This window comes from Pseudomonas sp. 58(2021) (assembly GCF_017491585.1).
GTDB lineage: Bacteria > Pseudomonadota > Gammaproteobacteria > Pseudomonadales > Pseudomonadaceae > Aquipseudomonas > Aquipseudomonas fluorescens_BT.
Window position 1 is genome coordinate 1 of the sequence record NZ_JAFGYZ010000017.1, and the last position, 110,667, is coordinate 110,667.

Annotated in this window: 108 protein-coding genes, 2 tRNA genes and 1 pseudogene (1 of these 111 only partly in view); 51 read left to right on the forward strand and 60 right to left on the reverse strand. The window is 60.4% G+C overall.

Going from position 1 to position 110,667, the window contains the following annotated elements; all coding sequences use genetic code 11:
• Positions 1 to 686: 686 nt before the first annotated feature.
• From J5M72_RS19580 to J5M72_RS19595, 4 genes are read left to right on the forward strand one after another with little or no spacing between them, the layout of a single operon-like run.
• Entirely contained in the window at positions 687 to 1,352 is a 666-nt protein-coding gene (locus tag J5M72_RS19580) for an amino acid ABC transporter permease (protein ID WP_007918712.1), read from the forward strand.
• The gene (locus J5M72_RS19585) at positions 1,333 to 1,992 is read left to right on the forward strand and encodes an amino acid ABC transporter permease (protein ID WP_207866824.1); all 660 of its coding nucleotides are present in this window, start codon (positions 1,333 to 1,335) and stop codon (positions 1,990 to 1,992) included. Before J5M72_RS19580 ends, J5M72_RS19585 begins: the two co-directional genes overlap by 20 nt.
• Positions 1,989 to 2,786 carry an amino acid ABC transporter ATP-binding protein gene (locus J5M72_RS19590; RefSeq protein ID WP_207866825.1) on the forward strand — a complete coding sequence of 266 codons (798 nt, stop codon included), beginning with the start codon at positions 1,989 to 1,991 and terminating at the stop codon, positions 2,784 to 2,786. The genes J5M72_RS19585 and J5M72_RS19590 overlap by 4 nt, the downstream gene beginning before the upstream one ends.
• Positions 2,783 to 3,661, forward strand: coding sequence for a transporter substrate-binding domain-containing protein (locus J5M72_RS19595; protein ID WP_207866826.1), 879 nt, complete (start codon positions 2,783 to 2,785; stop codon positions 3,659 to 3,661). The genes J5M72_RS19590 and J5M72_RS19595 overlap by 4 nt, the downstream gene beginning before the upstream one ends.
• A gap of 222 nt (positions 3,662 to 3,883) precedes the next feature.
• On the opposite strand, the gene J5M72_RS19600 is transcribed toward J5M72_RS19595, so the two are convergent.
• Complete coding sequence (locus tag J5M72_RS19600) at positions 3,884 to 5,044, reverse strand: AAA family ATPase (protein WP_207866827.1); 1,161 nt, start codon at positions 5,042 to 5,044, stop codon at positions 3,884 to 3,886.
• A gap of 203 nt (positions 5,045 to 5,247) precedes the next feature.
• Between J5M72_RS19600 and J5M72_RS19605 the strand changes: the two genes are divergently transcribed.
• The 4 genes from J5M72_RS19605 to J5M72_RS19620 all read left to right on the forward strand — a co-directional run bounded on the left by J5M72_RS19605 (position 5,248) and on the right by J5M72_RS19620 (position 12,817).
• Complete coding sequence (locus tag J5M72_RS19605; RefSeq protein WP_207866828.1) at positions 5,248 to 6,351, forward strand: efflux RND transporter periplasmic adaptor subunit; 1,104 nt, start codon at positions 5,248 to 5,250, stop codon at positions 6,349 to 6,351.
• Positions 6,348 to 7,412: an efflux RND transporter periplasmic adaptor subunit gene (locus J5M72_RS19610; RefSeq protein ID WP_207866829.1), complete on the forward strand. Its 1,065-nt coding sequence runs from the start codon at positions 6,348 to 6,350 to the stop codon at positions 7,410 to 7,412. Before J5M72_RS19605 ends, J5M72_RS19610 begins: the two co-directional genes overlap by 4 nt.
• Positions 7,409 to 10,474, forward strand: a complete 3,066-nt coding sequence (locus J5M72_RS19615) for an efflux RND transporter permease subunit (RefSeq protein ID WP_207866830.1) — start codon at positions 7,409 to 7,411, stop codon at positions 10,472 to 10,474. Before J5M72_RS19610 ends, J5M72_RS19615 begins: the two co-directional genes overlap by 4 nt.
• Before the next feature lie 90 nt (positions 10,475 to 10,564).
• Positions 10,565 to 12,817 (forward strand): glycoside hydrolase, encoded by a 2,253-nt coding sequence (locus tag J5M72_RS19620; RefSeq protein ID WP_207866831.1) that lies wholly within the window; start codon positions 10,565 to 10,567, stop codon positions 12,815 to 12,817.
• A 3-nt stretch (positions 12,818 to 12,820) separates the two neighbouring features.
• On the opposite strand, the gene J5M72_RS19625 is transcribed toward J5M72_RS19620, so the two are convergent.
• From J5M72_RS19625 to J5M72_RS19680, 12 genes are all read right to left on the reverse strand, one after another.
• The gene (locus tag J5M72_RS19625) at positions 12,821 to 13,447 is read right to left on the reverse strand and encodes a class I SAM-dependent methyltransferase (RefSeq protein ID WP_207866832.1); all 627 of its coding nucleotides are present in this window, start codon (positions 13,445 to 13,447) and stop codon (positions 12,821 to 12,823) included.
• Between the two features lie 48 nt (positions 13,448 to 13,495).
• Positions 13,496 to 14,140 carry a methionine ABC transporter permease gene (locus tag J5M72_RS19630; RefSeq protein ID WP_207866833.1) on the reverse strand — a complete coding sequence of 215 codons (645 nt, stop codon included), beginning with the start codon at positions 14,138 to 14,140 and terminating at the stop codon, positions 13,496 to 13,498.
• Positions 14,130 to 15,254 (reverse strand): ATP-binding cassette domain-containing protein, encoded by a 1,125-nt coding sequence (locus tag J5M72_RS19635; RefSeq protein WP_207866834.1) that lies wholly within the window; start codon positions 15,252 to 15,254, stop codon positions 14,130 to 14,132. Before J5M72_RS19635 ends, J5M72_RS19630 begins: the two co-directional genes overlap by 11 nt.
• Before the next feature lie 2 nt (positions 15,255 to 15,256).
• Complete coding sequence (locus J5M72_RS19640; RefSeq protein ID WP_207866835.1) at positions 15,257 to 16,066, reverse strand: MetQ/NlpA family ABC transporter substrate-binding protein; 810 nt, start codon at positions 16,064 to 16,066, stop codon at positions 15,257 to 15,259.
• A gap of 13 nt (positions 16,067 to 16,079) precedes the next feature.
• Positions 16,080 to 17,444, reverse strand: a complete 1,365-nt coding sequence (locus J5M72_RS19645) for an LLM class flavin-dependent oxidoreductase (RefSeq protein WP_207866836.1) — start codon at positions 17,442 to 17,444, stop codon at positions 16,080 to 16,082.
• Complete coding sequence (locus J5M72_RS19650) at positions 17,444 to 18,637, reverse strand: SfnB family sulfur acquisition oxidoreductase (protein WP_207866837.1); 1,194 nt, start codon at positions 18,635 to 18,637, stop codon at positions 17,444 to 17,446. The genes J5M72_RS19645 and J5M72_RS19650 overlap by 1 nt, the downstream gene beginning before the upstream one ends.
• 24 nt (positions 18,638 to 18,661) lie before the next feature.
• Positions 18,662 to 19,903 carry an SfnB family sulfur acquisition oxidoreductase gene (locus tag J5M72_RS19655; protein WP_207866838.1) on the reverse strand — a complete coding sequence of 414 codons (1,242 nt, stop codon included), beginning with the start codon at positions 19,901 to 19,903 and terminating at the stop codon, positions 18,662 to 18,664.
• 209 nt (positions 19,904 to 20,112) lie between these two features.
• Positions 20,113 to 20,877 carry a hypothetical protein gene (locus tag J5M72_RS19660; RefSeq protein WP_169428382.1) on the reverse strand — a complete coding sequence of 255 codons (765 nt, stop codon included), beginning with the start codon at positions 20,875 to 20,877 and terminating at the stop codon, positions 20,113 to 20,115.
• Between the two features lie 473 nt (positions 20,878 to 21,350).
• Positions 21,351 to 22,100, reverse strand: a complete 750-nt coding sequence (gene tcyN / locus J5M72_RS19665; RefSeq protein WP_169428383.1) for an L-cystine ABC transporter ATP-binding protein TcyN — start codon at positions 22,098 to 22,100, stop codon at positions 21,351 to 21,353.
• Positions 22,101 to 22,104: 4 nt separating this feature from the next.
• A complete protein-coding gene (gene tcyL, locus J5M72_RS19670; RefSeq protein ID WP_169428384.1) occupies positions 22,105 to 22,770 on the reverse strand; it encodes a cystine ABC transporter permease in 666 nt (221 codons plus the stop codon).
• Positions 22,770 to 23,570: a cystine ABC transporter substrate-binding protein gene (gene tcyJ, locus J5M72_RS19675; protein ID WP_207866839.1), complete on the reverse strand. Its 801-nt coding sequence runs from the start codon at positions 23,568 to 23,570 to the stop codon at positions 22,770 to 22,772. Before tcyJ ends, tcyL begins: the two co-directional genes overlap by 1 nt.
• A 297-nt stretch (positions 23,571 to 23,867) precedes the next feature.
• Positions 23,868 to 24,872 (reverse strand): D-cysteine desulfhydrase, encoded by a 1,005-nt coding sequence (locus J5M72_RS19680; protein ID WP_207866840.1) that lies wholly within the window; start codon positions 24,870 to 24,872, stop codon positions 23,868 to 23,870.
• 190 nt (positions 24,873 to 25,062) lie between these two features.
• Between J5M72_RS19680 and epsC the strand changes: the two genes are divergently transcribed.
• Both epsC and betT read left to right on the forward strand, forming a co-directional pair.
• Positions 25,063 to 25,989, forward strand: a complete 927-nt coding sequence (gene epsC, locus J5M72_RS19685) for a serine O-acetyltransferase EpsC (protein WP_169428387.1) — start codon at positions 25,063 to 25,065, stop codon at positions 25,987 to 25,989.
• Between the two features lie 288 nt (positions 25,990 to 26,277).
• Positions 26,278 to 28,239 carry a choline transporter BetT gene (betT, locus tag J5M72_RS19690; RefSeq protein WP_207866886.1) on the forward strand — a complete coding sequence of 654 codons (1,962 nt, stop codon included), beginning with the start codon at positions 26,278 to 26,280 and terminating at the stop codon, positions 28,237 to 28,239.
• A 24-nt stretch (positions 28,240 to 28,263) separates the two neighbouring features.
• Here the strand turns inward: betT and J5M72_RS19695 are convergent, their stop codons facing one another.
• Both J5M72_RS19695 and J5M72_RS19700 read right to left on the reverse strand, forming a co-directional pair.
• Positions 28,264 to 28,524 (reverse strand): hypothetical protein, encoded by a 261-nt coding sequence (locus tag J5M72_RS19695; RefSeq protein ID WP_169428388.1) that lies wholly within the window; start codon positions 28,522 to 28,524, stop codon positions 28,264 to 28,266.
• Positions 28,525 to 28,588: 64 nt separating this feature from the next.
• Positions 28,589 to 29,626: a LacI family DNA-binding transcriptional regulator gene (locus J5M72_RS19700; RefSeq protein WP_169428389.1), complete on the reverse strand. Its 1,038-nt coding sequence runs from the start codon at positions 29,624 to 29,626 to the stop codon at positions 28,589 to 28,591.
• A 206-nt stretch (positions 29,627 to 29,832) separates the two neighbouring features.
• Between J5M72_RS19700 and J5M72_RS19705 the strand changes: the two genes are divergently transcribed.
• The 3 genes from J5M72_RS19705 to mgrA are packed head-to-tail and all read left to right on the forward strand — an operon-like array spanning position 29,833 to position 34,456.
• Positions 29,833 to 32,058: a TonB-dependent receptor gene (locus J5M72_RS19705; RefSeq protein WP_207866841.1), complete on the forward strand. Its 2,226-nt coding sequence runs from the start codon at positions 29,833 to 29,835 to the stop codon at positions 32,056 to 32,058.
• Position 32,059: 1 nt separating this feature from the next.
• Positions 32,060 to 33,379: an LLM class flavin-dependent oxidoreductase gene (locus J5M72_RS19710; RefSeq protein WP_169428391.1), complete on the forward strand. Its 1,320-nt coding sequence runs from the start codon at positions 32,060 to 32,062 to the stop codon at positions 33,377 to 33,379.
• Between the two features lie 39 nt (positions 33,380 to 33,418).
• Complete coding sequence (gene mgrA, locus J5M72_RS19715; RefSeq protein WP_007917913.1) at positions 33,419 to 34,456, forward strand: L-glyceraldehyde 3-phosphate reductase; 1,038 nt, start codon at positions 33,419 to 33,421, stop codon at positions 34,454 to 34,456.
• Positions 34,457 to 34,616: 160 nt separating this feature from the next.
• On the opposite strand, the gene tauD is transcribed toward mgrA, so the two are convergent.
• From tauD to J5M72_RS19750, 7 genes are all read right to left on the reverse strand, one after another.
• The gene (gene tauD / locus J5M72_RS19720) at positions 34,617 to 35,459 is read right to left on the reverse strand and encodes a taurine dioxygenase (protein ID WP_169428393.1); all 843 of its coding nucleotides are present in this window, start codon (positions 35,457 to 35,459) and stop codon (positions 34,617 to 34,619) included.
• A gap of 57 nt (positions 35,460 to 35,516) precedes the next feature.
• Entirely contained in the window at positions 35,517 to 36,356 is an 840-nt protein-coding gene (gene tauC, locus J5M72_RS19725) for a taurine ABC transporter permease TauC (RefSeq protein WP_207866842.1), read from the reverse strand.
• Positions 36,353 to 37,147 (reverse strand): taurine ABC transporter ATP-binding subunit, encoded by a 795-nt coding sequence (tauB, locus tag J5M72_RS19730; RefSeq protein ID WP_207866843.1) that lies wholly within the window; start codon positions 37,145 to 37,147, stop codon positions 36,353 to 36,355. Before tauB ends, tauC begins: the two co-directional genes overlap by 4 nt.
• A 16-nt stretch (positions 37,148 to 37,163) precedes the next feature.
• A complete protein-coding gene (gene tauA, locus J5M72_RS19735) occupies positions 37,164 to 38,141 on the reverse strand; it encodes a taurine ABC transporter substrate-binding protein (RefSeq protein ID WP_169428396.1) in 978 nt (325 codons plus the stop codon).
• A 191-nt stretch (positions 38,142 to 38,332) separates the two neighbouring features.
• Positions 38,333 to 39,916, reverse strand: a complete 1,584-nt coding sequence (gene gshA, locus J5M72_RS19740) for a glutamate--cysteine ligase (RefSeq protein WP_169428397.1) — start codon at positions 39,914 to 39,916, stop codon at positions 38,333 to 38,335.
• Positions 39,917 to 40,233: 317 nt separating this feature from the next.
• Entirely contained in the window at positions 40,234 to 40,617 is a 384-nt protein-coding gene (locus J5M72_RS19745; protein ID WP_064382742.1) for a PaaI family thioesterase, read from the reverse strand.
• Positions 40,617 to 42,941, reverse strand: coding sequence for a Tex family protein (locus J5M72_RS19750; RefSeq protein WP_207866844.1), 2,325 nt, complete (start codon positions 42,939 to 42,941; stop codon positions 40,617 to 40,619). Before J5M72_RS19750 ends, J5M72_RS19745 begins: the two co-directional genes overlap by 1 nt.
• Positions 42,942 to 43,301: 360 nt before the next feature.
• On the opposite strand from J5M72_RS19750, the gene ompR reads away from it, so the two are divergent.
• Complete coding sequence (gene ompR / locus J5M72_RS19755; protein ID WP_007952694.1) at positions 43,302 to 44,042, forward strand: two-component system response regulator OmpR; 741 nt, start codon at positions 43,302 to 43,304, stop codon at positions 44,040 to 44,042.
• 114 nt (positions 44,043 to 44,156) lie between these two features.
• A complete protein-coding gene (locus J5M72_RS19760; protein ID WP_085712711.1) occupies positions 44,157 to 45,470 on the forward strand; it encodes an ATP-binding protein in 1,314 nt (437 codons plus the stop codon).
• A gap of 124 nt (positions 45,471 to 45,594) precedes the next feature.
• On the opposite strand, the gene rimK is transcribed toward J5M72_RS19760, so the two are convergent.
• From rimK to J5M72_RS19775, 3 genes are read right to left on the reverse strand one after another with little or no spacing between them, the layout of a single operon-like run.
• Positions 45,595 to 46,500, reverse strand: a complete 906-nt coding sequence (rimK, locus tag J5M72_RS19765) for a 30S ribosomal protein S6--L-glutamate ligase (RefSeq protein WP_007949201.1) — start codon at positions 46,498 to 46,500, stop codon at positions 45,595 to 45,597.
• Positions 46,497 to 46,943 carry an ATP-dependent zinc protease gene (locus J5M72_RS19770; RefSeq protein ID WP_169432582.1) on the reverse strand — a complete coding sequence of 149 codons (447 nt, stop codon included), beginning with the start codon at positions 46,941 to 46,943 and terminating at the stop codon, positions 46,497 to 46,499. The genes rimK and J5M72_RS19770 overlap by 4 nt, the downstream gene beginning before the upstream one ends.
• 49 nt (positions 46,944 to 46,992) lie before the next feature.
• On the reverse strand, positions 46,993 to 47,772 hold the full coding sequence (locus tag J5M72_RS19775) for an EAL domain-containing protein (protein ID WP_207866845.1): 780 nt from the start codon (positions 47,770 to 47,772) through the stop codon (positions 46,993 to 46,995).
• Between the two features lie 116 nt (positions 47,773 to 47,888).
• Here J5M72_RS19775 and J5M72_RS19780 point away from each other — a divergent pair, with 116 nt between their 5' ends.
• Entirely contained in the window at positions 47,889 to 48,296 is a 408-nt protein-coding gene (locus J5M72_RS19780) for a S4 domain-containing protein (protein WP_169428400.1), read from the forward strand.
• Between the two features lie 68 nt (positions 48,297 to 48,364).
• On the opposite strand, the gene J5M72_RS19785 is transcribed toward J5M72_RS19780, so the two are convergent.
• Positions 48,365 to 49,165, reverse strand: a complete 801-nt coding sequence (locus J5M72_RS19785) for a phosphatase PAP2 family protein (protein ID WP_169428401.1) — start codon at positions 49,163 to 49,165, stop codon at positions 48,365 to 48,367.
• Positions 49,166 to 49,269: 104 nt separating this feature from the next.
• On the opposite strand from J5M72_RS19785, the gene hslO reads away from it, so the two are divergent.
• Positions 49,270 to 50,172, forward strand: a complete 903-nt coding sequence (gene hslO / locus J5M72_RS19790; RefSeq protein WP_207866846.1) for an Hsp33 family molecular chaperone HslO — start codon at positions 49,270 to 49,272, stop codon at positions 50,170 to 50,172.
• A gap of 181 nt (positions 50,173 to 50,353) precedes the next feature.
• Positions 50,354 to 51,895: a phosphoenolpyruvate carboxykinase gene (locus J5M72_RS19795; protein ID WP_207866847.1), complete on the forward strand. Its 1,542-nt coding sequence runs from the start codon at positions 50,354 to 50,356 to the stop codon at positions 51,893 to 51,895.
• A 172-nt stretch (positions 51,896 to 52,067) separates the two neighbouring features.
• Here J5M72_RS19795 and J5M72_RS19800 read toward each other — a convergent pair whose 3' ends face one another.
• The 5 genes from J5M72_RS19800 to J5M72_RS19820 form a co-directional block, all read right to left on the reverse strand.
• Positions 52,068 to 52,340 (reverse strand): type II toxin-antitoxin system RelE/ParE family toxin, encoded by a 273-nt coding sequence (locus J5M72_RS19800; RefSeq protein WP_169428403.1) that lies wholly within the window; start codon positions 52,338 to 52,340, stop codon positions 52,068 to 52,070.
• On the reverse strand, positions 52,340 to 52,783 hold the full coding sequence (locus J5M72_RS19805; RefSeq protein ID WP_134825142.1) for a hypothetical protein: 444 nt from the start codon (positions 52,781 to 52,783) through the stop codon (positions 52,340 to 52,342). Before J5M72_RS19805 ends, J5M72_RS19800 begins: the two co-directional genes overlap by 1 nt.
• 158 nt (positions 52,784 to 52,941) lie before the next feature.
• Positions 52,942 to 53,241 carry a hypothetical protein gene (locus J5M72_RS19810; protein ID WP_085712718.1) on the reverse strand — a complete coding sequence of 100 codons (300 nt, stop codon included), beginning with the start codon at positions 53,239 to 53,241 and terminating at the stop codon, positions 52,942 to 52,944.
• A 342-nt stretch (positions 53,242 to 53,583) separates the two neighbouring features.
• Positions 53,584 to 54,711, reverse strand: a complete 1,128-nt coding sequence (locus J5M72_RS19815) for a hypothetical protein (RefSeq protein ID WP_207866848.1) — start codon at positions 54,709 to 54,711, stop codon at positions 53,584 to 53,586.
• A 102-nt stretch (positions 54,712 to 54,813) separates the two neighbouring features.
• A complete protein-coding gene (locus tag J5M72_RS19820) occupies positions 54,814 to 55,095 on the reverse strand; it encodes a hypothetical protein (RefSeq protein ID WP_207866849.1) in 282 nt (93 codons plus the stop codon).
• Positions 55,096 to 55,399: 304 nt separating this feature from the next.
• On the opposite strand from J5M72_RS19820, the gene J5M72_RS19825 reads away from it, so the two are divergent.
• The 4 genes from J5M72_RS19825 (at position 55,400) to J5M72_RS19840 (ending at position 60,010) form a co-directional block, all read left to right on the forward strand.
• The gene (locus J5M72_RS19825) at positions 55,400 to 55,903 is read left to right on the forward strand and encodes a polysaccharide deacetylase (protein WP_169428407.1); all 504 of its coding nucleotides are present in this window, start codon (positions 55,400 to 55,402) and stop codon (positions 55,901 to 55,903) included.
• A 382-nt stretch (positions 55,904 to 56,285) separates the two neighbouring features.
• Positions 56,286 to 58,214: an ATP-dependent DNA helicase RecQ gene (locus tag J5M72_RS19830; RefSeq protein ID WP_207866850.1), complete on the forward strand. Its 1,929-nt coding sequence runs from the start codon at positions 56,286 to 56,288 to the stop codon at positions 58,212 to 58,214.
• 109 nt (positions 58,215 to 58,323) lie between these two features.
• Positions 58,324 to 59,547: a 3-hydroxyacyl-CoA dehydrogenase gene (locus J5M72_RS19835; protein WP_207866851.1), complete on the forward strand. Its 1,224-nt coding sequence runs from the start codon at positions 58,324 to 58,326 to the stop codon at positions 59,545 to 59,547.
• A gap of 31 nt (positions 59,548 to 59,578) precedes the next feature.
• Positions 59,579 to 60,010, forward strand: coding sequence for a thioesterase family protein (locus J5M72_RS19840; protein WP_085712723.1), 432 nt, complete (start codon positions 59,579 to 59,581; stop codon positions 60,008 to 60,010).
• 64 nt (positions 60,011 to 60,074) lie between these two features.
• Here the strand turns inward: J5M72_RS19840 and J5M72_RS19845 are convergent, their stop codons facing one another.
• The 4 genes from J5M72_RS19845 to J5M72_RS19860 form a co-directional block, all read right to left on the reverse strand.
• Positions 60,075 to 60,554 (reverse strand): glycine zipper domain-containing protein, encoded by a 480-nt coding sequence (locus J5M72_RS19845; protein ID WP_169428411.1) that lies wholly within the window; start codon positions 60,552 to 60,554, stop codon positions 60,075 to 60,077.
• 271 nt (positions 60,555 to 60,825) lie between these two features.
• Positions 60,826 to 63,174 carry an FdhF/YdeP family oxidoreductase gene (locus J5M72_RS19850; protein WP_169428412.1) on the reverse strand — a complete coding sequence of 783 codons (2,349 nt, stop codon included), beginning with the start codon at positions 63,172 to 63,174 and terminating at the stop codon, positions 60,826 to 60,828.
• Positions 63,171 to 64,010, reverse strand: coding sequence for a formate dehydrogenase accessory sulfurtransferase FdhD (fdhD, locus tag J5M72_RS19855; protein ID WP_169428413.1), 840 nt, complete (start codon positions 64,008 to 64,010; stop codon positions 63,171 to 63,173). The genes J5M72_RS19850 and fdhD overlap by 4 nt, the downstream gene beginning before the upstream one ends.
• A gap of 92 nt (positions 64,011 to 64,102) precedes the next feature.
• Complete coding sequence (locus tag J5M72_RS19860) at positions 64,103 to 64,990, reverse strand: LysR family transcriptional regulator (protein WP_169428414.1); 888 nt, start codon at positions 64,988 to 64,990, stop codon at positions 64,103 to 64,105.
• A gap of 137 nt (positions 64,991 to 65,127) precedes the next feature.
• On the opposite strand from J5M72_RS19860, the gene lysM reads away from it, so the two are divergent.
• Positions 65,128 to 65,568, forward strand: coding sequence for a peptidoglycan-binding protein LysM (lysM, locus tag J5M72_RS19865; protein ID WP_008080501.1), 441 nt, complete (start codon positions 65,128 to 65,130; stop codon positions 65,566 to 65,568).
• Between the two features lie 41 nt (positions 65,569 to 65,609).
• Here the strand turns inward: lysM and yrfG are convergent, their stop codons facing one another.
• Positions 65,610 to 66,272, reverse strand: coding sequence for a GMP/IMP nucleotidase (yrfG, locus tag J5M72_RS19870; protein WP_207866852.1), 663 nt, complete (start codon positions 66,270 to 66,272; stop codon positions 65,610 to 65,612).
• 88 nt (positions 66,273 to 66,360) lie between these two features.
• Between yrfG and nudE the strand changes: the two genes are divergently transcribed.
• Both nudE and cysQ read left to right on the forward strand, forming a co-directional pair.
• Positions 66,361 to 66,927, forward strand: a complete 567-nt coding sequence (gene nudE / locus J5M72_RS19875) for an ADP compounds hydrolase NudE (RefSeq protein WP_169428417.1) — start codon at positions 66,361 to 66,363, stop codon at positions 66,925 to 66,927.
• Positions 66,928 to 66,932: 5 nt separating this feature from the next.
• Complete coding sequence (cysQ, locus tag J5M72_RS19880; protein WP_207866887.1) at positions 66,933 to 67,766, forward strand: 3'(2'),5'-bisphosphate nucleotidase CysQ; 834 nt, start codon at positions 66,933 to 66,935, stop codon at positions 67,764 to 67,766.
• 15 nt (positions 67,767 to 67,781) lie between these two features.
• On the opposite strand, the gene J5M72_RS19885 is transcribed toward cysQ, so the two are convergent.
• From J5M72_RS19885 to rfbC, 4 genes are all read right to left on the reverse strand, one after another.
• Complete coding sequence (locus J5M72_RS19885; RefSeq protein ID WP_207866853.1) at positions 67,782 to 68,237, reverse strand: YiiD C-terminal domain-containing protein; 456 nt, start codon at positions 68,235 to 68,237, stop codon at positions 67,782 to 67,784.
• Positions 68,234 to 69,619 (reverse strand): sigma-54 dependent transcriptional regulator, encoded by a 1,386-nt coding sequence (locus J5M72_RS19890; protein ID WP_169428419.1) that lies wholly within the window; start codon positions 69,617 to 69,619, stop codon positions 68,234 to 68,236. The genes J5M72_RS19885 and J5M72_RS19890 overlap by 4 nt, the downstream gene beginning before the upstream one ends.
• The gene (locus J5M72_RS19895) at positions 69,616 to 71,424 is read right to left on the reverse strand and encodes an ATP-binding protein (RefSeq protein WP_207866854.1); all 1,809 of its coding nucleotides are present in this window, start codon (positions 71,422 to 71,424) and stop codon (positions 69,616 to 69,618) included. Before J5M72_RS19895 ends, J5M72_RS19890 begins: the two co-directional genes overlap by 4 nt.
• A gap of 104 nt (positions 71,425 to 71,528) precedes the next feature.
• Positions 71,529 to 72,074 (reverse strand): dTDP-4-dehydrorhamnose 3,5-epimerase, encoded by a 546-nt coding sequence (gene rfbC / locus J5M72_RS19900; RefSeq protein WP_207866855.1) that lies wholly within the window; start codon positions 72,072 to 72,074, stop codon positions 71,529 to 71,531.
• Positions 72,075 to 72,383: 309 nt separating this feature from the next.
• Here rfbC and J5M72_RS19905 point away from each other — a divergent pair, with 309 nt between their 5' ends.
• From J5M72_RS19905 to J5M72_RS19915, 3 genes are all read left to right on the forward strand, one after another.
• Complete coding sequence (locus J5M72_RS19905; protein ID WP_207866856.1) at positions 72,384 to 75,296, forward strand: aminotransferase; 2,913 nt, start codon at positions 72,384 to 72,386, stop codon at positions 75,294 to 75,296.
• A gap of 179 nt (positions 75,297 to 75,475) precedes the next feature.
• On the forward strand, positions 75,476 to 76,582 hold the full coding sequence (gene aguA, locus J5M72_RS19910) for an agmatine deiminase (protein ID WP_169428423.1): 1,107 nt from the start codon (positions 75,476 to 75,478) through the stop codon (positions 76,580 to 76,582).
• Positions 76,583 to 76,827: 245 nt separating this feature from the next.
• On the forward strand, positions 76,828 to 77,040 hold the full coding sequence (locus J5M72_RS19915) for a hypothetical protein (RefSeq protein ID WP_169428424.1): 213 nt from the start codon (positions 76,828 to 76,830) through the stop codon (positions 77,038 to 77,040).
• 64 nt (positions 77,041 to 77,104) lie between these two features.
• On the opposite strand, the gene J5M72_RS19920 is transcribed toward J5M72_RS19915, so the two are convergent.
• Positions 77,105 to 79,195: a TonB-dependent siderophore receptor gene (locus tag J5M72_RS19920; protein ID WP_207866857.1), complete on the reverse strand. Its 2,091-nt coding sequence runs from the start codon at positions 79,193 to 79,195 to the stop codon at positions 77,105 to 77,107.
• A 255-nt stretch (positions 79,196 to 79,450) separates the two neighbouring features.
• Between J5M72_RS19920 and J5M72_RS19925 the strand changes: the two genes are divergently transcribed.
• The 6 genes from J5M72_RS19925 (at position 79,451) to J5M72_RS19950 (ending at position 84,150) form a co-directional block, all read left to right on the forward strand.
• Positions 79,451 to 80,119 (forward strand): DsbA family protein, encoded by a 669-nt coding sequence (locus J5M72_RS19925; RefSeq protein WP_169428426.1) that lies wholly within the window; start codon positions 79,451 to 79,453, stop codon positions 80,117 to 80,119.
• A gap of 299 nt (positions 80,120 to 80,418) precedes the next feature.
• On the forward strand, positions 80,419 to 81,705 hold the full coding sequence (locus J5M72_RS19930; protein WP_169428427.1) for an OprD family porin: 1,287 nt from the start codon (positions 80,419 to 80,421) through the stop codon (positions 81,703 to 81,705).
• A 232-nt stretch (positions 81,706 to 81,937) separates the two neighbouring features.
• Positions 81,938 to 82,684, forward strand: coding sequence for a 2OG-Fe dioxygenase family protein (locus tag J5M72_RS19935; RefSeq protein ID WP_169428428.1), 747 nt, complete (start codon positions 81,938 to 81,940; stop codon positions 82,682 to 82,684).
• 79 nt (positions 82,685 to 82,763) lie between these two features.
• Positions 82,764 to 83,141, forward strand: a complete 378-nt coding sequence (locus tag J5M72_RS19940) for a GNAT family N-acetyltransferase (RefSeq protein WP_096821986.1) — start codon at positions 82,764 to 82,766, stop codon at positions 83,139 to 83,141.
• Positions 83,138 to 83,854, forward strand: coding sequence for an AzlC family ABC transporter permease (locus J5M72_RS19945; RefSeq protein ID WP_085702720.1), 717 nt, complete (start codon positions 83,138 to 83,140; stop codon positions 83,852 to 83,854). Before J5M72_RS19940 ends, J5M72_RS19945 begins: the two co-directional genes overlap by 4 nt.
• Complete coding sequence (locus tag J5M72_RS19950) at positions 83,833 to 84,150, forward strand: AzlD domain-containing protein (protein WP_169428429.1); 318 nt, start codon at positions 83,833 to 83,835, stop codon at positions 84,148 to 84,150. The genes J5M72_RS19945 and J5M72_RS19950 overlap by 22 nt, the downstream gene beginning before the upstream one ends.
• Here J5M72_RS19950 and J5M72_RS19955 read toward each other — a convergent pair.
• Positions 84,067 to 84,993 carry a LysR family transcriptional regulator gene (locus J5M72_RS19955; protein WP_207866858.1) on the reverse strand — a complete coding sequence of 309 codons (927 nt, stop codon included), beginning with the start codon at positions 84,991 to 84,993 and terminating at the stop codon, positions 84,067 to 84,069. The genes J5M72_RS19950 and J5M72_RS19955 overlap by 84 nt on opposite strands.
• Positions 84,994 to 85,452: 459 nt before the next feature.
• Between J5M72_RS19955 and J5M72_RS19960 the strand changes: the two genes are divergently transcribed.
• From J5M72_RS19960 to J5M72_RS19980, 5 genes are all read left to right on the forward strand, one after another.
• Entirely contained in the window at positions 85,453 to 85,743 is a 291-nt protein-coding gene (locus J5M72_RS19960; protein WP_085712741.1) for a type II toxin-antitoxin system RelB/DinJ family antitoxin, read from the forward strand.
• Entirely contained in the window at positions 85,709 to 86,023 is a 315-nt protein-coding gene (locus J5M72_RS19965) for a type II toxin-antitoxin system YafQ family toxin (protein WP_169428431.1), read from the forward strand. The genes J5M72_RS19960 and J5M72_RS19965 overlap by 35 nt, the downstream gene beginning before the upstream one ends.
• A 326-nt stretch (positions 86,024 to 86,349) precedes the next feature.
• Positions 86,350 to 86,568, forward strand: a complete 219-nt coding sequence (locus J5M72_RS19970; RefSeq protein ID WP_007952610.1) for a 4-oxalocrotonate tautomerase family protein — start codon at positions 86,350 to 86,352, stop codon at positions 86,566 to 86,568.
• Positions 86,565 to 87,209, forward strand: coding sequence for a DsbA family oxidoreductase (locus tag J5M72_RS19975; RefSeq protein ID WP_169428432.1), 645 nt, complete (start codon positions 86,565 to 86,567; stop codon positions 87,207 to 87,209). Before J5M72_RS19970 ends, J5M72_RS19975 begins: the two co-directional genes overlap by 4 nt.
• Positions 87,210 to 87,242: 33 nt before the next feature.
• Positions 87,243 to 87,953 carry an SDR family NAD(P)-dependent oxidoreductase gene (locus J5M72_RS19980; RefSeq protein ID WP_207866859.1) on the forward strand — a complete coding sequence of 237 codons (711 nt, stop codon included), beginning with the start codon at positions 87,243 to 87,245 and terminating at the stop codon, positions 87,951 to 87,953.
• A gap of 58 nt (positions 87,954 to 88,011) precedes the next feature.
• Here J5M72_RS19980 and J5M72_RS19985 read toward each other — a convergent pair whose 3' ends face one another.
• Positions 88,012 to 88,254 (reverse strand): DUF3077 domain-containing protein, encoded by a 243-nt coding sequence (locus J5M72_RS19985; protein WP_207866888.1) that lies wholly within the window; start codon positions 88,252 to 88,254, stop codon positions 88,012 to 88,014.
• Positions 88,255 to 88,261: 7 nt separating this feature from the next.
• On the opposite strand from J5M72_RS19985, the pseudogene J5M72_RS28985 reads away from it, so the two are divergent.
• Positions 88,262 to 88,360, forward strand: a pseudogene (locus J5M72_RS28985) (transcriptional regulator); the annotation flags it as partial.
• Entirely contained in the window at positions 88,350 to 88,634 is a 285-nt protein-coding gene (locus tag J5M72_RS19990) for a helix-turn-helix domain-containing protein (RefSeq protein WP_207866860.1), read from the forward strand. The pseudogene J5M72_RS28985 and the gene J5M72_RS19990, both read left to right, overlap by 11 nt.
• Positions 88,635 to 88,672: 38 nt before the next feature.
• Here the strand turns inward: J5M72_RS19990 and J5M72_RS28990 are convergent, their stop codons facing one another.
• The gene (locus J5M72_RS28990) at positions 88,673 to 88,939 is read right to left on the reverse strand and encodes a DNA cytosine methyltransferase (protein ID WP_243433404.1); all 267 of its coding nucleotides are present in this window, start codon (positions 88,937 to 88,939) and stop codon (positions 88,673 to 88,675) included.
• On the reverse strand, positions 88,940 to 89,086 hold the full coding sequence (locus J5M72_RS29250; RefSeq protein WP_207866861.1) for a Com family DNA-binding transcriptional regulator: 147 nt from the start codon (positions 89,084 to 89,086) through the stop codon (positions 88,940 to 88,942).
• A 147-nt stretch (positions 89,087 to 89,233) separates the two neighbouring features.
• On the opposite strand from J5M72_RS29250, the gene J5M72_RS20005 reads away from it, so the two are divergent.
• Positions 89,234 to 89,461, forward strand: coding sequence for a hypothetical protein (locus J5M72_RS20005; RefSeq protein WP_207866862.1), 228 nt, complete (start codon positions 89,234 to 89,236; stop codon positions 89,459 to 89,461).
• 201 nt (positions 89,462 to 89,662) lie between these two features.
• On the opposite strand, the gene J5M72_RS20010 is transcribed toward J5M72_RS20005, so the two are convergent.
• The 7 genes from J5M72_RS20010 to J5M72_RS20040 form a co-directional block, all read right to left on the reverse strand.
• Positions 89,663 to 89,738: transfer RNA gene (locus J5M72_RS20010), tRNA-Thr, on the reverse strand.
• A gap of 76 nt (positions 89,739 to 89,814) precedes the next feature.
• Entirely contained in the window at positions 89,815 to 90,630 is an 816-nt protein-coding gene (locus J5M72_RS20015; RefSeq protein ID WP_207866863.1) for an FkbM family methyltransferase, read from the reverse strand.
• Positions 90,631 to 90,974: 344 nt separating this feature from the next.
• Positions 90,975 to 92,210: a methyltransferase gene (locus J5M72_RS20020; RefSeq protein WP_207866864.1), complete on the reverse strand. Its 1,236-nt coding sequence runs from the start codon at positions 92,208 to 92,210 to the stop codon at positions 90,975 to 90,977.
• The gene (locus tag J5M72_RS20025) at positions 92,191 to 92,880 is read right to left on the reverse strand and encodes an ABC transporter permease (RefSeq protein WP_169428437.1); all 690 of its coding nucleotides are present in this window, start codon (positions 92,878 to 92,880) and stop codon (positions 92,191 to 92,193) included. Before J5M72_RS20025 ends, J5M72_RS20020 begins: the two co-directional genes overlap by 20 nt.
• Positions 92,877 to 93,572: an ABC transporter permease gene (locus J5M72_RS20030; protein ID WP_169428438.1), complete on the reverse strand. Its 696-nt coding sequence runs from the start codon at positions 93,570 to 93,572 to the stop codon at positions 92,877 to 92,879. Before J5M72_RS20030 ends, J5M72_RS20025 begins: the two co-directional genes overlap by 4 nt.
• A 78-nt stretch (positions 93,573 to 93,650) precedes the next feature.
• Positions 93,651 to 94,400, reverse strand: coding sequence for an ABC transporter substrate-binding protein (locus J5M72_RS20035; RefSeq protein WP_169428439.1), 750 nt, complete (start codon positions 94,398 to 94,400; stop codon positions 93,651 to 93,653).
• Positions 94,401 to 94,413: 13 nt separating this feature from the next.
• On the reverse strand, positions 94,414 to 95,187 hold the full coding sequence (locus tag J5M72_RS20040) for an ABC transporter ATP-binding protein (protein ID WP_027922189.1): 774 nt from the start codon (positions 95,185 to 95,187) through the stop codon (positions 94,414 to 94,416).
• 552 nt (positions 95,188 to 95,739) lie between these two features.
• On the opposite strand from J5M72_RS20040, the gene gabP reads away from it, so the two are divergent.
• Positions 95,740 to 97,131: a GABA permease gene (gabP, locus tag J5M72_RS20045; RefSeq protein ID WP_169428440.1), complete on the forward strand. Its 1,392-nt coding sequence runs from the start codon at positions 95,740 to 95,742 to the stop codon at positions 97,129 to 97,131.
• Positions 97,132 to 97,201: 70 nt separating this feature from the next.
• On the opposite strand, the gene J5M72_RS20050 is transcribed toward gabP, so the two are convergent.
• From J5M72_RS20050 to J5M72_RS20060, 3 genes are read right to left on the reverse strand one after another with little or no spacing between them, the layout of a single operon-like run.
• Positions 97,202 to 97,654, reverse strand: a complete 453-nt coding sequence (locus J5M72_RS20050) for a hypothetical protein (RefSeq protein WP_169428441.1) — start codon at positions 97,652 to 97,654, stop codon at positions 97,202 to 97,204.
• 6 nt (positions 97,655 to 97,660) lie between these two features.
• Positions 97,661 to 98,074 (reverse strand): hypothetical protein, encoded by a 414-nt coding sequence (locus J5M72_RS20055; protein WP_169428442.1) that lies wholly within the window; start codon positions 98,072 to 98,074, stop codon positions 97,661 to 97,663.
• 31 nt (positions 98,075 to 98,105) lie between these two features.
• Positions 98,106 to 99,047: an alpha/beta fold hydrolase gene (locus J5M72_RS20060; protein WP_207866865.1), complete on the reverse strand. Its 942-nt coding sequence runs from the start codon at positions 99,045 to 99,047 to the stop codon at positions 98,106 to 98,108.
• 264 nt (positions 99,048 to 99,311) lie between these two features.
• Between J5M72_RS20060 and J5M72_RS20065 the strand changes: the two genes are divergently transcribed.
• Positions 99,312 to 99,761, forward strand: a complete 450-nt coding sequence (locus J5M72_RS20065; protein ID WP_207866866.1) for a carboxypeptidase regulatory-like domain-containing protein — start codon at positions 99,312 to 99,314, stop codon at positions 99,759 to 99,761.
• A 119-nt stretch (positions 99,762 to 99,880) separates the two neighbouring features.
• Here the strand turns inward: J5M72_RS20065 and J5M72_RS20070 are convergent.
• The 4 genes from J5M72_RS20070 to J5M72_RS20085 all read right to left on the reverse strand — a co-directional run bounded on the left by J5M72_RS20070 (position 99,881) and on the right by J5M72_RS20085 (position 103,624).
• Positions 99,881 to 99,956: transfer RNA gene (locus tag J5M72_RS20070), tRNA-Phe, on the reverse strand.
• Between the two features lie 103 nt (positions 99,957 to 100,059).
• Positions 100,060 to 100,332: an oxidative damage protection protein gene (locus J5M72_RS20075; protein WP_085712761.1), complete on the reverse strand. Its 273-nt coding sequence runs from the start codon at positions 100,330 to 100,332 to the stop codon at positions 100,060 to 100,062.
• Complete coding sequence (gene mutY, locus J5M72_RS20080; protein ID WP_119428651.1) at positions 100,329 to 101,396, reverse strand: A/G-specific adenine glycosylase; 1,068 nt, start codon at positions 101,394 to 101,396, stop codon at positions 100,329 to 100,331. The genes J5M72_RS20075 and mutY overlap by 4 nt, the downstream gene beginning before the upstream one ends.
• The gene (locus J5M72_RS20085) at positions 101,393 to 103,624 is read right to left on the reverse strand and encodes an AsmA family protein (RefSeq protein WP_207866867.1); all 2,232 of its coding nucleotides are present in this window, start codon (positions 103,622 to 103,624) and stop codon (positions 101,393 to 101,395) included. Before J5M72_RS20085 ends, mutY begins: the two co-directional genes overlap by 4 nt.
• Positions 103,625 to 103,978: 354 nt before the next feature.
• On the opposite strand from J5M72_RS20085, the gene J5M72_RS20090 reads away from it, so the two are divergent.
• From J5M72_RS20090 to J5M72_RS20120, 7 genes are all read left to right on the forward strand, one after another.
• Positions 103,979 to 105,643 carry an OFA family MFS transporter gene (locus J5M72_RS20090; protein ID WP_207866868.1) on the forward strand — a complete coding sequence of 555 codons (1,665 nt, stop codon included), beginning with the start codon at positions 103,979 to 103,981 and terminating at the stop codon, positions 105,641 to 105,643.
• A gap of 270 nt (positions 105,644 to 105,913) precedes the next feature.
• Complete coding sequence (hisB, locus tag J5M72_RS20095; RefSeq protein WP_085712764.1) at positions 105,914 to 106,507, forward strand: imidazoleglycerol-phosphate dehydratase HisB; 594 nt, start codon at positions 105,914 to 105,916, stop codon at positions 106,505 to 106,507.
• On the forward strand, positions 106,507 to 107,145 hold the full coding sequence (hisH, locus tag J5M72_RS20100; protein WP_085712765.1) for an imidazole glycerol phosphate synthase subunit HisH: 639 nt from the start codon (positions 106,507 to 106,509) through the stop codon (positions 107,143 to 107,145). The genes hisB and hisH overlap by 1 nt, the downstream gene beginning before the upstream one ends.
• The gene (locus J5M72_RS20105) at positions 107,146 to 107,406 is read left to right on the forward strand and encodes a DUF2164 domain-containing protein (protein ID WP_016772123.1); all 261 of its coding nucleotides are present in this window, start codon (positions 107,146 to 107,148) and stop codon (positions 107,404 to 107,406) included.
• A gap of 42 nt (positions 107,407 to 107,448) precedes the next feature.
• On the forward strand, positions 107,449 to 108,186 hold the full coding sequence (hisA, locus tag J5M72_RS20110; protein ID WP_207866869.1) for a 1-(5-phosphoribosyl)-5-[(5-phosphoribosylamino)methylideneamino]imidazole-4-carboxamide isomerase: 738 nt from the start codon (positions 107,449 to 107,451) through the stop codon (positions 108,184 to 108,186).
• Positions 108,187 to 108,195: 9 nt separating this feature from the next.
• Positions 108,196 to 108,966 carry an imidazole glycerol phosphate synthase subunit HisF gene (gene hisF, locus J5M72_RS20115; protein ID WP_007897430.1) on the forward strand — a complete coding sequence of 257 codons (771 nt, stop codon included), beginning with the start codon at positions 108,196 to 108,198 and terminating at the stop codon, positions 108,964 to 108,966.
• Between the two features lie 76 nt (positions 108,967 to 109,042).
• Complete coding sequence (locus J5M72_RS20120; protein WP_169428449.1) at positions 109,043 to 109,798, forward strand: ABC transporter substrate-binding protein; 756 nt, start codon at positions 109,043 to 109,045, stop codon at positions 109,796 to 109,798.
• Here J5M72_RS20120 and J5M72_RS20125 read toward each other — a convergent pair.
• Positions 109,779 to 110,667, reverse strand: partial view of a Vps62-related protein gene (locus J5M72_RS20125; RefSeq protein WP_207866870.1) — the 3' portion only. Its footprint extends 500 nt past the window's final position; 889 of the gene's 1,389 nt are visible here — the last part of the coding sequence; its start codon lies beyond the right edge, outside the window; it ends in the stop codon at positions 109,779 to 109,781. The genes J5M72_RS20120 and J5M72_RS20125 overlap by 20 nt on opposite strands.

Here is a 110,667-nt window from a genome sequence, read left to right on the forward strand (position 1 = left end):
ACGTAGCTGCACGGTAGACACCTCTTCCCAAGACACAGGCCATCTCCTTCGCGATGAGCAATGTGTCTATTTAAAAGTGTCCACCATGTCTCCGAACACCTGTCCACCATGTCTCCGGTACATACACCCGGGGGGAGAGGGGACTGATTGGGGGATGCTGTAGAGGTACGCCGACCTGATTATTCTTCACCGAATCCATAATCGGCTCGGTTTTTCAGGTCGATGTCTGTCGAAAGACAACTCTGTCGGCTCCCTCTCCCAGGGGGAGAGGGGTGGGCGGGCGGCGTTCCGATGAGGGGGCTTTTCGCGTTTGATCTACGCGGTGTGTTTCAACGCTCTGCGCAAAGCCACCAGCCATTTCACGAAATCCTGCGGGTCCGGTCGCTGCGGCACTTTTACGTCCATGTTTTCTTCCTTGTTATGAGTTCAGCCGGGGGAGTCTGGCCAAAAGCTGTTCGTCCTTGGAGGGCTATTACGAAAAAAAGATCCTTCCTACAGCGAAAGGAAAAATAGCCTTCTTATTCTGTCGCGGCAAACCCGCAGGATAGTTTTTTGTGTGATATCAATATGCTTTATCGGTATTTAAATTCTGATTTTTATACCTTTAAAGTCGGTGCTTGCAGGACGGCTATCCGCTGTCCATGGACTGCACCACCGTCGCTTACCGAGCGACGTCAGGATGTTTCATGACCTTCGATTACGCATTTATCCTCAGCACCCTGCCGGCGTTTCTCAAAGCCGTGGGTGTGACGCTGCAGGTCGGTTTGATCGCCATCGGCACCTCGCTGCTGGTGGCTTTGCTCAATGCGACGATTCTGGTGTTTCGCACGCCTTACCTGCAAAAACTGGTCGGGCTCTATGTGGAACTGGCGCGCAACACGCCGCTGCTGATCCAGCTGTTTTTCGTCTACTTCGCGCTGCCGGCGCTGGGGATCAAGGTTTCCGGTTTCACTGCGGCGATCATCACCATGACGTTTCTCGGCGGCGCCTACCTCACCGAAGTGCTGCGCGCCGGCGTCGATGCGGTGCCCCAGGCGCAGCTCGAATCGGGCCGCTCCATCGGCCTGTCCCACGGCCAGTTGCTGCGCTACGTGATCCTGCCGCAAGCGGGGATCCTCAGCCTGCCGTCGCTGTTCGCCAATTTCATTTTCCTGCTCAAGGAGACCACCGTGGTCTCGGCCGTGGCGGTGCCGGAGATTCTCTACACCACCAAAAGCTACATCGCGCTCTACTACAAAACCTACGAAATGCTCGCCGTGCTGACGCTGATCTGCGTGCTGCTGTTCCTGCCGCTGTCGCTGCTGTTGAGCCGTCTGGAAAGGAGGCTCCAGCATGGCCAGTTCGGGTCTTGAACTACTCTGGGTGTCCTTGCCGCAACTGGCCAAAGGCGCCGGGCAAACCCTTTCGATCTCCTTCCTCAGTATCGCCATCAGCACCGTCGGCGGCGTGCTCTACGGCGTGCTGCGCACGCTCAATGTGACGTGGCTGAACGCGGTGCTGCGGGTTTATCTGGAACTGTTCCGGGCGATTCCGGTGCTGGTCTGGTTGTACCTGCTGTTTTTCGGTCTGCCGATTTTCTTCGGCCTGAGCCTGCCGAGCTTCTGGTGCGCGGTGCTGGTGCTGTCGCTGTGGGGCGCCAGCGAGGTCGGTGAAGTGGCGCGGGGTGCGCTGCATTCGTTGCCGCGCGGGCAGCGTGAGGCGGGGTTGTCGATCGGTCTGAACGCGGCGCAGCTCTACGGCTACGTGCTGCTGCCCCAGGCGCTGAAGCGCATGACGCCGCCGACCATCAACGTCTACACGCGGATCATCAAGACCAGTTCGCTGGCGGTGCTGATCGGTGTGGTGGATGTGATCAAGGTCGGCCAGCAGATCATCGAGCGTACGTACGAATCGGTGCTGATCTACGGCGCGCTGTTTCTGTTTTTCTTTTTCATCTGCTACCCGCTGTCGGCCGCCTCGCGTGTGCTGGAGCGGCGCTGGACGCAAGCATGAGCGCATTGATCGAGTTTCAGGGCTTCAACAAATTCTTCGGCGAACAGCAGGTGCTCAAGGGCATCGACCTGCAAGTGAAGTCCGGCGAAGTGATCGTCATTCTCGGCCCCAGCGGCTGCGGCAAAAGCACTCTGCTGCGTTGCCTCAATGGCCTGGAAACCGCCCACAGCGGCCACCTGAAATTCGCCGGTCGCGAGTTGCTGGACAAGTCCACCGACTGGCGCGAAGTGCGTCAGCAGATCGGCATGGTGTTCCAGAGTTATCACTTGTTCCCGCACATGAGCGTGCTCGACAATTTGCTGCTCGGTCCGCTGAAAGTGCAGAAACGCGAACGCCGCGAAGCACAACAACAAGCCGAAGCATTGCTCGAACGCGTGGGCCTGTCGGACAAGCGCGACGCCTTCCCGCGACAGCTCTCCGGTGGCCAGCAGCAACGCATCGCCATCGTCCGCTCGTTGTGCATGAACCCGCGGGTCATGCTCTTCGACGAAGTCACCGCCGCCCTTGATCCGGAGATGGTCAAGGAAGTGCTGCAAGTGATTCAGGGCCTGGCCCGCGAAGGCATGACTCTGCTGATCGTCACCCACGAAATGGCCTTCGCCCGCGCGGTGGCCGATCGCATCGTGTTCATGGACGCCGGGCGCATCCTTGAACAGAACCCGCCCGAGCTTTTCTTTACGAACCCGCAAACCGCACGCGCGCAGCAGTTCCTGGAGAAGTTCTCCTACGTCGAAGCCCTGCCTTCAACGACCTCGCCCAAAACGACCCAAACCAAGGAACTGGAACTGCCATGAAAACTGCCAAAGCCCTATTCGCATTACCGCTGATCAGCCTCGCGCTGCTGGCCGGCTGCAACAAGACCGAAGAACCGGCCAAGCCGAAAGTCGCCAGCGAAAGCACCGCGCCAGCGGGTTACCTGGACAAGATCAAGGCCCGCGACAAACTGATCGTCGGCGTATTCACCGACAAACCGCCGTTCGGCTTCGTCAATGAAGCTGGTCGCTATGTCGGCTTCGATACCGACATCGGTCGTCAATTCGCCAAGGATCTGCTGGGCGATGAAAACAAGGTCGAGTTCGTGGCCGTGGAACCGGCTAGCCGCATTCCATTCCTGCAAAGCGACAAGGTGGACCTGATCCTCGCCAACATGACCGTGACCCCGGAGCGCAAGGAAGCGGTGGAATTCACCAACCCGAACCTCAAGGTTGCGGTGCAGGCGCTGGTGCCGCAGAGCAGTGATGTGAAAAAGCTCGATGATCTGGCAACCCGCACCACCATCGTCACCACTGGCACCACGGCCGATATCTGGCTGACCAAGAACCACCCGGACTGGAAACTGCTGAAGTTCGAGAAAAACTCCGAGTCGCTGCAAGCCCTGGCCAACGGCCGTGGCGATGCCTACGCGCAGGACAATCTGGTGCTGTTCAGCTGGGCCAAGCAAAACCCGGGCTACCGTGTGCTGGACGAAAAACTTGGCGCCGAAGCGCCGATTGCACCGGCGGTGAAGAAGGGCAACATCGAACTGCGCGATTGGGTGAATACGGAGCTGGCCAAGCTTGGGGAAGAGAAATATCTGCTGAAACTGTATGACCAATATGTGCGTAAAGAGCTGAGTGATGACACCAAGCCTGAGAGTGTGATTGTCGAAGGTGGGAAGTGGCAGGGTTAATTGTCTGATAGTCCGCAGTGAACCCTCCCCCTCACCCCAGCCCTCTCCCCGGAGGGAGAGGGAGCCGACCGAGGTGTGTTGCGTCCTGCATCGACCTGAACGACCGAGTTGACTATGGATTCAGTACAGCAAGATCAGGTCGGCGTAACTCTTGAGCATCCCCCAATCGGTTCCCTCTCCCCTGGGAGAGGGCTAGGGTGAGGGGCTCTTCAACTGGCACACCTAATCCGGCCAATTCCACGCCGGCTCATCCAGAACCCTCTGCCCGACTATTCCCGTCTGACCGAGGGTTTTTTCCAGCACGATGCAATTGCATTCCGGGTCTTGCTGCAATGCCGAAATCAATCGTCGGGCATGTGACACCACCCACACCTGACACTGCTCCGAGACCCGGATAATCAGACGTGCCAGCGCCGGCAGCAGATCCGGATGCAGGCTGGTTTCCGGTTCGTTCAGCACCATCAGCGAAGGCGGGCGTGGTGTCAGCAGCGCGGCGACCAGCAGCAGATAACGCAACGTGCCATCCGACAGTTCCGCCGCCGACAACGGCCGCAACAAGCCTTCCTGAAAGAACTCGATGGCAAAGCGTCCGCCCGCCAGCGGCGCGATGTTCAGCCGTGCGCCGGGAAAGGCATCGCTGATCGCCGCCTGCAACGCCTCGGGATCGCCGATCTCGCGGATGGTCTGCAACGCTGCTGCCAGATCCCGCCCGTCGTGATGCAGCACCGGCGTGCGCGTGCCCAGTTGCGGCTGGCGCACCGGGGCGTCGGCGTCGCTGCGAAAGTGATCGTAGAAGCGCCAGCGGCGGATGAACTCGCGCATCTGGAACACTTCCGGCGAGGTGCGCAGGCTGCCGACCTGATCGAACAGGCTGTCGAAGTTCGGCGTGTATTGCGCCAGAACATCCCAGCCACGACCTTCACGGGCACGGATCATCGGCCCGTCGCGATCCACCAGCAGACTGGCCGGACGATAGAGCGGCCCGGCCCAGATGCATTCCTTTTTGATTTCCGGGTCGAGGGAAAAGAACGAAAGGCTTGGCTCCGGCAAACCCAGGGCAATTGAATAGCTGAAGTCCTCCCCGGCAAACCCCAGACGCAGGCGTTTCACACCCTGGCGCACGGTGGACTGGATCGGTACTTCACCGTTGCGCATGCGCCGGCTGATGGTTTCCGGCCCGGCCCAGAACGTTGAGTCGAGCCCGCCCTCACGGGCCAGCGCATTGACCACGCCGCCCTGAGCGGTTTCCGCCAACAGCCGCAGCGCCCGATACAGGTTGGACTTGCCGCTGCCGTTGGGGCCGGTGATCAGGTTCAGCCGACCCAACGGAATCACCAATTTATTGATCGAGCGGTAATTGGCCACCGCGAGGGTCTTGAGCATTGAATCCTCGTTGATCGTTCCCACGCTGTGCGTGGGAATGCATCTGCGTCAAAGGCAGACGCGGAGCGTCCATGGCGGCGTTACCACGCACAGCGTGGGAACGATCACAGGGAGTATAAGATTCGCGCATGCAGACTCGGAACCCTGTTCTAAGCTCACAGTCGTATCGTCACTTGCACGTTCGTACACAGGAAGGAGTCTGCATGGCGAGTCCCGGAATGAAAACAGTGGTCCTGCTGAGCGTGCTCGCTTTGCTCGCCGCTTGCGGCGAAAAAAAGGCTCCCCAGGAGTATCTTCCGCGAGTCTTTGTGCAAGAGGTCAAGCCGGCGGACTACGCGGCGTCGGTGACCCTCACCGGTGACGTTCAGGCCAGGGTGCAGACCGAACTGTCGTTCCGGGTCGGCGGCAAGATCATCCAGCGCATGGTCGATGTCGGTGACCGCGTCTCGGCCAGACAGGTACTGGCCAAGCTCGATCCCAAGGATTTGCAGACCAACGTCGATTCCGCCCAGGCCCAGGTGCTGGCCGAGCAGGCGCGAGTCAAACAGAGCGCTGCCGCGTTCGTCCGCCAGCAGAAACTGTTGCCCAAGGGCTACACCAGCCAGAGCGAATACGATTCCGCGCAGGCGGCGTTGCGCAGCAGCCAGAGTGCCTTGAGCGCGGCTCAGGCGCAGCTGGCCAACGCCAGGGATCAACTGAGCTACACCTCGCTGATCGCCGACGCGCCGGGTGTCATCACCGAGCGTCAGGCCGAAGTGGGTCAGGTGGTTCAGGCCACAGCGCCGATCTTCAGCCTGGCCCGGGACGGCGATCGCGACGCGGTATTCAACGTGTACGAGTCCCTTTTGGCCGAGCGGCCGGCAGAGCGTTCGATTGTCGTCAGCCTGCTCGACAACCCGGCCATCAAGACCACCGGCACCGTGCGCGAAATCACCCCGGCGGTGTCGGCGCAATCCGGCACGGTGCAAGTCAAGGTCACTCTCGACAGTCTGCCTCAGGGTATGCAGCTTGGCTCGGTGGTCAGTGCCACCGCAAAAGGCTCCGGCAAATCGGCGGTGGAGCTGCCCTGGTCGGCGCTGACCAAAAACATCAGCGAGCCGGCGGTGTGGATGGTCGACGACAAGGGTGAGGCGCAACTGCACAACGTCACTGTCGGTCGTTACCTGACCGGGCACGTGATCATCAGCGAAGGCCTCAAGGGCGGCGAAAAAGTGATCGTTGCCGGTGGGCAATTGCTGCATCCGGGGATGAAAGTCGAGATCGCCGAGAACACCTACAAGGAACTGCAACCGGGAGCACAGCCATGAAGCCTTTATGGGTGTTGTCCATCGGGCTGCTGCTGGTTGCCTGTTCCAAGAGCGAGCCGCCGCCCGAACCGGTGCGGCCGGTGTTGTCGATCAAGGTCCAAGCGCTGAACGAGGAAACCCTCGGTCGTTTCGCCGGCAGCATTCAGGCGCGCTACGAGAGCAACACCGGTTTCCGCGTCGGCGGTCGGATTGCCAGCCGTAACGTCGACGTGGGTGCCGAGGTGGAGAAGGGCACCTTGCTCGCCACCCTCGATCCGTCCGACCAGCAGAACCAGTTGCGCTCGGCCCAGGGCGATCTGGCGAAAGTCGAGGCGCAACTGATCAACGCCCAGGCCAACGCCCGGCGTCAGCAGGCGCTGTTTGATCGTGGTGTCGGCGCCCAGGCGCAACTGGACATCGCCACCACGGATTTGAAAACCACCCAGGCGTCCCTCGACCAGGCGCGGGCGGCAGTCAACCAGAGCAAGGATCAACTCGGCTATACCGAGCTGCGTTCCGACCACAAAGCCGTGGTCACGGCGTGGAACGCCGAGGCCGGGCAAGTGGTGACGGCCGGCCAGCAGGTGGTGACGCTGGCACAACCGGATATCAAGGAAGCGGTGATCGATCTGCCGGACACGCTGGTTGATCAGATCCCCAGCGACGTGGTGTTTCTGGTGGCCGCACAACTTGATCCGAGCATCAATACCACGGCGGTCATTCGTGAAATCGAACCCCAGGCGCAAAGCGCCACGCGCACCCGTCGTGCCCGGTTAACCCTGGCCAGCACGCCACCCGGATTCCGCCTCGGCACGGCAATCAGCGTGACCCTCAGTTCGGCGATCAAACCGAGAATCGAATTGCCTGCGACGGCCTTGCAGGAGGTCGACGGCAAAACCCGGATTTGGGTGATCGACCCGCAAAGTAAGACCGTCGCCCCGCGTGACATCAGCGTAACCAGCCGCACCGACAGCACCGTGGTGCTGGCCGGCGGAGTCAAGTCCGGCGAGCGTGTGGTCAGCGCCGGCGTCAACAGCCTCAAATCCGGACAAGCCGTGAAACTCGACGAGGACAGTCAATGAAAGGGTCTTTCAATCTCTCCGAATGGGCCCTCAAGCATCAGTCTTTCGTCTGGTATCTGATGTTCGTCGCATTGCTCATGGGGGTGTTTTCCTACTTCAATCTGGGGCGCGAGGAAGACCCGTCGTTCACCATCAAGACCATGGTGATCCAGACCAAATGGCCGGGCGCGACCCAGGAGGAAACGCTCAAGCAGGTCACCGACCGCATCGAGAAAAAACTCGAAGAACTCGATTCCCTCGACTACGTGAAAAGCTACACCCGCCCCGGTGAGTCCACGGTCTACGTGTACCTGCGCGACACCACCAGTGCCAAGGACATTCCGGAAATCTGGTACCAGGTGCGCAAGAAGATCGACGACATTCGCGGCCAGTTTCCCCAGGGGATTCAGGGGCCGGGATTCAACGATGAGTTTGGTGACGTGTTCGGCTCGGTCTATGCCTTCACGGCCGATGGTCTGACGATGCGGCAACTGCGCGACTACGTGGAACAGGCGCGCGCCGAGATCCGCAACGTGCCGGGGCTGGGCAAGATCGAGATGGTCGGCCAGCAGGACGAAGTGATCTACCTGAACTTCTCCACCCGCAAGCTGGCGGCGCTGGGCATCGATCAACGCCAGGTGGTGCAGAGCCTGCAATCGCAGAACGCCGTGACCCCGGCGGGTGTGATCGAAGCCGGGCCCGAGCGGATTTCGGTGAGAACCTCCGGGCAGTTCGCCTCGGAAAAGGACTTGGCGGAGGTCAATCTCAAACTCAATGACCGCTTCTATCGTCTGGCCGACATCGCTGAAATCAGCCGTGGCTACGTCGATCCGGCAACCCCGGAATTTCGCTTCGACGGCAAGCCGGCCATCGGTCTGGCGATCGCCATGCAGAAGGGCGGCAACGTCCAGGCCTTCGGCAAGGCGCTGCACGAGCGCATCGATCAGCTCACCGCCGACTTGCCGGTGGGTGTTGGCGTGCACACCGTTTCCGATCAGGCGGTGGTGGTGGAAGAAGCCGTCGGCGGCTTCACCAGCGCGTTGTTCGAAGCGGTGATCATCGTGCTGGTGGTCAGTTTCATCAGCCTTGGCGTTCGAGCCGGACTGGTGGTGGCGTGCTCGATTCCGTTGGTGCTGGCCATGGTGTTCGTCTACATGGAATACAGCGGCATCACCATGCAGCGGATTTCCCTTGGAGCGCTGATCATCGCCCTCGGGCTGCTGGTGGACGACGCGATGATCACCGTGGAGATGATGGTCACGCGCCTGGAAATGGGCGAGACCAAGGAGCAGGCCGCGACGTTTGCCTACACCTCCACAGCGTTTCCGATGCTCACCGGTACGCTGGTGACCGTGGCCGGTTTCGTGCCGATCGGTCTCAACGCCAGCTCCGCCGGTGAGTACACCTACACGCTGTTTGCGGTGATCGCGGTGGCAATGATTGTGTCGTGGGTGGTGGCGGTGTTCTTCGCGCCGGTGATCGGCGTGCACATCCTCAGCACCAACGTAAAACCCCACGAAGCGGAGCCGGGGCGTATCGGGCGAGCGTTCAATCACGGTTTGTTGTGGTCGATGCGCAACCGCTGGTGGTGCATCGGCATCACCGTGCTGTGCTTCGTGCTCGCGGTGTTTTGCATGCGCTTTGTGCAGAACCAGTTCTTCCCGTCTTCCGACCGTCCGGAAATTCTGGTCGACCTCAACCTGCCGCAAAACGCCTCCATCGATGAAACCCGCAAGGCCGTCGACAAACTCGAAGCCACGCTCAAGGGCGACCCGGACATCGTGCGCTGGAGCACTTACATCGGCCAGGGTGCGATCCGTTTCTACCTGCCCCTCGACCAGCAATTGCAGAACCCGTACTACGCGCAACTGGTGATCGTCAGCAAAGACTTCAAGGCCCGCGAAGCCTTGAGCCAGCGCCTGCGAGATCGTCTGCGCAAGGACTTCGTCGGCATCGGCAGCTACGTGCAGGCCCTGGAAATGGGCCCGCCGGTGGGGCGCCCGATTCAGTACCGGGTCAGCGGCAAGGACATCGATCAGGTGCGCAAGCACGCCATCGACCTCGCCACTGAACTGGACAAGAGTCCGCACATCGGCGAGATCATTTACGACTGGAACGAGCCCGGCAAGGTCCTGCGCATCGACATCGCCCAGGACAAGGCGCGTCAGCTCGGACTGTCCTCGGAGGATGTGGCCAACCTGATGAACAGCATTGTCAGTGGCTCGCCGCTGACTCAGGTCGACGACGATATCTACCTGATCAATGTGGTCGGGCGGGCGGTGGATTCCGAACGCGGCACACCGGAAACCCTGCAGAACCTGCAGATCGTCACGCCCAACGGTACGTCGATTCCGCTGCTGGCCTTCGCCACCGTGCGCTATGAACTGGAGCAGCCGCTGGTGTGGCGTCGCGACCGTCTGCCGACCATCACCATCAAGGCCTCGGTGCGCGATGAAATCCAGCCGACCGACCTGGTGAAAGTCCTCAAACCGACCATTGACGCCTTCGCCGCCAAGCTGCCGGTGGGGTACAAGGTCGCCACGGGCGGTACGGTCGAAGAGAGCGGCAAGGCCCAGGGGCCGATTGCCAAGGTGCTGCCGCTGATGCTGTTCCTGATGGCGACTTTCCTGATGATCCAGTTGCACAGCGTGCAGAAGCTGTTCCTGGTGGCCAGTGTCGCGCCGCTCGGGCTGATCGGCGTGGTGCTGGCGCTGGTGCCGACCGGTACGCCGATGGGCTTCGTGGCGATCCTGGGGATTCTGGCGCTGATCGGCATCATCATCCGCAACTCGGTGATCCTCGTGACGCAGATCGAAGAGTTCGAGCACAAGGGCTACTCGCCCTGGGATGCGGTGGTGGAAGCGACCGAGCACCGGCGCCGGCCGATTCTGCTGACCGCCGCAGCGGCGAGCATGGGCATGATCCCGATCGCCCGGGAAGTGTTCTGGGGCCCGATGGCCTACGCGATGATCGGCGGGATTGTGGTGGCGACACTGCTGACGCTGCTGTTCCTGCCGGCGCTGTATGTGGCCTGGTACAAGATTCGCGAGCCGAAGAAAGACGCTTCGACATCGGCACATTAAGTCCGCTTGTTACATATTTGCGAAGGGCCTGACTTACAGCGTCGGCGTATTCGGTTAACGTCCCTCCTCCTTTAGGAGAAGGGACGTCTGATGCTTACCGTTACCTGCTGGCTGCGCGCGCTATTGCTGATTGCCGGTTTATGCCTGTCGTCCCTGTCCTGGGCCGACACGCTATTGGAAAACTCGCTGTGGCGCGTGCAACTCGATCCGGCAACGCTGGCTGTCCATATCACCCCTGCGGGCCGTGAGACGGTGCTGGCGTCGACGGGGATTGCCCCGCACAAGGTCAGTCAGTTGAGCAAGCGCAACAACCGCCTCGACTGGCAATGGGATGACGGAGCCTGGTCCCTCAGCGCCACGCTCGATGAGCGTGATCTGTCCTTCTCGATCACGGCGCGTGAGCCCGCAGAACTGGAATTTCTGCGTCAGCCTGCCCGCGCGATGGGCAAGGGGCTGGTCTGGCCACTGGCCGAGGGGCACTACGTGCCGCGCGGCGATCCGGTGTGGCAGGCATTTCTGTTGAATCAGGGTGAATTCAATACCACTCAGGACCTGAGTTTGCCGCTCTGGGGTGTTGAACATGACGGATTCAGCCTGCACTGGCTGATGACCAATCCCTACAACAATCGGCTGCTGTTCAGTGCCCAAGGCAAGGCGTTGGCACTGTCGGCCCGGCATCGCTTCACGTCACTCGAACCATCGGCGCCATTGACGTTCACCCTGTTCCTCGGGGTGGCCGACCCGTTGGCCGGCGCCAAGCGCTACCGGCAGTGGCTGATCGATAACGGTCGTTATGAAACCTTGAGCAGCAAATTCACGAAAACACCTGAGGCGAGGCGACTGCCCGGCGCCAGTCATCTATACCTGTGGGGCAACGACCTGCTGGGGGCCAAAGATGTGCGCAGTTGGCCCATGCTGCTCGACATCTTGCGCGGTGGTGGCTCGCTGGCCAGTGGCCTGAAAGCGGGAATGGATCGTGAGGCGTTGCAGATCCTGGCCACTGGCGGGGAGTTGAACCGCTATCAGAAAAAAGTGCTTTTGCGCGGTCTCAATCACTCCCTGAATACCCTGGCGCGCAAGACCTGGCAGGCCCGGGCAGTGCCGGACATGCAGGCTCTGGTCAACGGTTACGCTGATGTACGCGCACAAGTGGCAGCCCACCTCGGTGAGGCGCTGACCCCCGACCCCGAGCGCTGGGGCAGCACGTTTTCGCTGGATACGATCAAGCAATTACAGAACGCCGGGCTGTCCCGTTTGTGGTTGGGACTGGGTGAGGGCTGGGAGGGCGGACTCTGGCACCCCGAGACGATCAAGGCAGGCGTGGCGGCGGGCTATCTGATCGCACCGTACGATTCCTATGAAACGGCGCTGAGCCGTGGTGAGAATCCTGATTGGACCACCGCACATCTGGGGGACAGGGCAAATCTTGAGTGTGCAATCGTGAAGAGCGACGGAACGCTGAAAAGCGGCTTCCAGCAATCGGGGCATTACACCGACCCTCGCTGCGTGCGGCCGCTGCTTGAGCAACGGGTCGCGGCCATTCGCGACGCCGCCGGTTTCAACAGCTGGTTTCTCGATGCCTATGCCACCGGCATGCTGTTCGACAGCTACCGTCCCGGGGCAACGATGACCCAGGCACAGAATGCCGAAGGCAACATCGGGGCATCACGCTGGATCAATGAAGTGCTGAAGCTGCCCGCCGGCTCGGAGGATGGCAACGCAACGACCGCGCAAGGCGTGTTGTTCGCCCATGGCATGCAGACGCCGGTGATCGGTTGGGGCGACGTCGAAATGAGCAAAAAACCCGAATCCAGGTACTTTGCAGGCAAGTGGTATCCGCCGGAGCAGCCCGAGGTTTTCTTCAAACCTGTGCCGATCAAAGAGTCGTTGCGGCGTATTCACTTTGATCCGGCCAGCCGTTTGCCGTTGTATCAGGCGGTGTTCCATGGCTCGGTGATCACGTCCCACCATTGGCTGTTCGATAGCCTGAAACTGACCAATGTACGGGCGGACAACGAACTTGCGCAGTTGCTCTACAACGTTGCGCCGCTGTATCACCTCAGTGTCGACACGCTTGCGCAGCGATTGCCGCAGATTGCCCGTCAGGATGCGTTCTTCCGGCCTTTGCATGAACGTCTGGCGACCCAGGCCCTCACCGGTTTCGAATGGTTGAGCGCGGACCGGCTGGTTCAGCAGACATCCTTTGAAGACGGCACGCGCTTGTTGGCCAACTTTGATGTGCAGGCGCACGAGGTACAGGGGCAGATCCTTCCCGGGCGGAGCATCACGGTGCGCTCGCCGGAGAGTGCACCTGCCTTGTATCAGGTTGAGACAGGGCCCTGAGTCTCAGATCTTGCGCCAGACACTCGCCAGCCAAGGCTGTTGCTCACGCGGCAGCCCCGTCGGCCGGTAGTAATGCTCCAGCTCGACGAACCCGGCAGCGGTCAACAATCCGCGCCAGGCTTCAAGATCGTGATACGAGCCGTAACGCGGCCCGTTCCAGCCTTCACGGTTATCCCCGCGCGGGTTGGAACTGAACAGCACGCCGCCCGGTTTCAATGTCCCGTGCAACTGCTTCAAGACTCGTGGCAATTCCTGCAACGGCACATGAAACAGCACCGCGTTGGCGAAGATGCCGTCGAAGCGTTCTGCCGGCAGATCCAGCTTCAGGAAATCCTGGCACCACACCTCACAGCCACTGTCCTCCCGAGCCATCTGCGCGAATTTTTCCGCACCGTCGAGGCCGACGGCTATGTGACCCATCCGTGTGAATGTCTGCAAATCCCGCCCCGGCCCACAGCCGAAATCGAGGATGGAAAACGGCGCGTCACCCTGGATGTGGCGCAGCAGGGCGTCGATGTTCTGGCTGACATCGTGATCGCGGGTGCCTTCACGAAAGTCCTCGGCCACTGAGTTGTAGTGGCCGAGGGTGGTGGAGGTGATCTGTTCCAGATCGGTGGGGGTCTGTTTCATGGTCGGGCTGCGCTGGCAATGGATGTTGCCGACTATACGCCATGCAGTTCAGCGCTTGTTCAACCCCCGCGCCAGACGATCGCCGCCCAGCTGAATCAGCGCCACCAGCGCCACCAGCAGCACGATCACGGTCAGCATGATCTGACTGTCGAAACGCTGATAACCATAGCGATAGGCGATGTCACCCAGCCCGCCGGCGCCAATCGCTCCGGCCATCGCCGAGGAGTTGATCATCGTCACCAGCGTAATGGTGAACCCGCCAACGATGCCCGGCAGCGCTTCGGGCAACAGCACGTGCCAGACGATATGCCAGCGTCGGCAGCCCATGGCTTGCGCGGCTTCGATCAAACCGTGGTCCACCTCGCGCAGGCTCACTTCGGCGATCCGCGCAAAAAACGGCGTGGCCGCGATGGTCAGCGGCACAACGGCGGCCCATACGCCGTAGGTGGTGCCGACGATCAGCCGGGTGAACGGGATCAGCGCGACCATCAGGATCAGGAACGGAATCGAGCGAAACAGGTTCACGAATGCACCCAGAGCGCGGTTCAGAACTGGCGCTTCATAGATCCCGCCCTTGTCGCTGGTGACCAGAATCACCGCCATCGGAATCCCGGCGAGCAACGCGATCAGCGACGACACGCCGACCATCAGAAACGTATCGATGAAACCCTGCAGCAAGCGATCAAACCACATAGCCCAGCACCTCCGTGCGTTGCGCCCATTGGCCGGCACGCTGACGCAATTCCTCGGCGTTCAGCTTTGATCCCGCCACTGCCAGCAACAGTTGCCCTAGCGCGTGGCCCTGAATCCGTTCCACACCGCCCTGGAGCAATTTCACCCGGCCACCGAGCGCGGCGAACAGCGCGGCCAGATCCGGTTCATCCTGCTGGCGGCCGGTGAACTGCAAACGCAGCACCACAGATGCATCGGACGACGACGGTTGCGCCTGCAAACGGCTTTGCAACTCTTCGGGCAAGGCGTGTTGCAACGGCGCGAGCAAGGTCTGGCTGACCTCGTGTTGCGGGTTGCCGAACACTTCCCAGACCGGGCCTTGTTCGACGATGCGGCCATGTTCCAGCACGACGACGCGGTCGCAGATTTCGCGGATCACGGCCATCTCGTGAGTGATCAGCACGATGGTCAGGCCCAGGCGTTTGTTGATCTCGCGCAGCAGGCCGAGGATCGACTGGGTGGTTTCCGGATCCAGTGCCGAAGTGGCTTCGTCACACAGCAGAATGTCCGGGTCATGCACCAGTGCGCGGGCGATGCCGACACGCTGTTTCTGCCCGCCGGAGAGCTGCGCCGGATACGCCTTGTGCTTCGCTTGCAGGCCCACCAGCTCCAGCAGTTCGCGAACCTTTTTCTCCCGTTGCTCCTTCGGGACACCGGCGACTTTCAGCGGCAGCTCGACGTTCTGCCACACCGTTTTTGCCGACATCAGATTGAAGTGCTGAAAGATCATGCCGATCCGCCGCCGCAGGGCGACGAGGCGATCCTCGTCATACTCGCCGATGTCCACCTGATCGATCAGCACTCGGCCCGAGGTCGGTTGTTCGAGGCGGTTGATGGTGCGGATCAGCGACGACTTGCCGGCGCCGCTGCGGCCGATGATGCCGAACACTTCACCGCGCTGGATCGCCAGGTCGATGCCTTGCAGGGCTGCGACCGGGCCTTGCTTGCCGTCGTAGGTTTTGCCGAGCCCGATGAAGCGCACATGGGCGCGGTTCAGCTCGGGATGCAGTTCGGTGCGCTCCGCGAGCGCGGGTGGCTCTGGAAGATCCAGTCGCCGTTGGATGGCTGCGGTCATCCTCAGCTTTCCCAACCGGCCTGGTACAGCTTGCCATGGGCCTTGTCCAGCGCGGCGCGAACGGCCGGCGAATGCTGGTAGATGTCGACGAACTTGATCAGGCGCGGATCGGTTTTGCTTTTGGGCTGGATCACGAACTGGATCACGTATTCCTTGTGGTCGAGGCCGTCGAACAGCAGCGCGGAACCTGCGTCGAAGGTCTTCGCCAATCGGATGTAGGCCGGGTAGCCCTGGACCAGATCAGCGTCATCGTAGGCGCGCACCAGTTGCACGGCTTCGACCTGGAGGATCTTGATCTTCTTCGGGTTGGCGACGATATCGTCTTCGGTGGCCTTGTAGCCGACGCCCGGTTTCAACGTGATCAGACCGGCCTTGGCCAGCAGTTGCAGGCCGCGTCCGCTGTTGATCGGGTCGTTGGCGATGGCGACGCTGGCGCCCTCAGGCAACTCATCGAAGCTTTTGTATTTCTTCGAGTACAGGCCGACGTTGTTGATGATCCCCGGGGCAAACGGCACCAGGTCAAAACCGGAAGCAGCCTTGGCGTTTTCCAGGAACGGGATGTGCTGGAAGTAGTTCACGTCGATGTCACCGGCGGCGAGGCTGACGTTGGGCGCGATCCAGTCGGTGAACTCCACCAGCTCGACTTTCAGGCCTTGCTTGCCGGCCTCTTCGACGGCGGCTTCCAACGGAATCGCGAACGCGGCGGTGGTGCCGATTTTCAACGGCGCGTCGGCGGCGAAAATGGCCGAGCTGAACAGGCCGAAGGTCAGGGCCAGTGCTTTGACTGGGTGGGACAGGAGCTTCTTGGTCATGGTGGTTTTCCAGTCAGTGCGAGGAGGTGTGTCGGTAGTGGGCGCCCGTGTGTTGCTCCGGCAAGTGCGCTTCGCCGTGAAACAGTTTTTCCCGCAGGCTGCCGGTGTCGTACGCGGTCTTGTACGAGCCGCGCCGTTGCAGTTCCGGGATCACCAGATCGATGAAATCCACATAGCTTTCCGGGGTGACGATGCGGGTCAGGTTGAAGCCGTCGAGACCGGTTTCGGCGATCCACGATTCCAGCTCATCCGCCACTTGCTGCGGGGAGCCGACCACGGTGATGTAGCGCCCGCCCAGAGCGTGCTGGTCGAGTAACTTGCGGCGGGTCCAGTCGTTGTTCTGCAAGTTCTTGGTGGCGGACTGGATCGCGTTGCTCTTCACGTACTGGATCGGCTCGTCGATTTCGTACTGGGAAAAATCGATCCCGGTGGAGGCCGAAAAATGCGCCACGCCCGCTTCGGCGCTGGCGTAGCTCAGGTACTCGGCGTGCTTGGCCCACGCCACTTCCTCGGTCTCGCCGACGATCACGTTGAGGCCCATGAACACCTTGATGTCCTCGGGATTGCGTCCGGCTTCGACGGCGCTGGCACGGACCTTGTCCACCTGCACTTTGGTCGACGGTTTGTTCTGGCCACTGATGAACACGCACTCGGCATGGCGTCCGGCGAACAGCAGTCCCCGATCCGAACTGCCGGCCTGGAACAGCACTGGCGTGCGCTGCGGAGACGGCTCGCACAGGTGATAACCCTCGACCTGATAGAACTCGCCCTTGTGCACGACCTTGTGCACCTTGTCCGGCTGCGCGTAGATCCGTTGCTGCGGATCGTTGAGCACCGCACCGTTTTCCCAGCTGCCTTCCCAGAGTTTGTAGAGCACTTCGAGGTACTCGTCGGCCTGGTCGTAACGCCGGTCATGCTCGACCTGCTCACTCAGGCCCATGGCCTTGGCGGCGCTGTCCAGATAGCCGGTGACGATGTTCCAGCCCACCCGCCCACGGCTCAGGTGGTCGAGGGTCGACATGCGTCGGGCGAACAGATACGGCGGCTCGTAGGTGAGGTTGGCGGTCAGGCCGAAGCCGAGGTTTTTGGTCACCGCGGACATCGCCGATACCAGCAGCAGTGGATCGTTGACCGGCAGCTGGATCGACTCTTTCAACGTGACGTCAACCGAGTTCTGGTAGACGTCGTACACGCCGACGATGTCGGCGATGAACAGTCCGTCGAACAGCCCGCGCTCCAGCAATTGCGCCAGTTCGGTCCAGTACTCGATGGTCTTGTATCGGGTCGAGGTGTCGCGGGGATGCGTCCACAACCCGTGGTTGATGTGGCCGATGCAGTTCATGTTGAACGCATTGAGCAGGATCTTTTTCTTGCTCATCAGATAGTCCCTCGCAGCGGAGGGTTTTCATCGTTGAGGTAGTAATTGCCCACCGCGTGATACTTCCAGCGTACTGGATCGTGCAGGGTGTGCACCCGGGCGTTGCGCCAGTGACGGTCGAGGCCGTGCTCGATCAGGGTGGCCTGGCTGCCGGCCAGTTCGAACAACGTGCTGCCGGCGGCCAGGGAGATTTCGGTGCTGATCGCCCGCGCTTCGGCGACGGCAATCGAGGCTGCTGCAACCGTCTCGGCGTTGGTCTCGGCCTGGGCCGCATCGAGGAATTCGCCGGCGCGTTCGAGAAGGGCTTCGGTGGCGTGCAGGCGGATACTCAGGTGGCCGAAGCTTTTGAGGGTCAGCGGGTCTTCGGTGGCCTTGTCATTCCCCGAATCGATCCATGGACGGGTCTTGCTGCGTACGAAGTGCAGCGCATCTTCGAAGGCGGCGCGGGCGATGCCGGTGTCGATGGCGGCGTGGAGGATCTGCGCCAGCGGGCCGACCGAGGTCGGGCGTTCGAAAGCACTCTGGAACGGGATGACATCTTCGGCGGCGACATACACGTCTTCGAACACCACCGAGCCGCTGCCGGTGGTGCGCTGACCGAAGCCGCTCCAGTCGTCGATCACGGTCAGGCCTTTGCTGTCACGCGGGACGAAGGCCAGTTGCTGCACGCCGTTTTCATCGACCACGGACGTTGGAATCCGTTGGGCGTAAATGGCACCGGTTGCATAGAACTTGCGGCCGTTGATGCGATAGCCGCTGCCGTCGCGTTTGAGGCTGGTGACACGGTCGTGGGCGGTCCTGGTGCCCAGTTCCGCCAGAGCATTGCCGAAGCGCTGACCAGCGAGGACTTCAGCGTAGAGACGTTGTTTCTGCTCGTGGCTGCCGTTTACCCGGAGCACTTCGAGGGCATAGAAATGGTTTTGCGGAATCTGCCCGAGCGAGCCATCGGCCCGGGCGATCAGGGCGATGACTTTGGCCAGCGTCACGTTGGACACGCCGGCGCCGCCGTACTCCTTGGGAACGCTGATGCCCCACAGGCCGGAGCGGGAAAACACGTCGAGTTCCGGCAGCGGCAGGCGGCGTTCGCGGTCGCGCAGGTTGCTGTCGCGCTGGAAGTCTTCGGCCAGGTCACTGGCCACGATCAGGGCTTGCTCGTCGCTGGTGATGACCGCGACGGGATGGGAAAAGGTCATAGGTTTTCTCCAGATGTCTGGTCGTCAGATCCAGGAATGGCGAGCCGGCAACTTGCCGTTGAGGCGCCAGGCGCCGACCGCGTGGTACTTCCAGCGCACCGGGTCGTGCAGGGTGTGCACCCGGGCGTTGCGCCAGTGACGGTCGAGGTTGAATTCGGCGAGGGTGGCGCGGCTGCCGGCCAGTTCGAAAAGCTTTTCACTGGCCAGCAGCGAGATCTCGGTGGTCAGCACCTTGGCTTCGGCCACGGCAATCGACGCGCGGGCGGCGGATTCGGCGGTGAGTGGTGCGGCGTGCACCTGATCCAGCACTTGCCCGGCCTTGCGCAGCAGCGCCTCGGCGGCGTGCAGTTCGATTTTCAGTTTGCCGATGTCGGCGATCACGTAGAGATCGTCGCTGGCGCGTTCGACCTTGGCATCGATCCACGGCCGGGCGCGGGTCTTCACGAATTCGATGGCGTCATCGATGGCGCCGCGGGCGATGCCGGCGTCGATGGCCGCTTGAATCAGCTGCGACACCGCGCCTTGGGTGTTGGGCTTTTCGTTGATCTTCCAGTTGTCCACCACAAGGCCAGCGTCGACTCGCACGTTGTGCAGCAGGATCGTTCCGCTGGCGGTGGTGCGCTGGCCGAAACCGGACCAGTCATCGACGATGCGCAGACCCGGTGTGCCACGGCGGACGAAGGCCAGCACTTGCTTGCCGTCATCGTTGAGTGCCTTGACCGCGACCCAGTGGGCGAACAGTGCGCCGGTGGAATAGAACTTCTGGCCGTTGATCACGTAGTCATCACCATCGGCGGTGATGCGCGCTTTCAGTTCCAGGGTGTCCTTGGTGCCGCGTTCCGGCCCGGCGTTACCGATGCGCCAGCCTTCGAGCACACTCTGCAACAGCTGCTGTTTCTGCGCTTCTGTGGCGCTGCCGAGGATCAGGTTGATGATGCCGAACTGGTTCTGCGGGATCTGCCCCAGTGCCGGGTCGGCCGCGGAAATGATCGCGAACACCTCGGCCAGGGTGACGAAGGAAACCTGCGGCCCGCCGTACTCGCGCGGGATGGCAATACTGCCCAGGCCGCTGCGGGTGAATTGCTCGATTTCTGCCCACGGGAGCTTGCGCTGACGGTCGCGTTTGGCGGCCTGCACGCGGGCGGCTTGCGCCAGTTCATGTGCAGCCTTGATGGCTTGAGCGTCGTTGCGCAGCACTTGTGCGGGCAACAACAACGGGGCGATGTCCAGATCACTCTGGACGTTTGCGTCTGCCAGACTGGACATCAGTGCCACTCCTTGGCTGCACGCAATGCCCTGGCGATCCGCACTGGGGTGATTGGGTTCCGGACCATGTTACCTACCTCACATCTCATGAAAAACGCCGCAAAAGTGCGGCGAACGAAAGAATGTCCGGTGGTCCGGTTCATATACCCTAAGCGCGTATAAAATTTAAATAAACTAACTTTTAGGAATATGCATAGAAGATCGAAAGCTCACTCGACTTTGCGCTCCGCAGCCATGGGAATTTGCCTCAAGGGCACTTTCAGATAAGGATTCACGCAGCCAATCTTCAGGGTGCGTGGCGGCGCCCAGCGCGAGTTGTTGCCCACTCGATCAATGACGCAGTAAGTCACATCCAGTCGCAGGTCTTCGCCCGCTTCGACGATGATTGCCGGCGGCACCCAGACCTGGATTCCCTGGCCGACATCGGCTTGCGTGACAGGGGGCAGATCCATCCGCGCATCACCCCAGCGCAGAGTGATTTCGTCGCCTTCGGCCATGTTCAGGTAAGGCTCGATGGTCAGAGGGACGCCGCGCTTGATCTGACTCGGGTTGACCCCACGCCGGCGGATAACGTCTGGAAGGCTGACCGGCAGCAGATACTGATTTTCTTCCTCGCATCCCGGCGCAGGTTGCCCGCCCGGGCAGTCGAGCTTGACCTCAAACCGGGCGCTGGGAGACAAGGTCGGGTTTCTTCCGACCTGCATGACCCGGTAATGCACGCAGGGTGAACCGTTGACAATGAAGCTCTCGGGTACCCGCAGGCAAATCGTGCTTCCGACATCCCCGGCATTCAGCACGCGGGAAGCGACGTAGCAGCCATCCCAGAACAGCTCGATCAAGTCGCCGCTGTCCATCTCGTCATACGGTTCGATTTCGAGCGACAGGTTGGCGGCCGCCATGAGGTTGATTCCGGTGCCATGGGTTTGCTCCAGGGCCGGCGGTGCCAATTTCGGGATGATTGAAATGCAGGTCATCGGTTTCTCTCCTTGAAGTCTTGCAGCGAAGTCCGTTTTCGAAAGAACGAATGGCGTGTATTACCCGGCAATAAAACTTTGGAGTCTCGTACAAGTTATAAAGGAACTTGTTGAACTAGCGTTTGCCGGTTGATGACTAGATAAGAGTTCGCCGGAAGAGGTGTCAAGCGAGCGGATTAGTTAATCCGTGAATTACCAGTTAATCAGAAACGTCCTACGTTGTTATAGCAATAGGACTAGGCGTGACAAGGAACCTGGCTACAGGTTTTGGCGGTTTTCAGCGTGTTTCGTCGGGTGCTCTTGTGAAGCGAGGAATCAACGTGCGACGAATTTTACGCACGGTGAAGTTGTTGCAGGACATATATATTTGCTGTCGTCGCAGGAGGGGGTTTGTTTGTGTTTTGAGGGGGTTTGCATGTCTGGCGAAATATCACTTCCATCCGTGGAAGTGAGCGGTTTGCACTTTTCAGTGCTCAGCCGTTGTTGCGGAACTTGCTGAGAAACTGTCGCGTGCGTTCTTCTTTCGGATTGGCAAACAACGCCTTGGCTTCGCCTTGCTCGACGATCACGCCTTTATCGAAAAACACCACGCGGTTGGCCACGTCACGGGCAAATGCCATTTCGTGGGTGACGATAACCATGGTGCGTTTTTCTTCGGCCAGACCGCGAATGGTCGCCAATACTTCGCCCACCAACTCGGGGTCGAGGGCCGAAGTCGGTTCGTCGAACAGGATCACTTCCGGTTCCATCGCCAGCGCCCGGGCAATCGCCACGCGCTGTTGCTGGCCGCCGGACAGGCGCCGTGGGTAGGCGTCTTCCTTGCCCGCCAGGCCGACCTTGGCCAGCAGCTTCTTGCCCAGGGCAATGGCTTCGTCGCGAGGCGTCTTCTTGACCACGATCGGGCCTTCGATGACGTTTTCCAGGGCGGTGCGGTGGGGGAACAGGTTGAAGTTCTGGAACACAAAGCCCACGTGCTGGCGCAGGTTGCGCACCAAGCTTTGCTGCTGGTTCAGCGGGCGGCTGGTATCGATCTCGATCTCGCCGACCTTGATCCGGCCGCTGGTGGGTTCCTCAAGGAAGTTCAGGCAGCGCAGGAACGTGGTCTTGCCCGAGCCGCTGGGTCCGATGATTGCCACGACCTCGCCTTCTTTCACTTCCAGATCAATGCCGTTGAGCACGACTTGACCCTTGAACTGCTTCGTCAGTTTTTCCACGACAATCATGGGGTCAGGACTCCTGGTCGTGCCGATTGACCCGCGCTTCCAGCTTGTTCTGGAAGTGCGACAGCACCGTGGCCAGAATCCAGTAGATCAGCGCGGCGGCAAGATACATGGTGAAGACTTCGAAAGTCCGGGCGGTAATCAGCTGCGCTTGACGGAACAGCTCCGGCACCTGAATGGTGGCGGCCAGTGCGGTGTCCTTGACCAGTGAAATGAAGCTGTTGCCCAGCGGCGGCAACGCCGTGCGCATGGCCTGCGGCAGGATGGCCCGGCGCAGGGTCTGCGCGCGGGTCATGCCGATGCTCGCAGCGGCTTCCCACTGGCCGCGTTCGATCGAACCGATCGCGGCACGCAGGATTTCACAGGCGTAGGCGGCCATGTTCAGCGAGAAGCCGATCAGCGCCGCCGGCAGCGGGTCGAGTTCCATGCCCAATTGCGGCAAGCCGTAATAGATCACGAACAGTTGCACCAGCAACGGCGTGCCGCGAAAGAACGACACGTAGATGCGGGCCAGCCAGCTGACCGACTTGAAGCGCGACAGGCGCATCAACGCCAGGCCAAAGCCCAGCAGCAGGCCGAAGAACATGCCGCCCAGGCTAAGGATTACCGTGTAGTACGCGCCCTTCAACAGGAAGGGCGCGGAGTCCAGTGCGAGTTGGAAAGCTTCTTCCATTATTGGGTGACGTCAGCGTTGAAGTATTTCGTGGACAGCTTCTCAAGGGTGCCGTCGGCGCGCAGTTCGTCGAGGGCCTTGTTCACGGCAGCCAGCAGTTCAGGCTCGCCTTTGCGCAGGGCAATACCGGCTTCCTGACGCGAGAAGGCTTCACCGGCAGCCACGGTTTTCGGCGCTTTCTTGGCATATTCCAGCGCAGCGAGACGGTCGATCAGAATTGCGTCGGTACGGCCGTTGTTCAGGTCGGCGAACTTGGTCGGATCATCGTCGTAGGTGCGAACGTCGGCACCCGGCACGTTGGCGCGGACCCACTGTTCGTAGTTGGTGCCCAGACCCACGCCGACTTTCTTGCCGGACAGGTCGGCCGCGGATTTGATGTTCAGCGCGGCTGCCTTGTCTTTCAGCACCAGCGCCTGAATCCCGGACACGGTGTACGGTTCGGAGAAGTCATACTTCTTCTTGCGCTCGTCGGAGATGGTCACCTGATTGACCACGACGTCCAGACGCTTGGATTCCAGGGCTGCGAGGATGCCGTCCCATTTGGTCGGCTGAATCTTGGCCTTGACGCCCAGCTTCTTGGCCAGGGCTTCGGACAGTTCGACTTCGAAACCCGACAGCTTGCCGTCGGCATCGACGAAGCTGAACGGTGGGTAAGTGCCTTCCAGGCCGACGTTGATAACGCCTTTGTCCTTGATCTGTTGCAGTTGCTCACCGGCAACGGCGCTGCTGATCAGGCCGGCGCTCAGTGCCAGGCCCAGCGAACCTACCAGCAGATTTCGACGTAGTGCGGAAAAAATCATGACAAGCCCCTGTGTTTTCTTATGGAAGACGCTTAAGGAAAGTTGGCGAATCCGGGAATTGGACGACAGCGCTATCCTGCCTTAAAGCAGCTTATGCGTCTCTCGCGAAATTCGCCTGCGGCGAGACTATATGACGGTTCTTTTAGAATGGAAAATAATGAATTTTCTTTTTGTTATTCTTAAATTGAATATGTGTTTTTGATATTCCGAACGTTCCCAAACGCTGCGTGGGAGCGTCCCGGGCTGCATTCCCACGCAGAGCGTGGGAACGAGCGCTGCAGTATGCGCGTCGACCTACTACAGAAAGTCCGTGTACGCGAACAACGCCGGGGCACCGCCGGTGTGCAGGAAGATGATCGGGCCGTCGTCGAAACGCCCGCGACCGATGCCGTCGAGCAGCCCTGCCATGGCCTTGCCGGTGTAGACCGGATCCAGCAGCACCGCGTCCTGGCTGGCCAGCAGTTTCACCGCTGCGAGGGTTCCAGCATTCGGCTCGCCGTAGCGCGGGCCGAAGTATTCGTCCCACAACTCGACCTTGAAACTCTCCGGCAGCGCCACGCCCAGCAGATCGGCGGTGCGTTCGGCCAGGCCTTGCACTTTCGGGCGCTGATCTTCTTCGCTGCGCGAAACCGTCACGCCGATCACCGGCAGTTGCGGCAGCGCTTCGCTCAAGGCCAGGGCCAGGCCGCTGTGAGTGCCAGCGCTGCCCGAGGCCAGCACCACGGCAGAAAATTGCAGGCCGGTGTCCTTGATCTGTTCAGCCAGCTCCAGACCGGCGCGTACGTAACCCAGCGCGCCGAGGGCGTTGGAGCCACCGATCGGAACCAGATACGGCTTCTTGCCGTTGCTGCGCAGGCGCACGGCGAGGGCCGCCAGTTGCTCGTCGGCGTTGTCGAGGTTGTCGACCAGCTCGACCTTGGTGTCGAACAGATCCAGCAGCAGGCGGTTGCCGTTGCCGGTGTAATTGACGTCGTCGGTGCCCAGCGGGTTTTCCAGCAGGGCTACGCAGCCCAGACCCAGTTTTGCGGCCAGCGCAGCGGTCTGGCGAACGTGGTTCGACTGCAGTGCGCCGGCGGTGATCAGGGTGTCCGCGCCTTGGGCGAGGGCATCGGCGGCGAGGTATTCGAGCTTGCGCAGCTTGTTGCCGCCCATGGCCAGTGGCGTCAGGTCATCGCGCTTGATGTAGACATCGCGACCGAGCCAGGTGGACAGGCGCTCGAGTTTTTCCAGTGGGGTCGGTTGGCCGAGCAGGTCGAGGCGATTAAAGCGGTCCAGCTGTTGTTTGATCGGTTGTGTGGACATGGTTCCGTATTGATGCAAGGAGATGTCAGGACTATAGGCACGCCGATTTACCGGGGCAACCGTCATTCGCTTATAGCCAAATGTGCTTAGGCCAGCACTATCGGTTCTTAATTCGCGTCCGATGCGTTGCCGTAAAGTAGTGGCCGTTGACGCGGCCAGACAGTCCGGCCGCCCGTGAGGAGTCTTTACCGTGAGCGAGCGTTCCAGCCATTGGCAATTGCAGACCATCGTCAGCCAACTGCGTACCGCCCGGGATCAATGGCGTACGCAAAATGGCCGCGCCAGCGGCGAGCAGGGCGGACGCGAGCTGCCGTCCCGTGATGCGATGGCGCAGATTCTCGAAGCCTTGTGCGGCGCGTTGTTCCCGATGCGTCTGGGGCCGGTGGACCTGCGTGAAGAAAGCGAGGATTTTTACGTCGGCCACACCCTTGATGTCGCGTTGAATGCATTGCTGGCGCAAGCACGACTCGAACTGCGTTACGTCGCCCGCCACAGTGCCCGGGACGACAGCGAAGTCGAGACACAGGCCATCAGGATCATTCAGGATTTCGCTCTGGCGCTGCCAGGCCTGCGCAGCCTGCTCGACACCGATGTGCTGGCCGCGTATCACGGCGATCCGGCGGCGCGCAGCGTCGATGAAGTGCTGCTGTGCTATCCGGGGATTCTGGCGGTGATTCACCATCGCCTGGCGCACCATTTGTATCGTGCAGGCCTGCCCCTGCTGGCGCGGATCAGTTCGGAAATCGCCCACTCGGCAACCGGCATCGATATTCACCCTGGCGCGCAGATCGGCCGCAGCTTCTTCATCGACCACGGGACCGGAGTAGTGATCGGCGAGACCGCGATCATCGGCGAGCGCGTCAGGATTTATCAGGCGGTGACCCTCGGCGCCAAACGCTTCCCGGCGGACGAGGACGGTCAGTTGCAAAAGGGTCACCCACGCCATCCGATCGTCGAGGACGATGTGGTGATTTACGCCGGCGCGACGATTCTGGGGCGGATCACCATCGGCAAAGGCTCGACCATCGGCGGCAACGTGTGGCTGACCCGCAGCGTGCCGGCCGGGTGCAACCTGACTCAGGCCAACCTGCAGCATGATGACGGGACGCAGAAGTAACGCTTGCACCTGATCGTTCCTGCGCAACGCGGGAACGATCGCTCTCACTAAAGCGTCATACCCCCTCTTGAGCTAGCGTACGAAAGGTACCGCTGAGCCCTGCGATTAGTCCTGAGCATGCTATCCATGTTTAACTTGAACGTTCATTCAAGTTAAACCGGTAGCTCGCTGCCCGCTCACAACAGGAGGCTTGCCTTTGCTGAGTCCGATCATTTCAGCCATTTCTCAACCCCTTGAGGTGCACCGTTCATGAGTGCATCGTCTACCCCCGCCAGCGGTCTGGTACGCATGAATCCGCCGGTGTTCTGGTTCGCCGCAACGGTGATTCTGCTCTTTGGCCTCGTTGTCATTGCCATGCCGGAACAGGCCGGTGCCTGGCTTCTTGAAGCGCAAAACTGGGCGGCCAATACGGTCGGCTGGTACTACATGCTCGCGATGACCCTGTATCTGGTCTTCGTGGTGGTCACCGCGTTATCGGGCTACGGCAAGATCAAACTCGGTGCCGACCACGACGAACCCGAATTCAGTTACCTGTCCTGGGCCGGCATGCTGTTTGCCGCCGGGATCAGCATCACGCTGTTTTTCTTCTGTGTATCCGAACCGCTGACCCACATGCTCCAGCCGCCGCAAGGCGAGGCTGGCACGGCGGATGCGGCGCGTCAGGCGATGCAGATTCTGTTTCTGCACTGGGGCCTGCATGGCTGGGGCGTGTTCGCCTTTGTCGGCATGGCGCTGGCGTATTTCGCCTATCGGCACAACCTGCCGCTGGCCCTGCGTTCGGCGCTGTATCCGCTGATCGGCAAGCGCATCAACGGGCCCATCGGCTACGCGGTCGATGGCTTCGGCATCATCGCCACGGTGTTCGGCCTCGGTGCGGACATGGGCTTCGGCGTGCTTCATCTCAACTCGGGTCTGGACTACCTGTTCGGCATCGCCCACACCCAGTGGATTCAGGTCGGCCTGATCACGCTGATGATGGGCGCGGCGATCATCGTCGCCGTTTCCGGTGTAGATAAGGGCGTGCGGGTCATGTCCGATATCAACATGCTGCTGGCCTGTGCGCTGCTGCTGTTCGTGTTGTTCGCCGGTCCTACCCAGCATTTGCTCAACACCCTGATCCAGAACCTCGGTGACTACCTCGGCGCGTTGCCGATGAAGAGTTTCGACCTCTACGCCTACGACAAACCAAGCGACTGGCTCGGCGGCTGGACGGTGTTCTACTGGGCCTGGTGGATTGCATGGTCGCCGTTCGTGGGCCTGTTCATCGCACGGATTTCCCGTGGCCGGACCATCCGCGAATTCGTCTTCGGCGTGCTTTTGATCCCGCTCGGTTTCACCCTGGCGTGGATGTCGATCTTCGGCAACAGCGCCATCGATCAGGTGCTCAATCACGGCATGTCGGCACTGGGCATGTCGGCCCTCGACAACCCGTCGATGACGCTTTACCTGCTGCTGGAAACCTACCCGTGGAGCAAGACCGTCATCGCGGTGACGGTGTTTATCAGCTTCGTGTTCTTCGTCACCTCCGCCGACTCCGGCACCGTGGTGCTCTCGACCCTGTCGGCCAAGGGCGGCAATCCGGATGAAGACGGGCCGAAATGGTTGCGGGTGTTCTGGGGTGCGATGACCGCGCTGGTGACCAGCGCACTGCTGTTCTCCGGCAGCATCGATGCGCTGAAGTCGGCGGTGGTGCTGACCTCGTTGCCGTTCTCGCTGATTCTGCTGCTGATGATGTGGGGGCTGCACAAGGCGTTCTATCTGGAGTCGCAGAAGCAGATCGCGCAACTGCATTCGCTGGCGCCGGTGTCCGGCTCCCGGCGTGGCAAGGGTGGTTGGCGACAGCGTTTGAGCCAGGCTGTGCACTTCCCGTCGCGTGACGAGGTGTACCGCTTCATGGACACCACGGTGAAACCGGCCATCGAAGAAGTGACGGCGGTGTTTGTCGAAAAGGGGCTGAATGTCGTGACGCAACCCGATCCGGCCCACGACAGCGTCAGCCTGGAAATCGGTCACGGCGAGCTGCACCCGTTCATCTATCAGGTGCAGATGCGCGGCTACTTCACGCCGTCGTTTGCCCGTGGCGGCATGGGTTCCAAGCAGCTCAACAACCGTCGCTACTACCGCGCGGAAGTGCACCTGAGCGAGGGTAGTCAGGATTACGATCTGGTCGGTTATACGAAAGAACAGATCATCAACGACATCCTCGACCAGTACGAACGGCACATGCAGTTCCTGCATCTGGTGCGTTGATCGGAGCAGGGCGCCGGGACGGTTTCAGGTCTCGGCGCTCAGCACCATGAACAACACCATCGCAGCGATCGGCACGCCAAACACGGCACTGCCAATCGCAATCTCCGCCCCCAGCGGCTGCCCGGCGTGCACCACGCCGACCGCGCCATTGATCACCGTCAACGCCAGCCACAACGCTGCGAAACCGTAGGCCATGGTCTGTCGACTGAAGCCGATGCGCTCGCCGATATAGAGCATCAGCGCCAGCAGGATCAGGCCGAAGAAGATGATGATTGCGGTGTGCATGGTCGCGCCTGTGGGATGTGCGGTGTTACCTAGAGCATAGCCAAACCGGCCCACGCCATACTTGTCAGGTACTTTCCCGCTCTATGACCGTGCACTGCAGCAGATTCAACCGCTGCACCTCATCGCTCGGCAACACGCCCAGGCTTTCCAGCACCCGGGTTGCCGCCAGCACGCCAATCTCCAGCGCGGGCGGTTTGATCGTGCTGAGACTCGGCAGCAGCATCTCGGCGAACGGGTAGTCGCCGAAGCCGAGGACGGCGCAGTCTTCGGGGATTTTGAGGCCGGCGCGTTGTCCGGCGAGCAGGCCGCCGGCGGCGAGGTTGTCGTTGGCGAAGAGGATAGCGTCCGGGCGCGGTGAGGCGCTCATCAGCGCTTCCATCGCTTGCTTGCCGGCTTCGAACGGGGCGCGATCGGCGTCCGGTGCGAATACCCAGGGCTCCAGACCGAGTTCACGCACGGTCGCTGCGTAACCGTCGCGGCGCTCCAGTGCGCTGAAGTCGCCGGGTGCGCTGTTTTGCACAAACGCGATCCGCCGATAGCCCTTGCCGTGCAAATAACGAGCGGCGCTGACCCCCACCTCGAAGTGCGAAAAGCCGATTTGCATCGGCTCGCGATCCGGCTGGTAATCCCAGGTTTCGATCACCGGGATATCCGCTTCGGCGAGCATCTTTTCCGTGCCCGCACTGTGGAAGTGACTGGTGACCACCAGCGCCGCCGGCGACCAGCCGAGGAACGCCCGCACGGCGTTTTCTTCCTGTTCAGTGCTGAAGTAACTCGAGGCCAGCAATAGCTGATAGCCGTGACGGCTGAGGGTGTCGCTGAAACCCTGAATGGTGTTGGCGAAGATCGGCCCGGAGATGTTCGGAATCACCATGCCGACGATTTTCCCCCGTGCCGAGGCGAGGCCGCCGGCCACCAGATTCGGCACATAACCCAGCTCGGCGACCACCGCCGCGATCCGTTCGCGGCGTTCGGGCGAGACCTGTTCCGGCTGGTTGAAGTAGCGCGACACGGTGATTGCCGAAACACCGGCCTGGCGCGCCACCGCGTTGAGGGTCACGCGACCGGCGCCACGGCGTTTGCGGGGCTTTTCTTCGCTCAAGGCTCGATCCTTCTTAAAAACCAAAACGCATATAAAAGTAATTTTTCAGTATTGGACGGTCTATGTCCGGCTTGCCAATACTGGCGATGTTAGCGCTAACAAAGCGCATTGTCTGCTACTCGCTCGAGCGAATGCCCAAGACACCGAGACAGGCGCTGTCGTCGCAGAACGGCAGCGGTTCAGGGCAACTTTTCGAGCGGGCACACATGCACAACATTCCTGGGGCGACACACAAACTGGCGCAATCGATCCGCGCTGCGGGCTGGCTACTCACCGGGCTGGCCGCGCTGCCGCTGCCGGCCGCGTTCGCCGCCGACAGCACCGATCAGGAGCCGACACTCAAGTCCGTCACGGTCACCGCCACCCGCCGCGAAGAGTCGCTGCAAAAGGTCCCGGTGGCGGTGTCGGTGATCGACGGCGAGCAACTGGAGCGTGACAACCGCAACAGCGTGGCGAGCATCGTCCAGCAAGTGCCGTCGCTGAATTTCCGCACTGGCGCATCGAACAAGGACACCTCGCTGTTCGTGCGCGGCGTAGGGACGATTTCCACCTCGCCGGGCGTCGAGCCGACCGTGGCCACGGTGATTGATGGCGTGGTTTATGCGCGTCCCGGCCAATCCACTCTGGATCTGCTGGACCTGGAACGCGTCGAAGTCTTGCGCGGCCCGCAAGGCACGCTGTTCGGCAAGAACGCTTCGGCCGGCGTGCTGAACATCACCAGCAAGGCCCCGACCGCCGAGACCCACGGCTACATCGATCAGTCGTACTACAGCGGCAATGAAAGCCGCACCCGTTTCGGCATTGGCGGGAGCCTGATTCCGGACACGCTCAAGGGTTCGATCAGCACCTTGTTCGGCACTTACGACGGCAATGTCGACAACAAGCACAACGGCCAGGAGGTCAACGGCTACAACCATCGCGGCGTGCGCGGCAAACTGGAATTCACCCCGAACGACGACGTCACCTTCACCCTGATCGCCGACTACATGCAGTCCCACGATGACGGCCCCAACGGCGTCGTGACCAAAGCTCTGACCCCGGCCTTCGCCAATGCGCTGAGCCCGGTCAGCGCCACTCGCCACAACCGCGACATCAACACCGACACTCGCTCCCACGTCGAGGACACCAACAAGGGCCTGTCCGGTCAGCTCGACTGGCAACTGGGCGATTACACCCTGACCTCGATCACCGCGTGGCGTGGCTGGGACAACACTCAGTATCAGGACGGCGACCGCCTCGGTACGGTAACGGCGGCGTTCCCCGGTACGGCGGACAAGGGTGACCTGGCCTTCGACCAGTACTCGCAGGAGCTGCGTCTGGCCTCGCCCAAAGGCGAGTTCCTCGAATACGTCGGCGGTCTGTTCTACATGCACGGCAAGGATGACGAGACCTATCAACGCACACTGACCACCACCACACGAACTGATCGCGGCGTCGCCGATTACAGCACCACCAGCGACAGCTACGCCGTGTTCGGTGAGAGCACGTTGAATTTCACTTCGGACTTCCGTGGCATCGCCGGCCTGCGCTACACCCATGACGATCTGGAATACGATCACCGTCGCGTTTCCACTTCCGCCACCACCGTCAGCGGCATTCAACCGGCCACCCGCAGCTCCGGTTCGGTGGATGAAGATGGCTGGTCCGGCCGGCTCGGTTTGCAGTACGACCTGAGCGATACCGTCACCACTTATCTGACCTACTCGCGCGGCTACAAAGGCCCGGCCTACAACGTGTTCTTCAACATGCAGCCACGCGACACCGAAGCGCTGAAACCGGAAACCTCCAACACCTGGGAGGCGGGGATCAAAGCCTCAAGCTGGAACAATCGCCTGACCACCAACCTCGCGGTTTTCCACAGCGACTACGACAACTACCAAGCGAACTTTTTCGACACCGTCGCCGGGCAAGTCGTAACGCGTCTGATCAACGCCGGCAGCGTCAGCACCGAAGGCGTGGAAATCGATTACGCCTTGCAAGCGACCCAGCAACTGAAGTTTTCCGGCGCACTGGCCTACACCCGCGCCCGCATCGACCAGTTCGCCTGCCCGGCGGGTGCGGCGGCGTCGTGCAACGTCAACGGCAAGCCGCTGCCGTTCAGCCCGGACTGGAAAAGCTACGTGCGCGCCGACTACACGATCCCGCTGGATAACGGCCTGGATATCGAACTCGGCACCGACTACAGCTGGCAGAGCGAAGTGCAGTACGACATCAGCCAGAACGCCGACACCAAACAAGGCGCCTACGGCCTCTGGAACGCCAGCGTCGCCCTAGCCGATTACACCAACGGCTGGCGCGTGGCGCTGCTCGGCAAAAACCTTACCGACAAGTCCTATTCGCCGTTGCTCGCCAGCGGTGGAAATTACATTTACCGCGCCGTGCCTCGCGATGACGAGCGCTACTTCGGCGTGCAACTGCGCAAGGACTTCTGAGATGAGCAGACAGCTGAAACTCGGCGCGTTCCTCATGGCCACCGGGCACCACGTTGCCGCATGGCGTCACCCGGACGTACCGGCCAACGCCGGGCTGGATTTCGCCCATTACAAACGCCTGGCGCAGATTGCCGAGGCGGCGAAGTTCGACACCTTGTTCGTCGCCGATAGCGTCGCCGCTCCGACCCAGGACATCGCCAGCCGCATGGCCCGTTCGGATCACTTCGAACCGCTGACGTTGCTCTCGGCCTTGAGCGCGGTAACCGAGCACATCGGCCTGATCGCCACCGCTACCACCAGTTACAACGAGCCGTACCACGTGGCGCGCAAGTTCGCTTCGCTCGATCACCTGTCGGGCGGGCGAGCGGGGTGGAATCTGGTGACCTCGGACAATGCCGCCGAAGCGCAGAATTTCGGCCGCGACGAACACATCGGCCACGCCGAACGCTACAGCCGCGCCCGGGAGTTTCATCAAGTGGTCACCGGGCTTTGGGACAGTTGGCAGGATGATGCCTTCCTTCGCGACAAGGCCAGCGGTGCGTATTACGACCCGGAAAAACTGCACGTGCTGGATCACGTCGGTGAGCACTTCCGGGTCAAAGGCCCGCTGAATGTCGCGCGCTCGCCGCAGGGTCAGCCGGTGATCGTGCAGGCCGGCTCGTCGGAAACCGGACGTGAACTGGCAGCGCAGACAGCCGAAGTGGTATTCACAGCGCAGACCTCGCTGGCCAGCGCCCAGGCGTTTTACGCCGACCTCAAGGGCCGCTTGCCGAAATACGGACGCAGCGCCGATTCGCTGAAAATCATGCCCGGCGTGTTCGTCGTGGTCGGGCAGACGGACGCCGAAGCGCAGGAAAAATGTGAAACGTTTCAGCAATTGGTCGAACCCGAGGTGGGCGTCGCCCTGCTTGGGCGTATGCTGGGCAACTTCGATCTGTCGAAGTACCCGCTGGACGGACCGCTGCCGGATTTGCCGCTGACTGAAAGCGGCCAGCAGAGCCGGCAGAAACTGCTGACCGAACTGGCCGGCCGGGAGCATCTGACCCTGGCCGAACTGGGTCGCAGAATCGCCGGCGGTCGCGGGCATTACAGCGTCGTCGGCACCCCGGCGCAGATTGCCGACCGTTTGCAGGAATGGTTCGAGCAGGGCGCGGCGGACGGTTTCAACGTGCTGGTGCCGCACCTGCCCGGCGGGCTCGAAGACTTCGCCAACGGCGTGGTCCCGGAACTGCAACGGCGTGGGCTGTTCAGAACCGAATACGAGGGCCGGACCTTGCGCCAGAACCTTGGCCTCGCCCGGCCCGGCAACAGATTTGCGTAGCAATCGACACCCGATTCAAGACCGACAAGAGAGGATTCGATGACTTACACCGCTGCCGAAAACCGCTATGACTCCATCCCTTACCGCCGCGTCGGACGCAGCGGTCTGGTGCTGCCGGCGCTTTCCCTGGGCCTGTGGCACAACTTCGGCGACAGCACGCCGATCGACACCCAGCGCGCGTTGCTGCGCACGGCGTTCGACCTGGGCATCAACCACTTCGACCTGGCCAACAACTACGGCCCGCCCTACGGCAGCGCCGAGATCAACTTCGGTCGTCTGCTGCGCGAAGACTTCAAGCAATACCGCGACGAACTGATCATCTCCAGCAAGGCCGGCTGGGACATGTGGCCCGGCCCTTACGGCCAGGGCGGCGGTTCGCGCAAATACGTGCTGGCCAGCCTCGACCAGAGCCTGCAACGCCTGGGCCTGGACTATGTGGATATCTTCTATTCGCACCGCTTCGACCCGGACACCCCGCTGGAAGAAACCGCCAGCGCCCTCGCCACGGCGGTGCAGCAGGGCAAGGCGTTGTACATCGGCATCTCGTCGTACTCCGGGGTGAAAACCCGCGAAATCGCCGCGTTGCTCAAAGAGTGGAAAGTACCGCTGCTGATCCACCAACCGGCCTACAACCTGCTCAACCGCTGGGTGGAAAAGGACCTGCTCGACACCACCGACGAGCTCGGCACTGGCGTGATTGCCTTCACCCCGCTGGCGCAGGGTCTGCTGACCGACAAATACCTCAACGGCGTGCCGGCGGATGCGCGGGTCAACCGTCCGGGCGGTGGTTCGTTGCAGGCTTCGCACTTGTCCGAGGCCAACATTGCTCACGTGCGGGCGTTGAATGAAATCGCCAAGCGTCGTGGCCAGAGCCTGGCGCAACTGGCCTTGGCCTGGACGCTGCGCGATCCTCGGGTGACCTCGGCATTGATTGGCGCGAGCCGGCCGGAGCAGATTATCGAGAACGTCGGGGCGTTGAAGAATCTGAGCTTCAGTGCTGAGGAACTGGCGGAGATTGACCGGTTTGCCCAGGAGGGCGGGATCAATCTTTGGGAGAAACCATCGACGGCTGAATAAGTGACTGGCGCCGAAATATTCGGCGCCTGCTCTGACGCTTTCGCGGGCAAGCCCGCTCCCACAGGGGCCGAGTCGTACACAAAATCTGCGAACACAGCTGTATTTGTGGGAGCGGGCTTGCCCGCGAAGAGGCCGGCTCAAGCACCAAAGAAATCGGGGCCTATTTAAAGAACGGCACATCTCCTAACACCGTAGCCCGCTGCATCACTCGCCGCGCCGGCCGGTAGTCATCCACCGCGTAATGCTGCGTCACGCGGTTGTCCCAGAACGCGATGTCATCCTTCTGCCAGCGCCAGCGAATGGTGAATTCCGGCCGCGTCGCGTGGGCGAACAGAAACTTCAAAATCGCTTCGCTCTCGGTCTCCGACAGCTCATTGATCTTCGACGTGAACCCTTCGTTGACGAACAACGAACGGCGTCCGCTCACCGGATGAGTCCGAATCACCGGGTGCGACAGCGGTGGATTCTTGCGCCGCGCCTCTTCCCACTGCGCCAGTGCTTGCGGGGTGTTGCCGTAGCGCTCCAGCGGAAACGAACGGGTGAAGTCATGAGTCGCGGTCAGCCCTTCGAGCAGTGCTTTCATTGGCGCCGACAGCGCTTCATAGGCGGCGATCCCGCTGGCCCACAACGTGTCGCCACCGAACTCCGGCAACAGCTTGGCGCTGAGCACCGCGCCCATGGCCGGGGTCGGCAGGAAGGTCACGTCGGTGTGCCAGATCGCGTTGTCGCGCACGTCGGTGACGGCGGTGTCGAGGATCAGCACTTCCGGTTGTTCCGGTACGTTCGGGTAGATCGGGTGAATGTGCAGGTCGCCGAAATAGTGGGCGAAGCGCGCCTGTTGCGAAGGCTCGATCGGCTGATTGCGGAAGAACAGCACCTGGTATTTGAGCAGCGCCTGCTCGATGGCGTCGCGCTGTTCCAGGTTCAGCGGCTGGCTGATGTCGACGCCGCTGATCTGTGCGCCGAGGGCCGAGCTTAACGGGGTGATGTTCAGGCTGCTCATGGTGGTTCTCTTCAATTCCGGGGCCCCGAAACTGTCGGGGTAGTCAGTGCTGAAAAATCAGTGGGCCTGGCCGTGCCACGGCACCAGTTTGCGTTGCAGGGCGCGCAGGCCCATCTCCATGGCGAAGGCGATCAGGGCGATGACCAGAATCCCCAGCACCACCACATCGGTGACCAGAAACTGCGCGGCCGACTGCACCATGAAGCCCAGGCCGCTGGTGGCCGCGATCAGTTCGGCGGCGACCAGCGTCGACCAGCCGACACCCAGGCCGATGCGCACACCGGTCAGAATGTCCGGCAGAGCACTTGGCAAAATCACATGGCGGATCAGTTGTGCGCGGGTGGCGCCCAGCGACTGCGCGGCGCGCAATTTGGCCGGGTCGACGGTGCGCACGCCAGTGGCGGTGGCAATCGCGATCGGAGCGAAAATCGCCAGGTAGATCAGCAGCACTTTCGACAATTCGCCGATGCCGCACCAGATCACGATCAGCGGCAGATAGGCGAGCGGTGGAATCGGGCGGTAGAACTCGATCAGCGGATCGAGCACGCCACGGGCGATGCGGTTGGCGCCGATGGCAATGCCCACCGGCACGGCGGTCAGAATCGCAAAACCCAGGCCCAGGCCGATGCGGCTCAGGCTCGCGCCCAGGTGCTGCCACAACGTTGAATCCATGTAGCCCGTGGTCGCCAGCAACCAGCCTTTTTGCAGCACGGCGGACGGTGGCGGCAGGAACAGCGGTTCGATCAGGCCGGTGGCCGTCACGGCCCACCAGATCACCAGTAACGCGAACAGGGTCAGCAGGCTGATCCAGCGGGTGCTGAGGCTGCGGCGCACGGGAATCACCACCGACGGGGCGGCAGGTTTCACGGCGGTGGCGGAAACGTCGTAACTGCTCATGCGCGCTCCTGCCGCTGAGCGGCGCTGCGTTGCGAGAACACTTTGGCGAGTACGTGTTCACGGGTTTCGATGAAGCGCGGATCGGACTTGATCGACCGCGCCGATTCGCCGGCGGCGTAGCGCTGGCCGAAGTCGAGATGCAGACGTTCGACGATCTGCCCCGGATTCGGCGCCAGCAAAATCAGGTCAGTAGCGAGGAACACCGCTTCTTCAATGTCGTGGGTAATCAGGAACACCGGTTTGGCGGTGCGTTGCCAGACTTGCAGCAACAGCTCCTGCATCTGTTCGCGGGTAAAGGCGTCGAGGGCGCCGAAGGGTTCATCCATCAACAGCACGCGTGGGTCGGCGGCGAGGGCGCGGGCCAGGCCGACGCGCTGTTTCTGGCCGCCGGAGAGCTGCCAGATGCGACGGTGTTCAAAACCGGAAAGGTCGACCAGCGCGAGCATTTCCCGGGCGCGCTGTTCGCGTTTGTCCTTGGCCACACCGGCCAGTTCGAGACCGAAAGCCACGTTGGCCAGCACGTCCTGCCAGGGCAGCAGGGCGTCGTCCTGGAACACCACGCCGCGCTCGGCGCTCGGGCCTTTGACCGGTATGTTGTCGAGGGTGATGCGACCGGCGCTTGGTTCGACGAAGCCGGCAATCAGGTTCAACAACGAAGTTTTGCCACTGCCGGACGGGCCCAGGGCCACCAGCAATTGCTGAGGGCCGAGGGTCAGGGAAATGTCGGACAGTACCGGTTCCGGACTGCCGGGATACTGTGCGCTGATGCGCTCCAGCTGTAGCAAGGCCATCGCAGTTAACTCCCGATCAGTTGGTGATGTACTTGGCGCTGACGTACGGCGCGTAGTCCGGCAGTACCGCTTCGACCTTGCCTTGCTCCTTGAGGAACGCAGCGGTGTCGGTGATGGCTTTGGTAGTCGGTGCACCGAGGTCACTGACCTGATCCGCCGCCAGCGGGTAGACGTTGCCTTGCAGCAGTAATGGAATGTCGCTGGCCTTGGCACCGGACAGTTTCACCAGCTTGTCGACGTTGCTCTGGTTGGCCAGCCAGGCTTTTGGATCCTTGCGGTAGTCGGCGTAGGCGTCGAGGGTGACTTTGGCGAAGGCCGTGACGATTTCCGGGTGCTTCTCGGCGAAATCCTTGCGCACGATCCAGGCGTCGAAGGTCGGCGCGCCGAACTTGGCCAGTTCACCGGAAGTGATCAGCACTTTGCCATTTTCCTTGGCCACACCCAGCGCCGGATCCCACACGTAAGTGGCGTCGATGTCACCGCGTTTCCACGCGGCAATGATCGCTGGCGGGGCGAGGTTGAGGACGGTGACTTTCGAAGGGTCGATGTTCCAGTGCTTCAGCGCGGCGAGCAGGCTGTAGTGACCGGTGGACACGAACGGCACGGCGATTTTCTTGCCGACCAGATCCTGCGGGGTCTTGATGCCGGAACCGTCGCGGGCGACCAGCGCTTCGGCGGCGCCGATCTGGGTGGCAATTAGAAAGGTTTCCACCGGGACCTTGCGGGTGATCGCCGCGGTCAGCGGGCTGGAACCGAGGTAGCCGATCTGCACGTCACCGGAGGCGATGGCGGCAATGATATCGGCACCGTTATCGAACTTGCGCCAGTTGATGTCGGCCTTGGTGGCTTTCTCGTAGGCGCCGTCGGCCTGGGCGACTTTCGCCGGATCGACGGTGGTCTGGTAGGCAACAGTGAGGTCGGCGGCCTGAGCCAGGAAACTCGCGGCAGCCAGAGAGGCCACGGCCAGCAGGCGAAGCGGGACATTCAGTTTCATTGAAGAGCTCCATATCAGGCGACCGAGCGTCGGCGTGAAAGGAGATTAAATGATCTAAGAAACTAAAAATAAATAACTTTTTAGAATGAGCTTATGAGCGGAAAAATCTAAGCGTGGGGGTGTTTGATCGTTCCCACGCAGACGGTTCGCCGCCTCGACGTGGGAATGATTGACCATCAGAGAAGGAAGTGTCAGTTGCTGATCGCCAGAATACTCGCCTGATACGACCCGACAAACACGTCGAAATCGCCGACCTCGTTCTGTTCCAGCTCAGCCTGTTGCGCCAGTGAAGAGCGCGCCAGTTCTTCAAACTTCGCTTGCTCGTCAGCCGCCAACGGCTCGCTGCGGAAGAACTCGGCGTGGGCCTGGCTCTGGCGCAGGGAGAATTGCGCGAAGCTTTCCTTGTGCTCGGCCATGGCCGCCAGCACCTGGGCCGAAGGTGTCAGGGACGAGTCCTTGACCTTCGCCAGTTGCGCGTCGAGGGCCTTGCTGTGGGCATCGCCGCCATGGCTCTGATCGAGCAACGCGGCCAGCGGAGCAATTTTTTCCAGCAGTTGCGCCGCCCATTCCTTCATGTCGACCGGTTGGCCGTCGCGCTGCAATTGCAGGCCCGGACGGCGACCTTCCTTGACCACGCTGAGGAAGTTGGAGGTGGCGTTGCCGCAGCTGATGTTGGTCAGCAACGGGCTGTCGTTCAGCGCGCAGTACAGCAGGAACGCGTCGAGGAAGCGCGACTCGGTCAGATCGATGCCCATCGGCAGGAACGGGTTGATGTCCAGGCAGCGCACTTCGACGTACTGGATGCCACGGGCCATCAAGGCCTGGATCGGCCGCTCGCCGGTGTAGGTCACGCGTTTCGGGCGGATGTTGGAGTAGTACTCGTTTTCGATCTGCAGGATGTTGGTGTTCAGTTGCACCCACTCGCCATCCTGGTGCGTGCCGATTTCAACGTACGGCGCGTACGGCGTGGCCACCGCTTGGCGCAGGCTGTCGGTGTAGCTGGCCAGGTCGTTGTAGCAAGGGGTCAGGCCGGCCTGGGCGTTGCTCTGGTAACCGAGGTCACTCATGCGCAGGCTGGTGGCGTAGGGCAGGTAGAGGGTGTCCGGATCCAGCTGTTCCAGCTGATGCGAACGGCCGCGCAGGAAGCCGGCGTCCAGCGCCGGCGAAGCGCCGAACAGGTACATCAGCAGCCAGCTGTAGCGACGGAAGTTACGGATCAGCGCGATGTAGGACGACGACTGGAAATCCCGGTCGGTGCCGACGAAGCCTTCGGCTTCTTTCAGCAACGGCCAGAGCTTTTCCGGCAGGGAGAAGTTGTAGTGAATCCCGGCGATGCACTGCATGGTCTTGCCGTAACGCAGGGCCAGGCCCTTGCGGTAGACGTACTTGAGCTGACCGATGTTGGAGGTGCCGTAATAGGCGATCGGGATGTCTTCCTCGGCCGGCAACGGGCACGGCATCGATGGACTCCACAGGTACTCGTTGCCGAGCTTGCTGTAGGCAAAGCGATGAATCTTGTCCAGGCTGGCCAGGGTATCGGCAGGGTCTGGCAGGGCGGGCGTGATGAACTCCAGCAGCGACTCGGAATAGTCGGTGGTGATCTGTTCGTTGGTCAGCGCGGAACCCAGGGCTTCAGGGTGCGGCGTTTGGGCCAGGCGGCCTTCGCCGGTCACGCGCAGGCATTCACGTTCGATACCGTGAAGGCACTGCTCAAGCAGAGAGAGGTTAGCGCGCTCGCCGAGCAGAGCCAGGCGGCGGTTGAGAAGTTCGCTCAATTTGGATTCCTTCACGCGTCAGTCGCCCCAATATGGGGGTGGGCAGGACGGTCTACAAGGGTGAAGTTGAAACTGGCGTTTTCGCCTGGTTTTTCGGGCTCTGAAGCCCCCGTTGAAGCGCCAACTTCATTCCCTGAATCTGGCCGATGCACGCGAAGATTACGCGATCCCTGTGGGAGCGGGCTTGCCCGCGAAGGCGTCGTGTCAGGCGACCTGATGCTGCCTGACACTCCCTCTTCGCGGGCAAGCCCGCTCCCACAGAAAAGCTCGACGCTGCGATCACAGCGCCGAAATTAACTCAAAATGATGAACAACATCTACAGGACAGCGAACGTGCCTTGCGCTTTTGCGACCAGTTTGTCGCCCTGCATCACGTCGGCTTCGACCACCAGCGTGCGCCGGCCCGGGTGGATCACCCGCGCCGTGCACATCACCTCGCCTTCGGAGACGGCGCGGATGTAGTTGATCTTGCACTCGATGGTCGCGCTCTGCTGATCAAAGCCGTGGGTGCTGGAACAGGCCAGCCCCATGGCGATATCGACCAGACTGAACAGCGCGCCACCGTGCAGCTTGCCGCCGCGATTGCGCAGTTCGGGTTCCAGCGCCAGGGCGACTTGCGCCACCCCGGTTTCCAGGCTGTGCAGGCGACAGCCCAACAGCTTGAAAAACGCGCTCTCGACGAGCCCGGCCGGCATTTCCATCAACGTTTCTTCAACTGCTTGGCGTTGGCGAACAGCGACGCCATGGCGTTGTTCGCCGGAGCTGCCGGGGTGCTTTCCTTGCGCGGAGTCGAACCCTGGGACTGGCGTGGCGCCGAGCCCGGACGCGAGCCACGGGCACCGTCGATCTTCTCGCCCGGGGTGTCGCTCATGCGCATCGACAGGCCGACGCGTTTGCGCGGGATGTCGACTTCCATGACCTTCACCTTCACCACGTCACCGGCCTTCACCGCCTCGCGCGGATCCTTGATGAATTTCTCCGACAGCGCGGAAATGTGCACCAGACCGTCCTGATGCACGCCGATGTCGACGAACGCACCGAACGCGGTCACGTTGGTCACCACGCCTTCGAGGATCATCCCCAGTTGCAGGTCCTTCAGGTCCTCGACGCCTTCCTGGAACTCGGCGGTCTTGAACTCCGGACGCGGGTCGCGGCCCGGTTTTTCCAGTTCCTGCAGGATGTCGGTGACGGTTGGCAGACCGAAGGTCTCGTCGGTGAATTTCTTCGGATCCAGACGCTTGAGGAACGCCGCGTCGCCGATCAGCGAGCGGATGTCGCGGTCGGTTTCAGCGGCGATGCGTTGCACCAGCGGATAGGCTTCCGGGTGAACGGCCGAGGAATCCAGCGGGTTATCGCCGTTCATCACGCGCAGGAAGCCGGCCGCCTGCTCAAAGGTTTTCTCGCCCAGACGCGCGACTTTCTTCAGCGCAGCGCGGGTCTTGAATGCGCCGTGCTCGTCCCGGTGGGCCACGATGTTCTGCGCCAGGGTCGCGTTGAGGCCGGAGATCCGCGCCAGCAGCGCCACGGACGCAGTGTTCACGTCCACGCCCACGGCGTTCACGCAGTCCTCGACCACGGCGTCCAGGCCGCGCGCCAGCTTCAGCTGCGACACGTCGTGCTGGTACTGGCCGACACCGATGGATTTCGGATCGATTTTCACCAGCTCTGCCAGTGGGTCCTGCAGACGGCGGGCAATCGATACTGCGCCACGGATCGATACGTCCAGATCCGGGAATTCCTTGGCCGCCAGTTCCGATGCCGAGTACACCGATGCGCCGGCTTCGGAGACCATGACCTTGGTCATTTTCATCGCCGGGTATTTTTTGATCAGCTCGGTGGCCAGCTTGTCGGTTTCACGGCTGGCGGTGCCGTTGCCGATGGCGATCAGATCGACCGAGTGCTTGGCGCACAGGGCGGCCAGGATGGCGATGGTCTGATCCCACTTGTTGTGCGGTACGTGCGGGTAAACCGTGGTGTGATCCAGCAGCTTGCCGGTGGCGTCGACCACGGCGACCTTGCAGCCGGTGCGCAGGCCCGGGTCCAGGCCCAGGGTGGCACGCGGGCCGGCCGGGGCGGCCAGCAGCAGGTCGTGCAGATTGTGGGCGAACACGTTGATCGCCTCGGTTTCGGCGCCGTCGCGCAGCTCGCCGAGCAGGTCGGTTTCCAGGTGGGTGTAGAGCTTGACCTTCCAGGTCCAGCGCACCACTTCGCCCAGCCATTTGTCGGCCGGACGGTTCTGGTTCTGGATGCCGACGTGCTGGCCGATCATACCTTCGCACGGGTGCAGGGTGCCCGGCAGTTCTTCGCCGACTTTCAGCGCGGAGCTGAGAATGCCTTCGTTGCGACCACGGAAAATTGCCAGCGCGCGGTGCGACGGCATGCTTTTCAGCGGTTCGTCGTGTTCGAAGTAATCGCGGAACTTGGCGCCTTCCTCTTCCTTGCCGGCGATCACGCGGGCGCTGAGGGTGGCTTCCTGCTTCAAATAATTGCGCAGTTTGTCCAGCAGGTTGGCGTCTTCGGCGAAGCGCTCCATGAGGATGTATTTGGCGCCTTCCAGCGCTGCCTTGGCATCGGCCACGCCTTTTTCGGCGTCGACGAAGCGCGCAGCTTCGGCTTCGGGGGTCAGGCTCGGGTCGTTGAACAGACCGTCGGCCAGCTCGCCGAGGCCGGCCTCCAGGGCGATCTGGCCCTTGGTGCGGCGCTTCTGCTTGTACGGCAGGTACAGGTCTTCGAGGCGGGTCTTGGTGTCGGCGAGTTTGATTTCGCGTTCCAGTTCGGGGGTGAGTTTGCCCTGCTCCTGGATGCTGGAAAGAATGCTGATGCGCCGTTCGTCGAGTTCTCGCAGGTAGCGCAGACGCTCTTCCAGATGACGCAACTGAGTGTCATCGAGGCTGCCGGTCACTTCTTTCCGGTAACGGGCGATGAAGGGAACGGTAGAGCCTTCATCGAGTAGCGCGACGGCCGCTTCGACCTGTTGTGGGCGTACGCCGAGTTCCTCGGCGATGCGGCTGTTGATGCTGTCCATAAAACCACCTGACAAATTGTGAAAGCAGGCTCGCAGGCGCGTAAATGAAGGCCCGGAGTCTGGTGGGGCGGCTTGATGCTGGCCGCTGCCTGGGTCAAAAGGCATTCCATTGACCCGTGAAATCGAACAATTACTGCGGCGACCCGGAAAATAAAGGACGGCCACCTGCGGTAACGATTCAGACGTTGCCTGGCACAAAAGGCCGCGCATTATAACCGGCGTTCTGTCATTCGGGGGCGACGCAGTCTGTAGGCTCAAGCCCCGGTTTTCTGGCAGTGAAGGAAAAATCTGCTAACAATGCACACGGTGCGTATAACGGCAGCTACGCCATAATGCGCGCCGAGCTAAAAGGAGCATCCAATGAGCAGCACTGCACAAACTGCTGAAGGCGAAAAAATTCTTATTGTTGACGACGATCCGGGGCTGAGCAGCCTGCTGGAACGCTTCTTCGTCAGCAAGGGCTACCGTGCCCGCGCCGTACCGAACACCGAGCAGATGGATCGTCTGCTGTCGCGCGAAGTGTTCAACCTGGTCGTTCTCGACCTGATGCTGCCAGGCGAAGACGGCCTGACCGCTTGCCGTCGCCTGCGTGGCGCGAACAATCAGATCCCGATCATCATGCTCACCGCCAAGGGCGACGAGCTGAGCCGTATCAAGGGTCTGGAGCTGGGCGCCGACGACTACCTGGCCAAGCCGTTCAACCCGGACGAGCTGATGGCCCGGGTCAAAGCCGTACTGCGCCGTCAGGCCGCACCGGTGCCGGGCGCGCCGGGCAGTGAAGAAGAAAACGTCACGTTCGGCGACTACGTGCTGTCCCTGGCCACCCGCGAACTCAAGCGCGGCGACGAAGTGCACATGCTCACCACCGGTGAGTTTGCGGTACTCAAGGCCTTGGTGATGAACGCCCGTCAGCCGCTGACCCGCGACAAGCTGATGAACCTGGCTCGTGGCCGGGAGTGGGATGCCCTGGAGCGTTCCATCGACGTGCAGATTTCCCGTCTGCGCCGGATGATCGAACCCGATCCGTCCAAACCGCGCTACATCCAGACTGTCTGGGGCGTGGGTTATGTATTCGTGCCGGATGGCAACTCCACCAAGTGACGGGTGATTTGTAGGAGCGGGTCTGCGGGAAACGGTCGAAAGTGCCTCCTCCGCAGACTCGCTATCCGCAATATGCGAGCATTGCTCGCTCCTGCAAGTGCGTAGCGGTTATCCATGAAAACCCCTGTCTGGTTCCCCCAAAGTTTCTTCTCCCGCACCCTCTGGCTGGTGCTCATCGTCGTATTGTTTTCCAAGGCACTGACCCTGGTTTATCTGCTGATGAACGAGGATGTGCTGGTGGATCGCCAATACAGCCACGGCGTCGCCCTGACGCTGCGCGCCTATTGGGCCGCCGATGAAGAGAACCGCGCGAAGATCGCCGATGCCGCAACCCTGATCCGGGTGGTCGGTGCCGGTGTGCCGGAAGGTGAACAGCACTGGCCTTACAGCGAAATCTACCAGCGGCAGATGCAGGCGGAGCTGGGTGCCGATACGGAAGTCCGGCTGCGCATGCATTCGCCGCCGGCGTTGTGGGTGCGCGCGCCGAGCCTGGGGGACGGATGGCTGAAAGTGCCGCTGTATCCTCATCCGTTGCGTGGCCAGAAAATCTGGAACGTGCTCGGATGGTTCCTCGCCATCGGGCTGCTTTCGACCGCTTCCGCATGGATTTTCGTCAGCCAGCTCAACCAACCGTTGAAACGTCTGGTCTATGCCGCCCGGCAACTCGGTCAGGGCCGCAGCGTGCGCCTGCCGATCAGCGATACGCCCAGCGAAATGACCGAGGTTTATCGCGCCTTCAATCAGATGGCTGAAGACGTCGAACAGGCCGGTCGTGAACGTGAACTGATGCTCGCCGGCGTTTCCCATGACCTGCGAACACCGCTGACCCGTCTGCGACTGTCACTGGAGTTGATGGGCGATCGCACCGACCTGACCGACGACATGGTGCGCGACATCGAAGACATGGACGCGATCCTCGACCAGTTCCTCGCGTTCATTCGCGATGGTCGAGACGAGTCGGTGGAAGAGGTGGATCTGAGCGATCTGGTGCGCGAAGTCGCGGCGCCGTACAACCAGAGTGAAGAAAAGGTGCGTTTGCGTCTGGAGCCGATCCAGCCGTTCCCGCTGCGTCGGGTGTCGATGAAACGTCTGCTGAACAACCTGATCGGCAACGCGTTGAACCATGCCGGCGGTAGCGTGGACGTCGCGGCCTATGTGTCCGGCGACACCAGCGCGCCGTATGTGGTGCTGAGCGTGATGGACCGTGGGGCGGGGATTGATCCGTCGGAGCTCGAGGCGATCTTCAATCCGTTCACCCGTGGCGACCGCGCGCGGGGCGGGAAGGGCACCGGGCTGGGCTTGGCGATCGTCAAGCGGATTGCGTCGATGCACGGCGGCAATGTCGAGTTGCGTAACCGGTCCGGTGGCGGGCTGGAAGCACGGGTTCGGTTGCCGCTGGGATTGATGTTGCCAAGAGATGCCGTTTAACGGCGGATATCCTGCCGGGTCTGACGGCCTCTTCGCGAGCAAGCTCGCTCCCACAGTTGAAATGCATCCCCCTGTGGGAGCCAGCTCGCGATGGCGGCCATTTGGCCGCCTCATCGCTTCAGGTCTAGCCCTTGCCTTTGGTGCGGGTCATGTTCGGCCCGCCATTCTTCTCAAGGTGTTCGATGATGATCCCCGCCACGTTCTTGCCGGTGGTGGTCTCGATCCCTTCCAGGCCCGGCGACGAGTTCACTTCCATCACCAGCGGCCCGTGATTGGAGCGCAGGATATCCACACCCGCCACCGCCAGGCCCATGACCTTGGCGGCACGCAACGCGGTCATGCGTTCTTCCGGGGTGATCTTGATCAGGCTGGCGCTGCCGCCACGGTGCAGGTTGGAGCGGAATTCCCCGGGCTTGGCCTGACGCTTCATCGCCGCGATCACCTTGTCACCGACCACGAAACAGCGAATATCCGCGCCGCCCGCTTCCTTGATGTATTCCTGCACCATGATGTTCTGCTTCAGGCCCATGAATGCCTCGATCACCGACTCCGCCGCCGTTGCAGTTTCACACAGCACCACGCCGATCCCCTGGGTACCTTCCAGCACCTTGATCACCAATGGAGCGCCGTTGACCATGTCGATCAGGTCGGGAATGTCGTCCGGCGAGTGGGCGAACCCGGTCACTGGCAGGCCGATGCCACGGCGGGAAAGCAGCTGCAGCGAACGCAGTTTGTCCCGGGAGCGGGCGATGGCCACCGATTCGTTGAGCGGGAACACCCCCATCATTTCGAACTGACGCAGCACCGCGCAGCCATAGAACGTCACCGATGCGCCAATCCGCGGGATCACCGCGTCGAAACCTTCCAGCGGTTTGCCGCGATAGTGGATCTGCGGTTTGTGGCTGGCGATGTTCATGTAGGCGCGCAAGGTGTCGATCACCACCATTTCATGCCCGCGTTCGGTGCCGGCTTCGACCAGACGACGGGTGGAATACAGACGCGGATTGCGCGACAGCACAGCGATCTTCATGCAACACCTGTGGAGGAGGTAGATACCGGGAACACCGGCTTGTCTTGTACATACTTGATGCCCGGATTGACCACCAGCTGGCCGTCGATCAGGGCTTTGGAACCGAGCAACAGGCGATAGCGCATGGACTTGCGGCAGGCGAGGGTGAACTCGACCGGCCAGACCCGATCACCGAGGGCCAGGGTGGTGCTGATCACGTAGCGCACCTGGGCCTGGCCGTTGGAACTCTTGATGGTTTTGCGGGTGACCAGCGGCGCTTCGCAACGCCGGTGGCGCAACTGCACCACCGTGCCCAGGTGCGCAGTGAAACGCACCCATTTCTCGCCGTCCCGTTCAAACGGCTCGATGTCGGTGGCGTGCAGGCTGGAGGTGCTGGCGCCGGTGTCGATTTTCGCCCGAAGGCCCGCGACTCCCAGATCCGGGAGTGCCACCCACTCGCGCAGACCGACAACGGTCAAATGGTCAAATGTCTTCAATGGAAAAAACCAACAATTAACGCGTCCACGCTGCAGGGGAAACCTGAGCTAACGCTTTGAATGCAGGCTTGGCGAACCAGAATCCCTGCATCAGAAATATTCCACAATCCGCCAGGAAATCCCGTTCACCAGCGCTTTCTATGCCTTCGGCGATGACTGTAACGTCCAACTCCGCACAGATTGTGACAATCCCCCGAACGATAGCCTGACGAATACGGTCACGGTCGATATCGCGGATCAGCGCCATGTCGAGTTTGATCAGGTCAGGCTGGAAATCGGCCAGTAGATTGAGCCCTGAATAGCCGGCACCGAAATCGTCGATGGCCGTCTTGAAGCCGAATTCGCGGTATTCACGCAGAATATTGGTCAAATGGCGATAGTTATCTACGTGCTCGCTTTCCAGGGTTTCGAAAATCAGACGGTCGATCGGGAAATTGTGTTTCCTGGCGGCCTCCAGGGTGCTGCGAATGCATAACTCTGGACGATAGACGGCGTTGGGCATGAAGTTGATCGACAAGTGTGTCTGCATATTAAGCGCGGCCGCGCCTTCGATGGCGCGAGTCCGGCAGAGTTGGTCGAAACGGTAGCGGTTGTCTTCTGTAACCTGATCCAGCACGGTTAACGCGCCTTCGCCGGCCGGACCACGAACCAGCGCCTCGTAGGCGTAAACCGACTCGTCACGCAGATCCACGATGGGCTGATAGGCGAAGGAAAAATCGAAGCCCAGCGGCTCGCTTTGCTGGCAGCCCGGGCACCCGGATCGGGGCGAGGTCAATGAAGACGGAAATTTGGTCACTCGATCACTCCATGCCGTTGAACCGGCGAAGATCACAGTTTATCTGGAGGGCCGGATCCTTGCGCCCGACAGAATCGGTAGTACAGTTCCGACTACTGGCTGAACGAGGAATTCATATGGCGCAAAAACAGGAAGAGGACGACAAGGTCCGTCTCGATAAATGGTTGTGGGCAGCGCGTTTTTATAAAACACGGGCCTTGGCCAAGGCTGCGATCGAGAGCGGCAAAGTGCATTGTCGGGGAGAGCGCTGCAAGCCTGGCAAAGAGCCACGCATTGGCGACGAATTCGAGATTCGTACCGGCTTCGAGGAAAAGACTGTAGTGGTCCAGGCCCTGTCGATCGTGCGTCGTGGCGCGCCGGAAGCTCAGACACTGTATGCGGAGACCGAGGCCAGTATCGCCAAGCGCGAGGCGGCTGCGGCGATGCGCAAGGCCGGGGCGATGGGCGTGACCACCGATGGCAAACCCAGCAAGAAGCAGCGGCGGGATCTGTTTAAATTTCGTGGGAACAGCAGCGGCGAATAAAAAATCGCAGCTTGCCGGTCCTGACTCAAGACCCGTCAAAGGCTGCGATTTTTTTCAGTGGTCGTCGATTATCGTGCGGACACGATGGTCATCCGCGAAATCACCGGCAACTTGCCCAGCAGCCCGAAAATCGGCGCCGTGACCTTCAGCCAGAAATTCGCCGCGTGATAGGCGAACGGCGTGTAGTAACCCCAACCCAGCGCCCACACCGCCAGCAGCAGACCACCGATGTAATCGTCCTGGCCCCAGTGTGCGCCGGCTACCAGACGCGGCAGCATGAACAGCAGCGCCAGGCCCCAGATCGTCAGGAACTGGCCGGCTGAACGACTGAACACCCCCATGAACAGCGCCCAGATCAGCAACACCGAAGCGTGGTCACCGGGGAAACTCTGGCTTGAGCGATCCTTCAGCTCAAAGGCCTTCTCCAGATGCGGGAAGTAATCGCTCATATGGACGGCGCCTTCGAGCACCATGGAGGGACTGTTGTGCTGCCAGCCCATGTGATCGGCGAATTTGGAAAACAGCGCGCGGATGACCACCATCAGCAGCAGGATCGAGAAAAATCCGAAGAAGGCGCGACGTACATCAATCGCCTTGAAGACCCAGTCGCCCTTGATCAGCAACGTCAGCAGAATCAGTCCGACGACAACATCGAACGGGCGCAGACTTGCAATTGCCCAGATGTGGAGCCATATGGGGTTGCTGGCCAGCGGAGTATTGAGTGAGCGGAACAGCCACTCGTCGAAAACCACACACAGCATCTGGCCTGTAGGCCATAACCAGAAAGCCAGTAGTGCCAATGGCACCGTATTGCACAGAAGCAGCCGGCCGAGGTTCCACCTTGATTGGAACAAACCCGGATTGTTCATAAAATGCCTCCCGTGGCTGAACACAGGCATCAAAATGGATGCCAGAAGCGCGGGATTTTCATTCTTTGTAACCATTTTGTCATTAAAATCAGATACCTAAACCTATGACCGATTTCCTCGATACCGATTACACCCAACGCTTCATCTTCGATGACAGCGACACGCGCGGCGAACTGGTGTCGCTGGAACGCAGCTACGCCGAAGTGCTCGCCAAGCACCCGTATCCCGAGCCGGTTGCGCAATTGCTGGGCGAATTCATGGCTGCCGCGTCGTTGCTGGTGGGCACTCTGAAATTCGATGGCTTGCTGATCCTTCAGGCACGCTCCGAAGGCCCGATTCCGCTGTTGATGATCGAGTGCTCCAGCGAGCGTGAGATCCGTGGCCTGGCCCGTTACGAGGCTGACCAGATTGCCCCCGACGCGACCCTCGCCGACCTGATGCCTGAGGGCGTTCTGGCCCTGACGATCGACCCGACCGTCGGCCAGCGCTATCAGGGCATCGTCGATCTCGACGGCGAAACCCTGTCCGACTGTTTCACCAACTACTTCGTCATGTCCCAGCAGGTCGGCACCCGCTTCAAGCTCTGCGCCGATGGTCGTCGCGCCCGTGGCCTGCTGCTGCAGCAACTGCCTGCCGATCGCCTGAAAGATGAAGAAGAGCGCGCCGCCAGCTGGCAGCACATCACCGCGCTGGGCAACACCCTGACCGCTGATGAACTGTTGAGCCTGGACAACGAAACGGTTCTGCATCGTCTTTACCATGAAGAGCAGGTCCGTCTGTTCGATGTGCAGAAACTGCGTTTCCACTGCAGTTGCTCCCGTGAGCGTTCGGGCAATGCACTGGTCAGCCTGGGTCTGGAAGATGCGCAGCAATTGGTGGCCGAGCAGGGTGGCAGCGTCGAGATCGATTGCCAGTTCTGCAACCAGCGCTACCTGTTCGATGCGGCGGATATCGCTCAATTGTTCGCTGGCGCGGGCGTCGAGACGCCGTCAGATACCCGGCACTAAAACGGTTCAGCGCAGGTAAATTCACTGCTCAACGACGGAATAACGCCGTTACGACGGGAGGGCCCTACTCTTTTTGGGCTTTTCTGGCATAATCCGGCCCACTTTTTTCGCGGTAGTAGTGCACGACTTTCTACTACAAAACGTTTGGAGCACACTCGGCCACTGGCCGACGGGGAACCTCATGACGCAAGCCAATAACGCCGTGTACACCGATCTGAGTGTTGATGATCTGGTAAAAGAAGCCCTGAAACGCGGTGAAGGCGAGCTTGCCGATACCGGCGCTCTGGTTGTTCGCACCGGTCACCGCACCGGCCGTTCGCCAGTCGACCGTTTCATCGTTGAAGAGCCTTCCACCCAGGCTGCCATTGCCTGGGGCCCGATCAACCGCAAGTTCCCGGCCGACAAGTTCGACGCGCTGTGGGCTCGTGTTGAAGCATTCAACAACGCGCAAGAGCATTTCGTTTCCCACGTGCATGTAGGCGCGGCCGAAGATCACTACCTGGCCGTGAAGATGACCACCCAGACTGCCTGGCAGAACCTGTTCGGTCGTTGCCTGTTCATCAATCCGGCCCAGTACAACCCGGCCGGTCGCGAAGAGTGGCAAGTGCTGAACGTCGCCAACTTCGAGTGCGTGCCTGAGCGTGACGGCACCAATTCCGACGGTTGCGTGATCATCAACTTTGCCCAGAAGAAAGTGCTGATCGCCGGCATGCGTTACGCCGGTGAAATGAAGAAAGCCATGTTCTCGGTGCAGAACTTCCTGCTGCCGGCCGCTGACGTGCTGCCAATGCACTGCGCTGCCAACATCGGCGAAGAGGGCGACGTGACCCTGTTCTTCGGTCTGTCGGGCACCGGCAAGACCACCCTGTCCGCCGACGAAAGCCGTTACCTGATCGGTGACGACGAACACGGCTGGGGTGAAGGTGTTGTGTTCAACATCGAAGGCGGCTGCTACGCCAAGTGCATCGACTTGTCCGAGAAGAACGAGCCGGTCATCTGGAAAGCCATCAAGCACGGCGCTGTGCTGGAAAACGTCGTGATCGACGACGCCAAGCACGCCGACTACGCCGATGTCAGCCTGACCCAGAACAGCCGCGCAGCCTACCCGCTGGAGCACGTTGCCAAGCGTTCCGAGAAGAACCTGGGCGGCGAGCCCAATGCTGTAATCTTCCTGACCTGCGACCTGACCGGCGTCCTGCCGCCAGTGTCGATCCTGAACAACGAGCAGGCGGCCTACCACTTCCTGTCCGGCTACACCGCACTGGTGGGCTCGACTGAAATGGGTTCGGGCAGCGGCATCAAGTCGACCTTCTCCACCTGCTTCGGCGCACCGTTCTTCCCGCGCCCGGCTGGCGAATACGCTGAGCTGCTGATCAAGCGCATCAAGGGCTTCGGCTCCAAGGTCTACCTGGTCAACACCGGCTGGACCGGCGGTGGCTACGGCGTCGGCAAGCGCTTCAACATCCCGACCACCCGCGCCGTGATCGCAGCGATCCAGAGCGGTGCATTGATCGGTGCTGAAACCGAACACCTGGACACCATCAACCTGGACGTGCCACTGGCCGTACCGGGCGTCGAAACCAACCTGCTCAACCCACGCAACACCTGGGCTGACAAGGCTGCGTACGACGAAGCTGCCAAAGCACTGGCCGGTCTGTTCATCGAGAACTTCAAGAAGTTCGACGTGAGCGACGCGATCAAGGCTGCCGGGCCTAAGTTGTAAGACTTAGTTCTGGTGAATGAAAAAGCCGCCTCTTGAGGGCGGCTTTTTTGTGGGTGATTGGTTGGACTTCGTTGTCAGATCAACTGCCATTATTCCCGCAGAGTCCGCGCTAAACAGCCAGAATAATGCTACTTAAGGAGCCTCGAACTCCTAAGCATTTTTTCTCCAGCCATCATGGCCATTGCCGTCTGGTATGCAGCACTCGCAGCACTTCCACAACATCAACTTTGATTGCGTAGATGATGACGTAGTTTGGGGTGACGACGATTTCGCGGGTGCCTTCCGCGATACCTTTTCGGTATATGGCTGGGTGCTGGCGAGCGCTTTCTCCTTTCAGTTCGAAAACCTCATCGAGCTCAATCGCTGCAACGGGATTTTCCTGTCCGATACGCTCCATGATGTTGTCTCGGTCATCCAGCGCCTCTTGGCGCCAGACTAACCTCATCAACGTACTCGCTGACGCAGGGCATCACGCTTGGCGGCAAATATCCTGCGAGCGTCTTCATCGCTGACGCTGGGTCTTGGGTCATCAATGCTGATTTGTACCTGTTGCTTGACCCATTCTTCATACGCAGCAGCTTCATGAGCTTGCTTCATCGCTTCGGCGCGATCAGGGCGAGCATAGGTTTTTATTTGAAGAGGATCATAACTGGAGGCGTCCACATCGAAGTGATTGATACCCACTCCTTGCAGGTAGGTCACAAGTGTTTCGAACCGCTTGAACAGCCGCACCTGACCACTGCGCTGTGCTGCCAGTGAATACTCTTTGCTTCCTTGCTGAACTTGAATCGACCAGCCACCGGGCTTGGCGACGATATGTGCGCTACTGATCGAACCGTTCTCAAACAGTCGCGTGAGAGTGCTGTGATCAATGGTTTCAGTGGTCATGAAAGCAAGCCCTTGGTTGAACAATGGCTCCCATCGTACGCAATCAATAATAGTTTGCAAAATCCAGATCCTTAAGTTTTGCGCCGGAAATGTCAGCGTCAGTGTTTGAGATAGAGGCAGGCAGTTCTAGCCATGAACACGCCTGCCTGAGGAGTTCGTCAGGCCGGGGCTTTCCAGCTGAGCATTTTCTGCTGGGCGACTTGCAGCAGGTCACAGCCGTCTTTGGTCAGCAGGTAGAGGGCGTGGGTGATGTGCGGGATGTCTTCGACGTCGGCGTGTTTGAAGCAGAGGCAGTAGAGGGTTTGCAGCAGGTCGCTTGAGGCGCGCAGGCGCTGGACGGCGCATTCGAGGATGTCTTGCGGGTTGGCATCGGTGTCGATGACCAGGGGCTTGGTGTCGGTGAGGTTGGAGTCGAGTGGGCGGTAGCGATCGGAGTGGAGCTCGTTCCATGATTTCATTTTTTCTATCTCTGTAGGCATCGATGAACCGCTGCTACCGTGACCAAGCGGTGGAGGCGGACTGTGTTCAAGTTGGTCAAACCGGCAGAGATAACCCGGTACGCCGAAGCGTCCCAAACACAGCCCGCCATAAAGCATGCCGACAGAAAGAGCTCGGCAGCATACAAGGGCATGTATCAGTTATCTCTGTTTTTCAGGTGACCAAACCTGAATCGCTGATTGGGCAGCGACACTCACAACTATAGATTTGGGCTAACAGGCACCGATAGAAGACAAGGCGCCGCTGCCTGTAGGAACGGGATGCAGATCCGGGCAGGCCGTTCCTACAGATCAATCACGGTTTCAACGAATCGCCCGATACGCCTCAACATCCAGCACACTCGTCGTCAGCCCGCTCGCCGGGGTGTAGATCGTGCCTTTCACCGTCGAAAACGGAACGCCTTTGCTGCCCAGCGAAACGTAGCGTTCGCCTTGATCCAGTTCGGTGAACCAGGTGTAGGAGCACTTTTCCATGGCCTTGTATTTCGCTGCCGCATTGACGATGGTGGCGGCATGGTTGCGAAGGTCGGCGTCGGAGAGGTTGAGGTTTTTCTCGAGGACGGTGCCCCAGCGTTTCAGGCAGACCTCTGCAAAGTGGCGGACGATGAGACCCGGTTCGGCCAGCACTTTGGGACCACTGTTGCCATCGGCGGAGGCGTTGCCGACCAGGGTGGCGTGACGGCCGGGCATGGGGAAGATGCTGGTCTTGGTGCTGGTCGCGGTTTGTGGGATGACGCAACTGAAGCCTTTGGATCGTTCGTCCCGTGCATAGAAGCCCACGTACTCTTTTACGTTGGTGTTGAGCTTCACCCGGTGTTCCTGAAAGTTACCGATACCGGGCACGGGATCAATGGCGAAGATATTCACTGGAATGTTTTTCAGCGCAGTGTCGTTGAACATCGCATTGGCCAGCATGTGGCAACTTATGCCGCCACGGCTCCAGCCCACCAGATTGACTTTTGTTGGAATGACACCGTCCTTGCGGAAAGTTTTAATGATCTGCTCCTGCAACTTCTGTTGCGTGATGCTGCGGTCGCCGTAGTTGTACTTGCGCCACAGCCACGAGCCCTCGACTTTTACATCTTCAATCGGAATGCCTGCCGCTTTGAGGCGGTTATATTCTGCTTCGGTCAGTTGCTCGCGCTGCCAGTCGCATTTGCCTTTGATGATGTTCATCGCGTGCTGGACGTTTTCCTCCCAGCCCTTGCCGAACAGGGTTCCGCTGAGGCCATAGTCCTTGGATTTGGTGAACAGGTCATCGGCCTGCAGGTTACTGGTGCCGGGGCCATCGACCACGATCCATTCGGCGAACTCGCGACCAGAGTGATGGGAGGCAAGTGTGGAGACCAGTTCGCCATCCCAATAATTTTCGTGGGTGTTATCAAACTTTGTCGAACCTGTACCGCAAAAGAAAATAGTTAGCGTAGTCATGTTGTTGCTCTGGGTTGATGAAAGAGCAAACAGGCTAGTTCTGAACTTCGCAGTAATGGAAGTGAAGGGTTGTTTCGAACTTTGTAAGTTTGGATGGTGGCGTTAATTATTTATTCGTTGTCTTGCAACTTCCAGCAAGTCGCAGCCGTCCTGCGTCAACAGATAAAGCGCATTGACGATGTTGGGGATGTCTTTGACATCGGCCTGTTTGAAACACAGGCAGTAAAGAGTTTCCAGCAGATTGTTGGCTGCCCGCAGCCGCTGATCGGCAGCATCAAGGAGATCGCGGTGGCTCGCTTCGGTATCAATGACCAGCACGGGCGTTTCGCTATAGCTGGTTGTGAGTGCGCGGTATCGGGTGTTTGACGGCTTGAACATGTTCATGATCGGGGTGTGTCCTTTACGAAGTCGCTGTGGCGGGCCGACACAGTGTTTTCAGTCGCGCCGGCCACTATAGAAGGGTGCCCTCGAGCGGGACAAGACAGCCGCGATGGACAGAATTCGTAGGGGTTTTTCCGGGGTTCGGGCATTTGCCCTACGCATTTTTGCGGTGTTTTCACAGCCAAACCCTGACGGAAGAAATTTCCTACGCGTTTGTCGGGCGATTCCCGGTAAACCTCTGTATGGTGCGCGCCAGAATCCGTAGGGCGTTTCCAGACGTCCGACACACGCTTAAAGGGAATTAGGTATGCAGTGGCTACGAATGGCCTCGATCATCTTGCTGTGGGCCAGTGGTTGTCGTTTGACGGTGGCCTCCGACACGGGCAATGGGCTGGCGCTGGCCAACCTGGAGCGCAGCGGTTGGCCCGATGCACTCACCACTCAAGCCAACATTGACACAGCTTCCCGCGCTGAAGTGTTGATCTTCGGCAAGGCTCTGCTGGCGAGCGAAGCGCTGGACGAAACGGGACTCAAACAACGACTGGGCGTGCAGCAAATGCAGCTCAAGTCGATCCGGCAAGTGCGCGACGGTCTGTGGGATCGCTTGCTCCATACCTATCGCAACGCCAGTCAGAATTGCGACGAACAAGCGTTTTGCCCGCGGGTGCGCAGCGTCGCCGACTTGCGTCAGTTGGCGGCGGCATTTACGGGCGATATCAGCCCGGCCCATGCACTGTGGGCGAGCAAGAGCCTGGACGTGCATGAGCGGGTACTGGATGAGCAATTGCGGGTGGCCGTCCTGCGGCCATAGCGCTTTGGCGGGTGTCAGGTTGAAGAGGTTTCACCCGTTGTCACGGCGGAAGCCCAGGGCGGTGGAAAGTTGTCGGGAGAGGGCGTACATCCACCCAGTAACAGGGATGCAAGGATCAGGGCGAAGGGCAGTTTCAAAGGCTTTGACATGTTCACTCCTTGATAAAAATCCATGGGCATCGGCCGTCCTGGCTCGAGGCGTGACGGACATTACCTTCAGGTCGATTCACGCGGCGATGAACAAAGTGTTTCATTTGTTTGATCCCGTGGCGTGGCCGCCGACGCTGTATCATCCCGTATCGATTTGCCCCCGACCTTTTCTCGATTCGCTGCGATCGCCCGCTAGGCTGTTGGCATCACGGCGGTCAACGGAGTGACAGCGAATGCACAACACCCTGGAACAGGTTTTCGGTTATCCACAATTTCGACCCGGTCAGGAAGCGGCAATCAGCGCTGTGCTGGCCGGGCGCTCGGCGGCGGCGATTTTTCCCACGGGTTCCGGCAAGTCCCTTTGCTACCAGGTCCCGGCGCTCCTGCTGCCGCACCTGACGCTGGTGGTTTCGCCGTTGCTGGCACTGATGCAGGATCAGCTTGAGTTCTTGCGGCGCCACGGCATTTCGGCGGGGAGCATCGACTCGGCACAGAGCCGCGAAGATGCCAACGACGTGATGACCCGTGCCCGTTCGGGCGAATTGAAGATTCTGATGATTTCCGTTGAGCGCTTGAAGAACGAGCGCTTCCGCAATTTTTTGCAGCAGGTGCCGATCTCGCTGCTGGTGGTGGATGAGGCGCACTGCATCTCCGAATGGGGCCATAACTTCCGGCCCGACTACCTCAAGCTGCCCGACTACCAGCGCCAGTTCAACATTGCGCAGACCTTGCTGCTGACTGCCACGGCAACGCCGAAAGTCATCGCCGACATGCAGGCGAAATTCGCCATCGCCGCCGAGGATGTGGTGACCACCGGTTTCTACCGGCCCAACCTCAATCTGCTGGTGGAGCCGGTACGCAGTGAGGACAAGCGTCGACGGCTGGTGCAGTGGATGGCCGAGCGTGCGGGTCAGCCGAGCATCGTCTACGTCACTCTGCAGAAAACCGCCGAACACATCGCCGAGCATCTGGAGCGCAATGGCATCCAGGCCGAGGCTTACCACGCCGGGTTGCCCCACGAACAACGTGAAGCGATCCAGAAGCGCTTCATGGGCGGGCAGTCCAATTGCATCGTCGCCACCATCGCGTTCGGCATGGGCATCGACAAGAGCGACATCCGCAACGTGGTGCATTTCGACCTGCCCAAATCCATTGAAAACTACAGCCAGGAAATCGGCCGCGCCGGGCGTGACGGGCAACCCTCCGACTGTCTGGTGCTGGCCAACCGCGACAGTCTCAATGTGCTGGAAAACTTCATCTATGGCGACACGCCGGAGCGCGATGGCATTCGCCATGTGCTGGACGAGTTACAGGCCGCTGCACCTGAAGGTCAGTGGGAGTTTTTACTCGGGCCGCTGGCGGATCAGAGCAACATCCGTGCGCTGCCATTGAAGACGTTGCTGGTGCAACTGGAGCTGCGAGGGCTGATTGCCCCGCGCTACGCGTATTACGCCGAATACCGTTTCAAATACCTGCTGGAGCCCGAGGCGTTGCTTGAGCGTTTTGAGGGTGAGCGCAGGGATTTCGTCGCGGCGATCATCCAGACTTCGAGCCGCGCGCGGACCTGGGCCACGGTGAATTTCGAGGCGATGTATTCGCAATATTCGGCCGAGCGAAATCGTGTGGTGAAGGCGCTGGATTACTTCCAGGAGAAGGGCTGGGTCGAGCTGGAAAGCAAACAGATGACCGAGGTCTACAACGTGCTGCACAGCGCCTTCGACAGCCAGGTCCTGAGTGGCGAGTTGCATGATGACTTTTCCCGCCACGAACAGGCCGAAGTGGCGCGGATTCACGCGATGCTCGAATTGTTCGCCACCGAGCGTTGCCTGGGTCACCGACTGGCGGAGTACTTCGGTGATCACAATGCCCCCGAGCATTGCGGGCATTGTTCGGTGTGCCACGGGCAGGTCGCCCGGCTGCCGTCACCTCCGGCGTTGCCGGCGCTTGTGGATAAAAGTTTTCCGGCGTTGTGCGGCGACTTTATCCACAGGCATGAGCAACTGACCGGCAGTGTTCCTTCGGCGGAGCGGCTGACGCGGTTTCTGTGCGGGATCAGTGTGCCGCTGTTTACCAAACTCAAGGCGCGAACCATCTCCGGGTATGCGGCGCTGGAGGACTACCCCTACGCGGACTTGCGGGCGTGGGCTCAGGCGCATCTCTGAGGCATCGAATCCATTTGCTGAATGTCGATCATCACGGCAATAAACTTCAAAAATGCCCGGTGGCTGACTATGGTGAAGGCTGTCTTCGGATCGCCCACAAGAGAACAGCATGAGCCAGACATCCTTCGAAATTCAGCGGGCCGCCGTGATCGGCGCTGGCACCATGGGCCGTGGCATTGTCATGTGCCTGGCCAACGCCGGCGTGTCAGTGCAATGGGTCGACAACAATCCACAGATGCTTGAGCAGGCGCTGAAGACGGTGGCCGATACCTATGCGCACAACGTGCGTCAGGGGCGGATCGATCAGGCCGAGGCTGATGCGCGAATCGCCCGGGTCAGCGCGGCGGCGGATTATGTGGCGATCCGCAACGTCGACCTGGTGATTGAGGCGGTGTACGAGAACCTTGAGCTCAAGCAGAAGATCTTCCGTGAGCTCGATGGCGTGCTGAAGCCAGAGGCGCTGCTGGCGAGCAATACTTCGGCGCTGGACATCGACGCCATTGCCGCCGCGACACGGCGGCCGACTCAAGTGCTGGGCCTGCATTTCTTCAGCCCGGCGCACATCATGAAACTGCTGGAAATAGTCCGTGGCGCGCAGACCTCACCGGCTGTGCTTGAAGCCGCTCTGGAGTTGGGCAAGCGCATGGGCAAGGTCAGTGTGGTGTCGGGCAACTGCCACGGTTTTATCGGCAACCGCATGCTCCATCCATACGTGCTCGAAGCGCGCAAGATGTTGCTCGAAGGGGCGTATCCACATCAGGTCGATGCGGCGTTGCAGAGTTTCGGTTTCGCCATGGGGCCGTTTCGCATGTACGACGTGGTCGGCATCGATCTTGAGTGGCGTGCCCGCGAGCTGGCCGGCAAAGGGCAGGACGCGCCCGAGGTTCAGGTGGATAACCGCTTGTGTGAACTGGGTCGCTTCGGTCAGAAGTCCGGCAACGGTTACTACCATTACGAACCAGGCAGTCGTCAGGCCGAGCATGACCCTGAAGTGGACGCACTGGTGTTGAGCGTCAGCGAAGGTCTGGGGTTTCATCGCCGTGAGATCGGGTCCGAGGAGATCCTTGAGCGCTGTCTGCTGGCGTTGGTCAACGAGGGCGCGAAGATCCTGCAGGAAGGGATTGCCGAGTCGGCGCATGACATCGATCAGGTTTACCTGAACGGCTATGGCTTCCCGGCGGAGAGGGGCGGGCCGATGGCCTGGGCGGACGATCAGGGGCTGGCAGATATTCACAAGCGGCTGCTGGCGCTGGAAACGCGGCAGGGAGATCAGTGGCGACCGGCACAATTGATTGGCGAGCTGGCGGCGCGAGGAAAGGGTTTTTACCTTTAGACTGAGCCGATCACTCAAGGAATCGACACTGATGTCCAACCCGATGCCGCAACGCGCCGATTACCCGCATTTCCAGCCGATCACCACGCGCTGGCACGACAACGATGCCTATGGCCACGTCAACAACGTCACCTACTACAGCTTTTTCGATACGGCCGTGAACACCTACCTGATTCAGGTCGGTGGGCTGGATATTCACGATGGCGAGGTGGTGGGGTTTGTGGTGAGTTCGTCTTGCGATTACTTCGCCTCGATTGCGTTCCCGGACTTGATCGAAGTCGGCTTGCGGGTCGGCAAACTGGGCAACAGTTCAGTGCAATACGAGCTGGCCGTATTCAAGGCTGGCGAGCATGAAGCCTGTGCGGCGGGGCGTTTCGTGCATGTGTTCGTTGATCGTGCATCGAACCAGCCGGTGGCGATCCCGGCAGGTTTGCGCGGGGCACTGGAACGGCTGGCGATCTGACAGGCAAAAAAAATCGCAGCTCGGGGGAGCTGCGATCTGGCTGTACCGGCAACGAGGTCAGGCCTCAGTCGCGGTAGTAGCGGTGATGCTTGCGATGGCCGTACGCGTGGCCACGACCACGGTGATCGTCGCGGTAGTAGCGACCACGGTCACGGCCGCGATCGTAATAGCGGTCTTCGCGATTGCTCTCGTTGCCCATGTAGTTACCCAGCGCGCCACCGGCGCCGCCACCTGCTGCGGCGCCGATCAGGCTGCCGGTGGTGCCGCCCATGCTGCGGCCGACCACGTTACCGCCGGCTGCGCCCAATGCACCGCCAATGGCGGCTTCGCCACGGCTGTGTTTGTTGGCGCCCACCGCGCTACCACCCGCGCCACCCAGGGCCGCGCCAATGGTTGAACCTGTGCTGCCGCCTAAAGACTGACCGACGACCGAGCCAAGAACCCCGCCCAATGCGCCGCCCACACCTGCTTCGGTGGTGCCTCCGGCAGAAGCGAAGCCACTGACCAGGCCAAGGGACAACAAGAGAATCTGGGAGAACTTCATAGAGGAGCCTCAAAGGGATGACGGCGCGATCCTGAGGCTCTGCAATGGGCGTGACAATCGAAATCCGACGAATAGCACGACCTGTATACAATTCTGCAAGCTACTGATTTTTGGGTGGAACTTAACCGTTTTTCGCCGGTCTTTAACTACTTCGGACAGGCCGCTTTGATCACAAAGCGGCCTTTTTTGTGGGCGGTTGAAAAGTGTTCGCGCAGGAAAAGATCATTGATTCGGCTGCCGCTTTCGCGAGCGGGCTCGTTCAGGCGCCGTCTCAGGCTGACTTGGCCATGATCAGTCCCGTCTCACTCGCCGCCTCCAACCTGATTGCGATGAACTTCGACGTCGGCGTATGGCTGCCATCGCCGGTGCTTTCCAGCGGCACCAACGGGTTCACTTCAGGGTAATAAGCCGCCGCTTGTCCCGCCGGTATATCGAACGCCAGCAGCGTGAAGCCCTTCACCCGACGCTCGCGTCCATCGTCCCACAGCGACACGATGTCAGCCTTCTGCCCGGGCTTGAAGCCCAGGCGAATGATGTCGGCTTCGTTGGCGAACAGCACATCACGCTGCCCCTTCACCCCGCGATAACGGTCGTCGAGACCATAAATCGTGGTGTTGTACTGATCGTGAGAGCGCATCGATTGCAGGATCAGGTCCGGCAGTTTGCCGGTGGCGCGGGTGCGTTCGTGAATCAGGTCCTTGGGCAGCAGGTTCGGCTTGAAGTTGGCCCGGCCCGATGTGGTGTTCCACTTGCGCGCGCCGGCGCTGTTGCCGAGGTAGAAACCGCCCGGGTTCTTGACCTTCTCGTTGAAGTCCTTGAAGCCCGGAATGGTGTCGGCGATCAGTTCGCGAATGCGCCGGTAGTCGGCCACCAGCCAGTTCCAGTCCACCGGTTTGCTGCCCAGGGTTGCGGCGGCGATGCCGGCGATGATCGACGGCTCCGAGCGCATCTGGTTCGACAGCGGCTGCAGCTGACCATTGGAGGCGTGCACCATGCTGAACGAGTCTTCCACGGTGACGGCTTGCGGGCCCTCGGTCTGGATGTCGATGTCGGTACGGCCCAGGCACGGCAGGATCAATGCGTCCTTGCCGTGGGCGAGGTGGCTGCGGTTGAGCTTGGTGCTGATCTGCACGGTCAGGTCGCAGTTGCTCAGGGCCTGGAAGGTGCGCGGGCTGTCCGGCGTGGCCTGGGCAAAGTTGCCGCCCAGGCCGATGAACACCTTGGCGCGACCTTCGGCCATCGCGTGAATCGCCTCGACCACGTTGTGCCCGTTGTGGCGTGGCACCTTGAACTGGAAGCGACGCTCCAGGGAGTCGAGGAACGCCACCGGCGGACGCTCGTTGATGCCCATGGTGCGGTCGCCCTGCACGTTACTGTGGCCGCGCACCGGGCACAGACCGGCGCCGGGCTTGCCGATGTTGCCGCGCAGCAGCATCAGGTTGGCGATTTCCTGGATGGTCGGCACTGAATGGCGGTGCTGGGTGATGCCCATCGCCCAGCACATGATCACGTTCTTGCCTTTGGCGTACATGCGCGCCGCTTGCTCGATCTCGACCAAGGTCAGGCCGGACTGCGAGACGATCTGCTCCCACGGCGTGTCATCGACGACGCCCAGGTATTCCAGCACGTTGACGCTGTGTTCATTGAGGAAATCGTGATCGAACACCGCCGGTGCGCCGGCCTTCTGCGCATCGCGTTCCCATTGCAGCAGGAATTTGGCCATGCCGCGCAACACCGCCATGTCGCCGCCCAGTGCCGGGCGGAAATACGCGGTGTTGGTCGGTTTGTCGCCATTGGTGAGCATTTCGATCGGGTGCTGCGGGTGCTGGAAGCGTTCCAGGCCGCGCTCTTTCAGCGGGTTGATGCACACCACCTGAGCACCGCGCTTCACCGCTTCACGCAGGGGTTCGAGCATGCGCGGATGGTTGGTGCCCGGGTTCTGGCCCCAGACGAAAATCGCATCGGCGTGTTCGAAATCGTCGAAGGTCACGGTGCCTTTGCCGACACCGACACTTTGCGCCAACGCAACACCGCTGGCCTCGTGGCACATGTTCGAGCAGTCGGGGAAGTTGTTGGTGCCGAAGGCGCGCACGAACAGTTGATACAGGTACGCCGCTTCGTTGCTGGCGCGGCCCGAGGTGTAGAACTCGGCCTGATCCGGACTCGACAGCGCTTGCAGGTGTTTGCCGATCAGCGCGTAGGCATCGTCCCAGCTGATTGGCTTGTAGCGATCGGTTTCGGCGTCATACACGACCGGCTCGGTCAGGCGACCTTGATACTCGAGCCAGTAGTCGCTCTGCTCCAGCAAAGCGGTGACGCTGTGTTTGGCGAAGAATTTGCCGTCCACCCGACGTTTGGTCGCTTCCCAGTTCACCGCTTTGGCGCCGTTCTCGCAGAACTTGACCATGCCGCTTTCCGGGGAATCGCCCCAGGCGCAGCCCGGGCAGTCGAATCCGCCGTTCTGGTTGGTCTTGAGCATCATGCGCAGGTTCTTCAGCGCATTGTCGCTGGTCAGCCAGGCCTGGGCCACGCTGATCAGTGCGCCCCAGCCGCCGGCAGCGCCCTTGTAAGGCTTGTAGCGCGGGACGGGTTTCTGGTCGGCTTGATGGTGTTGGCTCACGAGTGTTTCTCCATTTCTGGGCTATACACCCGCGGCGCGTTCTTCTGCGGCAGGTGGATGAGATTGAGGTGGTGGCGCCGGGCCCATTGCACGGCGAGGCCGGTGGGCGCGGACAGACTGACTAGGGTCTGGATGCCGGCACGCAAGACTTTCTGGATCAATTCGAGGCTGCAGCGGCTGGTGACGATCGCCAGGCCGCCGGTTGTGGATATCTTTTGTCGGATCAGGCCGCCGATCAGTTTGTCGAGAGCGTTGTGCCGGCCGATGTCTTCACGACCCAGCAGCAATTCGCCGCTGGCATTCATGAACACCGCCGCGTGCACCGCGCCGCAATGTTGGCCCAATGGCTGGAAGGCGCCGATGCGTTGGCGCAGACCGTCGAGCCATTCGGCGGGCGGCAACGGTGCGCCGGGCAAAACCTTGAGATCAGGCAACGCCTGCTCCACCGCTTCGACGCCGCACAACCCGCAACCGCTGGTGCCGGCCAGTTGCCGACGCTGCTGCTTGAGGTTCCAGAAGGCGCGGTTGGCGATGGTCACTTGCGCGTATTGCGCCGAGCCCGCACCGGTCAGTTGCAGGTCGTAGATGTCCGAGGCGTCTTCGATGATGCCGCTGCCGAGGCTGAAGCCGACGATGAAGTCTTCAAGGTCGGTCGGGGTGACCAGCATCACCGCCTGGCTGATGCCGTTGTAGGCAATCGCCAGTGCGACTTCTTCGGCCAGCGCGGTGCTGGCCGACTCCGCCAGGGGCAGGTCGCTGTAGCTGTAGGTCTGACTGGCGGCGGGCGCGGGCGTTTCGAGTGCAGGCGCCGCGCAGGCCGGGCGCTTGGCGTTCATGGCATCACCGAGGGATTGATCAACGTTAAGACTAGGCGCGGCAACTTGTCGCGTCTAATCGCTAGTGTCGATCTATCGATAGATGCCGTCGATCAAGCGGCCGCTGGCGATTTCTGATAAAGCGCGAAACAGGCCTCGGCCAGTGCCGAACGCGGGGCGCCGCGGCGCATGATCAAGCCCAGGCGGGCGAGGGTCTGGGCGTTTTCGATCGGTTGCAGGCGCAGGTGATCGGTGAGGCTTTCGAGGCCGCCGTCCAGCGGCATGATCGCGCAGCAGAATCCGCCGTGCACAGCTTGTAACAATTGATGCACTGCGTCGGTCTGCAACAACGGCTGTGGTGTCAGGCCGCGGCTGTGGAAATTGTGGTCGATGGACTGGCGAAAGTGCATGCCGCTGGTGAGCATGCCCAGCGGCAGTTCGATCAGCGCCTGCCAGCTCAGCGGTGCTTCGCCGAAACTGAAGGAACGCTGATCGTAGAGCAGGCCCATGCGGGTTTCGTCGAACGCCAGGGATTCGAAACGCTCATTGTCGAGACGATCCAGATAGGACACGCCGATGTCGATCCGGTTGTCCGCCAGTTGTTCGAGGATCTGCTCCGAACTCAGCGCCGACAGCTCGAAACGCAGGTCCGGGTGTGCGGCGTGCAGGCGTTGCATCAACGGCAGCGGGTCGAAACTCGACAGCGGCACGACCCCCAGACGCAAGGTGCCAATCAGGTTGCCGCGACAGGCTGCCGCTTCCGCCTGCAGGCCGTCATAAGCCGCCAGCACCGTGCGCGCCCAGGCCAGCACGCGTTCACCAGGTGCGGTGAAACCTTCGAAGCGCTGGCCGCGATTGACCAGCGGCAGATCGAGTTCTTCTTCGAGGCTGCGCAGGCGCATCGACAAGGTCGGCTGGGTAATGTGGCAGCGGGCGGCGGCCTGGCCGAAGTGGCGGGTTTCGTCGAGGGCGATGAGGAATTTCAGCTGCTTGATGTCCATCTTCGCTCCGGGGCGCTGGCAAGGGTGGGCGATTCTACCGCTTGCGCGGGGGCAGGGTCATTGGTCGGGCCGGAACCGGGCTGGTTCGCGGTGGTCTAGGCTTGGGCGTCTGGAACCTAAATCAAGGAGTGTGCGCTATGAGTCTTTTGAGCTTTGTAAAAGAAGCAGGTGAGAAACTGATCGACCTGCTGACCCCCGGCAACGCCAATGCCAGCGAGCAATTGAAGGAGCACATCAGCAAGGTCGGGTTGGGTAACCCGAATGTCCAGGCGACCGTGGACGGTGACAAGGTGACGGTCACCGGCGAAGTGGCAAGCCAGGAAGAGAAAGAGAAGATTCTGCTGGCCGTCGGCAATATCGAAGGCGTGGGCAGTGTCGATGACCAGATCACGGTCACCGGGCCGGTGGTGGCTGCCGCACGTTTCGTGGTGGTGAAAAAGGGCGACACCCTCAGCGCGATTTCCCTGGCGGTGTATGGCAATGCCAACCAGTACAACAAGATTTTCGAGGCCAACAAGCCGCTGCTCAAGGACGTGAACAAGATCTATCCGGGGCAGACGCTGCGTATTCCCGAGTAACAACAGGCTGCGGGAGCTGCCTTCGGCAACTCCCGCAACATTCAGAGTCCGGCAATCAAATCCCGGTAATCCTCGACCGCCGCAAACTCCCCGGTGTCTTTCGGCCCTTTGCGGCTGTCCGGTTCCCTGACGGCCAACAGATGCGCCACGCCGAAATTCCGCGCACTGCGCAGGATCGACAAGGTGTCGTCGATGAACAGGCTGCGCGCCGGGTCGAAGTCGATGTCGGCCTGCAAGGCGTCCCAGAATTGCGGGTTCTCCTTGGGAAAACCGTAATCGTGGGAACTGATCAGCCGCTCGAAGTACGGCGCCAGCTCAATTCGTTCCAGTTTCAGCGACAGCGAATCACGGTGTGCATTGGTGATCATCACCACGCGTTTGCCGGCGCGTCTGAGGGCAGCCAGAAACGTGTCGGCGTCGGGACGCAGGGCGATCAGGTGGGCGGTTTCCAGCTTCAGTTCGCGCACCGACAGCTTCAGCTCCGCGCTCCAGAAATCCAGGCAATACCACTGCAATTGACCGGCATGGCGTTCGAACAACGGCTGCAACTCCATCTCCGCCATGGCCCGGCTCACGCCGTGCAGTTCGGCGTAGCGTTGTGGCAAGTGTTCCAGCCAGAAATGGTTGTCGAAGTGCAGATCCAGCAACGTGCCGTCCATGTCCAGCAGAACGGTATCGATGTCGGACCACGGTAATGAAGGCATGGCAACGTCTCGAACGGTAGAAAGATATCCGACGCAAACAATCGGAAAAGCCGCGTTATAGTAGCGCGTTCACGCCAAGGAGCTTTGCATGCGCCAGAAACCAACCGTACTCGCCCGGGAAATCGTCGCCACCAGCCGTCTGTTCTGCGTCGAAGAGCTGAAGCTGCGCTTTTCCAATGGCGTGGAGCGCACCTACGAGCGGCTGGTGGGCAAGGGCGCCGGTTACGGCGCGGTGATGATTGTGGCGATGCTCGATGCGGAGCACGCGGTGCTGGTCGAGGAATACTGCGGCGGCACCGACGAGTACGAACTGTCACTGCCCAAAGGGTTGATCGAACCGGGCGAGGACGTGCTGGCGGCGGCCGAGCGCGAGCTCAAGGAAGAGGCGGGCTACGGTGCCCGGCAACTGGAACACCTGACCGAGCTGTCGTTGTCCCCCGGTTACATGAGCCAGAAAATCCAGGTGGTGCTTGCCAGCAATCTGTATGAAGAGCGCCTGGAAGGCGACGAGCCGGAGCCGATGCGGGTGGACAAGATCAACCTGCGGGACCTTTCTTCATTGGCGCAAAATCCGCAATTTTCCGAAGGTCGGGCCTTGGCGGCGTTGTACCTGGCCCGCGATCTGCTGACCCAGCGCGGCTTTTTTCAGTCATGAGTGAGATGTCTATGAGTTTTCCCCATCCGTTGATGGCGCCGGGGGTTGAACTGGCGTTGCGGGCCGGCGAGGCGATTCTGCCGTTCTGGCGTGCCGATGTGGCGGTGACCGCCAAGTCTGATGATTCGCCGGTGACCGCTGCGGATATCGCCGCGCACGAGGTGATCGTGGCCGGCCTGACCGCCCTGGATCCGAGCATCCCGGTGTTGTCCGAAGAAGACGCCAGCATCCCGCAGAGCGTGCGCGCCGGCTGGCAGCGCTGGTGGCTGGTGGATCCGCTGGATGGCACCAAGGAATTCATCAGCGGCAGCGAAGAATTCACCGTCAACATTGCCTTGATCGAAAATGGCCGGGTAGTTTTTGGCGTGGTGTCGATGCCGACCAATGGGCGTTTCTACGTCGGTGGTGCGGGGCTGGGTGCCTGGCGTGGCGATAAGGGCGGTACGCCAGTGGCGATTCAGGTGCGTGACGTGCCGGGGCCTGGCGAAGCCTTCACCGTGGTCGCCAGCCGTCGCCATTCGAGTCCGGAGCAGGAGCGGCTGCTGTCTGGTTTGAGTGCAAGCCTGGGCGAATTGCAACTGGCCAATATCGGCAGTTCGCTGAAATTCTGTCTGCTGGCCGAAGGCGCAGCGGATTGCTATCCGCGGCTTGCGCCGACATCCCAGTGGGACACGGCGGCGGCGCAAGGCGTGCTGGAAGGCGCAGGTGGCGAGGTGCTGAGTTTGAACGGAGAAGCGTTCTGCTACCCGGCGCGGGAAACACTGCTGAACGAGTTCTTCCTGGCGCTGCCGGCAAAAGCCGCGTGGCGCACGAAGCTGCTGGAACTGGCCCGTTCGTAATCGCACTTACACACCTCAGCGGTGCAGGACGTACTGCCCGCTGAAGGTCACCGCATCCTCATCGCTACCCGCATTGACGACTCGCGTTTGCAGTGTCAATCGCGCCCGCCCGTAGCGCTGATACATCGTCAGAAACTTCTTCCACACGGCCGCATTCGGCGCTGCGCAGATGGCGTTGGCATCGCCGGTAACCGGCAGCGGATAACTGATCTGTCCTTCCTGGATCACGATGTGTCCGTCGGTGATGCCTTCTTCCTTCAAGCGCAGATGCAGCCAGCCCCAGCCGGCCAGCACTGCGCCGCAATACAGACTGCCGCCGAACATGGTGCTCTTGTGATTGACGTTGGCTTCCAGTGGCAGGTGCAAACGCAACTCATGCTCGTGCCAGTCAAGCACTTTGAGGCCCATGTCCCGGGTCAGCGGAATGTCGTGATGGAGGACGGATTCCAGATAGCGACTGTCACGATTCATTCGGATTCGTCTCCATGGCTGCTGCTGTCGGCGAAGTTCAGCCCGTGCTTGCGCAGTTTGTCGTGCAGGGTCTTGCGCGGAATACCCAGCGCTTCGGCGAGACTGCGCACCGAGCTGTGCGAACGGGCCAGTTCGGCGGCGATCAGCGACTTTTCGAAATTTTCCACCTGTTCACTCAGGCCTCCACTCGTGACCTCGATGGTGCCACTGCTGCCGTCGGTCTGAGTATTGTCCAGCGCCAGTTCCAGGCCGAGGGCGAAACGTTCCGCCGCGTTCTGCAATTCGCGCACATTGCCCGGCCATGAGTGACGCAGCAGCAACGCCCGTTGTGCCGGTTGCAGTTCATGAGGTGGCAGACCGTGGCGGGCGCTGGCTTCATCGGCGTAGTGCTGGAAGAGCACCAGCGCGTCTTCGCCCCGCTCACGCAGTGGCGGAATGCGCAGCGGCGCCACGTTGAGGCGGTAATACAAGTCCGCCCGGAACCGTCCTTGATCGGCGGCCTGGCGCAGGTCTTCCTTGGTCGCGGCGATGACGCGGATATCCAGCGGGATCAACTGATTGCCGCCCAGCCGTTCGACCACTCGTTCCTGCAGCATGCGCAGCAGTTTGACCTGCACGTCCATGCTCATGCTCTCGATTTCATCGAGAAACAACGTGCCGCCATTGGCGAATTCGAATTTACCGATCCGGCGTTTTTGCGCACCGGTGAATGCGCCGGGCTCGTGGCCGAACAGTTCGCTTTCCACGACCGACTCGGCCAGTGCCCCGGCGTTGATCGCCACGAACGGGCCGTTGCGCCGGCTCGACAGGTCGTGCAGTGCGCGGGCGACGACTTCTTTGCCGGCACCGGTTTCGCCGAGGATCAGGACATCAGCCTTGGTCGCGGCCAGTGCGCCGATCTGCTCGCGCAGACGCGCCATCGGGGCGGACTGGCCGACCAGTCGCGCGCTCAGTTCGTTGCGGTCGCTGAGGGCCATGCGCAGGCTGCGGTTGTCCAGCACCAGGCGCCGCAGGGCCAGTGCGCGGCGCACGCTGTCGAGCAGGGCGTCGCTGGCAAACGGCTTTTCGAGGAAGTCGTAAGCACCGGCGCGCATGGCCTGCACGGCCAGTGGCACGTCGCCGTGGCCAGTGATCAGCAGCACGGGCAGCTCAGGGTCCTGGGCGTGCAGTTCGCTCAATAATTCAAGACCGTCCATGCCGGGCATGCGGATGTCGCTGACCACCACGCCAGGCCAGTCACGCTCCAGTTGGGCGGCCAGGCCCTTGGCTTCGGACAGCGGAAGGATTTTCAGGCCGGCCAGATCCAGCGTCTGGCCCAGGGCCTGACGCAGGTGCGGATCGTCGTCGATCAGCACCACCTGAATGCGGTTGTCGATGGTCATGCACTTCGATCCTCGGACGGTTGCAGGCTTACCCCGGGCGCGCCGGCGCGCAGCCGCAGGGTGATCAAGGCGCCACCTTGCTTGTGGTTGGCGAACGACAGTTCACCGCCGAAGGCGCGCATCAGGGTTTCGCAAATGGCCAAACCCAGACCCAGGCCCTGCGTACGGGTCTTGGTGGTGTAAAACGGTTCGCTGGCGCGGCCCAGGGCTTCCATGCAAAACCCCGGGCCGTTGTCACGAATGTACAGATTGACGCCTTCACCGGTGGATTCGGCACTCAGCCACAATTTGCGCGGCGGGCCTTTCTCGGTCAGGGCATCGAGTGCATTGGCCAGCAGGTTGCCGAGCACCTGGCGCAGACGGGTTTCCCCGGCCTCGACCCACAAGGTTGCGGCGGGCAGGTCGCGGATCAGCTCGACATCCATACTCCGACGACGTTTGGCCAGCAGCGCCAACGCATCGTCCAGCGCCGGTTGCAGGGCCACGCTTTCCGGGGCATGACGATCGCGGCGGGCGAAGGCGCGCAGGTGAGCGATGATCGATGCCATGCGCCCGGTCAGTTCGCTGATCAATTTAAGGTTGCCGCGAGCGTCGTCGGTGCGCTGATGGTCAAGCAGCACCTCGGCGTTTTCCGCATAACTGCGGATCGCCGCCAGCGGCTGATTGAGCTCGTGGCTGATGCTCGCCGACATGGTGCCCAGCGCCGACAGCTTGCCGGCCTGCACCAGATCGTCCTGAGCGCGCACCAGCTCCTGCTGGGCGTGCTCGCGTTCCAGCACTTCCTGTTTCAGGCGCCGATTGAGCCCCTCCAGATCGCTGGTCCGTTCGGCAACCCGACCTTCGAGTTCACGCCGGGCCTTGGCTTCGAAGGCAATCCGTTCCAGATAGTGTCGGCGGCGCTGCATCATCAGCCCGAGCAACAGCATGACCACCAACAGCGTGGCGCCGCCAACGGCCACCACGGTCCGCACCGGACGGTCGATCAAGGTGCGCGGAGCAAGAATGCTGACGCTCCAGCCGGTTTCCTCGATCGCCCGGGTCTGGGTCAGCCAGGCTGTCGAGCTGAGATTCAGCGGACGCGGTGAGCGAGTCGGATAGGGCTGAATGGCGGTGATCGCCGAGCGTTCATCGTCATTTAGCGGACGGGTCGAGCGGAATCGCCATTCCGGGCGCGACGTAAGGATGACCACGCCGTTGTGATCGGTCACCAGCAATTGTTCCGGGGTTTTTCCCCACAGGCTTTCGGTGTGGTCGAGATCGACCTTGATTACGAGCACGCCGATGATTTTTTCGCCATTGCGCACGGCCGCCGCAAAGAAGTAACCACGCTTGGCGGACGTGGTGCCGAGGCCGAAGAAGCGCCCCAGCCGCCCGGCCATCGCTTCGCTGAAGTAAGGCCGGAACGAGAAATTGCGCCCGACGAAACTGTCATGCTTGTCCCAGTTCGAGGCCGCCAGCGTCTTGCCGGTAGTATCCATCAAGTACATGACTTCGGCACCGGTCTGGGCGGCGATGTTCTTCAGCAGGCGATTGGCATTGCCCTGAGTGACACCATCGTCCGGTGCACCGATGACCGCCCGCAGGGCCGGCAGGTCGCCGAGGATCTGTGGCAGCACTTCGTAGCGATGCAGGGTGCCCAGCAGGTTGGCGACGTAGAGGTCGAGTGTCTGGCGGTTCTGCCCGATCAGTTCACTGCGGTAATAGCGCTCGGCCAGATGTTGCAGCGGCCACAGCAGCGGGGCCAGGCACAGGGCCAGCAGGGCGAGGCTGCGCCAGCGAGGTCTGCGGGGAAGGGGTGGAGTCATGATCCTCAAGCGCCTGGGGGAACAGGCGCATTATGCCCGGGCCGGGCTTGATCTGTGCATCCGCTTTTTTCGGATACGCGTGCGTGGAAGATTCACACAGAGATTCAGGAAAAGACTTCGGCGTCCTTGAAAAAAGCTGCGGTCTGGTCCTTGGCAGACAGCGTCGGCGTTTCAGTCAATTGCCAGTCAATGCCCAGGTCCGGATCGTTCCAGCGAATGCTGCGTTCGGCCGCCGGGGTGTAGTAGTCCGTGGTTTTATAGAGGAACTCGGCGTAGTCGCTCAGCACCAGGAAACCATGGGCGAAACCTTTCGGAATCCACAGTTGGCGGTAATTGTCGGCGGACAGGTGTACAGCCACCCATTTACCGAAGTTCGGCGAGCTGCGGCGAATATCCACCGCCACGTCGAGAACTTCACCTGCGGTGACCCGCACCAGTTTGCCCTGGGTATGTTGCACCTGGTAATGCAAACCGCGCAGTACGCCTTTTTGTGATCGGGAATGGTTGTCCTGGACGAAATGCGGAGTGATACCGGTTGCGTCCTCAAAAGCCTTGGCATTGAAACTTTCGTAAAAGAAACCGCGCTCGTCACCAAATACCTTGGGTTCGATGATCAGAACACCCGGTAGGTCGGTGGTAATTACATTCATGAAAAAATTCCAAGTAAAGGTGGAATGACCGATATTTTTGCGCAAAGTGCCGGAGCGCGCGAGTTCTGATGTTTTTTATAGTCTATCGGGTCGCTACCGGCCATCGGGTAGACCACTACGGTAGTCCTGATCCTTCAGGGTGAGGTGGAGGGGCGTGGAACGCAATCTGAAAAACCTGTGGGAAAAGTCACCTTTAATGATAGTCGTGTGTATCGGCAGTCATTTCCCGATCTGAACCGATTTAAGGGGTTGCTTATCGTCTGAAGCAATGGCGATATAAACGCCTTATAAAAATACAGGGGTCGCTTCATGTCGTTCGCCACGCTGATTCACCGCGCCAGTCTGCCCGGCCCGCAGGTCACTGCGGAGCAAGCCTTGCAAGTGTTGGAGCAACATTACGGGTTGGGCGGCACATTGCAGGCGCTGGGCAGCCAGCAGGATCTCAACTATCGCGTAGACAGCGAACGCGGGCGATTCGTACTGAAGATCTGTCGCGGCGACTATTCGCTGGTGGAGCTGCAGGCCCAGCATGCCGGCCTGAAGTATCTGGTTGAACATTGCGATGTCCACGTTCCCCGGGTCATCCCGGCCAGTGACGGCCAGGACCTATTGTCGCTGGAGATCGGTGGAGAAGCGGTGCACGTGCGGCTGCTCGACTACATCGAGGGCCAGTCTCTGACGGCCCTGGATCATCTCGGCCACGAGGTGGTTGCCGGATTCGGTCGACTCTGCGGTGAAATGGATCTGGCCCTGGCCGGGTTCGACCATCCAGGACTTGAACGTACATTGCAGTGGGATGCGCGCCATGCCGGCGCCCTGATCGAGCACCTGCTGCCAGTGATCGAGGACCGGCAACAGCGCGGTCTGATCGCCAATGCCGCCGAGCAGGCTGGACGGCGCCTGCAACCGCTGCTGGACAAATTGCCGGTGCAGGCGATCCACATGGACATCACCGATGACAACGTGGTCTGGCAGCGCGATGCCCGGCGTCACTGGCAAATGCAAGGCGTCATCGATTTCGGTGATCTGGTGCGCACCTGGCGCATCACCGATCTGTCGGTCACCTGCGCCGCGCTGCTGCATCACGCCGAGGGCGATCCGTTCGTGATCCTGCCGGCGGTGCAGGCCTATCACGCAGTCAATCCGCTGCAACACGAAGAATTGCAGGCGCTGTGGCCGCTGATCGTGACGCGCGCGGCAGTGCTGGTGCTCAGTGGCGAGCAACAGGTCAGCATCGATCCGGGCAATACCTATAGCCGTGACAATCTTACGCATGAGTGGGAAATTTTCCGGGTCGCCACTTCAGTGCCTCTGGCGCTGATGGAAGCGGCGATCCTCTCGGCGGTCGGGCAGGCGTTGCCAGCCATCGACAGTGAAGGTTTCGCACCTTTGTTGCCGGAGCTGGTGGGGCGCGAATTCGCGTTGATCGATCTGGGTGTTCTGAGCGCGCACTTCGAGGCGGGCAACTGGGAGCAGCCGGGCATCGATCAACGTCTGTTGAGTGAAGCCGCCGCGATCCATGGTCTGGCTGCCAGTCGATACGGGCAGTACCGTTTGTCCCGCACCCGGCCTGACAGCGCCGGGGAACCTGAGACGTTTCCGCTGCACGTCGAGTTGCGTGTGCCTTGCGGGGCAGCAGTCGAAGCGCCGTTTGCCGGCGTGCTGCATCTGTCGGCTGACGGCGCGCTGCGACTCGACGGCCCGAATCTGAGCGTGCGCCTGTGGGGTGTGACGCCCTCGCTGCACAGCGGCGCGGCGCTGGTCAAAGGACAGGTGCTGGGATCGGTGGACGGTCCGTTGATTGTGCAACTGGTCCGCGATGCGCATCTGGAGGCGCCGCTGTTCTGTACGCCGACCCGTGCTCTGGCGTGGCAGGTACTGTCGCCATCGCCGGCAGCGCTGCTGGGCCTGGCCTGCGACGCCGAGCCCGAGCTGGATGCGAAAGCCCTGCTTGCCCGTCGTGACGCCAGTTTCGCCCGCACTCAAAAACATTATTACGTCGACCCGCCGCGTATCGAACGCGGCTGGCGCAATCACCTGATCGACATGCAAGGCCGTTCCTACCTCGACATGCTCAATAACGTCGCGGTGCTCGGGCACGGTCATCCACGCATGGCGGCGGTCGCGAGCCGACAGTGGTCGTTGCTCAATACCAATTCGCGGTTCAACTATGCGGCGGTCGCCGAGTTTTCCGAACGCTTGCTGAAACTGGCGCCGGAGGGCATGGACCGGGTGTTCCTGGTCAACAGCGGCAGCGAAGCCAATGATCTGGCGATTCGCCTGGCCTGGGCCTACAGCGGCGGGCGCGACATGCTCAGTGTGCTGGAGGCCTATCACGGCTGGACGGTCGGCGCAGATGCGGTGTCGACCTCGATCGCCGACAACCCGCAGGCTCTGAGCAGTCGTCCGGACTGGGTGCACCCGGTGACCGCGCCGAATATCTATCGGGGCGAATTCCGGGGGCTCGATTCGGCGCCGGACTACGTGCGCAGCGTCGAACACAACCTGGCCAAAATCGACGAGCAGAAACGCCAACTGGCCGGGTTCATCTGCGAGCCGGTCTACGGCAATGCAGGCGGGATCTCGCTGCCACCCGGTTATCTGAAAAAAGTTTATGAATTGGTGCGTGCTCGAGGCGGTGTGTGCATCGCCGACGAGGTACAGGTCGGTTATGGGCGTATGGGGAATTTCTTCTGGGGCTTCGAAGAGCAAGGCGTGGTGCCGGACATCATCACCATGGCCAAGGGCATGGGTAATGGCCAGCCGCTGGGCGCCGTGATCACCCGGCGGGAAATCGCCGAAGCGCTGGAGGCCGAGGGTTACTTCTTCTCGTCCGCTGGCGGCAGTCCGGTGAGCTGCCAGATCGGCATGGCCGTGCTTGATGTGATGGAAGAGGAAAAACTCTGGGAAAACGCCCAGGTGGTCGGCGGGTACTTCAAGCAGCGGCTGGAGGCATTGATCGATAAACATCCGCTGGTCGGTGCGGTGCATGGCTCGGGGTTCTATCTGGGGGTCGAACTGATCCGCAATCGCCAGACCCTGGAGCCGGCGACCGAAGAAACCACGCTGCTGTGTGATCGCCTGCGGGAGCTGGGGATCTTCATGCAGCCGACCGGCGATGACTTGAACATCCTCAAGATCAAACCGCCGATGGTCACTTCGCGTCAGAGTGTGGATTTCTTTGTCGACATGCTGTCGAAGGTGCTGGAAGAAGGCCTATGAGACTGTGATAGTCCGATTAATACCGATTTCTATCGGTATTAATCGGTAAAAACAAAACTCGATATTTGTTTTTAGCTTTTAAAGTCGATATTTATCGTTTATAAAGTCGCTATCGTCCGTCGTCCAAACCTGTTCGGCGCGTTGAACAACCTCGACCGTTCCCTGGAGTCCTGATCGACATGACCACCTTGAAAAGTACCCCACGCGCCGATGGCTTCTACATGCCGGCCGAGTGGGCGCCGCAAACCCAGACCTGGATGATCTGGCCCGAGCGTCCGGACAACTGGCGTCTGGGCGGCAAGCCGGCGCAGGTCGCTCATGCTGCCGTGGCCAAGGCCATCGCGCGTTTCGAACCGGTGACCGTGGCGGTGTCCGCCGGCCAGTACGAAAATGCTCGCGCGCGCCTTGATGTGCCGAATATCCGCGTGGTCGAGATGTCCAGCGATGACGCCTGGGTCCGCGACAGCGGCCCGACCTTCGTGATCAACAACAGCGGCGAAGTGCGCGGTGTGAACTGGGACTTCAACGCCTGGGGCGGTTTTGACGGAGGCCTGTATTCGCCGTGGAACCGCGATTCCCAGGTCGGCGGCAAGATCCTCGAAATCGAGCGCAGCCCGCGTTATCGCACCGAAGGCTTCGTGCTCGAAGGCGGCTCGATTCACGTCGACGGCGAAGGCACCCTGATCACCACCGAAGAATGCCTGCTCAACCGCAATCGCAACCCGCACCTGGGTCGTGAAGAAATCGAAGCGGTGCTGCGCGACAACCTGTCCGTGGACAAGATCATCTGGCTACCGGATGGCCTGTTCAACGACGAAACCGACGGCCATGTGGATAACTTCTGCTGCTATGTGCGTCCGGGCGAAGTGCTGCTGGCGTGGACCGACGATCCGCAGGATCCGAACTACCCGCGCTGCCAGGCTGCGATGAAAGTGCTGGAAAGCAGCACCGACGCCAAGGGGCGCCCGTTCACGGTGCACAAGATGCCGATTCCGGGGCCGCTGTTTGCCACCGAAGAGGAATGCGCAGGCGTGGACCCGGTGGACGGCACTCAGGAGCGCAACCCGAGCGTGCGTCTGGCCGGTTCCTACGTGAACTTCCTGATCGTCAACGGCGGCATCATCGCGCCGAGTTTCGACGATCCAATGGATGCTCCGGCCCGTGAGATTCTGCAGAACCTGTTCCCGCAACACGAAGTGGTGATGGTGCCGGGTCGCGAACTGTTACTGGGGGGCGGCAATATTCACTGCCTTACCCAACAGCAACCCGCTCCGCACAAAGAGTGAGTGCAGATGTAACAGCTTGAGTTGATTGGAAAATCGACCGGGCAGTCATTTGTTGCCTACGCTTGAAGAGAAACCCGCAGCCCGTCAGGACTGCGGGTTTCTTTATATCCGCCTGTCGGCAGTTTCAACACATTGGCATAGCTCTTGTATCGCTTATGACGCACTAGGGAGGGGGGAGAACTTCAACAGTTCTGTCATAAACCTTGGATAACGTAGCCGCTCACGAACGGGGAGAGAGCGCGGAAATGAACGCCGAAGTGAACGTAATCAGCGAGCGGACAATGCATCCCATGGCTGTAAATAGTGAGTCGCTCCAGATTGTCGCGCACTGGTTGAAGTCCAATGGAACGCGTCAGATCAGGGAACCTGATCCGCGCCGGATGATGATCGAGCGTTACCCCGCTGGCCTGTTCAGCGAGGCCGAATTGGACGCATTGTGGGATGTGATGGAAGGATAAGAAGAATAGACAAGGATTGTAAAAAGCGCTGCCGGGATGGCAGCGCTTTTTTTATGGGCGTGAATCAGAAGCTGTAGGTGCCGGTCATGACCAGGCTGCGCGGCGCGCCTGGCTGGATCTGGAAGGCGCTGGTGGCCGACGCGTAATACTCGCGGTCGGTGATGTTGTTCAGCGCTGCGCGCAGGTCCCAGTCCTTGTGGCGGTAACCGACCAGAGCGTCCCAGCGCCCATAGCCCGGCAGCACGGTGGTGTTGGCGTTGTCGGCGTAACGCTGACCGACCAGGGTCAGGCCGGTTTCGCCGTACCAGCCCATCTCCGGTTTCCAGGTCAGGAACAGGCTGCCGTTGTGCTTGGCGACATTATTGACGCGTTTGCCTTCCAGGCCGTTGTTGTCCTTCTCGATGGTCGCGTCCTGCACACCGACGCCACCACGCACATACCAGTTGCCGACGATCTTGCCGGTACCGGTCAACTCGATCCCGCGCGAACGCTGCAGACCGCTGAGCACGGTCAGGGTCGGGTCGTTCGGATCGGTGGTGCGACGGTTGTAGAGTTCCAGTTCATAGACGGCGAGGGTGGTGCTCAGGCGATCGTCGAGCCAGTCGCTCTTCACTCCAATCTCTTTCTGCTTGGTCAGCTCCGGGCTCAGGTCGTTGGTATTGCCGGCTGCGCCTGGAGTGATACCGATCAGACCGCCGCCCACCGGCGAGAAAGTCTTGGTCCACGAGGCGTAGAACGAGTGGTTCTGCAGCGGCGTCCAGACCACACCGAAACGCGGGCTGGTGCTGTGGCTGTCGCGGTCCTCGGAGATGTTGCGCAGTTTGTTGGTCGACTCGATATCGAAGGTGTCATAGCGCAGGCCTGCCAGCAGTTGCCATTGATCGTTCAGGCGCAGTTGGTCCTGAACGTAGATCGCGCGACTTTCGACTTCTGTATGGCTGCTGCTCGACACCTGCATACGGCCGGTGTGGCGCAGATTTCGATCCGGGTTGTACAGGTCCAGCGATGGCACTGCGGAGCTGCCGCGTCCGGAGGTTGCCGCGTTGTACAGCGTCGGGTCGCGGCGCTGGCTGCCGGTTTCGAGGCCGGTCAGCAAGCGGTGTTCGAGGCCGAAGGTGTGGAATCCACCTTCCAGTTCGACGTTGTTGAATACGTTGCGGGTGGTCAGGTCCTGTTGCCAGTGCTGGCGGGTGACCTTGTTGGTCTTCGCATCGAAACCGGTGAGGTAGGTGTTGTCGAAATCGCTGTCGAGCTTGAACACACCGAGGGTGTGGCGCAGTTGCCAGTTGTCGTTGATTTCATAGCTCAGCTTCGAGCGCAGGGACTGTGCCTTGTCATCGATGAAGTCGTGATCGTTGCCGTAGGTCGTGTCTCGGCCAACATCCGCCGGACGTCCACCGACGCCGGGAATGCCGCGATCCGGCGTACGGTTGTAGCGGCTGTATTCGTACTGCACCAGCCAGTTCAGGTCAGGCGTAAGCTGCCAGCTCATCGACGGCGCAAACAGTTTGCGGTTGCCGCTGACACCGTCGCGGAAGCTGTTCTCGTCCATGTTGCCCATGTTCAGGCGCAGGCTGATGTTCTCGCTCGGGTCGGTGCTGAGGTCGGCGTACAGGCTGCGCAGATCTTCGCTGCCGCCCTGAGCCTCGATGGTCGAGCGGCGGCCGGATTCGGGCGCCTTGCTCACACGGTTGACGATCCCGCCCTGGCTGCCACGGCCATACAGCACGGCGGCCGGCCCCTTGAGCACTTCGACGCGTTCGATGTTGTGCAGATCGCGCTTGTACTGGCTGTCGTCGCGGATGCCGTCCAGATAGAAGTCGTTGCTGGCGTCGAAACCCCGGATGCGCAGGCTGTCGAAGCGCGTATCGCCTGCGCCGCTGACGTTGGGAATCCCGCTCAGGGCGTCTTCGATGTCATTGATGCCGTAATCCGCGACGTTGGCAGTCTTGATCGAATCGATCGCCTGCGGCACGTAGCGCACGGGGGTGGACGTACGGGTTGCGGTGTTGCTGACCTTTACGCGCGGGTCGTCGGCCTGCGCTTCAGCGCTGATCGAAGTGGCGGGAAGTTCGGTCGCGGAGTAAGCGAAACCGGAGGACAAAACGGCAGAAAGCCCAAGCGTGACGGGCGTAAGACGGAACGGGGCAGGCATTGAAAAGCGCATCCGAAAGGGTGAAAGAATTCAAACGCGCGGATGGTAATGCTTTGCATTTGCTTCCGTTAATTATTCCTGAAAGGTTCCTTGGTTTGATTGTGTCAATTTATTTCATGTTTGTGTCGGAGCGGACAATGAGCGCATTTGACCGATTGCCGAAACAGACTGAAAGCCATTCCGGCGTTTTTCCGCAACGACCCATGGACTAATGTGCCGGCATCATTTTTCCCATCTTCCAGCCGGAGCTTTTCGATGACTCTTCATTACATCTACGACCCGCTGTGTGGCTGGTGCTACGGCGCCAAGCCGCTGGTACAGGCCGCACAGCAAGTTCTGCCGGTGATCGCCCATGCTGGCGGCATGATGACCGGTGCCAACCGTCAGAGCGTTTCACCGCAACTGCGCAATTACGTGATACCTCACGACCGACGCATTGCCGAATACACCGGACAGCCGTTTGGCGAAGCCTATTTCGAAGGTCTGTTGCGTGATCACACGGCGGTATTTGATTCCACGCCACCGATTGCCGCTGTCATGGCAGCAGAACGCCTCGATGGGCGTGGCCTGGAACTGCTGGGTCGTTTGCAAACCGCACACTATGTAGAAGGCCGGCGGATTGCCGATGAGGTCGTGCTCGTGGAGTGCGCGGTAGAGATGGGCTACGAGGCGGACACTTTCCTCAAAAACCTCAAGGCCACTGATACCGATCAACACATAAAGAACAGCCGCGCATTGTTGGCGAAACTCGGTGGTCAAGGCTTTCCAACCTTTGCACTGGAACAGGACGGTCAGTTCACTCTGATCGATATCGGCCCGTGGCTCGGCAAACCGCAGGCCTTTGCACAGTGGTTGAGCGAGTCCGTTCCGTCGGCACCCGTGGTGCAAGCCTTGCCGGTCTGTGGCCTCGATGGTTGTGCGTGAGCGGACATCAAAAAACCTGATTACTGGCAATTCCCAGCACGCAGCCATCGTAAAATTTACTTTTATTAGACGATTTTTGCCTATTTAAAGACGATTCTTGAAATTGACACATTGTTCAGGGCGCGGCTACGATTCGGCCCAACGCCTGTGGCTAACCGCCATGACTCAAAATCAGGAGCAGGCCCGCCATGACATTGTCTTGAGCGGGTCTTTTTGTTTCGGGGTGAATAAAAGAGTGCAATAAGCGCCGTTTCAGCCGTTCGACACAGCGCGTTTCAACCCGCAATAAGGAAAACAAGATGTTGAACAAGCGAATCAGTTTGATCGCACTGGGGATGTTGAGTGCCACTTCGGCCATGGCTAACGACCAGGCCGAGTCCAAGGGTTTTGTTGAAGACAGCAGCCTCAAAGTGCTGCTGCGCAATGCCTACATCAATCGTGACTACAAAGACGGCAACCAGGACAAAGCGGAATGGGGCCAAGCGGCCATCGGTACGTTCTCGTCCGGTTTCACCCAGGGCACCGTCGGTGTCGGTGTGGATGCCTTCGGTCTGTACGCACTGCGCCTGGATGGCGGCAAGGGCCGCAGCGGTGCGGGCGGTATTGACTTCTTCAAGCGCGGTGACAGCGGTAACGCTGCCGACGACCTGTCGAAGGGCGGTGCAGCCGTCAAATTCCGTATCTCCAACACCGTACTGACCTACGGCGACCAGATGCCGGCCCTGCCGGTGCTGAGTTACGACAACGTGCGCCTGCTGCCGGAAAGCTACACCGGTACCTTGATCACCTCCAAAGAGATCAAAGGTCTGCAACTGGATGCCGGTCGTTTCACCGCCGAATCGCGTAAAAGCGCTGAAGGCCGTGACAGCGGTGGCCTGAAGTCGATCAACGTGTTGGGCGGCAGCTACCAGTTCACCGAACAGTTCAAGGCTGCGCTGTACGCTTCCGACGTCGAAGACGTGCTGAAGAAGCAATACGTGAACGCCAACTACGTGTTCCCGATCGACAAGGATCAGTCCCTGACCCTGGACTTCAATGGTTACCGCACCAAGCTGGACAACTCCTATGTCCGCGAAAACGGCGTAACCGGCGACGACAACAAGATCTGGAGCCTGGCAGCCACTTTCGCCACCGGCCCGCACTCGTTCACCGTGGCGCACCAGCGCTCCACCGGCGACAGCAACCTGGGTTACGCCTATGGCGGCTACCAGAAAGGCCAAGGTCGCGTGGGTGACGGTGGCAACACCATCTACCTGGCCAACTCCTACTGGTCGGACTTCAACGCTGAAGACGAGCGCAGCTGGCAACTGGGCTACGGCCTGGACTTCGGCGCATTCGGTGTTCCGGGTCTGAGCTACAACTTCGCTTACGTGCGTGGCGACAACATCACCACATCCACCAGCGAAGGCGGCACCGAGCGCGAAATCTTCAACCAGTTCAAGTACGTCGTGCAGAGTGGCCCGGCCAAGGACCTGAGCGTGAAAGTGCGTAGCTCGATCCTGCGTGTTTCGCAGAAATCCAGCGAATACAACGTCAGCGGCAACGAGTTGCGTGTGTTCGTGGATTACCCGATCAACATCTTCTGATGATCGATTGAAGCCGCGAAGCGCGTCAGAAAAACCCCGACTGGTTCGGGGTTTTTTTTGACGTTTTTTGCGAAAACAGCATAAAAACCCGTGTTTTTGTCATTTGAAATGCACTTTCAAGGCGTTTCAAATCGCGTTTCAAACAGCGCTTTAAATGCCTGAAATTCTTTCTCATGGACGCAAATTCTCCACCTAATAGATTAGGCCGTTCAATGCAGCGGAGAATTGGGTAATGATCGTTTTAACCAGAGAAGTGGGCGAATCGCTACGGCGCGACAAATACGCCAATGTGCAGGGTGCTGACTTCAATCTCTACGGTCATTTCGCCGACTTTGTCAGACTGACCAAAAGTTGGGAAAACATGGAGCCTGACAGTTACTACGGTCAGGCCGAAGCCGGCATGCGTTACCGTCGTTACAGCGACTTTGAATACAACCCCAAGACGCGCGAGCTGAAGCAGCTGGAACACCGCGCGTACGTGCAGTCCAAGGAGAACAACGCCTACGTGGGCGGCGTTGTGCGGCACTTCCAGGACTTCTCCGACGAAGTGATTACTTCGCCGGTGATGCGCAGCCTGATCGACACCGATTTCGAAGTGTACAAAAGCGTGTTGCCGGAAGAGTTGCACAATGAAATCTGGCAATGCCAGATCCATCAGATCCGCATCGAGATCAAACCCGGCAAACAACTGGAAATCACGCCGGAAGGCATCCACTGCGACGGTTACCCGTTCAGCGGTGTGCACTTCTGGGGTCGCAACAATGTCGAGGGGGCCGAAAGCCGCCTGTACGACATTCACGAGCAGCAACTGGCGTCGACCACCTACCAGGAAATTCTCGACACCACTTACTTCCTCGACCGCGACATGCGCCACTACGTCACGCCAGCGCGCAACACCCACTCCCATGCCATGGCGTACCGGCAGATTCTGGCGATTTCCTTCTCGCGGCCCGGGACCGCTTTCGACATTGTTCGCTAATCAGATCACCCCAATCGACGGCGTCGAGTGCTCGACGCCGGTGGTGCTGCGGCGCGCGACGGCCAAGGACGCGCAGCGCATGGAGCGTTTCTTCCGCCAGTTCGACGAAGTGTCGTTCTGCGAATGGCAGGATGCCAAATGCCTGCGCGGCGTGCTGATCCAGAAAACCACCACGGCCTATCTCGCCTTCGATGTCGAGGGCGAGATCGTTGGCGCAGTATTGGGCGGCATGCTCGGCAGTCGCGGCACGATCAACCATCTGGCTGTCAGCGCGCGCTATCGCAGCCAGGGTGTGGGGCAGCGGCTGGTGGAAGCGGCGTCGGCCGACATGAAACGGGTCGGTGTGCTGCGGATGTTTCTGTTCGTCGACGATGCTAACCTCGCGGGCAAGCGTTTCTGGACGGCCCAGGGTTTTTGCGAGCCTCACGGCGAACGGACATTTGAGAGGGATCTATGAATGAAACATCCGGCAGTGCGCCGCTGATGGTCGACCGTCAGCCATCGCGCACCTTTGCCGAAGCCAGCCCGGTGGTGGCCGGTTATTTCACTGTGTCGTTCGTCTTCGGGCTGATGGCGGTCAACGCCGGGCTGCCGCTGTGGCTGCCGGTGGCCATGTGTCTGTTCGTGTATGCCGGGGCTTCGCAATTCGCGGCGCTGGCGCTGATCAGCAGCGGTGCGTCGCTGACCACCATCGTGCTGACCACATTTCTGATCAATGCGCGGCACATGCTGATGTCGGTCTACATGGCGAAGGCCCTGCGGGCGCTGGGTCTGAGCCGCATGGAGCGCTGGTGCTATGCCGGCGGGCTCACCGATGAGTCGTTCGCCTTTCACAGCGTCAAGCTGGGCACCGGGGCGCCGGTGAACATCCGTTATCTGATCGGCTTCAACCTGTTCTGCCACACCTCGTGGGTGATCGGCGGATTGCTCGGGGCCCTGTGTGCGCAATACGCTTCGCACCTGATCAAATACCAGCTCGACTACGCGCTGACCGCAATGATGCTCTACGTGCTGGTCTCGCTGTGCAACACCCGCAACAAACTCATCGCCGCTATGGCCGCAGTCGTCTGCATGGGCGCACTGAGTCTGGTGGGCAGCTCGCCGTTCAACGTTTTCATCGCCACGTTTGTGGGCTGCGGAGTGGGTGTATGCCTGACCAAACGTTCCTGATCCTGGTGGTAGCGCTGATGATGGCCGTGACCTTCCTGCCACGGGCCTTGCCGCTGCAGGTCAACACCGAGCACTGGCCGCCCTTCGTCGCCCGGGCGCTGGAATACCTGCCGGTGGCGATCGTCGCTGCGATCAGCCTGACCCCCTTGTTGATCAAGGAACAGCACATACAGCTCGATCGCCCGGAATTCTATGCAGCGATTCCGACGCTGTTATGTGCGTATTTCAGCAAAAACCTCTTTCTCAGTGTGGCGGTTGGGACGGCTGCGTACATTGCGCTCGGCTCGTTCATGTAACGGCAGGTCGACCACGTCGTTCAACGCCTGGCCGGACAGATCCGGGTTGTTCACCGCCAGGCGCACTTCGAGGAAATCCTCGAACCCGGGGAAGATCGTCAGGCCGTTCTTCTGCGCGGCCTCGCGGGAGACCATGCCGACCGCGTCCATCTGCGTGATGAGTGACAGGGTCAGCGTTTCGCTGCAGGAGTAAATCGTCCGCTGGCTGTTCTCGAAATTGCCCAGCCCGGCGTCGAGAAAACGCAAAAAGCTGTGGGAATACGGGCAATCTTCTGCAGGACGCACCTGAAACTTGTTGCCAAGCAACGTCAGCGGATCGTTTTCCTGACCGCAATGAGCGCCGACCACCTGTACCTGCACTTCCGGCAGGACAATGCTCGGCAAGCCCGGACGCTGCGGGCCGATCAGTACCGCCAGGTCGAAGTCCTCGTTCTTCAGCTTGCTGAGATTTTCCATCGACTCGGCGTAGCTGAATTCCATCTGGTAGTCGGGGAACACATCGATCAAGCGCCCGATCAATCGTCGGTTGAAGTCCGGGTCCAGCGTGGTGTTCAACGCCACTTTCAACGTGCGCTGTCCCGGCACCTTCAGCGCCTCGACTTTCTCTTCCATCTGCCGCGTGGCAATCAGCACTCTGTCCATATATGGCGTCAGCTCTGTGCCTTGCGGCGTCAGCGTCAGCCCTTTGTTGGAACGGCGAAACAAGCGGAAACCGAACTGTTCTTCGACCTTGTTCAACTGCGCGGCCAGGGCCTGCACAGTCAGGCACGAATGCTCGGCTGCGGCCGACAAGGAGCCGGTCTGCACGATGCGCATGAGGTTGCGTAAGGTTCTGCTATCCATGGGTAATGCCCTCTGAAGTGGGCTGGGTATTGTTGTGTACGTGGCAGCCTGAACGGCGCCATTTGCCGGCTATATTCCTGTACCTGAGCATAGTTGTCGCGCAATTAGTAGCGAATCGATGTCCCTGCCGATGGCTGGAGGCTGACACAGGATCGGGGTTTTTGGTGACGTGGGGGTGATTGGGATCAAAAAAAGTGCACGGTTTGGGTGCGTCTGGGCAGATTCATCAAGAGAAACGACTGACAGGGTTCACACGTTATGCCTGCACGATGAGCAGATACATCTCAGGGGAATTGGCGATTGGGCTGATAGCAGACCGGTGTCAAAGCGGATGAAATAGTAGTGAGTTACGACGGTGGAGACCCGTGTATCAACTTCACATTGACCCAAAACGAATCCCCTGACCACAATGTAGAGGTAGCGCCGATGTAGCTACAAAATCACCATGAGGTAATTGAAATGGGTGCACTACTGAAAACCACCGATGTGCGTTGCCGCATTGATGAGGATTTGAAGGCGCGTGCCACTGAGGTTTTGAACGCTTGCGGGCTCAGTATTAGTGATGCCATGCGTCTGTTTCTTCGTCAGGTCGTGGCGACCCAAGGCTTGCCCTTTGAGGTGCGCGTCCCTTCAGAGAAGACCGCCCGCGCGATGATGGAAGCACGAGATATTCGCCAGCGTTTCGACTCGATAGATGAGATGCTGAGGGCTGCCGATGGCGAAACCGGAGAAAAGACAAAAACGCGCTGAGCGGCCTAAGCAGGCTTCACAAACGTCCGAGTTCAAGAAGTCCTGGGATCGTTACGAGCGTGCCGGGCGTCGAGATATGAATGAAGTTCGTAAGGTGATGGTCATGTTGTTTTTGGGCGAACAGTTGCCTGCGGAGTATGTGGATCATGCTCTAAACGGTGATTGGACTGGATTTCGCGAGTGTCACATCGGCGGTGACTTTTTGATGATTTACGAAAACACACGCCCAGATTTGATCACCTTCGTTGACTTGGGTACTCATTCCGAACTGTTCAAATAGCGCGCACAAAAAAGCCGACATCGCTGTCGGCTTTTTTGTTGAAGTCGCTCGATATTGTGCTCCCTCAAGCAGGGGAGAAGAGGTCGCACCCGAACGCTGATTTTCAGGTCATCAACGGGGTTCCTAACGCCGGCTATCGCCACCTGATGGCAGCCGGTTTCGCGCTCTTGAGGGGATTCTCTGTCACTGAACTTCGGCTTGTCAATTCATTACACCACCTCACAAATGAAGTACCCCACCCCTACTTTTTCCCCTCCCGGCACACGCCTACATTGAGCTCCAACACCTGACCATCATCCCGAGGGCAGGTCACTGGAGTAGTCGTCATGCCATTTGTCAGCGTACGCATCACCCGCGACGGCGTTACCCGCGAGCAGAAAGCTCAGGTGATCGCCGAAATCACTGAAACCCTGGAGCGCGTCCTCAACAAACGCCCGGACCTGACCCACATCGTGATCGAAGAAGTCGACACCGATAACTGGGGCTACGCCGGCATCACCACCACCGAATACCGCCGACAGCTGGCGGAACGGGGCCAGTCATGACCCCGACCGTGACCATCGATTTCGTTTCCGACGTGGTGTGCCCCTGGTGCGCACTCGGGGCGACGGCGCTGGAGCAGGCGATCGGCAATCTGGCCGGCGAGGTTTCGGTGGAGCTGACCTACAAGCCCTTCGAACTCAACCCGGACATGCCCGCCGAAGGTGAACCGGCGGTGCAGCACCTGATGCGCAAATACGGTCGCACCGCCGAAGACGTTGCCGCCGGCAAAAAGATGCAAATCGAGCGCGGCAAGGCCATCGGTTTCGAGTTCGACCTGGAGAAACGCACGCACTTTCACAACACCTTCGATGCCCATCGATTGCTGATGTGGGCAGCGCAGGAAGGGCGGCAAGTCGTGCTGAAAAAGATCCTGCTGCGCGCTTACTTCCGCGACGGCGACAACCCCAACGATCACCCGACGCTGATCCGTCTGGCGACCGAAGCGGGGCTGGAGGCGGCGAGGGCCCGCAAGGTGCTGGCCAGCGACGAATTCGCCAGTGAAGTGCGGCAACTGCAGGCGTTTTACCGACAGCACGGGATCAACTCGGTGCCCGCGCTGATCCTGAACGGTAAGCATCTGGTCTCCGGTTCGCAATCGGTCGAGTACTACGAACAAATGCTGAAACAACTGGCTAGCGCCTGATTCAACACCCACTTATTGATTGAGGATTTCATCATGAGCAATTCGAAAAAAACCGTCGTCATCACTGGCGCCTCCCAAGGTCTGGGCGAAGGCATGGTCAAGGCCTTCCGTGAGCTGGGCTACAACATCGTCGCCACTTCGCGCTCAATCAAGCCGTCGAACGATCCGCAAATCCTGACCATCGCTGGCGACATCGGCGACCCGGCCACCGCTCAACGCGTGATCAGCGAAGGCGTGGCACGCTTCGGCCGCATCGACACCCTGGTCAACAACGCCGGCATCTTCGTCGCCAAACCGTTCACCGCCTACACCCCGGAAGACTACGCGGCGGTGCTGTCGGTCAACCTCAACGGCTTCTTCTACATCACCCAACTGGCTATCGCCGAAATGGAAAAGCAGGGCAAGGGCCACGTCGTCAACATCACCACCAGCCTGACCGACCACGCCATCGACGGCGTACCCTCGGTCCTCGCGTCGCTGACCAAGGGCGGCCTCAACGCCGCCACTAAATCCCTGGCCATCGAATACGCCAAACGCGGAATCCGGGTAAACGCGGTATCGCCGGGCATCATCAAAACGCCGATGCATGGCGCGGAAACCCACGCGGCGCTGGGGGCTCTGCATCCGGTCGGGCACATGGGCGAGATCGACGATATTGCGCAGGCAGTGGTGTATCTCGATAACGCGAACTTTGTGACTGGCGAGATTCTGCATGTGGATGGTGGGCAGAGCGCTGGGCACTGATTGATGCGGAAACACAAAGCCCTCGCAGCGATGCGAGGGCTTTTTTGTGGGCGACGATTTATGGGCTTGGACTCAAGACTTTGACCGCGTCATCGACCAGTGCCTTGCTCAATTCCTGCAAATATTGCGAGGCACAGGCGTGGAGTTCCGGGTCGTTGGCGGCAGAAGTATCTGATGTGAGCAGTTTGGAAATGTGCAGCAGGTGGGATGCGTGGGAGAGGGCGGTGACGACCGGGACGCCGGGGTTGGTGCGGAAGAGGGCGTGGTTGGATTGAAATGAGAAATAGAAAAGGTGACAGATCTATTTTTCGATTTGGTTGCTGCTTACCTATACCAAGGCCAAATTCGACAACCTGCCCGTAGCCTTCCGTAAGCAACTGAAGCAGGAAATCAGCGATGGTCAATGAACTGGAGCAATTCCAGCAGGACATGCTGGACTCTGTCCGCCAAATGAAGGCGGGAAAAGCTGCTCGTGTGACAGAGGTGCCACTTTCGGCGGCTGCTGAAGCGCGAGCCAAGGTGGGCGTTTCGCAGAGAGCGTTCGCCAAGTTGATCGGTGTGAGCCTGCGGACGTTACGGGACTGGGAGCAGGGTCGCAGGCAGCCGACAGGTGCGGCACAGACATTGTTACGTGTTGCTAGCCAGCATCCGGAAGCATTGCGGGATTTGCAGCCAGCCTGAGGTGAAATCGTCTACGCACTGTTCCGACAAGAAACCGGCTATGCGATTGCCGGCGATCGGAGATGTGGACGAAATGTGGACACTCCAGAAACAACAAAGCCCCTGCATTTCTGCAGGGGCTTCGTTTTGTATGGTGCCGGCACCAAAAACTGAAAATAGATCTGTCCCCATTTCCAATCGGCAAGCACAGCCCGGTTGATGGGGTTAAGTTCGACTTGCCAGGCGCTGCGGTATCCGGCGTTTTCAAATCCAAGATCAAAGCCTCCTATGCCTGCGAACAGGCTGCCAAGGGTGGGTTGCTGCATTCAGGAACTCGTTGTTCGGGATGCTCGCGGCACGCTTGGGGGAGGCTCGGGGGCCTTCAGGTGGTTGAGTGTCCGGCAACGCGGGCACTTGATGTGTAATTCAGTGAAGCCGGTGGCAGCGGCGAGTTTTCTGCAACAGGTGGTCACATCCTATGTTTTGCACGTGCTGACCGAAATTACTGGAATAATCGATATTTCAGTTGGATCTAAAAACTAGTAGTTCTGACAGGTGTGATTGTGTTCAGGTTGGATGATGATTGGATTGACTGTCAAGTTTGATATGGGAGCATTATCATGGCAAAAACTCAAAAAATACTTATTACAGGGTTACAACCGATGCATGGAGATATGCACGCGTTGAAGAAAGCGGTTGAGGAGTATTTTGGGCTTCCTGTAATTGAAATGGCTTACGGCGCGGAAAAGAAAAGCGCAGCGGCTTACTTCGATGTTGATGAGGTCATAGGACGTCAACCACTGCTTCACGATGTCGTCGTTACACAGATTCCGTTCAGTAAGCGATGAGATAGCTGTAGAACGTTTGTAGAAAAGGTGACAGATTTATTTTTCTATTTTTCGATCACTTGTCAGTTTTCTGTAGAGCGTGGTGGCTATCACTGGCTACCGATGTCCAGCGCAAAAAAATCTCCCCCATTGCGGCAAGAGCATTCTTCAACCCCCAGAAACAACAAAGCCCCTGCATTTCTGCAGGGGCTTCGTTTTGTATGGTGCCGGCACCAGGAATCGAACCCGGGACCTACTGATTACAAGTCAGTTGCTCTACCATCTGAGCTATACCGGCGTGTGGGCGACGATTATAGCGACTCGGGTGCTTCTGTAAACCCCTGAATTCAGACTATTTTTGCGTCCTCTGCGAATCACGCCCGGCGCAGGACGTTGCGCAGTTTTTGTACAGCGCGCCAGGTGCGGCTGTTTTGCATGGCGCGCAGTTCGGCTTCGGCGTGTTCGGCGCGTTGCAGGGCGGTTTCCAGGGCCGGGTTTACCGGGTGGGCGAGGTTGTGGCCTTTGCACAGCTGGAAGTTGTCGAGGTTGCACGGTGGCAGGTCGAACGCGGGTTTGAGGTTGATGTGTTCGTTGGCGAGGAAGAAGCTGTTGAGGCCGTCGAACAGGACGTTGGTGTAGCCGGCGTCGGTCACCAGGTGTTCCCAGGTGTGGTCGCGCTCCCATGGGGTTTCGATGAGGATGATCCATGGGCGGAAGCGGCCGAAGTCCATGCCGCGCAGGACGGTTTCTTCGTGGCCCTCGACGTCGATTTTCAGGAAGTGGATCGGCCGCTCGGCAGCGTGTTCTTCGCAGATCGAGGTCAGTGTGCGTGCGGTGACGGTGAGGCTTTGCACGTCCATGCCGAGGTTTTTGCGCTCTTGCGCAACGACCGGGTCAGCGGTGGACAGGCCGGTGTCGGGAATGCCGTAGAAGGTCAGTTGGCCCGGCTGGTCGCTGGCCACGCATTGCAGCGTAATGTCGCGGGGGCGATGGTGGCGGAGCGAGTCGTAATAGTTCTGCATCGGTTCGACATTGATGCCCTGCCAGCCGCGATCGTAAAAGGCTTTGGTGACCGAGTCGTGGATCGGGTCATTGGCGCCGACGTCGATATAAAAACCGTTTTCAAAATACTGCAGGGCGCGCCAAAGGCGAACGTCCTCGAAATTCTGTGCGTAAGAAATGAACGTCACGGTCGCTTCCTGTCGGTCGATTTTTTCTTGTTCGGGCCTGCGCTACCTGCACGGCGTAGGTCTGTATAGCAAGGGTGGCTGGCCGGCGCAATTTTCCGTTCCCTGCGTCCATGATTCGGCGGATATGTCCTTTTGCTTGGGGGCTTATGCACAACAGGCTTTGAAGAGGGCGGGCTTAGAGGGGATTTTGTGAAAGGGTTCTCATTTGGTGCGCAAATCCCTGTTTTATCGGTTTTTTATTCATGTGAACAAAAGATGACCAAGGCTGTTAGTGGCCTGAAACAGGCGCGGATATGGGATCCAAGAGAAATCCATCAACAGAGTTATCCACAGGTCGTAAAGATTTAAGCGCGTTCTGCCAGCAGCAGTAAATTACGCGGTGTGAGCGGCGTTTCGCAGAAGGTGCCGAGACGTACGACGTATCCCTGTTCGGTGAGGAAAAGTGCCCGATCAAGATTCAGCCAAAGCTCCAGCGGGCGTCGGAACAGTCCGCGCAGCAATTCCAGGTTGCGAACTTCGGCCAACCGCTGCCAACCGGCGGCTTCGAGAGCTACCCAATCCGGCGAGCCGATTGTGGATAACTCTTTCAACGCTGCCAGGTCGCAGCAGTAATCGGCGAACGGTTTGTCCAGCCATGCGCTCGGCAGCGACGGCGTCGGCAGGTATTCGTCGGTGCCGCGCACTTGCCGCTGCAGCAAATCGAAAGCCAGCCGGCGGGCCATGGAAGTGTCGCGCTGACGTCGGACACGGGCACCGGCGGTGACGGTTTCGCTCATCGGCAGGGACAGATCTTCCAGCGACAGCTGGAGGGCAGAGTGCGAGCCGGCGGAAGATAACGCCTGATACTCCGCTTGATTGATCCGGTTATAGCAGCACGGTGCGATTGCCAACTGTCGGCAACCTGCGGCGCTGGCCAGTTGCATCAGCCGCACATGCAGATCACCACAAGCGTGCAGGGCAACAGGTGTGTGTTCGGCGTTCAGCAATAAAGCAGTGTTCGCGGCGAGTACATCCTGCTCGACATGCAGTGCGTGCAACTGATGACGCTGACTCAGTGCCTGACCGCTCGCGACCAGCGCTGGATCATATTCCAGGCAAGTGAGCTGCTGATCGGCACCGAGCAGACGCCGCCCCAAATGGCCTTTACCCGAACACCAGTCCAGCCAGTGCTTCGGTTGCGCGGCAAACGACAAGCGGCTGGCGAAGGCCTCGATCTGCTGCCATTTGCGCCCCGGTACATCGACATTCAGGCGATGGCCGGCAGCTTCCAGTGTGTGTGCAGGCAACTCACCCACCGCACTCAGTTCAAGCGACAACGCTGCCAATGAAGCAAATGGCTTGGGTGCATCCAAAAGTTCGGCAGGGTTGTTGTGGGCGTTTTCCGCCTCTTCCAGCGATCGTCCGCGTAGCCACGAAGCCAGCTCCGGGCAGGATGCTTCCCAGGGTAGATGCAGATGAGTAAACGGGCGGGGTTTCCACAGCGCCTGATGCGCCGTGAGAAATGTATCCAGTGCGGTGAAGCGGGCGAGTAGGTCCTCGCCCGTCAGCACGTAAGAAGAGTCAGCGTCCCTGGCACGCATCGACGCGCAGCCAGCGTTCCAGCAGTTTGAAACCGCGAACCAGCACGTAGGCCATCACCAGGTAGAACAAGCCGGCAGCGAAGAAGATCTCCACCGGCAGGTAAGTACGGGCAATGATTGTGCGCGCCATGCCGGTCAGCTCCAGCAGCGTCACGGTGCTGGCCAGGGCGCTGGCCTTGAGCATCAGAATCACTTCGTTGCTGTAGGCCGGCAAGCCGATGCGCGCAGCACGCGGCAGGATGATGTAGAACAGCGCTTTCGGCCGGGACATGCCCAGAGCCCGCGCCGCTTCGATTTCACCCGGCGGAATGGCCTGGATTGCGCCGCGCAGGATCTCGGCGATGTACGCCGCGGTGTGCAGCGTCATGGTCGCGGTCGCGCACCAGAACGGATCACGCAGGTACGGCCACAGCGAGCTGCTGCGTACCGCGTCGAACTGCGCCAGGCCGTAATAGACCAGGAACAGTTGAACCAGCAACGGCGTGCCACGGAAAAAGAAGATGTAGGCGTAGGGCAAAGCGCGCACGTACCACAGCTTCGAAGAGCGGGCGATGCCCAGCGGGATCGCCAGCAGCAGACCGGCGATGACTGCGATGGCCACCAGTTCCAGAGTCAGGGTCGCGCCCTGCGCCAGTTTCGGCAGCCACTTGATAATGACTTCCCAGTTCATTGAGCGCTCCTCGCGAAGCCGCGTGCGGCGCGTTTTTCCAGGAAGTGCATGCCTGTCATCGCCAGCACCGTCAGGCACAGGTACATGAGGGCGGCGACCATATAAAAGGTGAACGGCTGTTTGGACACGGTCACGCCGATCTGTGCGTGACGCATGATTTCTTCCAGGCCGATGACCGACACCAGGGCGGTGTCCTTCATCAGGATCATGAACAGGTTACCCAGACCGGGCAGGGCGATGCGCCACATCTGCGGCATGATCAGCTTGGTGAAGATCCGCCATTTCGACAGGCCCAGGGCCACACCAGCCTCACGGTGCCCTTTGGGAATGGCGAGAATCGCACCACGAAACACTTCCGTGGCGTAGGCGCCGAAGCACAGGCCCAGCGCGATGACGCCGGCGGCGAAGGCGCTGAGTTCCAGATCGGGATTGCCGAAGAACTCCCCGAGCGCGCGCATCGCATTGACCGTACCGAAGTAGATCAGCAATACCCAGAGCAATTCCGGGACGCCGCGTACCAGGGTCGAATAAGTGCCGCCAAGCCATTGCAGCGGCTTGTACGGGGAAGTCTTGGCCAGGGCGCCGAGCAGACCGAGCACCAGCCCGAGACACAGAGCCGTAAGTGCCAGTTTGACGGTCATCAGCGCGCCGGCGGCGAGCGCCGGGCCGAATCCGTAGAGGTCGATAATCATGGATTTCTTTTCAAATCGCGGCAGGCAAGGCCGGGAGCCTGCACCGTCAGAGCACGGTGCAGGTCCCGCACGTCAGGATCAGTAGATGCTGAACGGGAAGTACTTGTCGTTGATCTTCTTGTAGGTACCGTCGGCAACGATTTCCTTCAATGCGGCGTTCAGCTTCTCGCGCAGCGGGTCACCTTTGCGCACGGCGATGCCGATCTTGTCGCTTTCCACGACCGCGTTGCCCTTGAACTCGTAGTTCTTGCCTGCGTCGGTTTTCAGCCAGTCATAGTTGGCGTACTTGTCGGCCAGAATCGCGTCGACACGACCGGACGTCAGGTCCAGGTAGGCGTTTTCCTGAGTGTCATAGAGTTTGACTTCGATATCGCTACCGTAAGTGTCTTCAAGCCAGGTGCCGGCCAGGGTCGCGCGTTGCGTACCGATGATCTTGCCTTTGAGCGAGTCCTTGTCGGTTTTGAAATCGACGTTTTTCGGCGCGATGAACTGCAGCTTGTTCGAGTAGTACGGGTCGGTGAAGTCCACCGCGCCCTTGCGCTCGTCGGTGATCGACAGCGAGGAAATCAGGAAGTCGAACTTCTTGGCGTTCAGGGCCGGGATGATGCCGTCCCAGTCGGAAGTCACGACGCTGCATTCGACTTTCATCTTGGCGCACAGGGCGTCGCCGATGTCTTTGTCGAAACCGACGACCTGGCCACTGGCGTCTTTATTGTTGAACGGCGGGTAAGCGGCTTCGATGCCCATCTTCAGGGTCTCGGCCATGGCGCCGGCGCTGAACGCCAGGGAGACGGCGGCGGCCAGGAAGACCTTTTTGTAGTTCTGCATGCGGGTAGCTCCGTTAGCGGTTGCTGGACATGAATTGTTTGCAGCGCGCCGAAAGCGGGTTGTCGAACACCTGCTGTGGCGATCCTTGCTCTTCGACCAGGCCCTGGTGGAGGAATACCACTTCACTGGACACCTGACGGGCGAACCCCATTTCGTGGGTCACGAGCAGCATGGTGCGGCCTTCTTCGGCCAATGCGCGGATGACATTAAGTACTTCCTGGACCATTTCCGGGTCAAGGGCGGAGGTGGGCTCGTCGAACAGGATCACCTTGGGCTGCATCGCCAGTGTGCGGGCAATCGCCGCGCGCTGTTGCTGGCCGCCGGACAGCTGCGCCGGGTAGGCGTGGCGCTTGTCGGCGATGCCGACCTTGGCCAGCAGGGCTTCGGCGACTTCGATGGCTTCGGCCTTGCTCTGGCCGAGCACGCGGCGCGGGGCTTCGATGATGTTGTCGAGCACACTCATGTGCGGCCACAGATTAAAGTTTTGAAATACAAAACCAATCTCGGAGCGCAGGCGATTGATCTGCTTGCCGTCGGCGGCAACCAGTTCGCCATTCTTGGCGGCCTTGAGCTTGAGTTCTTCGCCGGCGACCAGGATCTGGCCCTGGTGCGGGTTTTCCAACAGGTTGATGCAACGCAGGAACGTGGACTTGCCGGAACCGGAGGAACCGAGGATCGAGATCACATCGCCGTCGCGGGCGGTCAGCGAGATGCCTTTGAGCACCTCAAGCTGTCCGTAGCGTTTGTGCAGGTTGCGGATTTCAAGCGCGGGCGTGGCCTCAGCCATGTGCGTTCCTCATATATGTTGCGCTCCAGCTGTTGGTTGGCCTTCCTGGCGAGGCGGCCAAGCTAGCATAGCGTTTCAATGGCAGCCAACAGCGCTACGAGCGGTAAACGGATGGCGTGTGGCAGGTTGTCGCATCAGCGCAGCAGACTGTCGCCCCGTCAACAACCGAACGGGCGTTTGACGTTGATTCCCGTGGGTGTCGCGTAAAAAAAGGCGCGATGTTGCCACCTTTGGCGGGGTGTTGGAAGCGCTATCCGGCCGAACGTTCCTCATTCGCCCTTTTATTGTGCATCCCGCACTTTTTCAGTGTGTTTCTGGTGCGCCCGTTCGTTTTGAAAAGTGGGTCGCAGGGTAACGCTTTGGCGAAAGGCCATTATTCTCAAGGACTTGCGATGACTGTCCGGTCTCACTGAAAACCGCGGGCCAGAAGACTTTGAAACATTTTGGCGCAATTATTGCGTGCAGAATCTGGAACGCCCCGTTGGATTCTTTTTACGAGAAGGAACGCCAGACGGGCCGGACGCAATCGCTTTCCTCGCAAAGGTAGTTCCAATGAGCAGTACCCAAAGCTCCAATGGCCTCGAACAGGGGCTCAAACCGCGTCATGTGACCATGCTGTCGATCGCCGGTGTGATCGGTGCAGGTCTGTTCGTCGGCTCCGGCCACGCGATCGCCGCCGCCGGCCCGGCCGTGCTGCTGGCCTACGCCGCTGCCGGCATGCTGGTTGTGCTGGTCATGCGCATGCTCGGCGAAATGGCCGTTGCCTCGCCGGATACCGGCTCCTTCTCGACTTATGCCGACCGCGCCATCGGTCATTGGGCCGGTTTTACCATCGGCTGGTTGTACTGGTGGTTCTGGGTTCTGGTGATCCCGCTGGAGGCCAACGCCGCCGCGACCATCCTGCATGCCTGGTTCCCGAGCGTGGAGATCTGGGCCTTCGCGCTGATCATCACCATGCTGCTGACGGTGACCAACCTGTTCAGCGTAAAAAACTACGGTGAGTTCGAATTCTGGTTCGCCCTGCTCAAAGTCGTGGCGATCATCGGTTTCATCATTCTGGGTGTGGCGGCGATTTTCGGTTTCCTGCCGAACAGCCAGGTGAGCGGTGTGTCGCACATTTTTGACACCCAGGGCTTCCTGCCAAACGGCCTGGGCGCTGTATTGGGCGCGATCCTGACCACCATGTTTTCCTTCATGGGTACCGAGATCGTGACCATCGCGGCCGCGGAATCGAAGAACCCTGGCAAGCAGATTTCCAAGGCCACCAACTCGGTGATCTGGCGGATCGGTTTGTTCTACCTCGTATCGATTTTCATCGTCGTGGCCCTGGTGCCATGGAACGATCCAGCGCTGGCCAGCCTTGGCTCCTACCAGACTGTGCTTGAGCGCATGGGCATCCCGAACGCCAAGATGATCGTCGATATCGTGGTGCTGGTCGCTGTGACCAGCTGCCTGAACTCGGCGCTGTACACCTCTTCGCGCATGCTGTTCTCCCTCGGCAAACGTGGCGATGCCCCGGCCATGGCGACCCGCACCAACAAGAGCGGCACCCCTTACTGGGCGGTGATGCTGTCCACAGGCGCAGCGTTCCTGTGCACCTTTGCCAACTACGTGGCTCCGGCTGCGGTGTTCGAGTTCCTGTTGGCCAGCTCCGGCGCCATCGCGCTGCTGGTGTACCTGGTGATCGCGATTTCGCAACTGCGCATGCGTAAGCAGCGCATGGCTCGCGGTGAAAAAATCGTCTTCAGCATGTGGCTGTTCCCGGGCCTGACCTACGCGGTGATCGTGTTCATCGTGGCGGCCCTGACCATCATGTTGTTCCAGGACGCCCACCGCGTGGAAATCCTCGCGACGGGCCTGCTGAGCCTGGTAGTTGTTGCGACCGGCATGCTCGTGGCGCGTCGTCGCAAGGCAGAAAAGCGTGGTGCGGTGGTGTTGAACTGATCCGGATCGCGTAATGCAAAACGGCCGCTGTCAGCGATGACAAGCGGCCGTTTTTGTTTGCGGGCGAGGTTTATTCGCTCTTCTCTTCAGGCGCTTCGAGCGACTGGCCGTAAGTATCCAGTGCCATCCCGAAATCGGTGATGAACTGCGGCTCGCTCAACCAGGCCTGGGCTGTCTCGCGATCCATGCCATCGGCCCACATGCGATAGTCGATCAGCATGTCGGCGGCCAGGTGGGTGGCGGCCATGCCTTCGTCGTCGGCGTTTTCCATGTCCAGCAGTTCAGGATGGTCGACGATGATGAACGCCAGCTCGCGCAGCAGGGTCAGCAGCATGTCGTTGCGGCTGACGGCTTCGGCGTCGCGCATCTTGCTGAACATCGCCAGGGTGTATTCCGGGATCGGCTCGGCCAGGTGACCGAGGTCATCGTCCAGGGCCAGGGGTTTGCGGCCGACCATGCGGATCTGCTTGGCCTTGGCCTTGGCGCGTTTGGCGCGTTTCTGTTGCTTGTTCAGGGATGCCATGGGAACTCAGTCTTTCTGTTGGGTTTGTGCGGCGATCGCGTCGGACGCGGCCACATAGTCTTTCTGGAAGTCAGGCGACTCGATCCACGCCAGGGCACCGGCCTCGTCGGTCTCGGTGGACCACTGGCGGTACTCGATCAGTGCGGCGAGGATGAAATCCATCGCGCCTTCTTCACCTTCCTGTTCATACACCAGCTCCAGCAGCGGGTCCTCAAGGAATGCCGTGCACATGGCCTGCTGGCTGATCTTCTCGGCGTCGATCATTTTCTTGAACAGTTCGGTCAGGTCCACCGACTCGAAATCGATGCGGTCGTCGTTCGGGTCCAGTTCGACCGGTGCCTCGGCGCGTTTGGTGCGGTTCTGCCTGGCCTTGGTCTTGGCCCGGGCGGCGCGTTTTTGCTGCTTGTTGGCGGAAGCCATGGTGTGTGTTCCGTGATGCGTTGGAGGGGACTCAACTGCGCGGCACTTGCCGCCCCGGTGTATCGGGGGCCAGTGCGCCGGTCTGCAGCCAGGTCAGCGCGATGGGCCATAGTGTGGCTTGGTATGCGCTGCGAAAAAAGGCGAAATGTCCGACTTCTTGTTCGCCGATGTCCTGCGGCTCGATTCGCAGGTGGGTCTTTTGCGCGTTGTGGAAGTAATCGAGCAGGCGTTCGATGGCGGGAATCGTGCCGTAGGGATCGTCGCTGATGCTGATTGCCAGGGCTTTGGCCCGGACGTTGGCGAAGGGCAAGTCGGCGATTGTTCTACCGCTCGGGCGCCGCTCATAACGTGCGTCGGGCGTGCTCCAGTCGCGGACCACGCCAGCGGGCGTGTCTTCCAGGCAGCCAAGTCGCTTGCCCGGAAAATAGCCACAGAACAGCGTGACCAGCGGCATCAGCAGGTGCCATTTGCCGAACATCCGCCAGCGGTGCTCGGGCGCGTAATCGCGCCAGTAAGCGAACTGCGCGCCGACCGTCACCAGTCGTCGGATCAGATGTCCGGATGCCCCCAGGCCTGCTGCACAGCCACCGAAACTGTGCCCGACCACATCGATCGGCTGACCGGGAAACTCCCGCTGTGCTCGTTTGAGCATCGCTTCGAAATCCAGCGCGCCCCAATCCGTCCATGAAGCCTGCAAATGCCTCATCGACTTTGGCCGCGACTCACCAATGCCCCGGTAGTCGTAAATGATCACGTCGAAGCCGTTGGCGAACAGATACGCCGCGAAGCGCGAGTAGTGGCGGCAGCGCACGGACGTGGCGGCGTTGATGATCACCAGCGGGCGCTGTGGATCAGGAGACGCGTGACGCCAGGTGAAACCGCCGAGCAAATAGCCGTCGGCGGCGGGCTCGTGGAAGGGCTCGCTTTCCGCTGACAGCTGACTGAGTGGCAGTGTCGCGCTTTGTAGGTTCATGGCGATCCAGACTTTCGGGGACGGTTCGAGGATGAACTTCAAGCGGGTGGGTATGCAACGAATCGGAACGCAGTGAGTACCAAATGTGCAGGTTGATCAGGCAATCGCTAATTCGAGACGCAATGCGGCGCGAATCGTTGGTGGAGTTTTCTGTAGTCCTTTTCGTATCTACCGCAACTCCCAATCGTTCTAAAACTCACCTCACGAGACAAAATCTAAAAAGAGGTAACGATTGGGTTCCGCGAGAGCCCGGGAGTCGTCCTCATGAAACGCGTTCTTAAATTCGTGCTGCCCGTTGCCGCTGCGGCGGTGTTGCTGTTTCCGCTCATGACGCAGGCTGCAAGTCTGGAGCCGATCGACAATTCCGCTGTGCAGGCTCAGCAGCAAGAGCAAAACGGTATTCGCTATCTGGCCGGCGGGATTGGCCTGGATGAGTCGAAAGCCATTCAGCAATCCGCTGGCTACAACCTGCACATGACCTTCGCCGTCGGCATGCAAAACCTGTACACCGCCGATGTCGATGTGATGATCCAGAAAGGCCCCGGCCAAACCGTGCTGACGCTGAATCAGACCGGGCCATTGGTGTATGTGCAGTTACCGCCCGGCAAGTACACGGTCGTCGCTACCCGCAATGGTGAAACGCGTCGGGATGCGGCCGAAATAGGCGGCGGTGCAGCGCGCAATCTGGTGTTCCACTGGAACGACAACAGCTAGGGACGTTGCCGGTCGCGCCGGGATGGCGCGACCGTTGCCGATGCGTCCCTGAATCGGGTCGTCATCAAATCGCAGGCATAAAAAAACCCTGAATCTTGCGATTCAGGGTTTTCGGTATTTGGTGCCCAGAGACGGAATCGAACCGCCGACACGGGGATTTTCAATCCCCTGCTCTACCGACTGAGCTATCTGGGCAACGGGGCGCATTAAAAGGGTTTTTCGGATTTACGTCAACGACTTTTTTAAAATTTCTTAAATTAATTCCGTCGCTTACGATCCGACCCCCGATTTCGCGGGTTTACTCTGCAGGCGGAACGTAGCCTTCGGCCTGGGCGTATTCCTCGCCGGAGAAGTACTTGTCCATTTCGCCCTGCAGATATTTGCGGTCTTCGGCGTTCATCATGTTCAGGCGTTTTTCGTTGATCAGCAGGGTCTGGTGTTTCTGCCAGTCGGCCCAGGCCTTGGCCGAGACGTGTTCGAAGATGTCCTGGCCCTTGGCGCCCGGGTACGGTGGGCGCTCCAGACCTTCGAGTTGTTCTTTGTACTTGCGGCACATTACGGTGCGGGTCATGTCGACTCTCCTGCATTCAAGACGGCGGCCGCGCGTTCGAGCAAGGTCTTGACCGGGGCGGCGAGGCCCAGGCGCGGCGGGGTGGCGAGGTTATACCAGAGCCAGTCGGCCTCGGCCACGTGACCGCCGGCTTCCTGCACCTGAACCAGCCAGGGTTCGATGGACAGCTGGAAGTGACTGAAGGTGTGGACAAGGCTCGGCAGCGCCTGCTGCTCGCCCAGTTCCAGCGAGTGCTGCGCGGCAAGGTGTTGCAGGTCGTCGAGGTCGTCGAGTTCCGGCAGGCTCCACAAACCGCCCCACAATCCGCTGGATGGGCGGCGATAAAGCAGAATCGCGCCGTCCTCGTTGGCCAGCAGCGGCATCAGCGTGCGCTTCTGCGGGATGGCCTTGCGCGGCTTGGGGATCGGGTAACGCGTCTCCAGGCCGAGCATGTGCGCTTCGCAGCCCTTCTTCAGCGGACACAGCAGGCAGCTCGGCTTGCTGCGGGTGCACAGCGTGGCACCCAGATCCATCATCGCCTGGGTGTAGGCGTTGACCCGATCCTGCGGCGTGAAGCGCTCGGCGTTGGCCCACAGCTGTTTGGCGACCTTCGGCTCGCCGGGGTAGCCCTCCTGCGCAGTAAACCGCGCGAGCACCCGTTTGACGTTGCCGTCGAGGATTGGCGCGCGCAGGCCCATGCTGATGCTGGCAATCGCGCCGGCAGTGGACAGGCCGATGCCCGGCAAATCCGTGAGCTTCTCGACATCGCGGGGAAATTCGCCGCCGTACTGGCTGACGACGATCTTCGCGGTCTTCTGCAGATTGCGCGCGCGGGTGTAGTAACCCAGGCCCGTCCACAGGTGCAGCACTTCGTCCTCCGGCGCTTCGGCCAGGGCTTCGACCGTCGGCAGCGCGGCCATGAACCGGTCGAAGTAATTGAGCACGGTGCTGACCTGAGTCTGCTGCAACATGATCTCGGACACCCACACCCGATACGGGTTGATGTTCTGTTGCCAGGGCAAATCATGGCGGCCGTGGCGGTCGAACCATTCCAGCACCGCCGTGGAAAACTGCTCCGCTCTCATCGCTTGAACAGCCCCTTCAATGCGTTTTTCAGTTCAGGGCTGACTTTGTCGCCCAGTTTCTCGTCGATTTTTTCGCTGAGCTTGTCGCCGGCCAATTTGGTCGCGACCTGGCCGAGGCGCTCGTTATCCACACGACAAGCCTTGGCGCCGAGCTCCAGCGGGCCACGGCAGCGCAGCGGCCACTCGATGCCGACGAATTTCTCGCCGACCTGGCAGGCCGGGTCCGGCATGGCGCTGGTATCGCCTTCGACGATGATGCCGACGCGATAGTCCATACCCAGCACTTTCAGGTCGATGTCACCGTCACCGTTGACGGTCATGCCAGGGATGCGCACTTTCAGGTCCGGGTTGTTGGCCACACCGTTGCGCAAGGTCAGGTTGCCCTTGAGTTCCTGGAACGGCGTGTCCTTGCCCCGCGGTTCGCCGCTCAGGGATTTGCGGTTGAGGGTGGCGATGCCTTTGCACAGTTGCTGTTCGAGGTTGGCATTGAGCAACACGCCGTTGTTGATCACGAAACTGGCGTTGCCGTTGAGGGTGTCGATCAGCGCCTGCTGGCTGTTCCCGCTACCGGTGACGGTGCTGGTGAGGTTCACCAGGCCTTTGACCGGCGGGTTCTTGCCCTGGCTTTCGAGGATTTTTTCCACCGGCACGCGGTTGATCCGGGTTTGCAGATTCAGTACCGGCGCGGTCTGGCGCACGTCCAGCGTGCCCTTGGCTTCGAAGTCGCCGTTGTACAGCTCGCCGCGCAGGTTCTCCAGAGTCAGCAGGCCGCCCTGGCCGGTGGCTTTCAGTGCGGCGTTCTGGATCGGTAATTTATCGAGGGTCAACTGGCCGAAGGTCAGGTCGGCGTTCACGTCCAGTTTGCTCAGGCGCTCCACCGGGAACAGTCGCTCGGTGCTCCAGGCACTTTTGCTCGGTTTGTCCGGCAGCGGGGTGCTGCCGGCGCCGGCCATGGCATCGGCTTCGGTGCTGGCGACTTCGGTCTGGCGTGCCTGAGTGGCGCTGGCGGCTTTTTCCGATTTCGGCGGCAGGTAGCGGTCGACGTTGAAGGTGTCGGCCTTGAGGATCGCTCGCAGCGATTGCCTGGCGAAGTCTTCGACGGCGATGCGGCCGCTGAAGTTGCTGTCGTCGAGTTTCAGGTTGATGTTGTCCAGCGCCAGGCTGGTCGGTGTGGCAGCGACACGGCTGACCAGCTCGACCTTGCTCAGGCTGCCTTCGGCCATGGCCGGCAGGGTCTGGCCGATGCTGTCGACGAACTTCGCCAGATCGAACTGGGCGATGGAAATCGCGCCAGTGATCTGCGGCGTCTTGTCGAGATCGTTGGCCTTCAGCTCGCCCAAGGCGCGCAACTGGTTGGCGGAAATCTTGATCCCGGTCCATTCGGCGACGTTTGCTGCCTTGTCGAGCAACATCTGCCCCTGGGCGGAGAACGTCATGGCTTTGCCCTGCAGGGGATCACCGGTCAGTTCGCCGGACAGCTTCAGGTCTTCGAACTTGTAACGTTGCAGGGCGCGCTCGATGCGCAGCTCACCATTGAGCTCGGTGCGCACTCGCAGCACGGGCTGATTGGTGCTGAGGAATGCCGTGGCTTTGAGCGGAATGTTGGTCGAGTCGTGTACCGCGCCGGTGCTCAACTGGATGCTTTCGGCGCTGAACTGCTTGCCGGTCTGCTCGTCGTTGTATTCGACGCGGGCGTTGTTGACGGTCAGGCTGTCGATGTCGAGGCGAATCGGCTGCGGCGGTTTTTCCGGCTGGGCAGGTGTTTCGGCGACCGGTTCGCCAGCGGCAACGGGCGGGGTGCTGCCCGGCGCAGGCGCTGCAGCCGGCAGCTTGCCGATGTCTTCCCAGTTGCCGTGACCGTTCTTGTCGCGGTTCAGGCGCAGGTTCAGGCCTTCGACACGCACATCACTCATCTGCACTTCACGGCGCAGCAACGGCAGCACGCGTACCGACAGGCCGAGCATCTGCAGATCGGCATACGGTTCGTCAGGCTTGATCAGGGTGGCGACGCTGGCCTCGTGCAATTCCAGGCCGAGCCATGGGAACAGGCTCCAGCCGATATCGCCATTGAGCGTCAGCTCGATGTGGGCCTTGTCGCGGGCTATCTGGCGGATCTCGTCTTTGTAGTCGTTGGGATCGAAGAAGTGGGTCAGGGCGAAGCCCGCCGCCACAATGATCAGCAACAGCCCGAGAAGTACCAGACCCAGGATTTTGCCGAACGCTTTCATGGGCGAGTCCTTGTAGTTAGTCGAATTCATAATTTAGCCGGGGAGTATAGCGCTGCATGACCCTGTGCTGGTGCGGTGTCCAGAGGAACCTGTCGATCCGCGGCGTGCAGCGCTTCGACAACGGTCGGCGGGAGGGTTCCCCGGTCTGATGAGATCAGATGACTCAAAAAAGGTGATATCAGTTTGGTTTTTCTGTCACGTGCAGATGGTAACCTTCGCCCGTTCGTCCGTCCCTCTGCGACTTTTGGTCGCGCTTCAAGGAGCTCCACCCACCAACACGGTCATGCCTGCGTGCATAAAGGCCGGGGGTGAGCAGTGGCTGGCGAACGCATACTAATAATTGGGGGATACACAATGAGCACGAGCATCACGGCGGACGGCCTCAGCGCCGCCCAGCCTGCGTTCCTGTCCAAGGAACGCATCATCGCCAAGCCCGGTTTCAACCGCTGGCTGGTCCCACCGGCCGCACTGGCCATTCACCTGTGCATCGGCATGGCCTATGGTTTCTCGGTGTTTTGGTTGCCGCTGTCCAAGGCGCTGGGCGTGACCGCTCCGGTGGCTTGCGCACCGGACATGAGCTTCATCGCACAAGTCTTCTCGTCGCAATGCGACTGGCCGATCTCCATGCTCGGCTGGATCTACACCCTGTTCTTCATCTTCCTTGGCTGCTCGGCAGCGATCTGGGGTGGCTGGCTCGAACACGCAGGACCACGCAAGGCCGGTGTGGTATCGGCACTGTGCTGGTGCGGCGGTCTGCTGATTTCGGCGTTGGGTATTTATACCCACCAGATCTGGCTGATGTGGATCGGCTCCGGCGTGATCGGCGGTATCGGTCTGGGCCTGGGCTACATCTCGCCGGTCTCGACCCTGATCAAGTGGTTCCCGGACAAGCGCGGCATGGCCACCGGCATGGCGATCATGGGCTTCGGTGGCGGCGCGATGGTCGGTGCGCCACTGGCAACCGCTTTGATGAGCCATTTCGCTTCGCCAACCGGTGTGGGCGTATGGCAGAGCTTCGTCGCCATGGCCGCGATCTACTTCGTGTTCATGATCGGTGGTGCGCTGGCTTACCGCGTGCCGCCGACCGGCTGGAAGCCTGAAGGCTGGACCGCGCCGGCGAAGAAAGCCTCGAATGCGATGATCACCCACCGTCACGTTCACGTGAATGTGGCGTGGAAAACCCCGCAATTCCGTCTGGTGTGGCTGGTGCTGTGCCTGAACGTGTCGGCGGGTATCGGCATCCTCGGCATGGCATCGCCCCTGTTGCAGGAAGTGTTCGGCGGCAAGCTGCTGGGCAACGATCTGCCGTTCGGTCAGCTGGACGCCGGTCAACTGGCGTCCATCGCTGCGATTGCGGCAGGTTTCACCGGTCTGCTGAGCCTGTTCAACATCGGCGGTCGGTTCTTCTGGGCGTCGTTCTCGGACTACCTGGGTCGCAAGAACACTTACTTTGTGTTCTTTGCACTGGGTTTTGCGCTGTACGCACTGATCCCGAACCTCGGTCACCTGGGCAACGTTGCGCTGTTCGTGGCGGCGTTCTGCATCATCCTGTCGATGTACGGCGGTGGTTTTGCGACCGTTCCAGCGTACCTGGCCGACCTGTTCGGCACGCAAATGGTCGGTGCGATCCACGGTCGTCTGCTGACCGCCTGGGCTGCCGCTGGCGTGCTGGGTCCGGTGTTGGTGAACTACCTGCGTGAGTATCAGCTGAGCATCGGCGTTGAACGCGCCGCCGCTTACGACATCACTTTGTACATCCTCGCCGGCCTGCTGGTGCTGGGTTTCCTGTGCAACCTGCTGGTGCGTCCGGTGGCGGACAAGTACTTCATGACCGACGCCGAACTGGCCGCCGAACAGGCGCTGGGTCACGACAAGGGTGCTGACAGCAGCACTGTGCTGGAGTGGAAAGCCGCGCCGGGCAGCAAGCCGTTGGCAATCGCTGCGTGGCTGGTGGTGGGGATTCCGTTGGCGTGGGGTGTGTGGGTGACCCTGCAGAAAACGGCGGTTCTGTTCCACTAAGTAACCGTTAAAGCGCAGTACCCCTGTGGGAGCGGGCTTGCCCGCGATGGCGTCCGGTCAGTCGACATCACTGTTGGCTGACCCACCGCTTTCGCGAGCAAGCCCGCTCCCACATTTGTTTTGTGCTGTCCGAAATGACTTGTATGCACATGTCTATCCCCGACAGCACGGGGTTCTATCCGTCAGTCATTCCACCTCTCGTGTTTCTGTTTCGGCCCCGCGCCCCTATAATGGCTGCCTTTTTCGCCCAATGATTTTGCGGAGCTGGTGATGGCCGAACGTAAGGCGTCTGTCGAGCGCGACACTCTGGAAACCCAGATCAAAGCCTCGATCAACCTTGATGGCACCGGAAAGGCCCGATTCGATATCGGTGTTCCTTTTCTTGAGCACATGCTGGATCAGATCGCCCGTCACGGGTTGATCGACCTGGATATCCAATGCAAGGGCGATCTGCATATCGACGACCACCATACCGTGGAAGACGTCGGTATCACCCTCGGCCAGGCCTTCGCGCAAGCCATCGGCGACAAAAAAGGCATTCGTCGCTACGGCCACGCCTACGTGCCGCTCGACGAAGCGCTGTCGCGTGTGGTCATCGACTTCTCCGGCCGCCCGGGCCTGCAGATGCACGTGCCGTACACTCGCGCCACCGTTGGTGGCTTCGACGTCGACCTGTTCCAGGAATTCTTCCAGGGCTTCGTCAACCACGCGCTGGTCAGCCTGCACATCGACAACCTGCGCGGCACCAACACTCACCACCAGATCGAAACCGTGTTCAAGGCTTTCGGCCGCGCGCTGCGCATGGCCGTCGAGCTGGATGACCGCATGGCCGGCCAGATGCCTTCGACCAAGGGCGTGCTGTAATGCAGACCGTTGCGGTAATCGATTACGGCATGGGCAACTTGCACTCGGTGGCCAAGGCCCTCGAGCACGTTGGCGCCGGCAAGGTGCTGATCACCAGCGATGCGGACGTGATCCGCGAAGCCGACCGTGTGGTTTTCCCCGGTGTCGGTGCGATTCGCGATTGCATGGCGGAGATCCGTCGCCTCGGTTTCGATTCGCTGGTACGTGAAGTCAGCCAGGATCGTCCATTCCTCGGCATCTGTGTCGGCATGCAAGCCTTGCTCGACACCAGCGAAGAGAACGACGGCGTCGACTGCATCGGCCTGTTCCCCGGCGCGGTGAAGTTCTTCGGCAAAGACCTGCATGAAGACGGCGAGCACCTGAAAGTCCCGCACATGGGCTGGAACGAAGTGAAGCAGTCGGTGGATCACCCGCTGTGGCACAACATTCCGGACCTGGCGCGTTTCTACTTCGTGCACAGTTACTACATCGCCGCCGGTAATCCGCGGCAGGTGGTCGGCAGCGGTCATTACGGCGTCGATTTCGCCGCGGCGCTGGCCGAAGGTTCGCGTTTCGCCGTGCAGTTCCACCCGGAGAAGAGCCATACCCATGGCCTGCAATTGCTGCAGAACTTCGCGGCGTGGGACGGTCGCTGGTAAATGGCCGTCAAGAAATCCAAACCGCCGATCCTGACCCTCACACCCGAGCAGGAAAGCGAGGCCAGCCGCAAGATCCAGCGGTTCATGGAGGATCGTTTCGAACTGGACCTGGGTTCGTTCGAGGCGGCGGAAATTCTTGAGTTGTTTACCCGCGAAATTGCTCCGCACTATTACAACAGGGCGATTTTCGATGTGCAGACCCACCTCAAGGAGCGGTTTGAAAGCATCGAAAGCGACCTGTGGGCGCTCGAGAAAAACTGATTTCCGAGCCAAGCTGAACATTCAAATTTGAAGGTTTGCCAGATGCTGATTATTCCCGCTATCGATCTCAAAGACGGTGCCTGCGTACGTCTGCGCCAGGGCCGCATGGAAGATTCCACAGTGTTCTCCGATGATCCGGTGAGCATGGCTGCCAAGTGGGTGGAGGGCGGTTGCCGCCGTCTGCATCTGGTCGATCTGAACGGCGCTTTCGAAGGCCAGCCGGTCAACGGTGAAGTGGTGACCGCGATCGCCAAGCGTTACCCGACCCTGCCGATCCAGATCGGCGGCGGCATCCGTTCGCTGGATACCATCGAGCACTACGTCAAGGCGGGCGTCAGCTACGTGATCATCGGCACCAAAGCGGTGAAAGAGCCGGCATTTGTTGCCGAAGCCTGCCGCGCGTTCCCGGGCAAGATCATCGTCGGCCTCGACGCCAAGGACGGTTTTGTCGCCACCGACGGCTGGGCTGAAATCAGCAAAGTGCAGGTCATCGACCTGGCCAAGCAGTTCGAAGCCGACGGTGTGTCCTCGATCGTTTATACCGACATTGCCAAAGACGGCATGATGCAGGGCTGCAACGTACCGTTCACCGCTGCGCTGGCTGCTGCCACGAAGATCCCGGTGATCGCTTCCGGCGGCATTCACAACCTGGGTGACATCAGGTCGCTGCTCGACGCCAAGGCGCCGGGCATCATCGGCGCAATCACCGGCCGGGCGATCTACGAAGGCACTCTCGACGTCGCCGAAGCGCAAGCTTTCTGCGACTCGTACCAAGGCTGAGGACTGACCATGGCGCTGGCCAAACGCATCATCCCTTGCCTGGACGTGGACAACGGCCGGGTCGTCAAAGGTGTGAAGTTCGAGAACATCCGTGACGCCGGCGACCCGGTGGAAATTGCCCGTCGCTATGACGAGCAGGGTGCCGACGAGATTACCTTTCTCGACATCACCGCCAGCGTCGATGGCCGTGACACCACGCTGCACACCGTCGAGCGCATGGCCAGCCAGGTGTTCATCCCGCTGACCGTCGGCGGCGGCGTGCGGACCGTGCAGGACATCCGCAACCTGCTCAATGCCGGTGCGGACAAGGTGTCGATCAACACCGCTGCCGTGTTCAATCCTGAATTCGTCGGCGAAGCGGCGCAGCATTTCGGCTCGCAATGCATCGTCGTCGCCATCGACGCGAAGAAGGTCTCCGGCCCGGGCGAAACCCCGCGCTGGGAGATCTTCACCCACGGCGGTCGCAAGCCGACCGGTCTCGACGCCGTCGAGTGGGCGAAGAAAATGGAAGGCCTGGGTGCCGGTGAAATCCTCCTGACCAGCATGGATCAGGACGGCATGAAAAACGGCTTCGACCTCGGCGTGACCCGCGCCATCAGCGATGCGCTGGGCATTCCGGTGATCGCATCCGGCGGCGTCGGCAACCTGCAGCACCTGGCTGACGGCATCCTCGAAGGTCACGCCAGCGCTGTGCTGGCGGCGAGTATTTTCCACTTCGGCGAATACACCGTTCAAGAAGCCAAGGCTTACATGGCGCACCGCGGCATCGTAATGCGCTAAACATCCATACAGGCCAGTGGACAGCATGGCGTACCCAAGGCACTCTTGGGCACGCCATGGATTTCGGTAGCCCGACATGATCAAACGCCTGCTTCTCGTCCTCGCCAGTGCCTCCGTGTTGTTGATCAACACCGGGTACGCCGAAGAAAGTCCCGACACCGATCTGGTGCTCCTCACCGAAAACTTCCCGCCGTACAACATGGCGAAGAACGGCAAGAATTTCGCCCAGGACGAAAACATCAATGGCATTGCCACGGACATCGTGCGCGAGATGTTCAAACGTGCCGGCATCACCTACAGCCTGACCCTGCGTTTCCCCTGGGAGCGGGTCTACAAGCTGGCGCTGGAAAATCCCGGTTACGGTGCGTTCGTCATGGCGCGGCTGCCGGATCGCGAAAAACTGTTCAAGTGGGTCGGCCCGATCGGCCCGGACGACTGGGTCATGCTGGCCAAGGCCGACAGCAAGATCACCCTCGAAACCCTCAATGATGCGCGCAAGTACAAGATCGGCGCCTACAAGGGCGATGCGATTGCCGAGACGTTGACCAAACAGGGGCTGAAGCCGGTGGTGGTGCTGCGTGATCAGGACAACGCCAGAAAGCTTGTCAGCGGCCAGATTGACCTGTGGGCCACTGGCGATCCTGCCGGGCGCTATCTGGCTCGACAGGATGGCGTGACCGGATTGAAAACCGTGCTTCGCTTCAACAGCGCCGAGCTGTACCTGGCGCTGAACAAGGACGTGCCGGATGCAACCGTTGCCCGGTTGCAGGCTGAGCTGGATCAGATGCGCAAGGAAGGCGTGGTCGACGAGATCATGGGGCAGTATTTGTAACGACTCCTTCCTCTGTCGTCGGCTGTGGGGCGAGACCGATATCGTGGCTGTCACGGTCTGAATGGCTTTCGCTTGAAGGCGGTTCTGTCGCCAATTGCGGAGTGAAGGTCAGCGTGCTGTCGGTTTCTGGCGGATACTCGGTCAAGTAAAGGCTTTCATCATCGGTGTAACTCATGCTCACCGCTACATGAGTGCCGTCCGTGCGCCTCAACGTATAAAGACTTTGTACCTGGTAGATCGCCACGGCCTTGTTTTTGGCAGCCATGGCGACGATGTCCAGTGGGCGGGATTCATTCCAGCCGTCGGGTGATGTCTCGCAGTAGGTAAAGTCCTTGTACAAATGCGCCGAGTAGCGGATGGCGCGGGCAGCGCTCGAAGGCATCGCTGGCCACGCTTTCGACACTTCGATAGAGGTGAGGCGACTGAAAATCTGCTGCATCTGCGGGTTCTGGGCACGAATTGCTTTCCACTTGAACGGCCGTGGCAGATCACTCGTGTTGTGACCGTGTCCCACCAGTACATACTGATCCGAGCGTTCCAGATGGTAGAACGGGGAAGTAGATAATTGCTCGCCAGGAGACAGATGATCGGTCACCGCGAACCACGGAATTCGCACGGTCTGTGTGACCTTGGCCGGTGCCAGTTCCGGGGGTGCTCCATACCCCGAGAGTTTCGGAGCCTCGGGTGCCGGTACTGACTGCCGGGGAAGCTGCATTCGCAACGCATAGGCGATGGAATTCACAGGCCTGGAGTGGCTCTGGACACCGAAGAATGTGCCCGGAGCAAAATAGATTTCGCCTTCGGCAGCCTGCGGAGGATCGATGTGCCAGGCGCTGAAGTTCTGTCTTGCGCCACTGCCTTTATCGTCC

What these genes read in the sequence shown, in the direction of transcription:
- J5M72_RS19805 (WP_134825142.1), bottom strand. Translation starts at nt 52,783, where the DNA reads ATGACCACTGAAACCATTGATCACAGCACTCTCACGCGACTGTTTGAG.
- J5M72_RS19580 (WP_007918712.1), top strand. Translation starts at nt 687, where the DNA reads ATGACCTTCGATTACGCATTTATCCTCAGCACCCTGCCGGCGTTTCTC.
- J5M72_RS19965 (WP_169428431.1), top strand. Translation starts at nt 85,709, where the DNA reads ATGGCGAAACCGGAGAAAAGACAAAAACGCGCTGAGCGGCCTAAGCAG.
- J5M72_RS20085 (WP_207866867.1), bottom strand. Translation starts at nt 103,624, where the DNA reads ATGAAAGCGTTCGGCAAAATCCTGGGTCTGGTACTTCTCGGGCTGTTG.
- J5M72_RS19980 (WP_207866859.1), top strand. Translation starts at nt 87,243, where the DNA reads ATGAGCAATTCGAAAAAAACCGTCGTCATCACTGGCGCCTCCCAAGGT.
- J5M72_RS19860 (WP_169428414.1), bottom strand. Translation starts at nt 64,990, where the DNA reads ATGGACATCAAGCAGCTGAAATTCCTCATCGCCCTCGACGAAACCCGC.
- J5M72_RS20020 (WP_207866864.1), bottom strand. Translation starts at nt 92,210, where the DNA reads ATGCGTGCCAGGGACGCTGACTCTTCTTACGTGCTGACGGGCGAGGAC.
- J5M72_RS19605 (WP_207866828.1), top strand. Translation starts at nt 5,248, where the DNA reads ATGGCGAGTCCCGGAATGAAAACAGTGGTCCTGCTGAGCGTGCTCGCT.
- J5M72_RS19930 (WP_169428427.1), top strand. Translation starts at nt 80,419, where the DNA reads ATGTTGAACAAGCGAATCAGTTTGATCGCACTGGGGATGTTGAGTGCC.
- J5M72_RS19655 (WP_207866838.1), bottom strand. Translation starts at nt 19,903, where the DNA reads ATGTCCAGTCTGGCAGACGCAAACGTCCAGAGTGATCTGGACATCGCC.
- tauD (WP_169428393.1), bottom strand. Translation starts at nt 35,459, where the DNA reads ATGAGCAGCCTGAACATCACCCCGTTAAGCTCGGCCCTCGGCGCACAG.
- J5M72_RS19785 (WP_169428401.1), bottom strand. Translation starts at nt 49,165, where the DNA reads ATGAACAATCCGGGTTTGTTCCAATCAAGGTGGAACCTCGGCCGGCTG.
- J5M72_RS19810 (WP_085712718.1), bottom strand. Translation starts at nt 53,241, where the DNA reads ATGAAATCATGGAACGAGCTCCACTCCGATCGCTACCGCCCACTCGAC.
- tauA (WP_169428396.1), bottom strand. Translation starts at nt 38,141, where the DNA reads ATGAAACTGAATGTCCCGCTTCGCCTGCTGGCCGTGGCCTCTCTGGCT.
- J5M72_RS19615 (WP_207866830.1), top strand. Translation starts at nt 7,409, where the DNA reads ATGAAAGGGTCTTTCAATCTCTCCGAATGGGCCCTCAAGCATCAGTCT.
- fdhD (WP_169428413.1), bottom strand. Translation starts at nt 64,010, where the DNA reads ATGAACGCCAAGCGCCCGGCCTGCGCGGCGCCTGCACTCGAAACGCCC.
- J5M72_RS20040 (WP_027922189.1), bottom strand. Translation starts at nt 95,187, where the DNA reads ATGGCTGAGGCCACGCCCGCGCTTGAAATCCGCAACCTGCACAAACGC.
- J5M72_RS20090 (WP_207866868.1), top strand. Translation starts at nt 103,979, where the DNA reads ATGAGCACGAGCATCACGGCGGACGGCCTCAGCGCCGCCCAGCCTGCG.
- J5M72_RS20005 (WP_207866862.1), top strand. Translation starts at nt 89,234, where the DNA reads ATGGCAAAAACTCAAAAAATACTTATTACAGGGTTACAACCGATGCAT.
- J5M72_RS19970 (WP_007952610.1), top strand. Translation starts at nt 86,350, where the DNA reads ATGCCATTTGTCAGCGTACGCATCACCCGCGACGGCGTTACCCGCGAG.
- hisA (WP_207866869.1), top strand. Translation starts at nt 107,449, where the DNA reads ATGCTGATTATTCCCGCTATCGATCTCAAAGACGGTGCCTGCGTACGT.
- J5M72_RS19845 (WP_169428411.1), bottom strand. Translation starts at nt 60,554, where the DNA reads ATGAAGTTCTCCCAGATTCTCTTGTTGTCCCTTGGCCTGGTCAGTGGC.
- hisH (WP_085712765.1), top strand. Translation starts at nt 106,507, where the DNA reads ATGCAGACCGTTGCGGTAATCGATTACGGCATGGGCAACTTGCACTCG.
- J5M72_RS19840 (WP_085712723.1), top strand. Translation starts at nt 59,579, where the DNA reads ATGTCCAACCCGATGCCGCAACGCGCCGATTACCCGCATTTCCAGCCG.
- J5M72_RS20035 (WP_169428439.1), bottom strand. Translation starts at nt 94,400, where the DNA reads ATGCAGAACTACAAAAAGGTCTTCCTGGCCGCCGCCGTCTCCCTGGCG.
- J5M72_RS19650 (WP_207866837.1), bottom strand. Translation starts at nt 18,637, where the DNA reads ATGACCTTTTCCCATCCCGTCGCGGTCATCACCAGCGACGAGCAAGCC.
- J5M72_RS20120 (WP_169428449.1), top strand. Translation starts at nt 109,043, where the DNA reads ATGATCAAACGCCTGCTTCTCGTCCTCGCCAGTGCCTCCGTGTTGTTG.
- J5M72_RS19925 (WP_169428426.1), top strand. Translation starts at nt 79,451, where the DNA reads ATGACTCTTCATTACATCTACGACCCGCTGTGTGGCTGGTGCTACGGC.
- J5M72_RS19750 (WP_207866844.1), bottom strand. Translation starts at nt 42,941, where the DNA reads ATGGACAGCATCAACAGCCGCATCGCCGAGGAACTCGGCGTACGCCCA.
- tauB (WP_207866843.1), bottom strand. Translation starts at nt 37,147, where the DNA reads ATGGCCTTGCTACAGCTGGAGCGCATCAGCGCACAGTATCCCGGCAGT.
- J5M72_RS19625 (WP_207866832.1), bottom strand. Translation starts at nt 13,447, where the DNA reads ATGAAACAGACCCCCACCGATCTGGAACAGATCACCTCCACCACCCTC.
- mgrA (WP_007917913.1), top strand. Translation starts at nt 33,419, where the DNA reads ATGACTTACACCGCTGCCGAAAACCGCTATGACTCCATCCCTTACCGC.
- J5M72_RS19890 (WP_169428419.1), bottom strand. Translation starts at nt 69,619, where the DNA reads ATGACCATCGACAACCGCATTCAGGTGGTGCTGATCGACGACGATCCG.
- J5M72_RS19600 (WP_207866827.1), bottom strand. Translation starts at nt 5,044, where the DNA reads ATGCTCAAGACCCTCGCGGTGGCCAATTACCGCTCGATCAATAAATTG.
- tcyL (WP_169428384.1), bottom strand. Translation starts at nt 22,770, where the DNA reads ATGGAAGAAGCTTTCCAACTCGCACTGGACTCCGCGCCCTTCCTGTTG.
- J5M72_RS19915 (WP_169428424.1), top strand. Translation starts at nt 76,828, where the DNA reads ATGAACGCCGAAGTGAACGTAATCAGCGAGCGGACAATGCATCCCATG.
- J5M72_RS28990 (WP_243433404.1), bottom strand. Translation starts at nt 88,939, where the DNA reads ATGCAGCAACCCACCCTTGGCAGCCTGTTCGCAGGCATAGGAGGCTTT.
- J5M72_RS19645 (WP_207866836.1), bottom strand. Translation starts at nt 17,444, where the DNA reads ATGAGCAAGAAAAAGATCCTGCTCAATGCGTTCAACATGAACTGCATC.
- J5M72_RS19820 (WP_207866849.1), bottom strand. Translation starts at nt 55,095, where the DNA reads ATGAACATGTTCAAGCCGTCAAACACCCGATACCGCGCACTCACAACC.
- J5M72_RS20060 (WP_207866865.1), bottom strand. Translation starts at nt 99,047, where the DNA reads ATGAACCTACAAAGCGCGACACTGCCACTCAGTCAGCTGTCAGCGGAA.
- tcyJ (WP_207866839.1), bottom strand. Translation starts at nt 23,570, where the DNA reads ATGATTTTTTCCGCACTACGTCGAAATCTGCTGGTAGGTTCGCTGGGC.
- J5M72_RS19660 (WP_169428382.1), bottom strand. Translation starts at nt 20,877, where the DNA reads ATGACCTGCATTTCAATCATCCCGAAATTGGCACCGCCGGCCCTGGAG.
- J5M72_RS20075 (WP_085712761.1), bottom strand. Translation starts at nt 100,332, where the DNA reads ATGACCCGCACCGTAATGTGCCGCAAGTACAAAGAACAACTCGAAGGT.
- nudE (WP_169428417.1), top strand. Translation starts at nt 66,361, where the DNA reads ATGCGCCAGAAACCAACCGTACTCGCCCGGGAAATCGTCGCCACCAGC.
- J5M72_RS19795 (WP_207866847.1), top strand. Translation starts at nt 50,354, where the DNA reads ATGACGCAAGCCAATAACGCCGTGTACACCGATCTGAGTGTTGATGAT.
- J5M72_RS20055 (WP_169428442.1), bottom strand. Translation starts at nt 98,074, where the DNA reads ATGGCTTCCGCCAACAAGCAGCAAAAACGCGCCGCCCGGGCCAAGACC.
- lysM (WP_008080501.1), top strand. Translation starts at nt 65,128, where the DNA reads ATGAGTCTTTTGAGCTTTGTAAAAGAAGCAGGTGAGAAACTGATCGAC.
- J5M72_RS19620 (WP_207866831.1), top strand. Translation starts at nt 10,565, where the DNA reads ATGCTTACCGTTACCTGCTGGCTGCGCGCGCTATTGCTGATTGCCGGT.
- J5M72_RS19945 (WP_085702720.1), top strand. Translation starts at nt 83,138, where the DNA reads ATGAATGAAACATCCGGCAGTGCGCCGCTGATGGTCGACCGTCAGCCA.
- J5M72_RS20025 (WP_169428437.1), bottom strand. Translation starts at nt 92,880, where the DNA reads ATGAACTGGGAAGTCATTATCAAGTGGCTGCCGAAACTGGCGCAGGGC.
- gabP (WP_169428440.1), top strand. Translation starts at nt 95,740, where the DNA reads ATGAGCAGTACCCAAAGCTCCAATGGCCTCGAACAGGGGCTCAAACCG.
- J5M72_RS20030 (WP_169428438.1), bottom strand. Translation starts at nt 93,572, where the DNA reads ATGATTATCGACCTCTACGGATTCGGCCCGGCGCTCGCCGCCGGCGCG.
- J5M72_RS19595 (WP_207866826.1), top strand. Translation starts at nt 2,783, where the DNA reads ATGAAAACTGCCAAAGCCCTATTCGCATTACCGCTGATCAGCCTCGCG.
- J5M72_RS19610 (WP_207866829.1), top strand. Translation starts at nt 6,348, where the DNA reads ATGAAGCCTTTATGGGTGTTGTCCATCGGGCTGCTGCTGGTTGCCTGT.
- J5M72_RS19695 (WP_169428388.1), bottom strand. Translation starts at nt 28,524, where the DNA reads ATGCACACCGCAATCATCATCTTCTTCGGCCTGATCCTGCTGGCGCTG.
- tauC (WP_207866842.1), bottom strand. Translation starts at nt 36,356, where the DNA reads ATGAGCAGTTACGACGTTTCCGCCACCGCCGTGAAACCTGCCGCCCCG.
- J5M72_RS19705 (WP_207866841.1), top strand. Translation starts at nt 29,833, where the DNA reads ATGCACAACATTCCTGGGGCGACACACAAACTGGCGCAATCGATCCGC.
- J5M72_RS19815 (WP_207866848.1), bottom strand. Translation starts at nt 54,711, where the DNA reads ATGACTACGCTAACTATTTTCTTTTGCGGTACAGGTTCGACAAAGTTT.
- hslO (WP_207866846.1), top strand. Translation starts at nt 49,270, where the DNA reads ATGACCGATTTCCTCGATACCGATTACACCCAACGCTTCATCTTCGAT.
- J5M72_RS20065 (WP_207866866.1), top strand. Translation starts at nt 99,312, where the DNA reads ATGAAACGCGTTCTTAAATTCGTGCTGCCCGTTGCCGCTGCGGCGGTG.
- J5M72_RS19630 (WP_207866833.1), bottom strand. Translation starts at nt 14,140, where the DNA reads ATGTGGTTTGATCGCTTGCTGCAGGGTTTCATCGATACGTTTCTGATG.
- rfbC (WP_207866855.1), bottom strand. Translation starts at nt 72,074, where the DNA reads ATGAATGTAATTACCACCGACCTACCGGGTGTTCTGATCATCGAACCC.
- J5M72_RS19760 (WP_085712711.1), top strand. Translation starts at nt 44,157, where the DNA reads ATGAAAACCCCTGTCTGGTTCCCCCAAAGTTTCTTCTCCCGCACCCTC.
- J5M72_RS19835 (WP_207866851.1), top strand. Translation starts at nt 58,324, where the DNA reads ATGAGCCAGACATCCTTCGAAATTCAGCGGGCCGCCGTGATCGGCGCT.
- J5M72_RS19780 (WP_169428400.1), top strand. Translation starts at nt 47,889, where the DNA reads ATGGCGCAAAAACAGGAAGAGGACGACAAGGTCCGTCTCGATAAATGG.
- J5M72_RS19680 (WP_207866840.1), bottom strand. Translation starts at nt 24,872, where the DNA reads ATGTCCACACAACCGATCAAACAACAGCTGGACCGCTTTAATCGCCTC.
- J5M72_RS19585 (WP_207866824.1), top strand. Translation starts at nt 1,333, where the DNA reads ATGGCCAGTTCGGGTCTTGAACTACTCTGGGTGTCCTTGCCGCAACTG.
- J5M72_RS19590 (WP_207866825.1), top strand. Translation starts at nt 1,989, where the DNA reads ATGAGCGCATTGATCGAGTTTCAGGGCTTCAACAAATTCTTCGGCGAA.
- mutY (WP_119428651.1), bottom strand. Translation starts at nt 101,396, where the DNA reads ATGAGAGCGGAGCAGTTTTCCACGGCGGTGCTGGAATGGTTCGACCGC.
- tcyN (WP_169428383.1), bottom strand. Translation starts at nt 22,100, where the DNA reads ATGATTGTCGTGGAAAAACTGACGAAGCAGTTCAAGGGTCAAGTCGTG.
- ompR (WP_007952694.1), top strand. Translation starts at nt 43,302, where the DNA reads ATGAGCAGCACTGCACAAACTGCTGAAGGCGAAAAAATTCTTATTGTT.
- J5M72_RS19990 (WP_207866860.1), top strand. Translation starts at nt 88,350, where the DNA reads ATGGTCAATGAACTGGAGCAATTCCAGCAGGACATGCTGGACTCTGTC.
- J5M72_RS19895 (WP_207866854.1), bottom strand. Translation starts at nt 71,424, where the DNA reads ATGACTCCACCCCTTCCCCGCAGACCTCGCTGGCGCAGCCTCGCCCTG.
- hisB (WP_085712764.1), top strand. Translation starts at nt 105,914, where the DNA reads ATGGCCGAACGTAAGGCGTCTGTCGAGCGCGACACTCTGGAAACCCAG.
- J5M72_RS19950 (WP_169428429.1), top strand. Translation starts at nt 83,833, where the DNA reads ATGCCTGACCAAACGTTCCTGATCCTGGTGGTAGCGCTGATGATGGCC.
- J5M72_RS19885 (WP_207866853.1), bottom strand. Translation starts at nt 68,237, where the DNA reads ATGAATCGTGACAGTCGCTATCTGGAATCCGTCCTCCATCACGACATT.
- aguA (WP_169428423.1), top strand. Translation starts at nt 75,476, where the DNA reads ATGACCACCTTGAAAAGTACCCCACGCGCCGATGGCTTCTACATGCCG.
- J5M72_RS20050 (WP_169428441.1), bottom strand. Translation starts at nt 97,654, where the DNA reads ATGGCATCCCTGAACAAGCAACAGAAACGCGCCAAACGCGCCAAGGCC.
- J5M72_RS19800 (WP_169428403.1), bottom strand. Translation starts at nt 52,340, where the DNA reads ATGAGGTTAGTCTGGCGCCAAGAGGCGCTGGATGACCGAGACAACATC.
- cysQ (WP_207866887.1), top strand. Translation starts at nt 66,933, where the DNA reads ATGTCTATGAGTTTTCCCCATCCGTTGATGGCGCCGGGGGTTGAACTG.
- J5M72_RS19975 (WP_169428432.1), top strand. Translation starts at nt 86,565, where the DNA reads ATGACCCCGACCGTGACCATCGATTTCGTTTCCGACGTGGTGTGCCCC.
- rimK (WP_007949201.1), bottom strand. Translation starts at nt 46,500, where the DNA reads ATGAAGATCGCTGTGCTGTCGCGCAATCCGCGTCTGTATTCCACCCGT.
- J5M72_RS19905 (WP_207866856.1), top strand. Translation starts at nt 72,384, where the DNA reads ATGTCGTTCGCCACGCTGATTCACCGCGCCAGTCTGCCCGGCCCGCAG.
- J5M72_RS19940 (WP_096821986.1), top strand. Translation starts at nt 82,764, where the DNA reads ATGGAGCGTTTCTTCCGCCAGTTCGACGAAGTGTCGTTCTGCGAATGG.
- J5M72_RS19825 (WP_169428407.1), top strand. Translation starts at nt 55,400, where the DNA reads ATGCAGTGGCTACGAATGGCCTCGATCATCTTGCTGTGGGCCAGTGGT.
- J5M72_RS19635 (WP_207866834.1), bottom strand. Translation starts at nt 15,254, where the DNA reads ATGACCGCAGCCATCCAACGGCGACTGGATCTTCCAGAGCCACCCGCG.
- J5M72_RS19830 (WP_207866850.1), top strand. Translation starts at nt 56,286, where the DNA reads ATGCACAACACCCTGGAACAGGTTTTCGGTTATCCACAATTTCGACCC.
- hisF (WP_007897430.1), top strand. Translation starts at nt 108,196, where the DNA reads ATGGCGCTGGCCAAACGCATCATCCCTTGCCTGGACGTGGACAACGGC.
- betT (WP_207866886.1), top strand. Translation starts at nt 26,278, where the DNA reads ATGAATCCGCCGGTGTTCTGGTTCGCCGCAACGGTGATTCTGCTCTTT.
- J5M72_RS19710 (WP_169428391.1), top strand. Translation starts at nt 32,060, where the DNA reads ATGAGCAGACAGCTGAAACTCGGCGCGTTCCTCATGGCCACCGGGCAC.
- J5M72_RS20105 (WP_016772123.1), top strand. Translation starts at nt 107,146, where the DNA reads ATGGCCGTCAAGAAATCCAAACCGCCGATCCTGACCCTCACACCCGAG.
- yrfG (WP_207866852.1), bottom strand. Translation starts at nt 66,272, where the DNA reads ATGCCTTCATTACCGTGGTCCGACATCGATACCGTTCTGCTGGACATG.
- J5M72_RS19935 (WP_169428428.1), top strand. Translation starts at nt 81,938, where the DNA reads ATGATCGTTTTAACCAGAGAAGTGGGCGAATCGCTACGGCGCGACAAA.
- J5M72_RS19920 (WP_207866857.1), bottom strand. Translation starts at nt 79,195, where the DNA reads ATGCCTGCCCCGTTCCGTCTTACGCCCGTCACGCTTGGGCTTTCTGCC.
- J5M72_RS19960 (WP_085712741.1), top strand. Translation starts at nt 85,453, where the DNA reads ATGGGTGCACTACTGAAAACCACCGATGTGCGTTGCCGCATTGATGAG.
- J5M72_RS19745 (WP_064382742.1), bottom strand. Translation starts at nt 40,617, where the DNA reads ATGGAAATGCCGGCCGGGCTCGTCGAGAGCGCGTTTTTCAAGCTGTTG.
- J5M72_RS19640 (WP_207866835.1), bottom strand. Translation starts at nt 16,066, where the DNA reads ATGACCAAGAAGCTCCTGTCCCACCCAGTCAAAGCACTGGCCCTGACC.
- J5M72_RS19955 (WP_207866858.1), bottom strand. Translation starts at nt 84,993, where the DNA reads ATGGATAGCAGAACCTTACGCAACCTCATGCGCATCGTGCAGACCGGC.